The 112,970-nt window shown below is 65.2% G+C and carries 96 protein-coding genes and 1 pseudogene (2 of these 97 running past the window's edge); 39 read left to right on the top strand and 58 right to left on the bottom strand.

Annotated elements, in window-relative coordinates; translation table 11 throughout:
- The 4 genes from lon to KSS95_RS08570 form a co-directional block, all read right to left on the bottom strand.
- On the bottom strand, nucleotides 1-1,880 hold the 5' portion of the coding sequence (gene lon, locus KSS95_RS08555; RefSeq protein ID WP_217853277.1) for an endopeptidase La. Its footprint begins 541 nt before the window's first position; the window shows 1,880 of its 2,421 coding nt (coding positions 1-1,880); it begins with the start codon at nucleotides 1,878-1,880; its stop codon lies off the left edge, out of view.
- Nucleotides 1,881-2,081: 201 nt separating this feature from the next.
- Nucleotides 2,082-4,493, bottom strand: coding sequence for a glucose/quinate/shikimate family membrane-bound PQQ-dependent dehydrogenase (locus KSS95_RS08560; RefSeq protein ID WP_217853278.1), 2,412 nt, complete (start codon nucleotides 4,491-4,493; stop codon nucleotides 2,082-2,084).
- 31 nt (nucleotides 4,494-4,524) lie between these two features.
- Complete coding sequence (locus tag KSS95_RS08565; protein WP_217853279.1) at nucleotides 4,525-5,871, bottom strand: carbohydrate porin; 1,347 nt, start codon at nucleotides 5,869-5,871, stop codon at nucleotides 4,525-4,527.
- 304 nt (nucleotides 5,872-6,175) lie between these two features.
- Entirely contained in the window at nucleotides 6,176-8,227 is a 2,052-nt protein-coding gene (locus KSS95_RS08570; protein WP_217853280.1) for a TonB-dependent receptor, read from the bottom strand.
- 300 nt (nucleotides 8,228-8,527) lie between these two features.
- Between KSS95_RS08570 and KSS95_RS08575 the strand changes: the two genes are divergently transcribed.
- Both KSS95_RS08575 and KSS95_RS08580 read left to right on the top strand, forming a co-directional pair.
- The gene (locus KSS95_RS08575) at nucleotides 8,528-8,749 is read left to right on the top strand and encodes a VF530 family protein (protein ID WP_046856826.1); all 222 of its coding nucleotides are present in this window, start codon (nucleotides 8,528-8,530) and stop codon (nucleotides 8,747-8,749) included.
- Entirely contained in the window at nucleotides 8,749-9,381 is a 633-nt protein-coding gene (locus tag KSS95_RS08580; protein WP_217853281.1) for a Pr6Pr family membrane protein, read from the top strand. The genes KSS95_RS08575 and KSS95_RS08580 overlap by 1 nt, the downstream gene beginning before the upstream one ends.
- Nucleotides 9,382-9,519: 138 nt before the next feature.
- On the opposite strand, the gene KSS95_RS08585 is transcribed toward KSS95_RS08580, so the two are convergent.
- The 3 genes from KSS95_RS08585 to KSS95_RS08595 all read right to left on the bottom strand — a co-directional run bounded on the left by KSS95_RS08585 (nucleotide 9,520) and on the right by KSS95_RS08595 (nucleotide 14,074).
- The gene (locus KSS95_RS08585; RefSeq protein ID WP_217853282.1) at nucleotides 9,520-10,281 is read right to left on the bottom strand and encodes a siderophore-interacting protein; all 762 of its coding nucleotides are present in this window, start codon (nucleotides 10,279-10,281) and stop codon (nucleotides 9,520-9,522) included.
- On the bottom strand, nucleotides 10,278-10,841 hold the full coding sequence (locus KSS95_RS08590) for a PadR family transcriptional regulator (RefSeq protein WP_217853283.1): 564 nt from the start codon (nucleotides 10,839-10,841) through the stop codon (nucleotides 10,278-10,280). The genes KSS95_RS08585 and KSS95_RS08590 overlap by 4 nt, the downstream gene beginning before the upstream one ends.
- Before the next feature lie 113 nt (nucleotides 10,842-10,954).
- On the bottom strand, nucleotides 10,955-14,074 hold the full coding sequence (locus KSS95_RS08595; RefSeq protein WP_217853284.1) for a transglycosylase domain-containing protein: 3,120 nt from the start codon (nucleotides 14,072-14,074) through the stop codon (nucleotides 10,955-10,957).
- Nucleotides 14,075-14,499: 425 nt separating this feature from the next.
- On the opposite strand from KSS95_RS08595, the gene KSS95_RS08600 reads away from it, so the two are divergent.
- A complete protein-coding gene (locus KSS95_RS08600; RefSeq protein ID WP_217853285.1) occupies nucleotides 14,500-15,918 on the top strand; it encodes an amino acid permease in 1,419 nt (472 codons plus the stop codon).
- Nucleotides 15,919-16,064: 146 nt separating this feature from the next.
- Here the strand turns inward: KSS95_RS08600 and KSS95_RS08605 are convergent, their stop codons facing one another.
- The gene (locus tag KSS95_RS08605) at nucleotides 16,065-17,684 is read right to left on the bottom strand and encodes an FMN-binding glutamate synthase family protein (RefSeq protein ID WP_217853286.1); all 1,620 of its coding nucleotides are present in this window, start codon (nucleotides 17,682-17,684) and stop codon (nucleotides 16,065-16,067) included.
- 181 nt (nucleotides 17,685-17,865) lie between these two features.
- On the opposite strand from KSS95_RS08605, the gene KSS95_RS08610 reads away from it, so the two are divergent.
- Nucleotides 17,866-18,123 carry a type B 50S ribosomal protein L31 gene (locus KSS95_RS08610; protein WP_217853287.1) on the top strand — a complete coding sequence of 86 codons (258 nt, stop codon included), beginning with the start codon at nucleotides 17,866-17,868 and terminating at the stop codon, nucleotides 18,121-18,123.
- 136 nt (nucleotides 18,124-18,259) lie between these two features.
- On the opposite strand, the gene KSS95_RS08615 is transcribed toward KSS95_RS08610, so the two are convergent.
- Complete coding sequence (locus KSS95_RS08615) at nucleotides 18,260-22,540, bottom strand: DEAD/DEAH box helicase (RefSeq protein WP_217853288.1); 4,281 nt, start codon at nucleotides 22,538-22,540, stop codon at nucleotides 18,260-18,262.
- Nucleotides 22,541-22,731: 191 nt separating this feature from the next.
- Between KSS95_RS08615 and KSS95_RS08620 the strand changes: the two genes are divergently transcribed.
- The gene (locus KSS95_RS08620) at nucleotides 22,732-23,145 is read left to right on the top strand and encodes an NUDIX hydrolase (RefSeq protein ID WP_217853289.1); all 414 of its coding nucleotides are present in this window, start codon (nucleotides 22,732-22,734) and stop codon (nucleotides 23,143-23,145) included.
- On the opposite strand, the gene metR is transcribed toward KSS95_RS08620, so the two are convergent.
- Nucleotides 23,129-24,046 (bottom strand): transcriptional regulator MetR, encoded by a 918-nt coding sequence (metR, locus tag KSS95_RS08625; RefSeq protein ID WP_134693470.1) that lies wholly within the window; start codon nucleotides 24,044-24,046, stop codon nucleotides 23,129-23,131. The two genes, KSS95_RS08620 and metR, sit on opposite strands and share 17 nt — an antisense overlap.
- Before the next feature lie 197 nt (nucleotides 24,047-24,243).
- Here metR and KSS95_RS08630 point away from each other — a divergent pair, with 197 nt between their 5' ends.
- Nucleotides 24,244-25,239 carry an alpha/beta fold hydrolase gene (locus KSS95_RS08630; RefSeq protein WP_217853290.1) on the top strand — a complete coding sequence of 332 codons (996 nt, stop codon included), beginning with the start codon at nucleotides 24,244-24,246 and terminating at the stop codon, nucleotides 25,237-25,239.
- A gap of 26 nt (nucleotides 25,240-25,265) precedes the next feature.
- Here KSS95_RS08630 and aauR read toward each other — a convergent pair whose 3' ends face one another.
- The 6 genes from aauR to KSS95_RS08660 form a co-directional block, all read right to left on the bottom strand.
- Nucleotides 25,266-26,588 carry a two-component response regulator AauR gene (aauR, locus tag KSS95_RS08635; RefSeq protein ID WP_217853291.1) on the bottom strand — a complete coding sequence of 441 codons (1,323 nt, stop codon included), beginning with the start codon at nucleotides 26,586-26,588 and terminating at the stop codon, nucleotides 25,266-25,268.
- Nucleotides 26,585-28,489: a two-component sensor histidine kinase AauS gene (gene aauS / locus KSS95_RS08640; RefSeq protein WP_217853292.1), complete on the bottom strand. Its 1,905-nt coding sequence runs from the start codon at nucleotides 28,487-28,489 to the stop codon at nucleotides 26,585-26,587. The genes aauR and aauS overlap by 4 nt, the downstream gene beginning before the upstream one ends.
- Before the next feature lie 60 nt (nucleotides 28,490-28,549).
- Nucleotides 28,550-29,284, bottom strand: a complete 735-nt coding sequence (locus KSS95_RS08645; RefSeq protein ID WP_038706667.1) for an amino acid ABC transporter ATP-binding protein — start codon at nucleotides 29,282-29,284, stop codon at nucleotides 28,550-28,552.
- Nucleotides 29,281-29,952, bottom strand: a complete 672-nt coding sequence (locus KSS95_RS08650) for an amino acid ABC transporter permease (protein ID WP_217853293.1) — start codon at nucleotides 29,950-29,952, stop codon at nucleotides 29,281-29,283. Before KSS95_RS08650 ends, KSS95_RS08645 begins: the two co-directional genes overlap by 4 nt.
- On the bottom strand, nucleotides 29,953-30,699 hold the full coding sequence (locus tag KSS95_RS08655) for an amino acid ABC transporter permease (RefSeq protein WP_217853294.1): 747 nt from the start codon (nucleotides 30,697-30,699) through the stop codon (nucleotides 29,953-29,955). It abuts the gene before it with no gap.
- A gap of 143 nt (nucleotides 30,700-30,842) precedes the next feature.
- Nucleotides 30,843-31,760 carry a glutamate/aspartate ABC transporter substrate-binding protein gene (locus KSS95_RS08660; RefSeq protein ID WP_217853295.1) on the bottom strand — a complete coding sequence of 306 codons (918 nt, stop codon included), beginning with the start codon at nucleotides 31,758-31,760 and terminating at the stop codon, nucleotides 30,843-30,845.
- 317 nt (nucleotides 31,761-32,077) lie between these two features.
- Between KSS95_RS08660 and KSS95_RS08665 the strand changes: the two genes are divergently transcribed.
- Nucleotides 32,078-36,253, top strand: coding sequence for an NEL-type E3 ubiquitin ligase domain-containing protein (locus KSS95_RS08665; RefSeq protein WP_217853296.1), 4,176 nt, complete (start codon nucleotides 32,078-32,080; stop codon nucleotides 36,251-36,253).
- A 16-nt stretch (nucleotides 36,254-36,269) separates the two neighbouring features.
- Here KSS95_RS08665 and glpD read toward each other — a convergent pair whose 3' ends face one another.
- From glpD to KSS95_RS08685, 4 genes are all read right to left on the bottom strand, one after another.
- On the bottom strand, nucleotides 36,270-37,808 hold the full coding sequence (glpD, locus tag KSS95_RS08670; RefSeq protein ID WP_217853297.1) for a glycerol-3-phosphate dehydrogenase: 1,539 nt from the start codon (nucleotides 37,806-37,808) through the stop codon (nucleotides 36,270-36,272).
- Nucleotides 37,809-38,057: 249 nt separating this feature from the next.
- Entirely contained in the window at nucleotides 38,058-38,813 is a 756-nt protein-coding gene (gene glpR / locus KSS95_RS08675; protein WP_217853298.1) for a DNA-binding transcriptional repressor GlpR, read from the bottom strand.
- Nucleotides 38,814-38,968: 155 nt separating this feature from the next.
- Nucleotides 38,969-40,468, bottom strand: coding sequence for a glycerol kinase GlpK (glpK, locus tag KSS95_RS08680; protein ID WP_217853299.1), 1,500 nt, complete (start codon nucleotides 40,466-40,468; stop codon nucleotides 38,969-38,971).
- Nucleotides 40,469-40,546: 78 nt separating this feature from the next.
- Nucleotides 40,547-41,398, bottom strand: coding sequence for an MIP/aquaporin family protein (locus KSS95_RS08685; protein WP_217853300.1), 852 nt, complete (start codon nucleotides 41,396-41,398; stop codon nucleotides 40,547-40,549).
- A 304-nt stretch (nucleotides 41,399-41,702) separates the two neighbouring features.
- Here KSS95_RS08685 and ybaK point away from each other — a divergent pair, with 304 nt between their 5' ends.
- Both ybaK and KSS95_RS08695 read left to right on the top strand, forming a co-directional pair.
- Complete coding sequence (gene ybaK, locus KSS95_RS08690) at nucleotides 41,703-42,173, top strand: Cys-tRNA(Pro) deacylase (RefSeq protein WP_217853301.1); 471 nt, start codon at nucleotides 41,703-41,705, stop codon at nucleotides 42,171-42,173.
- Nucleotides 42,174-42,272: 99 nt separating this feature from the next.
- Nucleotides 42,273-43,052 (top strand): PhzF family phenazine biosynthesis protein, encoded by a 780-nt coding sequence (locus tag KSS95_RS08695; RefSeq protein ID WP_217853302.1) that lies wholly within the window; start codon nucleotides 42,273-42,275, stop codon nucleotides 43,050-43,052.
- An 88-nt stretch (nucleotides 43,053-43,140) separates the two neighbouring features.
- Here KSS95_RS08695 and KSS95_RS08700 read toward each other — a convergent pair whose 3' ends face one another.
- On the bottom strand, nucleotides 43,141-44,250 hold the full coding sequence (locus KSS95_RS08700; RefSeq protein ID WP_217853303.1) for an ABC transporter ATP-binding protein: 1,110 nt from the start codon (nucleotides 44,248-44,250) through the stop codon (nucleotides 43,141-43,143).
- A complete protein-coding gene (gene argF / locus KSS95_RS08705) occupies nucleotides 44,247-45,167 on the bottom strand; it encodes an ornithine carbamoyltransferase (protein ID WP_217853304.1) in 921 nt (306 codons plus the stop codon). The genes KSS95_RS08700 and argF overlap by 4 nt, the downstream gene beginning before the upstream one ends.
- A 364-nt stretch (nucleotides 45,168-45,531) precedes the next feature.
- On the opposite strand from argF, the gene KSS95_RS08710 reads away from it, so the two are divergent.
- Nucleotides 45,532-47,640 carry a molybdopterin oxidoreductase family protein gene (locus tag KSS95_RS08710; RefSeq protein ID WP_217853305.1) on the top strand — a complete coding sequence of 703 codons (2,109 nt, stop codon included), beginning with the start codon at nucleotides 45,532-45,534 and terminating at the stop codon, nucleotides 47,638-47,640.
- A gap of 91 nt (nucleotides 47,641-47,731) precedes the next feature.
- Nucleotides 47,732-48,067: a Grx4 family monothiol glutaredoxin gene (grxD, locus tag KSS95_RS08715; protein WP_016713741.1), complete on the top strand. Its 336-nt coding sequence runs from the start codon at nucleotides 47,732-47,734 to the stop codon at nucleotides 48,065-48,067.
- A 272-nt stretch (nucleotides 48,068-48,339) separates the two neighbouring features.
- Here the strand turns inward: grxD and bfr are convergent, their stop codons facing one another.
- The gene (gene bfr, locus KSS95_RS08720) at nucleotides 48,340-48,813 is read right to left on the bottom strand and encodes a bacterioferritin (RefSeq protein WP_217853306.1); all 474 of its coding nucleotides are present in this window, start codon (nucleotides 48,811-48,813) and stop codon (nucleotides 48,340-48,342) included.
- Between the two features lie 202 nt (nucleotides 48,814-49,015).
- Complete coding sequence (locus KSS95_RS08725; protein WP_082420909.1) at nucleotides 49,016-49,237, bottom strand: bacterioferritin-associated ferredoxin; 222 nt, start codon at nucleotides 49,235-49,237, stop codon at nucleotides 49,016-49,018.
- A gap of 215 nt (nucleotides 49,238-49,452) precedes the next feature.
- Here KSS95_RS08725 and KSS95_RS08730 point away from each other — a divergent pair, with 215 nt between their 5' ends.
- Nucleotides 49,453-50,055 (top strand): peroxiredoxin, encoded by a 603-nt coding sequence (locus KSS95_RS08730; RefSeq protein ID WP_009684560.1) that lies wholly within the window; start codon nucleotides 49,453-49,455, stop codon nucleotides 50,053-50,055.
- A gap of 147 nt (nucleotides 50,056-50,202) precedes the next feature.
- Here the strand turns inward: KSS95_RS08730 and rnt are convergent, their stop codons facing one another.
- Nucleotides 50,203-50,877 (bottom strand): ribonuclease T, encoded by a 675-nt coding sequence (gene rnt, locus KSS95_RS08735; protein ID WP_217853307.1) that lies wholly within the window; start codon nucleotides 50,875-50,877, stop codon nucleotides 50,203-50,205.
- Nucleotides 50,874-51,920: a dihydroorotase gene (gene pyrC / locus KSS95_RS08740; RefSeq protein WP_217853308.1), complete on the bottom strand. Its 1,047-nt coding sequence runs from the start codon at nucleotides 51,918-51,920 to the stop codon at nucleotides 50,874-50,876. Before pyrC ends, rnt begins: the two co-directional genes overlap by 4 nt.
- A 130-nt stretch (nucleotides 51,921-52,050) precedes the next feature.
- On the opposite strand from pyrC, the gene KSS95_RS08745 reads away from it, so the two are divergent.
- The gene (locus KSS95_RS08745) at nucleotides 52,051-53,013 is read left to right on the top strand and encodes a flagellar protein MotY (RefSeq protein WP_217853309.1); all 963 of its coding nucleotides are present in this window, start codon (nucleotides 52,051-52,053) and stop codon (nucleotides 53,011-53,013) included.
- A gap of 134 nt (nucleotides 53,014-53,147) precedes the next feature.
- Nucleotides 53,148-54,365: an argininosuccinate synthase gene (locus KSS95_RS08750; RefSeq protein WP_217853310.1), complete on the top strand. Its 1,218-nt coding sequence runs from the start codon at nucleotides 53,148-53,150 to the stop codon at nucleotides 54,363-54,365.
- A 54-nt stretch (nucleotides 54,366-54,419) separates the two neighbouring features.
- On the opposite strand, the gene KSS95_RS08755 is transcribed toward KSS95_RS08750, so the two are convergent.
- The gene (locus KSS95_RS08755) at nucleotides 54,420-54,950 is read right to left on the bottom strand and encodes a hypothetical protein (RefSeq protein WP_217853311.1); all 531 of its coding nucleotides are present in this window, start codon (nucleotides 54,948-54,950) and stop codon (nucleotides 54,420-54,422) included.
- Nucleotides 54,951-55,315: 365 nt separating this feature from the next.
- Here KSS95_RS08755 and KSS95_RS08760 point away from each other — a divergent pair, with 365 nt between their 5' ends.
- Nucleotides 55,316-55,942 carry a response regulator transcription factor gene (locus KSS95_RS08760; protein WP_217853312.1) on the top strand — a complete coding sequence of 209 codons (627 nt, stop codon included), beginning with the start codon at nucleotides 55,316-55,318 and terminating at the stop codon, nucleotides 55,940-55,942.
- A gap of 40 nt (nucleotides 55,943-55,982) precedes the next feature.
- On the opposite strand, the gene KSS95_RS08765 is transcribed toward KSS95_RS08760, so the two are convergent.
- The 8 genes and pseudogenes from KSS95_RS08765 to metG all read right to left on the bottom strand — a co-directional run bounded on the left by KSS95_RS08765 (nucleotide 55,983) and on the right by metG (nucleotide 62,386).
- A complete protein-coding gene (locus KSS95_RS08765) occupies nucleotides 55,983-56,159 on the bottom strand; it encodes a PA3496 family putative envelope integrity protein (protein WP_217853313.1) in 177 nt (58 codons plus the stop codon).
- A gap of 104 nt (nucleotides 56,160-56,263) precedes the next feature.
- The gene (nth, locus tag KSS95_RS08770) at nucleotides 56,264-56,902 is read right to left on the bottom strand and encodes an endonuclease III (protein WP_217853314.1); all 639 of its coding nucleotides are present in this window, start codon (nucleotides 56,900-56,902) and stop codon (nucleotides 56,264-56,266) included.
- A 4-nt stretch (nucleotides 56,903-56,906) separates the two neighbouring features.
- Nucleotides 56,907-57,431 (bottom strand): Rnf-Nqr domain containing protein, encoded by a 525-nt coding sequence (locus tag KSS95_RS08775; RefSeq protein WP_217853315.1) that lies wholly within the window; start codon nucleotides 57,429-57,431, stop codon nucleotides 56,907-56,909.
- Nucleotides 57,428-58,027 (bottom strand): RnfABCDGE type electron transport complex subunit G, encoded by a 600-nt coding sequence (locus KSS95_RS08780; RefSeq protein ID WP_217853316.1) that lies wholly within the window; start codon nucleotides 58,025-58,027, stop codon nucleotides 57,428-57,430. Before KSS95_RS08780 ends, KSS95_RS08775 begins: the two co-directional genes overlap by 4 nt.
- Entirely contained in the window at nucleotides 58,024-58,995 is a 972-nt protein-coding gene (locus KSS95_RS08785) for an RnfABCDGE type electron transport complex subunit D (RefSeq protein ID WP_217853317.1), read from the bottom strand. Before KSS95_RS08785 ends, KSS95_RS08780 begins: the two co-directional genes overlap by 4 nt.
- Nucleotides 58,988-59,734, bottom strand: a pseudogene (locus KSS95_RS08790) (RnfABCDGE type electron transport complex subunit B); the annotation flags it as partial. The gene KSS95_RS08785 and the pseudogene KSS95_RS08790, both read right to left, overlap by 8 nt.
- Nucleotides 59,731-60,258, bottom strand: coding sequence for an Rnf-Nqr domain containing protein (locus KSS95_RS08795; protein WP_217853319.1), 528 nt, complete (start codon nucleotides 60,256-60,258; stop codon nucleotides 59,731-59,733). The pseudogene KSS95_RS08790 and the gene KSS95_RS08795, both read right to left, overlap by 4 nt.
- 85 nt (nucleotides 60,259-60,343) lie before the next feature.
- On the bottom strand, nucleotides 60,344-62,386 hold the full coding sequence (gene metG, locus KSS95_RS08800) for a methionine--tRNA ligase (RefSeq protein ID WP_217853320.1): 2,043 nt from the start codon (nucleotides 62,384-62,386) through the stop codon (nucleotides 60,344-60,346).
- 158 nt (nucleotides 62,387-62,544) lie between these two features.
- Here metG and apbC point away from each other — a divergent pair, with 158 nt between their 5' ends.
- Entirely contained in the window at nucleotides 62,545-63,639 is a 1,095-nt protein-coding gene (gene apbC, locus KSS95_RS08805) for an iron-sulfur cluster carrier protein ApbC (protein WP_217853321.1), read from the top strand.
- A 138-nt stretch (nucleotides 63,640-63,777) separates the two neighbouring features.
- On the opposite strand, the gene KSS95_RS08810 is transcribed toward apbC, so the two are convergent.
- Complete coding sequence (locus tag KSS95_RS08810) at nucleotides 63,778-63,987, bottom strand: cold-shock protein (RefSeq protein ID WP_027594207.1); 210 nt, start codon at nucleotides 63,985-63,987, stop codon at nucleotides 63,778-63,780.
- Between the two features lie 329 nt (nucleotides 63,988-64,316).
- On the opposite strand from KSS95_RS08810, the gene dcd reads away from it, so the two are divergent.
- Both dcd and KSS95_RS08820 read left to right on the top strand, forming a co-directional pair.
- Nucleotides 64,317-64,883 carry a dCTP deaminase gene (gene dcd / locus KSS95_RS08815; RefSeq protein WP_050704036.1) on the top strand — a complete coding sequence of 189 codons (567 nt, stop codon included), beginning with the start codon at nucleotides 64,317-64,319 and terminating at the stop codon, nucleotides 64,881-64,883.
- Nucleotides 64,884-64,981: 98 nt separating this feature from the next.
- Nucleotides 64,982-65,224 (top strand): hypothetical protein, encoded by a 243-nt coding sequence (locus KSS95_RS08820; RefSeq protein WP_217853322.1) that lies wholly within the window; start codon nucleotides 64,982-64,984, stop codon nucleotides 65,222-65,224.
- Between the two features lie 7 nt (nucleotides 65,225-65,231).
- On the opposite strand, the gene KSS95_RS08825 is transcribed toward KSS95_RS08820, so the two are convergent.
- From KSS95_RS08825 to KSS95_RS08850, 6 genes are all read right to left on the bottom strand, one after another.
- Nucleotides 65,232-66,347 carry a succinylglutamate desuccinylase/aspartoacylase family protein gene (locus KSS95_RS08825; protein WP_217853323.1) on the bottom strand — a complete coding sequence of 372 codons (1,116 nt, stop codon included), beginning with the start codon at nucleotides 66,345-66,347 and terminating at the stop codon, nucleotides 65,232-65,234.
- Between the two features lie 185 nt (nucleotides 66,348-66,532).
- Nucleotides 66,533-68,968, bottom strand: a complete 2,436-nt coding sequence (locus KSS95_RS08830; RefSeq protein WP_217853324.1) for a penicillin acylase family protein — start codon at nucleotides 68,966-68,968, stop codon at nucleotides 66,533-66,535.
- Between the two features lie 171 nt (nucleotides 68,969-69,139).
- Nucleotides 69,140-69,343, bottom strand: a complete 204-nt coding sequence (locus tag KSS95_RS08835; protein ID WP_217853325.1) for an SEC-C metal-binding domain-containing protein — start codon at nucleotides 69,341-69,343, stop codon at nucleotides 69,140-69,142.
- Between the two features lie 7 nt (nucleotides 69,344-69,350).
- On the bottom strand, nucleotides 69,351-69,827 hold the full coding sequence (locus KSS95_RS08840; RefSeq protein ID WP_217853326.1) for an LEA/WHy family protein: 477 nt from the start codon (nucleotides 69,825-69,827) through the stop codon (nucleotides 69,351-69,353).
- A gap of 2 nt (nucleotides 69,828-69,829) precedes the next feature.
- The gene (locus tag KSS95_RS08845; protein WP_217853327.1) at nucleotides 69,830-70,306 is read right to left on the bottom strand and encodes a YchJ family protein; all 477 of its coding nucleotides are present in this window, start codon (nucleotides 70,304-70,306) and stop codon (nucleotides 69,830-69,832) included.
- A 4-nt stretch (nucleotides 70,307-70,310) separates the two neighbouring features.
- A complete protein-coding gene (locus KSS95_RS08850) occupies nucleotides 70,311-70,805 on the bottom strand; it encodes a DUF6231 family protein (protein WP_217853328.1) in 495 nt (164 codons plus the stop codon).
- Between the two features lie 160 nt (nucleotides 70,806-70,965).
- Between KSS95_RS08850 and KSS95_RS08855 the strand changes: the two genes are divergently transcribed.
- The 4 genes from KSS95_RS08855 to KSS95_RS08870 all read left to right on the top strand — a co-directional run bounded on the left by KSS95_RS08855 (nucleotide 70,966) and on the right by KSS95_RS08870 (nucleotide 73,593).
- Nucleotides 70,966-71,658 (top strand): PA1041 family peptidoglycan-binding anchor lipoprotein, encoded by a 693-nt coding sequence (locus tag KSS95_RS08855; RefSeq protein ID WP_217853329.1) that lies wholly within the window; start codon nucleotides 70,966-70,968, stop codon nucleotides 71,656-71,658.
- Between the two features lie 89 nt (nucleotides 71,659-71,747).
- Entirely contained in the window at nucleotides 71,748-72,467 is a 720-nt protein-coding gene (locus tag KSS95_RS08860; RefSeq protein WP_217853330.1) for a PA1041 family peptidoglycan-binding anchor lipoprotein, read from the top strand.
- A gap of 99 nt (nucleotides 72,468-72,566) precedes the next feature.
- A complete protein-coding gene (locus KSS95_RS08865; RefSeq protein ID WP_217853331.1) occupies nucleotides 72,567-72,842 on the top strand; it encodes a DUF1145 domain-containing protein in 276 nt (91 codons plus the stop codon).
- Nucleotides 72,835-73,593 (top strand): collagen-like protein, encoded by a 759-nt coding sequence (locus KSS95_RS08870; RefSeq protein WP_217853332.1) that lies wholly within the window; start codon nucleotides 72,835-72,837, stop codon nucleotides 73,591-73,593. Before KSS95_RS08865 ends, KSS95_RS08870 begins: the two co-directional genes overlap by 8 nt.
- 1,014 nt (nucleotides 73,594-74,607) lie before the next feature.
- On the opposite strand, the gene KSS95_RS08875 is transcribed toward KSS95_RS08870, so the two are convergent.
- Nucleotides 74,608-75,072 (bottom strand): CopD family protein, encoded by a 465-nt coding sequence (locus tag KSS95_RS08875; protein ID WP_217853333.1) that lies wholly within the window; start codon nucleotides 75,070-75,072, stop codon nucleotides 74,608-74,610.
- A gap of 98 nt (nucleotides 75,073-75,170) precedes the next feature.
- On the opposite strand from KSS95_RS08875, the gene dinG reads away from it, so the two are divergent.
- The 5 genes from dinG to pdxH all read left to right on the top strand — a co-directional run bounded on the left by dinG (nucleotide 75,171) and on the right by pdxH (nucleotide 82,692).
- Nucleotides 75,171-77,315: an ATP-dependent DNA helicase DinG gene (gene dinG / locus KSS95_RS08880; RefSeq protein ID WP_217853334.1), complete on the top strand. Its 2,145-nt coding sequence runs from the start codon at nucleotides 75,171-75,173 to the stop codon at nucleotides 77,313-77,315.
- Between the two features lie 81 nt (nucleotides 77,316-77,396).
- Nucleotides 77,397-79,613, top strand: coding sequence for a beta-galactosidase (locus KSS95_RS08885; protein WP_217853335.1), 2,217 nt, complete (start codon nucleotides 77,397-77,399; stop codon nucleotides 79,611-79,613).
- Between the two features lie 174 nt (nucleotides 79,614-79,787).
- Nucleotides 79,788-80,933 carry a serine hydrolase domain-containing protein gene (locus KSS95_RS08890; RefSeq protein WP_217853950.1) on the top strand — a complete coding sequence of 382 codons (1,146 nt, stop codon included), beginning with the start codon at nucleotides 79,788-79,790 and terminating at the stop codon, nucleotides 80,931-80,933.
- Between the two features lie 99 nt (nucleotides 80,934-81,032).
- On the top strand, nucleotides 81,033-82,025 hold the full coding sequence (locus KSS95_RS08895; protein ID WP_217853336.1) for an OmpA family protein: 993 nt from the start codon (nucleotides 81,033-81,035) through the stop codon (nucleotides 82,023-82,025).
- 19 nt (nucleotides 82,026-82,044) lie between these two features.
- Nucleotides 82,045-82,692: a pyridoxamine 5'-phosphate oxidase gene (gene pdxH / locus KSS95_RS08900; protein WP_217853337.1), complete on the top strand. Its 648-nt coding sequence runs from the start codon at nucleotides 82,045-82,047 to the stop codon at nucleotides 82,690-82,692.
- 119 nt (nucleotides 82,693-82,811) lie between these two features.
- On the opposite strand, the gene KSS95_RS08905 is transcribed toward pdxH, so the two are convergent.
- Nucleotides 82,812-83,042 carry a hypothetical protein gene (locus KSS95_RS08905; protein WP_217853338.1) on the bottom strand — a complete coding sequence of 77 codons (231 nt, stop codon included), beginning with the start codon at nucleotides 83,040-83,042 and terminating at the stop codon, nucleotides 82,812-82,814.
- A gap of 148 nt (nucleotides 83,043-83,190) precedes the next feature.
- Here KSS95_RS08905 and KSS95_RS08910 point away from each other — a divergent pair, with 148 nt between their 5' ends.
- Complete coding sequence (locus KSS95_RS08910) at nucleotides 83,191-83,655, top strand: outer membrane lipoprotein (protein ID WP_023632818.1); 465 nt, start codon at nucleotides 83,191-83,193, stop codon at nucleotides 83,653-83,655.
- Between the two features lie 75 nt (nucleotides 83,656-83,730).
- On the opposite strand, the gene KSS95_RS08915 is transcribed toward KSS95_RS08910, so the two are convergent.
- The 7 genes from KSS95_RS08915 to KSS95_RS08945 form a co-directional block, all read right to left on the bottom strand.
- On the bottom strand, nucleotides 83,731-85,344 hold the full coding sequence (locus KSS95_RS08915; protein WP_217853339.1) for an NAD(P)/FAD-dependent oxidoreductase: 1,614 nt from the start codon (nucleotides 85,342-85,344) through the stop codon (nucleotides 83,731-83,733).
- Between the two features lie 103 nt (nucleotides 85,345-85,447).
- The gene (locus KSS95_RS08920) at nucleotides 85,448-86,125 is read right to left on the bottom strand and encodes a COG3650 family protein (RefSeq protein ID WP_217853340.1); all 678 of its coding nucleotides are present in this window, start codon (nucleotides 86,123-86,125) and stop codon (nucleotides 85,448-85,450) included.
- A 243-nt stretch (nucleotides 86,126-86,368) separates the two neighbouring features.
- The gene (locus KSS95_RS08925) at nucleotides 86,369-87,070 is read right to left on the bottom strand and encodes an ABC transporter ATP-binding protein (RefSeq protein WP_023631160.1); all 702 of its coding nucleotides are present in this window, start codon (nucleotides 87,068-87,070) and stop codon (nucleotides 86,369-86,371) included.
- Nucleotides 87,071-87,838: a high-affinity branched-chain amino acid ABC transporter ATP-binding protein LivG gene (gene livG, locus KSS95_RS08930; RefSeq protein WP_070094357.1), complete on the bottom strand. Its 768-nt coding sequence runs from the start codon at nucleotides 87,836-87,838 to the stop codon at nucleotides 87,071-87,073.
- The gene (locus tag KSS95_RS08935) at nucleotides 87,835-89,091 is read right to left on the bottom strand and encodes a high-affinity branched-chain amino acid ABC transporter permease LivM (RefSeq protein ID WP_217853341.1); all 1,257 of its coding nucleotides are present in this window, start codon (nucleotides 89,089-89,091) and stop codon (nucleotides 87,835-87,837) included. Before KSS95_RS08935 ends, livG begins: the two co-directional genes overlap by 4 nt.
- Nucleotides 89,088-90,011, bottom strand: a complete 924-nt coding sequence (gene livH / locus KSS95_RS08940) for a high-affinity branched-chain amino acid ABC transporter permease LivH (RefSeq protein ID WP_046854487.1) — start codon at nucleotides 90,009-90,011, stop codon at nucleotides 89,088-89,090. The genes KSS95_RS08935 and livH overlap by 4 nt, the downstream gene beginning before the upstream one ends.
- A gap of 237 nt (nucleotides 90,012-90,248) precedes the next feature.
- Entirely contained in the window at nucleotides 90,249-91,364 is a 1,116-nt protein-coding gene (locus KSS95_RS08945) for a branched-chain amino acid ABC transporter substrate-binding protein (RefSeq protein WP_217853342.1), read from the bottom strand.
- A 358-nt stretch (nucleotides 91,365-91,722) separates the two neighbouring features.
- On the opposite strand from KSS95_RS08945, the gene KSS95_RS08950 reads away from it, so the two are divergent.
- On the top strand, nucleotides 91,723-92,028 hold the full coding sequence (locus KSS95_RS08950; protein ID WP_217853343.1) for a DUF2288 domain-containing protein: 306 nt from the start codon (nucleotides 91,723-91,725) through the stop codon (nucleotides 92,026-92,028).
- A 217-nt stretch (nucleotides 92,029-92,245) separates the two neighbouring features.
- Here KSS95_RS08950 and KSS95_RS08955 read toward each other — a convergent pair whose 3' ends face one another.
- Complete coding sequence (locus KSS95_RS08955) at nucleotides 92,246-94,429, bottom strand: hypothetical protein (protein ID WP_217853344.1); 2,184 nt, start codon at nucleotides 94,427-94,429, stop codon at nucleotides 92,246-92,248.
- A 191-nt stretch (nucleotides 94,430-94,620) separates the two neighbouring features.
- On the opposite strand from KSS95_RS08955, the gene KSS95_RS08960 reads away from it, so the two are divergent.
- Nucleotides 94,621-95,508: an NAD(P)-dependent oxidoreductase gene (locus KSS95_RS08960; protein WP_217853345.1), complete on the top strand. Its 888-nt coding sequence runs from the start codon at nucleotides 94,621-94,623 to the stop codon at nucleotides 95,506-95,508.
- Here KSS95_RS08960 and KSS95_RS08965 read toward each other — a convergent pair.
- Both KSS95_RS08965 and rapA read right to left on the bottom strand, forming a co-directional pair.
- Complete coding sequence (locus KSS95_RS08965) at nucleotides 95,408-97,672, bottom strand: putative bifunctional diguanylate cyclase/phosphodiesterase (protein ID WP_217853346.1); 2,265 nt, start codon at nucleotides 97,670-97,672, stop codon at nucleotides 95,408-95,410. The two genes, KSS95_RS08960 and KSS95_RS08965, sit on opposite strands and share 101 nt — an antisense overlap.
- Nucleotides 97,673-97,985: 313 nt before the next feature.
- Nucleotides 97,986-100,832 (bottom strand): RNA polymerase-associated protein RapA, encoded by a 2,847-nt coding sequence (gene rapA, locus KSS95_RS08970; protein ID WP_217853347.1) that lies wholly within the window; start codon nucleotides 100,830-100,832, stop codon nucleotides 97,986-97,988.
- A 136-nt stretch (nucleotides 100,833-100,968) separates the two neighbouring features.
- Here rapA and KSS95_RS08975 point away from each other — a divergent pair, with 136 nt between their 5' ends.
- The 7 genes from KSS95_RS08975 to KSS95_RS09000 all read left to right on the top strand — a co-directional run bounded on the left by KSS95_RS08975 (nucleotide 100,969) and on the right by KSS95_RS09000 (nucleotide 105,881).
- Nucleotides 100,969-101,661 (top strand): M949_RS01915 family surface polysaccharide biosynthesis protein, encoded by a 693-nt coding sequence (locus KSS95_RS08975; protein ID WP_217853348.1) that lies wholly within the window; start codon nucleotides 100,969-100,971, stop codon nucleotides 101,659-101,661.
- A 102-nt stretch (nucleotides 101,662-101,763) separates the two neighbouring features.
- A complete protein-coding gene (locus tag KSS95_RS08980) occupies nucleotides 101,764-102,090 on the top strand; it encodes an aspartate-semialdehyde dehydrogenase (RefSeq protein ID WP_217853349.1) in 327 nt (108 codons plus the stop codon).
- A 60-nt stretch (nucleotides 102,091-102,150) separates the two neighbouring features.
- Nucleotides 102,151-102,312 carry a hypothetical protein gene (locus KSS95_RS08985; RefSeq protein ID WP_186662249.1) on the top strand — a complete coding sequence of 54 codons (162 nt, stop codon included), beginning with the start codon at nucleotides 102,151-102,153 and terminating at the stop codon, nucleotides 102,310-102,312.
- A 135-nt stretch (nucleotides 102,313-102,447) separates the two neighbouring features.
- Nucleotides 102,448-102,564 (top strand): cytochrome c oxidase subunit CcoM, encoded by a 117-nt coding sequence (gene ccoM, locus KSS95_RS24675; protein WP_023629476.1) that lies wholly within the window; start codon nucleotides 102,448-102,450, stop codon nucleotides 102,562-102,564.
- A 266-nt stretch (nucleotides 102,565-102,830) separates the two neighbouring features.
- Entirely contained in the window at nucleotides 102,831-104,819 is a 1,989-nt protein-coding gene (locus KSS95_RS08990) for an FUSC family protein (RefSeq protein WP_217853350.1), read from the top strand.
- Nucleotides 104,806-105,012 carry a DUF1656 domain-containing protein gene (locus KSS95_RS08995; protein WP_217853351.1) on the top strand — a complete coding sequence of 69 codons (207 nt, stop codon included), beginning with the start codon at nucleotides 104,806-104,808 and terminating at the stop codon, nucleotides 105,010-105,012. The genes KSS95_RS08990 and KSS95_RS08995 overlap by 14 nt, the downstream gene beginning before the upstream one ends.
- A gap of 11 nt (nucleotides 105,013-105,023) precedes the next feature.
- A complete protein-coding gene (locus KSS95_RS09000; protein WP_217853352.1) occupies nucleotides 105,024-105,881 on the top strand; it encodes an efflux RND transporter periplasmic adaptor subunit in 858 nt (285 codons plus the stop codon).
- 47 nt (nucleotides 105,882-105,928) lie between these two features.
- On the opposite strand, the gene KSS95_RS09005 is transcribed toward KSS95_RS09000, so the two are convergent.
- Complete coding sequence (locus KSS95_RS09005) at nucleotides 105,929-106,687, bottom strand: SDR family NAD(P)-dependent oxidoreductase (protein ID WP_217853353.1); 759 nt, start codon at nucleotides 106,685-106,687, stop codon at nucleotides 105,929-105,931.
- Between the two features lie 116 nt (nucleotides 106,688-106,803).
- Between KSS95_RS09005 and KSS95_RS09010 the strand changes: the two genes are divergently transcribed.
- Complete coding sequence (locus KSS95_RS09010) at nucleotides 106,804-107,721, top strand: LysR family transcriptional regulator (protein WP_217853354.1); 918 nt, start codon at nucleotides 106,804-106,806, stop codon at nucleotides 107,719-107,721.
- Here KSS95_RS09010 and KSS95_RS09015 read toward each other — a convergent pair.
- On the bottom strand, nucleotides 107,660-108,874 hold the full coding sequence (locus KSS95_RS09015) for a GAF domain-containing sensor histidine kinase (RefSeq protein WP_217853355.1): 1,215 nt from the start codon (nucleotides 108,872-108,874) through the stop codon (nucleotides 107,660-107,662). The genes KSS95_RS09010 and KSS95_RS09015 overlap by 62 nt on opposite strands.
- A gap of 186 nt (nucleotides 108,875-109,060) precedes the next feature.
- Here KSS95_RS09015 and KSS95_RS09020 point away from each other — a divergent pair, with 186 nt between their 5' ends.
- Nucleotides 109,061-109,393, top strand: a complete 333-nt coding sequence (locus KSS95_RS09020; RefSeq protein WP_217853356.1) for a DUF2025 family protein — start codon at nucleotides 109,061-109,063, stop codon at nucleotides 109,391-109,393.
- Here the strand turns inward: KSS95_RS09020 and KSS95_RS09025 are convergent.
- The gene (locus KSS95_RS09025) at nucleotides 109,378-111,960 is read right to left on the bottom strand and encodes a bifunctional diguanylate cyclase/phosphodiesterase (RefSeq protein WP_217853357.1); all 2,583 of its coding nucleotides are present in this window, start codon (nucleotides 111,958-111,960) and stop codon (nucleotides 109,378-109,380) included. The two genes, KSS95_RS09020 and KSS95_RS09025, sit on opposite strands and share 16 nt — an antisense overlap.
- A 52-nt stretch (nucleotides 111,961-112,012) precedes the next feature.
- On the bottom strand, nucleotides 112,013-112,970 hold the 3' portion of the coding sequence (locus tag KSS95_RS09030) for a diguanylate cyclase (protein ID WP_217853358.1). The gene runs 119 nt beyond the window's last position; the window shows 958 of its 1,077 coding nt (coding positions 120-1,077); its start codon lies off the right edge, out of view; the stop codon is at nucleotides 112,013-112,015.

Here is a 112,970-nt window from a genome sequence, read left to right on the forward strand (position 1 = left end):
GCCAGCACCTGCTCGCTGCGGAACACCGGCATGCCCAGGGCCGGCTCGAGGTCCTTGGCGGCGATCTTGAGCTTGGCGTCGGGATCCTCCAGCAGCTTGACCACCGACTTGCGTACCAGCTTGCCCAGCTGTTTCTCCAGCTGGCGCACCCCGGCTTCGCGGGCGTAACCCTCGATCACCGCGCGCAGGGCGGCGTCGTTGATGCTCAGGCTGGTCTTGGCCACGCCGGCCTTGTCCAGTTGCTTGGGCCACAGGTGGCGCTTGGCGATGGCCAGCTTCTCTTCGGTGATATAGCCGGACAGGCGAATCACTTCCATGCGGTCGAGCAACGGGCCCGGGATCGAGTCGAGGGTGTTGGCGGTACAGACGAACAAGACCTTGGACAGGTCCAGGCGCAGGTCCAGGTAGTGGTCGAGGAAGTCGACGTTCTGCTCGGGGTCGAGGGTTTCCAGCAGTGCCGAGGCCGGGTCGCCCTGGTAGCTCTGGCCCATCTTGTCGATCTCGTCGAGCATGATCACCGGGTTCATCACCTCGACCTCTTTCAGCGCCTGCACCAGCTTGCCCGGCTGGGCGCCGATGTAGGTGCGGCGGTGGCCCTTGATCTCGGCCTCGTCGCGCATGCCGCCGACACTGAAACGGTAGAACGGCCGGCCAAGGGATTCGGCGATGGACTTGCCGATGCTGGTCTTGCCCACCCCAGGCGGGCCCACCAGCAGCACGATGGAACCGCTGATCTCGCCCTTCCAGGCGCCGACGGCGAGGAACTCGAGGATGCGCTCCTTGATGTCGTCGAGCCCGGCGTGGTGGCGGTCGAGCACCTTGCGCGCGTGCTTGAGATCGAGCTTGTCCTTGCCGTACACGCCCCAGGGCAGGGCGGTGGCCCATTCGAGGTAGTTGCGGGTGACGGCGTACTCCGGCGAGCCGGTCTCGAGGATGGCCAGCTTGCCCATTTCTTCGTCGATGCGCTTTTGCGCCTGGTCGGGCAGGGTCTTGCCTTGCAGGCGCTGCTCGAACTGCTCCAGGTCGGCGCTGCGGTCGTCCTTGGTCAGGCCGAGTTCCTGCTGGATGACCTTGAGCTGTTCCTTGAGGAAGAACTCACGCTGATGTTCGCCGATCTGCCGGTTTACCTCCGCGGAAATCTCGTTCTGCAGGCGCGCGACCTCGACCTCCTTGCGCAACATCGGCAGCACCTTCTCCATGCGCTTGAGCATGGGCACGCAGTCGAGCACTTCCTGCAACTGGTTGCCGGTGGCCGAGGTCAGGGCGGCGGCGAAGTCGGTGAGCGGCGATGGGTCGTTGGGGCTGAAGCGGTTGAGGTAGTTCTTCAACTCTTCGCTGTACAGCGGGTTGAGCGGCAGCAGCTCCTTGATCGCGTTGATCAGGGCCATGCCGTAGGCCTTCACCTCGTCGGTGGGGTCGGCGGGCTGGCGCGGGTATTCGACTTCGACCAGGTAGGGCGGGCGGTGGTGCTTGAGCCAGGTGCGGATACGCACCCGGGTCAGGCCCTGGGCGACGAACTGCAGCTTGCCGCCTTCGCGGCTGGCGTGGTGCACCTTCACCAGGGTGCCGTATTCGGGCAGGGCCTGGGTGTCGAAGTGGCGGTGGTCTTCGGCCGGGGTGTCCATGAAGAACAGCGCCAGCGAATGGTGCGGGGTCTTGGCGACCAGGTCGAGGGTTTCGGCCCAGGGTTCTTCGTTGACGATCACCGGCAGTACCTGCGCGGGGAAGAACGGGCGGTTGTGGATCGGGATCACGTAGACCTTGTCCGGCAGTTGCTGGCCGGGCAGGGCGAGGTGGTGGCCGGGTTCGGCCGCGGGATCGAGGTGATCGACTGCGCTGTGTTCGTCGGGGTGTTCCGGGAAATCCTGCTGGTCGCTCATGGGGCACCTGCGTGAATGGCTATGGTGCTTAGATGGGGCGGGGCGGGGCAGGTTTCAATGGTGTGGGAGCGGCCTTGCGTCGCGAAAGGGCTGCAACGCAGCCCCGGAACTCCAGCAACACTGCACAGATCGCCGGGCCGCTTCGCGGCCCTTTCGCGACGCAAGGCCGCTCCCACAGGGCTGTACCTGTGGGGGCAGCGTTTACTCAGCTAATTTGTAAGCGATGATGTAGTCGCCCATCTTGGTGCCGAGCGAGCCATGGCCGCCGGCGGTCACCAGCACGTACTGCTTGCCGTCCTTGCCGCTGTAGCTCATCGGCGTGGCCTGGCCGCCAGCCGGCAGGCGGGCTTTCCACAGCTCCTTGCCGTTGCCGGTGTCATAGGCGCGCAGGTACTGGTCCAGGGTGCCGCTGAGGAAGCCCACGCCACCGGCGGTGACCATCGAGCCGCCCATGCTCGGCACGCCCACCGGCATGCCGATCGGCACCGGGGTGCTGTCGCGGGTGGTGCCGTTCTTGTGCTTCCACACCACCTTGTTGGTGAACAGGTCGATGGCCGCCACATAACCCCAGGCCGGGGCCTGGCAGGGGATGCCCAGCGGCGACATGAACGGGTGCATGGTCACCGCGTACGGCGCGCCGGTGTTCGGCTGCACGCCGCTGGTCTCGCTTTCGCGCTTGCTGCCTTCGGCCACCTGCTCGCGGGGGATCATCTTCGACACGAAGGCCATGTAGTTCGGCGAGGTGAACAGCAGCTGGCGCACCGGGTCGACCGACACGCTGCCCCAGTTGAACACGCCGACGTTGCCCGGGTAGACCAGGCTGCCCTGTTCGGACGGCGGGGTGTACTGGCCTTCGTAGCGCAGGCTGCGGAACTGGATGCGGCAGAGCATCTGGTCGAACGGCGTGGCGCCCCACATGGCCTGTTCGGTCAGTTCGGGGCCGAGCAGGTTGAGGTCGGAACGCGCCTGGGTCGGCGCGGTGTGGTCACCCTTGACGGCGCCCTGCGGCACCGGGATCTCGCGGATCGGCACGATCGGCGTGCCGTCGCGGCGGTCGAGCACGTACAGGCTGCCCTGCTTGGTTGGCACGATGACCGCCGGCTTGACGCCGTCGTCGGTCTTCAGGTGAACCAGGGTTGGCTGGCTGCCGACGTCCATGTCCCACAGGTCGTGGTGGGTGAACTGGTAGTTCCAGCGCGCCTTGCCGCTGGCCAGGTCCAGGGCGACGATGCCGGCGCTGTACTTCTCGGCGCCTGGGGTGCGGTCGGCGCCCCACTGGTCGGGGGTCTGGTTGCCCAGCGGCAGGTAGATCATGCCGAGGTCTTCGTCGACGCTGGCGATCGACCACATGTTGGCCGAGTTGCGGCTGTACTGCTTGCCGTCGGCCAGGGGCTTGGTGTCGTCCGGGTTGTTGCTGTCCCAGTTCCACACCAGGTGGCCGTCGTGCACGTCGTAGGCGCGGATCACCCCCGACGGCTCGTTGGTCGATTCGTTGTCGGTGACGTGGCCGCCGATGATCACCAGGTCACGGGTGATGGCTGCCGGCGAGGTGGAATAGTAGCCACCGGCGGTGAACGGGCCGATGCCGCGGGTCAGGTCGATCACGCCCTGGTTGGCGAAACCTTCGCAGACCTTGCCGGTGTCGGCGTTGATGGCGATCAGGCGGGCGTCGGCGGTGGGCAGGTAGAGCCGGCGCGGGCAGGCCTGGGCCACGGCGAGGCCGGCATCGGTGATCTTCGGCGCGGGGCGGCCGTCGCGGCTGACGTAGTTGTTCTCGTCATAGTACGAGACGCCGCGGCAGGTCATGTGGGCGAAGCCCTTGAAGGTGCCCACCGGGCTCTTGACCTGCGGGTCGAAGCGCCAGATCTCGGCGCCGGTGTCCGGGTCCAGGGCCAGTACCTTGCTGTGGGCGGTGCAGGCGTAGAGCATGCCGTTGACCTTCAGCGGGGTGTTCTGGTTGGTCAGCTCCACCGGGTCGTTTTCGGTCGGCAGGTCACCGGTGCGGATGCGCCAGGCTTCTTCCAGGCGGTAGGCGTTCTGCGGGGTGATCTGGCGCAGCGGCGAGTAGCGGTCGCCATGCTCGGTGCGCCCGTAGGCCTGCCATTCGCCGTCGGGCATCGACGGTGCGGCGCTGGCCATCTCGCTGCTGTCGCGGCCCAGCTCGCCGAACACTTCACCGGGGTGGGTGAACTGGCTGCCCAGGGCGCTGGCGCCAGAGGCGACCACGGCGACGCTGAGCAGCGCGGTGTTGAGCTTCGTGGCCGGGCCTACCAGCGGGCGACGCGCCCACGGCAGCAACAGGACCACGCCGATGGCGAACCAGATGGCCAGGCGTGGCACCAGTTGCCACCAATCCAGGCCGACTTCCAGCAGCGCCCAGACCGTGCTGCCCAGCAGCACCAGGCCGTACAGGCCCAGGGCGATGCGGCGCATGGCCAGCAGCAGGACGCCGGACAGGGCGAAGCCGATACCGGCGATCAGGTAGTAAAGCGAACCACCCAGCTGGCTCAGCTTGATGCCGCCGGCCAGCAGGGCCAGGCCCATCAGCAACAGCAGCACGCCCATCAGGCGCGGTAGCCAGCGGGTTCCATTCTCGGCACCGTCAGTGCTCATCGTCTGTTCTCCGTAGTGTGAAAGGGTCGGGTTAGAAACTGCTCTGGATTTTCAGGCCACCGATCAACGCGTCGTCGACCTGCGACACCCCGCCCGGATGGCGGATGTACTGCAGGTTCGGGCGTACGGTGAGCCAGTCGGCCAGGTGGATGCCGTAGTAGAGTTCGGCGCTGTATTCGGTGTCCTGCACCGGCAGGAAGCCGGGGTTGTCGTAGTCGTCCAGCTGGGCGGCCTGATTGTGCAGGCGGGCGTTCTTGCGGTAGCCGGGGTTGACGTGCACGCGAGCCAGGGCGAAACCGATGTCGTCCTTGGCGCGGGCATCGAAGGGCCCCTTGTAAACCAAACCGGCCTGAACATAGTTGTCGATGGCATTGGTCTTCTTGTCGTGCACCGTGGCATTGGCGAACAGGCTCAGGCCGCGCGACTGGTCGGACGCCTGCGCAGTCACCTGCTGCTGGGCGCCGAGCCACAAACCGTGCTTGCTGGAGCTGCTGCGGTAGGCGGCGCCACTGATGGCGGCCGGCTGGCCGTTGCTGTCCTTGAGAACATCCTGTGCCTTGGCATTACTGTAGTAGTAGCCGGCGCGATATTCCCCTTTCAGGTCGTTGATCCTTGGGCTCCACACCAGTTCCACCGGCATTACCGCGCCCTGGGTGCCGCTGCCGCTGAGCTTGAAACCGTTGCCGCTCTCCAGGTTGGAGGGGTTCTGCTCGAACACGCCGACCTGGGCGTAGAGCTGGTCGCTCAGGTTGTAGCGCACGCGCAGGGCCCACTGGCTGACTGGCCAGTTGTACCAGATGCCGCCGACCCAGTTGCCCACCTGCGAGCCGCAGAACGCCAGGTTCTGGAAGTCGCAGGGGAAGCTGTTGAAGTCCTCGCCCTCGCCGAAGCGGCCGAATTTCACGTCCAGGGCGCCGTCGAAGTACTTCTGCTTGATCCACATCTGGGTGATCCGCCAGGTTTCGCCGCGGCCCCAGACCTCCTGGGCCGAGGTGAAGCCGCCGACCCGTGGGTCGTTGATGCGGTCGTTGCTGATGTTGTCGCCGTGGCGCTCGGTGAGGGTCAGCTGGAACTCGCTGTCATGCCAGCCGAGGAGCTTTTGCAGGTCCATGTTCACGCCGAAGGTGAACTGGTCGCTGTAGCGCGCGGCGCGATCGTGGCTGTAGCCGCCATGCAGGTTGCTGCCCATCTCGCCGGTGTAGCCGAGGGTGAAGTCGTAGCCTTTTTCCAGCAGATCGCTGCGAGTACCCCCCCAGTCACCGAGCATCCACGGTGAGTCCTTGGCGAACATCTGGTGGGCGCTGGTGGTGGGGGACAGGCCGCCGATCAGGGTGGCGAGGGCGAAGCCGGCATAACGGGTAGTGGGCAGTTGCAACATGAGATAGCGCTATCTTTTGATTGTTGAGTAAACGGCAAGCGCAACGAAGCCTGGGTCTTCGAAGGGAAATGGCTGCTTGGGATGGAAAGTGAAGCGATTCAGCTTGCGGCGGGGAGGATATAGCGGAAGTTGTAAGAAAAAAAGACAAAATGTCGCAGCGGATTGTTGCTGGTGGGGTAACAGTGGCGGTTATCGACGGAAGGTTTTTAGGGGGGGGGCGTGATCGAGCGCCGCCCGCGCGGCGCTCGGTCTGATAGGCGCTCCACGACCAACGGCAGGCACCCAACTCCCTACTTTCGGCCAATCAGAAGCTGGTACGCAGCCCCACCTGCACACTGCGCCCTGGCGCCGGCGCGATATCGCGCAGGATCGAGCTGGCATAGCGCACGGTCTGGTCGGTGAGGTTCTCGCCGCGCACGAACGCCAGCCACTCACTGTGGCCGATGTCGAAGCGGTAGCCGACGCTCGCCCCCAGGGTGGTGTAGCCCTCGGTGCTGGTCTCGTTGGCCGGCTTGCGGTGCTGCCCGGCGGCATGCTGCACGTCGACCCGCGCCTGCCAGCGGTCCAGCGTCCACACCAGGCCGCTGTTCAGGCGCAGCGGGGCGATGCGCGGCAGCGGCTCGCCGCTGTCGAGGTTCTTGGCCCGGGTGTAGTCGCCGGACAGCTCCAGGGCAAAGCTGCCATAGCGGTTCTCCAGCAACTGCCAGCGATCCTGCGCCTCGATGCCATAGAAGCGTGCGCGCACGCCCTGGTAGGCGTACTCGGGGATATCGCCGTGGTCGTGATCATGGTCATGGTCGTGATCGTGATCATCGTGGTCGTGATCGTGGCCTTCGCGCAGGTTGCCGGTGCCGATCAGGCCGATGTAGTTGCGAAAGTGGCTGTAGAACACGCCGACACTGCCTTTGTGCGTGCCATTGTCGAAGCGCAGGGCCAGGTCGGTGGAAATGGCTTTTTCCTTGTTCAGTTTCGGGTCGCCGATCTCGTAGGCGCCGGTGGCCACGTGGGCGCCGTTGGCGTACAGCTCGTAGAAGGTCGGGGCGCGCTCGGTGTAGCCGAGGTTGGCGGCCAGCGACCAGACCGGGTCGAGCTGGTACACCGCACCCGATGACAGGCTGAAGGCGTTGAAGCTGCTGGCACTGTCGGCGCCGACGAAGGTGGCGTTGCCCTTGGCGTCGGGGTCGACGCGGGTGTGCTCCAGGCGTGCGCCCAGGCTCAGGTTCAGGCGCTCGGTGGCTTGCCATTGCTCGAGCAGGAACAGCGCCAGGCTGTCGGTGTCGGTGTGCGGGACGAAGGCTTCCTCGCCCAGGGCGGAAAACTCGTTGCGGCTGACCTGGGCGCCGATCACCCCTTCCACTGGCCCCAGCGGCTGGTGGCGGGCCTCGATACGCGCTTCGTAGCCCTTGTTCTTGAAGGTGGTGTGCACCTCGCCGCTTTCGATCTCGCGGTGCTGGTAGTCGGTGTAGCCGGCATCGACCTTGACTGAGCTGAACGGGCCGTCGAGGTCGCGCAGTTCCGAGGCGAAGCCGTAGTGGTCCTGTTGCATGTCCAGGCGCACGCCGGGTTCGGCCACCGAGCCGTAGTTGCTGTCGTAGCGGCTGTAGGACAGCCCGGCATAGCCGTGGTCCCAGTGGTAGGCGCCGCCGATGGCGCCGCCGTCCTGGCGGCCGTCGCTGTTTTCCAGGCGGTGCTTGCGGCCGGGCTCGTCGGCATCGCGCACCTTCGAACTGCGCGCATAGCCGGGGATGCGCAGGTCGTTGAACTGGCGGCTGTTGGCATCCAGGTGCAGGGCGAAGGCGCCATTGCCGGCTTCCAGCTTGCCGGCGCTGCTGCGGGTGGTGTCGGCGCCGCCGTAGCGCAGTTCGCCAGCGCCGTGGATCCCCTCGATGGGCGCGTCGGGGATGCGGTTGTCGAAGGTGTTGACCACACCGCCAATGGCATTGCCGCCATACAGCAGGGCGGCCGGACCCCGCACGATCTCGACCCGCTCGACGGTGACCGGGTCCAGCGGCACGGCGTGGTCATAGGACAGCGACGAGGCGTCCAGGGCGCCGACGCCGTTGCGCAGGATCCGGATGCGGTCGCCGTCCAGGCCACGGATCACCGGGCGGCTGGCGCCAGGGCCGAACCAGGTGGAGGCGACGCCGGGTTGTTTGTTGAGGGTTTCACCCAGGCTGCCCTGCTGTTGCTGCAGCAGGGCGTCGCCCTCGAGCACGGTGCTCGGCGCGGCCAGCTGGGCGTTGCCCAGGGGGTTGGCGGTGATGACCTGGGGTTGCAGTTCGACCGCTTGGCTGGCGGGTGAGGCCAGCCACAGCGCAACGGCGAGGGGCGAGAGGTGAAGCGGCATGTGACGCATGGAAGTGACGGTCCTTGGCAGAAATGTTAATTGTTACTGTATAACATTTCATCACAAGCTGTTTGCCACTGGCCAGTACTTTGTGGCCTGCATAGCTGTCTGTAGGAGCGGCCTTGTGTCGCGAAAGGGCCGCAAAGCGGCCCCAGGCTTTCAGCGTTTACGCATCAATTGCCGGGGCTGCTTTGCAGCCCTTTCGCGACACAAGGCCGCTCCTACAGGGCGCAGTTGTACAGGCCGCAGATGCCACTACCCCACTACACTCGTGTAAGGTGCGCACCTTCCCGAACCTGGAGCACTGGCATGAGCACGGCCAATCACAACGCGCTGCACGGCAAGACCCTCGAGCAGATCCTCACCGAGCTGGTGGCGCACTACCAATGGCAGGGCCTGGCCGAGCGCATCGACATTCGCTGCTTCAAGAGCGACCCGACCATCAAGTCGAGCCTGACCTTCCTGCGCAAGACCCCCTGGGCCCGGGAGAAGGTCGAGCAGCTGTACGTGAAGCTGCAGCGCAAAGGCTGATGCCACGCCGCCCCTGGCTGAGCCTGGCTGCCGTCCTGGGCTGGACGGGGCTGGCGATCCAGCTGTACCTGGTGCTGCTGGCGCGCTGGCAGGAGCAGGCCAGCCTGCTCGGTGGGCTGGTCAACCTGTTCTGCTTCTTCACGGTGCTGACCAATACCCTGGTGGCCACCGTGCTGAGCCAGGCCGCGTTTGGCCGTGAATCGGCGGCGCGGCGCTGGTGGCTGTCCCCGGCGATCAGTGCAGGCGTCACCGCCAGCATCGTCTTGGTCGCCCTGGCCTACAGCCTGCTGCTGCGTCACCTGTGGCAGCCCCAGGGCTGGCAATGGCTGGCGGACGAGCTGCTGCACGACGTGATGCCGGTGCTGTTCGTCGTGTATTGGTGGCGCGTGGTGCCCAAGGGGCAGCTGCGGCTCTGGCACCTGGCGGCCTGGGCGTTGTACCCGGCGTTGTACTTCGCCTTCGTGCTGCTGCGCGGGCATGAGATCGGGGTGTATCCCTACCCGTTCGTGGACGTGGCGCGGTTGGGCTATGGGCAGGTGATGGTGAACGCGCTGGCGGTGTTGGCGGGGTTCTGGGGCATCGCCGCGGTGTTGCTGGGCGTGGACCGCTGGCTGGGACGCCGGCGGGCGTAGGCGCCTTGGCGGGCGAACAGCGGCATGGCCGGTGCCAGGCACCGCGTTGCCGCTGTTCGCCAGCAAGGCTGGCTCCTACGCCGTGTGCGAGCTGTAGGCGCCAGCCTTGCCGGCGCGCGGTGCATGGCCGCAGGGCGATCACTCGTCCTCAGCGGTACCGTCGGCACGCCAGTAGGCGACCGCTTTCAAGGCCTCTTCCTGAACGCCCTTGTCCAGCAGCAGCGCCTTGGCCTGGCGGGTCAGGCCTTTTTCCAGCGCGACCCAGGCATACAGGCGGCCTGGGGGCAGAGCCAGGTGCTTGACCTTGTCCAACACATCTTCCTGGCCCCGGCGTACCCAGATCACCTCGAGCTGCGCCTTGCTCGGCAACGGTTGGCGTTCCTGTTCGTCCTCGATCTGGATCACCGCCAGTACCTGGCGGCCCGCCGGCAGTTCATCGAGGCGCCGGGCGATGGCTGGGATCGCCGTTTCATCGCCGATCAGCAGGTAACTGTCGAAGATGTCCGGCACCACCATCGAGGCCCGCGGGCCGGCGATGTCCAGGGTCTGGCCGGGCGCGGCCTGGGCCGCCCAGGTGGACGCCGGGCCGTCGCCATGCAGCACGAAGTCGATGTCCAGCTCGTTGTTCAGCAGGTCGATGCGCCGTGGCGTGTACTCGCGCATGGTCGGCCGGGCACCGCCGTCGCGGCCCAGGTTGCGGGCGTCGATGGCCTTTTGCTCTGCGGCATTGGCAGCGAACAGCAGCTTGACGTGGTCGTCGCTGCCGACGCTGGTGAAACCGGCCAGTTCCGCGCCACCGAGGGTGATACGGCGCATGCGCGGGGTGAGCTCGGTGACCCGCAGCACGTCGAGGCGGCGCTGGCGGATCTCGTGGTTGACGCGGTGGATGCTGTCGTTCATGGGGTGTCTTCCTTAACAGGTGCGGCCGGCCCGGAGGCGATGGCCTTGGCGGTGTCGTTGAGCAGGGTGCGGACCCGCTCGATTTCGTCGGGCGTCCAGCGCCCGTTGTGCATGTGCAGGGCGTGGCGCAGGTTGCCGACGGCCTCATGGATTTGCGCCGGCCGGTCGTGGCCGCGCAGGGCGCGCTTGCTCACTTCCAGGCGCATGCGCACACCTTCCAGCGCCGTCGCCTGTTCGGTCAGCGCGGCACGGCCGGTGTCGGTGATGGTGTAGAGGCGCTTGCTGCCCTGGGTGGTGCCGGTGATCTGCTCGGCTTCCTCGAGGTAGCTCAGGGTCGGGTAGATAACACCGGGGCTGGGGCTGTAGCTGCCGTCGAAGAGGCTTTCGATCTGGCGGATCAGGTCGTAGCCGTGGCCGGGCTGCTCGGCGAGCATCGCCAGCATCAGCAGTTTCAGGTCGCCTGGGGCGAATACCCGTGGGCCGCGTTCGCCACGGCTGTGCTCGCGCTCGCCACGACCGTGGCGGCGCTCGTGAAAATCATGGGAGGCAGGGTCGCGCATGGTGCAGGGCTCTTGGTGGTGAGATATATCGCAAGATATTACTCAAGATATATCTCAACACAAGCCCTTAAATACGAATTATTACTATCTGATTATTCGATAGGTAGCCGCCGTCATGGCTGCGCGGCCACTTCCGGCGCCTTGCAGGCCGTAGGGTTGCCCGGTTCCAGGTACGGCATGAGGATCGGCGCCATGCCCTTGAGCACCTGTACCGGCAGCGCCGAAGTGAACTTGAAGGCCTCGGCCGAGCGCCCCGGCACGAACGCTGTCAGGGTGCCGAAGTGGTTGTCGCCGAGGAAGAACACGAAGGTGGCGGTGCGGTTCAGCGAGCGCGAACCAATCAGCCGGCCGCCGGCGCCGAAGCTTTCGATGCGGTTGTCGCCGGTGCCGGTCTTGCCGCCCATCACCAGCGGCGTACCGTCGTGCAGCTTGAAGCTGCCGGAGATGCGCCGCGCGGTGCCGGCATCGACCACTTGCGACATGGCGCCCTTGAGCGCCCGCGCCACTTCCACCGGGAGGATTCGCTGGCCGCGGTCGGGGTCGCTGATCAATTGGGTCTCGTAGGGCGTGTTTTGGGCGAAGTGCAGGGTGTCGATGCGCAGGGTCGGCAGGCGCACCCCGTCGTTCTGGATGATCCCCACCAGCTCGGAAAGGGCGGCGGGGCGGTCGCCGGAGCTGCCGATGGCAGTGGCCAGCGATGGCACCAGATGGTCGAACGGGTAGCCGACGCGTTTCCAGCGCTGGTGGATGTCGGTGAAGGCCTCGATCTCGACCATGGTGCGTATGCGGCTGTCGCGGGCGCCCTGGTGGCGGCTCTTGAACAGCCAGCCGTAGACTTCCTGGCGCTCGAAACGGCTGGCGTTGAGGGTGTCCTTGAGCGAGGCGCCGGGGTTCTTCAGCAAGTAGCCGAGCATCCACAGGTCCAGCGGGTGGACCTTGGCGATGTAGCCCTGGTCGGGCAGGTCGTACTTGCCGGGGCCATAGGCATCGTACATCTCCACCAGGCGGCCGTCGGTGAGCTTGGCCGCGGCCAGCTTGTCGCCCTTGCTGTGGGCGCGGACGAAGGCGTTGAAGGTTTCCTGGCTGGCCTCGGGGAACAGGTAGCGGTGCACCGCGGCCAGGCGCTGCGGGGTTACCCGCAGGCTGTCGAGGAAGGTGTCCAGGCGTTGCTGCGAGGTCTTGCGCTGGTATTTCTTCCAGAACCGCATCATGTAGTTGGTGCCTTCGCGGTCGGCGAAGCGCGCCAGGTATTCCTGGCGGCGCGGGTCGGTGTCGTCCTTGAGCAGGGGCTCGCGGTTGAACGGCTGCTGGTAGGTGACATAGCGCACGATGTCGCGCATCAGGCGGATGAACGGCAGGTTGATCGATTCGCGCAGGGCATCCTTGAGGGTTGGGTTGCGGCCGTTGTCTTCCTTGCGGAAGTTGTTGAACACATGCATGCCGCCGCCGGTGAAGAAGGCCTCGCCGGTGTTGGCCGAGTACTTGCGCTCCAGCGCCGCGTCGAGCATGGCATCCAGGCTCTGGTTCTTGCCGTTGAGGCTCAGCCACTCCAGCGACCATTGGCTGATGCGGTCGAGCTCGGCCACCGGCACCTTCTTCAGCTCGGCGGCGGGCTTGCCGGCGTACTTGTCGTGCAGCTCGGCGACGATCTCCAGGTAGGTGGTGAGCACTCGCAGCTTGGCGGTGGAGCCCAGCTCCAGCTTGCTGCCTTCGTTGATGTCGAAGGGCTGGTTGGTGCTGTCGGTCTGCACCCGCACCCGCGAACCGTCGGCGGTGCGTTCGAACAGGGTGAAGCTGTAGCTCACCTGGTCGGTGGTCTTGGCGGTGAGCAGGCGTTCACCGATCAGGCCGATCTGCGCGGCGAACTCGGGGTCGGCGAGGTTCTTCAGGTACTGGCTGACCTGCACCTGCAGGTCGGCCTGCAGGGTGCTGGTGGCCGACAGGTCGAGGCGGTCGAGGTCGTACAGCGGGCGGTTGAGCATGGCCGCCAGGCGGTTGCGGGCCAGGCTGATGCCCTTGTTGGTGATGATCGGCACGATGGTCGGCTGCGCCACCCAGTCGCGGTACACCGCCTTGCTGGCCAGGGCGGCGTCGGCCAGGGGCCGGTCGATGATGGCATTGGCCGCCAGCACGCGAATGTGCGAATCGGTGAGCTCGGCCAGCTCCAGGCGGCCCTTGGACAGGTAATGCGAAGGGCGGCGCTGGGCGATCATCAGCGACAGCACCTGGCGCAGGGCCAGGCCACGCTCGGCCAGGCTCTTGTCATCGGTGGCGCTGCCATTGAGCGCCTGGTTGACCTGGTCGAAGTCGGCGCCGTACCACACCCGCAGCCCCTCGGCCATGCCGTGCACTTCGCCATGGCCGGGCACCGCCGACAGCGGCACGCTGTTGAGGTAGTCGCGCACGATGCGTTCGCGCGCCTCGGTGGTGTCGGGCCCGCCCTGGTAGGCACGCACGCTGGCCGACAGCATCTGGCGGATCTTCTCGGCGCCGGAGACGGTCAGCCCGTCCGGCGAGTGGCGGTACTTCTCCAACTGGGTGGCCAGGGTGCTGCCGCCGGCGGACTGGCCGGGCAGGGCCAGGTACTTGGCCACCTGGCTGTAGGCGGCCTTGGCGAAGCGCGGCCAGTCCACCGCCGGGTTGTTTTGCGGGTCCTTCGGGTCGAGCAGCTCGCGGTTCTCGATGAACAGCAGGCTGTTGACCATCACCGGCGGGATCGCCGCGAAGTTCGGGTACAGGTGTTGCGGGTAGTTGTACTGGTACAGCGTGTCGCCGCGGCAGTCGGTGATCGACAGGCCGGCCTGGATCTTCTCGATGTAGGGCACGAACAGGCCGTGCTCGACATAGTTCATCAGCGCCGGGGAGAAGCGTACCTGCTGGTTGATCAGGTAATCGCGCTTGAGCAGCCGCGGCAGGAACTCGCCCAGGGCGCTGTAGCCCAGGCGCTTGTCGAATGGGCCCTCGCCAGGATAGACGATGGCGTCGCTGGGGCCGGGCTCCAGGGCGTAGGTCAGGGTACTGGCCAGGCGGCTGAATTCGCGGGACTGCACGCGCGAGGTCTGGACTTCGTCATAGACGGCAAAGCCCACGGCGACCATGGCCACCAGCAGGATCAGCAGGATCAGCCGCCACCACAGGCGACGCTGGCGTGGGGTCTTGGGCAAGGGGGCTTCAGCCTGAGGTGCTTTGGGTGCTTCCGTTCTGGTTGGTTCCGATTGCCACAGTGCGCCCATAGTCTTGAGTCCGGCCAGGTATTTTCGCGTTGCTTGTCTGAAGCTTAGACGGTGGCCAGATTTGGTGAAAAATTTGTAGGACGCATCGGATCGCTACGTAAAAAAATGCGCCTTTGGTGCGACTTCCATTCTTCGGCAATGTTGTTAAGGTAGCTGCCCCATTCCTGTGCATGGGCGGAGCGAGGCCGAAATGCCCCTCCGTGCCAGGGCTTTTGGCCGAGAATTCTCGCCAAATTTCCTGCTTTATATAGTGAAAAGCCCTACATGCGCCTTCCTATACTGCTCGACCCCTTCGACCTGCCGGCGCCCCGTGCCCGGTGGATGGGTTGGCCCACAAGGCCGCCTGGCGTGACGACGCCCCGCCTATCGGCCGGGCCGGTGCTGCACGAAGGTCAAATCCAATAACAAAATGAGGTTGTATTGCTATGTCCGTCGGCAACCACCCTGCCCATGGCGAGTCCGCCCAAGGCGGCCCGCTCAAGCGCGAGCTGGGCGAACGGCACATCCGTCTGATGGCCCTTGGCGCTTGTATCGGCGTCGGTCTGTTCCTCGGTTCGGCCAAGGCCATCGAAATGGCCGGCCCCGCCATCATGCTGTCCTACATCATCGGTGGCCTGGCCATCCTGGTGATCATGCGCGCCCTCGGCGAGATGGCCGTGCACAACCCGGTCGCAGGCTCCTTCAGCCGTTACGCGCAAGACTACCTTGGCCCGCTGGCCGGCTTTCTCACCGGCTGGAACTACTGGTTCCTGTGGCTGGTGACCTGCGTTGCCGAGATCACTGCGGTGGCCATCTACATGGGCATCTGGTTCCCCGACGTGCCGCGCTGGATCTGGGCGCTGATGGCCCTGGGCAGCATGGGTGCGATCAACCTGATCGCGGTCAAGGCGTTCGGTGAGTTCGAGTTCTGGTTCGCCCTGATCAAGATCGTCACCATCATCGCCATGGTGCTCGGCGGCATCGGCATCATCGCCTTCGGCTTCGGTAACGACGGCGTGGCCATGGGCATCTCCAACCTGTGGAGCAACGGCGGCTTCATGCCCAACGGCGTGACTGGCGTGCTGATGTCGCTGCAGATGGTGATGTTCGCCTACCTGGGCGTGGAAATGATCGGCCTGACCGCCGGTGAGGCACGCAACCCGCAGAAGACCATCCCGCAGGCCATCGGCTCGGTGTTCTGGCGCATCCTGCTGTTCTACGTGGGCGCGCTGTTCGTGATCCTGTCGATCTACCCGTGGAACGAGATCGGCAGCCAGGGCAGCCCGTTCGTCATGACCTTCGAGCGCCTCGGTATCAAGACCGCCGCCGGCATCATCAACTTCGTGGTGATCACCGCCGCGCTGTCGTCATGCAACGGCGGTATCTTCAGCACCGGGCGCATGCTCTACAGCCTGGCGCAGAACGGCCAGGCCCCGGCCACCTTCGCCCGCACCTCGAAGAGCGGCGTGCCGCGCAATGCGCTGTTGCTGTCGATCGGCGCGCTGCTGCTGGGCGTGCTGGCCAACTACCTGGTGCCGGAGAAGGTGTTCGTCTGGGTGACCTCGATCGCGACCTTCGGCGCGATCTGGACCTGGGTGATGATCCTGCTGGCGCAACTGAAGTTCCGTGCCGGGCTGAGCAGCGCCGAGCGCAATGCGCTGAAGTACCGCATGTGGCTGTGGCCGCTGAGCTCGTACCTGGCGCTGGCGTTCCTGGTGCTGGTGGTGGGGCTGATGGCGTACTTCCCGGATACCCGCGTGGCGCTGTACATCGGCCCGGCGTTCCTGGTGTTGCTGACGGTGCTGTACTACACCTTGCGCCTGGCGCCTAAAGAGGCCCAGGGCGTGGTGAGTACCGCCTCCTGATGAACGAAGCCCCGGCCAGTGCCGGGGCTTTGTTTTTGTGGGTCGGCTTGCACGCTGCAGGAGCCAGCCTTGCTGGCCAATGGCACCGGCTGCGCCGGTGTTCGCCGGCAAGGCCGGCGCCTACAGTGATCTATCGAAAAAAACGATCAGGCCGCCACCTCGCTGTGTGGCTCGAAGCTGTCGGCCCGGGCCAGCTGCCACATCCGCGAATAGAACTGCCCATTGACCTCGCCGGTGAGCAACTCGCCGGGCTTGAGGAACACGTGCATCTGCGAGAACAGCTTGATCTCGGTGGCCGAGATCCGCCGCACCAGGTGCTTGGCCTCCAGTTGCGCCGGGTGCTCCAGCCCCGCCGCGGCAAGCATCTCGGCCAGGGCGCGCAGGGTGTTGTGGTGGAAGTTGAGCACCCGCTGGGCCTTGTCCGGCACCACCAGGGCGCGCTGGCGCAGGGCATCCTGGGTGGCCACGCCGGTCGGGCACTTGTTGGTGTGGCAGCTCTGCGACTGGATGCAGCCGATGGCGAACATGAAGCCGCGCGCCGAGTTGGCCCAGTCGGCGCCGATGGCCAGCACGCTGGCGATGTCGAAGGCGCTGACGATCTTGCCGCTGGCGCCGAGCTTGATCTTGTCGCGCAGGTTCAGGCCCACCAGGGTGTTGTGCACGAACAACAGGCCTTCGCGCAGGGGCACGCCGATATGGTCGGTGAACTCCACCGGTGCCGCGCCGGTGCCGCCTTCCTTGCCATCGACGACGATGAAGTCGGGGAGGATGCCGGTCTCCAGCATGGCCTTGGCGATGCCCATGAATTCCCACGGGTGGCCCAGGCAGAACTTGAAGCCCACCGGCTTGCCGCCAGACAGCTCACGCAGCTGGGCGATGAACTGCATCATTTCGATGGGGGTGGAGAACGCGCTGTGGCGCGAAGGTGAAATGCAGTCCTCGCCCATCATCACGCCGCGGGTCTCGGCGATTTCCTCGGTCACCTTGTGCTTGGGCAGGATGCCGCCATGGCCGGGCTTGGCGCCTTGGCTCATCTTGATCTCGATCATCCGCACTTGCGGGTTCTGCGCCTGGCTGGCGAAGCGCTCGGGGTCGAAGCGCCCGTCCGGGGTACGGCAGCCAAAATAGCCGCTGCCCAGCTCCCAGACCAGGTCGCCGCCGTGTTCGCGGTGATAGGGGCTGATGCTGCCCTCGCCGGTGTCATGGTGGAAGTTGCCCAGCTTGGCGCCCTGGTTGAGGGCGCGGATGGCGTTGGCGCTGAGCGAGCCGAAGCTCATGGCGGAAATGTTGAAGATCGACGCCGAGTACGGCTGGCTGCACTGCGGGCCGCCGACCACCACGCGGAAGCTGGCTGGGTCGGCCAGCGGCGCCGGGCGCATGGAGTGGCCGATGAATTCGAAGCCCGACTCGTAGACATCGATCAGGGTGCCGAAGGGTTTGTCCGAGGCCTCGTTCTTGGCCCGGGCGTAGACCAGCGAGCGCTGGGCGCGGGAGAAGGGCAGCGCATCGCTGTCGGACTCCAGCAGGTACTGGCGGATCTCCGGGCGGATGCCTTCGACCAGGTAGCGGATGTTGCCGAGGATCGGGTAGTTGCGGCGCACCGCGTGGCGTTGTTGCAGCAGGTCGAACAGGCCGACCAGGCTGAGCACCCCAGTGGTCAGGGTGAAGGGCCACAGCCAGTCGTGGGCGAGCAATGGCAGGCTGGCGAGGGTGAACAGCACGCAGGCGGCGAAAAAGGCGTAACGGCTGAGAAGTGACAGGCTCATACGGGGTCCTTGCGAATGGCGCGGTCAGGCTCAGGGGCCTGGGGCAAAGCCCGACCATAGCCCGGTTGGGCGACGCTTTGCCAGCGTGCAGGGGAATGGAAAAATGAAAATTAGGGTATCGAAAATCATTCGCATTATAGTATGTTATAAAGTATCAATTTGATCTTCAGGAGATTGCATCATGAAAGCTGGCATCCATCCCGCGTATCGTCCGGTGCTGTTCCACGACACGGCTGCCGATGTGTACTTCCTGATCGGTTCGACGGTGGACACCGATCGCACCCAGGTGCACAGCGATGGGCAGACCTATCCGTACGTGGCGCTGGATGTGTCCAGTGCCTCGCATCCGGTGTATACCGGGCAGCAGCGCAAGACCACCGTGGAAGGGCGGGTGGCCGGGTTCAACAAGCGCTTCGCCGGGTTCCAGGCCAAGCGCTGAGTGCGGACCGCTTGGCCTTGCTGGGGTCGCTTTGCGACCCTTTCGCGACACAAGGCCGCTCCTGCAGAAAGAAGTCGTTCGGTCCCCTGTAGGAGCGGCCTTGTGTCGCGAAAGGGCTGCAAGGCAGCCCCAGCAATCAATAGCCCATGCGCAACAACTGCTGGCGCCAGTGCGCCTGCTCGCTCGCCGAGGCTTGCCCGGCAAATTGATACCGCCCCGCCACCCGGCTGGCGACCGGCACACCGTCCCGGTACAGCACCCGATTGCCCGCCACCGCCGGCACCTTGGTCCCCGGCAGCAGGCTGCCCACCAGGTTCAGCGGATCGCAGCCGCTGACCACGACCAGTTCCCCGTCCGGCGCGCGTTTGCGTACCTGGCGCAGCAACCCAAGCGCCTCCGGCAAGGCGAATTGCTCGCCTGCCAGCCCGGCAATGAAGCGCCCACCGCGAACCTCGCCACGGGCCTCCAGGCGGTGATAGCAACGCAGCAGCTCGCGCCACGCCGGCAACACGTCGCTCTCGCGCTCGAGCAAGCGCCAGCACATCACCCCGTAGCGGCGCAGCAGGCTGCGGGCCACATGCTCCAGGCGCTGGTCGCTGTCGAGCGTGGCGCCCGCGCGACGCAGCAAGGCCCAGCGCCCGGCATGGACCATGCTGCTCGACAAGGGCGGGTGGCCGCGTCGGCTGTTGCGCGCGGAGCGTTTCGCCGCCGGGGTGATCAGGCTGCGCAGGCCGCTGAAACCATCGGCGCCCACCAGGCCCGAGCCCACCAGCGCTTGCAGCGCCGTTTCCAGCTCGCTGGGCAGCAGGTGCGCTTCATGGCTCAGCTCATCGAAGAACAGCGCGCCCTGTGCCTGCAGTGCCTGCAGCACCCGCTGCGCGCGGGCGCCCAGTCGCTCGAGGTCGGGCGCCGGGGCCAGGCTGCGCCAGAGCCCGAGGTGCTCGCGCGGCAGCAGCACCAGGGGGGTGCTGGTCAGGGTGCTGGTCGATAGCGTCGCCGCCAGCCGGCTCCAGGCCCACTGGCCGCTGTGGCAGGCATCGTCCAGCCAGTGCGGGCTGTAATCCTTGATCCGCGCCGGCAGCAAGTCGCTTTCCCAGGCCCCGGCGGCGGCGGGGAAACCTTGCAACTGGGCGAGCACTTCGCCGACTGCCTGCGGTCCGCGCAGGCGGGTGTCGCCGGCCAGGTGCTGCCAGTCGCACAGAAAGCGCAGGTAGTCCTGCAGGCTGACCGGTTCTATCTCCTGGCGCAGACGCTTGACCGTGTAGCGATGAATGCGCGCCAGCAGGTGCCGTTCGCACCATTGCAGGTGGGCCTGGCCGGGGCTGAAGTGGCCACGCAGCACATAGCCTTCGCCTTCCAGGCGGGCCAGGGCCTGTTGGCAGTCGCTGCTGGCCAAGCCCAGGGGATGGCTGATCTGGTCCAGGGTCAGCGGGCCGAAGCCGCTGAGGCGCGAGCGCAGCAGCTCGGTCAGCGCCGTGTCGTGATCGACCGGCGCGTCGAAGCCCGGCAGTGGCGGCACCTGCGGCTCCAGGCCGGTGTCCGGATACAAGGTGCGCATCGCTTGCAGGCGCTCGCGGGCCAGCCACAGCCCCTGCGCGCCGTTGTCGAGGCGACAGGCGCGGCCCGCCTGGGCCAGTTGTCGAGCCCAGTCGGACCAGCCGTGATTGGTATCGACCTCGGCCTGGGTGATGGCGCCCAGGCTCATCAGCGCCTCATGCATCTGGTCGGCATCGCCCACCTGTGGCCAGGCCTGGGCCTGTACCGCGGCAATGGCATCGGCATCCAGCGCGCCAAGGTCGTCGGCGCTGTGCACCTCGCGCCAACGGCGGTTGAGCACCGCCTGGGTGCGCCGTTCTTCCAGCGGCGCGTCGTCGAGGAAGGTGTAGGGGCGGGCGTTGAGAATCGCCGAGGCCAGTGGCGAGGGCGCCGGCAGGTCGCGGCTGAGCAGGCGTACCTCGCCGCGCTCCATGCGCTGCAGCAGCGCCAGCCAGCCTTGGCTGTCCATGGCTTGGTGCAGGCAGTCATCGAGGGTTTGCTCGACCAGCGGGTGCTCGGGGATCTGCCGTTCGCCGACGATGTTTTCCAGGCAGGCGATCTGGTCGGGGAACACGGCGGCCACCAGGTCCTCGCTTTTCATGCGCTGGATCTGCGGCGCCACCTTGCGTCCGCCCACATAGCGCGGCAGGGCCAGGGCCACTGCCGCGTTCCAGCGCCAGCGCACGCCGAACAGCGGGGCGTCGAGCAGGGCCTGGACCAGGATCGGTTCGGCGCTGCGGCTGTGCAGGTAGCGCCATACCTCGTCCAGTTCGAAGCTGTGGCTGGTGGACAGCGACAGCACGATGGCGTCCTCGCTGGCTGCCGCCTGCAGTTCGAAGTTGAAGGTGCGGCAGAAGCGCTTGCGCAGGGCCAGGCCCCAGGCGCGGTTGATGCGGCTGCCGTAGGGCGAGTGGATGATCAGCTGGGTGCCGCCGGACTCGTCGAAAAACCGCTCCATCACCAGGGTCTGTTGCGAGGGCAGGGCGCCGAGCACCTGCCAGGTGCGGCCCAGGTAATCGAGCAATTGGCTGGCGCAGGCGTCGTCCAGGGCATAGCTGGCCTGCAGCCAGGCCAGCACCTGCTGCCAGTCGCCGGCCTGCAGTTGCTGGTCGAGCCGCTGTTGCAGCCGGGCCACGGCGGCGGACAGCTCGTCGCTGCGCCCCGGCGCCTCGCCGAGCCAGAACGGAATGGTCGGCGGCAAGCCATGGGCGTCCTCGACCCGCACCCGCCCGGGCTCGACGCGCAGGATGCGATACGAGGCGTTGCCCAGCTGGAAGATGTCGCCGGCGATGCTCTCGACCGCGAAGTCCTCGTTGACGCTGCCGACATTCAACGCCTGGGGTTCGAGCAGCACGGCGTAGTCGGCGGTCTCGGGGATGGTGCCGCCACTGGTCAGCGCGGTCAGCTGGGCGCCCCGGCGCCCGCGCAGGCTGGCATTGACCGCGTCGCGGTGCAGGTAGGCGCTGCGCACGCCCTGGCGGCCGTTGTAGCCCTCGGCGAGCATGCGCAGCAGGGCCTGGTAATGGGCCACGTCCAGCCCTGCGTAGGGGCTGGCCTGGCGCAGCAGGTCGAACAGCGCGGCCTCGCTCCAGGGTTGGTTGCTGACTTCGGCGACGATCTGCTGGGCCAGCACATCCAGCGGCGCGCGGGGGATGTGCAGCTCATCCAGCTCGCCTCGGCGCACGCCGTCGAGCAGCGCCACGCATTCGATCAACTCATCCCGCGAGGTGGGGAACAGCCGCCCCTTGGGCACGCCGTCGACCTGGTGGCCGGAGCGGCCGACCCGTTGCAGGAAGGCGGCGATCGACCCAGGCGAGGCGATCTGGCACACCAGCTCGACCTCGCCGATATCGATGCCCAGCTCCAGCGAGGCGGTGGCTACCAGCACCTGCAGCGCGCCAGCCTTGAGCCGTTGCTCGGCGGCCAGCCGGTGTTCCTTGGCCAGGCTGCCGTGGTGCGCGGCCACCGCGTCGTTGCCCAGGCGCTCGCCCAGGTGGCGGGTCAGGCGTTCGGCCAGGCGCCGGGTGTTGACGAACACCAGGGTCGTGCGGTGTTCGCGGGCGAGGGTGGCGAGGCGGTCGTAGACCAGCGCCCAGACATCGCTGGCCATCACCGCGCCCAGCGGCACTGGTGGCACCTCCAGGGCCAGGTCGCGCTGGCGGACATGGCCGATATCGACGATGGCGCAGGGCCGCCCGTGGCCGACCAGGAACTGTGCCACCCGCGCCACCGGGCGCTGGGTGGCGGACAGGCCGATCCGCCGCAACGGCCGCCCGGCCAGGGCCTGCAAGCGTTCCAGGGACAGCGCCAGGTGACAGCCGCGCTTGTTGCCGGCCAGGGCGTGGATCTCGTCGACGATCACCGTGTGCACGCTGGCCAGGCCTGCGCGCCCCGAGGCCGAGCCGAGCAGGACATAGAGCGATTCGGGCGTGGTCACCAGGATGTGCGGCGCCAGCTTGCGCATGGCCGCGCGTTCCTTGTGCGGCGTGTCGCCGCTGCGCACGGCGGTGGTGATGCGCGGGGGCTTCAGGCCAAGCTGTTCGAGCTGCTGGCCGATGCCGGCGAGCGGCGCGTCGAGGTTCAGGCGAATGTCGTTGGACAGCGCCTTGAGCGGCGAGACGTAGACGATCTGGGTCTGTGCCGGCAGTTCGCCGTTGTGCGCCAGGCCCTGGCGGAACAGCTCATCGAGCACGGCGAGGAAGGCGCTGAGGGTCTTGCCCGAGCCAGTCGGCGCGGCCAGCAGTGTCGACTGGCCCGCGTGAATCAGCGGCCAGGCGCGGGCCTGGGCCTCGGTGACCGTGGCGAAGCGCTGGCGAAACCAGGTGGCGACGGCGGGGTGGAAGCAGTCGAGCACCGGGTGGAGCTGGGCGGGGAGGTTCATGGGTCGGTTATGGCCGGTGGCTGGCGGATTGGCAAGGGGCCGTTCGTCCGGTGGCCTGAGGCTGACAGGCGCTGTCGAGGCGCAGGCCTTGCCGGCTACGGCGCTGGGTTCGCCAGCAAGGCTGGCGCCTACGGTGTGTGAAATGCGCCGACGAGGTATCCTGCGTCGCCCCAAGCCATCACGAGCCTGTCATGTCCAAGATCATCCACATCGCCGCCGCCCTGCTCATCGACGCCCAGGGCCGTACCCTGCTGGTACGCAAGCGCGGCACCCAGGCCTTCATGCAACCGGGCGGCAAGATCGACGCGGGTGAGTCGCCGGCCCAGGCGCTGGTGCGCGAGCTGCACGAGGAGTTGGGCCTGCGTGTCGACCCGGCCCAGGCTGTGCACCTGGGCCAGTTCAGCGCCCCGGCCGCCAACGAGCCGGGCTTCGAGGTTAACGCCGAGCTGTTTCGCGTCGACTGCTCCGCTGCCGTGGTCCCGGCCGCGGAAATCGAGGAAGTGACCTGGCTGGCCGCCGACCAGGCCAGCACCCTGAACCTCGCCCCGCTGACCCGCGACCTGATCCTGCCGTTGTGGCGCGAAAGCCTCAGCGCACCGCGCTGACCCCGTCGAGGGTGGCGAACGAGGTGTCCTTGGCGGTCAGCAGGAAGTCGCGCATGTACGGCGCATCGAGCATGTCGGTACGCACTGCCGCATAGAGCGTGGCGAACAGGCCTTTCTCGCCCAGGCGCTTGCCCTTCACGTAGCCCCGCGAGCTGTACTCGTGCAGCGCCCAGTGCGGCATACCGCACACGCCACGGCCGCTGGCCACCAGTTGCATCATCATCACCGTCAGCTCCGAGGTGCGCACCGCCGCCGGCTCGATGTCGGCCGGTTCCAGGAAGCGGGTGAAGATGTCCAGGCGGTCGCGTTCCACCGGGTAGGTGATCAACGTCTGGTCGAGCAGGTCCTGGGGCACGATGTACGGCTTGCTGGCCAGCGCATGCTGGTTGGCCACGGCGAGCATGGCCTCGTAGGTGAACAGCGGCACATAGGTGATGCCGGCCAGGTCCAGCGGATCGGAGGTCACCACCAGGTCGAGGTCGCCGCGGGCCAGGGCTGGCAGCGGGGCGAAGGCGAAGCCCGAGGCCAGGTCCAGTTCCACCTCTGGCCAGGCGTCGCGGAACTGGTCGATGGTCGGCATCAACCACTGGAAGCAACTGTGGCACTCGATGGCCATGTGCAGGCGCCCGGCGGTGCCGCCGGCCAGGCGGGCGATGTCGCGCTCGGCGCCGCGCAGCAGCGGCAGGGTGGCGTCGGCCAGTTGCAGCAGGCGCAGGCCGGCGCTGGTGAAGCGGATCGGCTTGGTCTTGCGCACGAACAGCGGCAGGCCCAGGCGCTCTTCCAGTTCCTTGAACTGGTGCGACAGCGCCGACTGGGTCAGGTGCAGGCGTTCGGCGGCCTCCACGAGGCTGTCGGCCTCGCGCAGGGCATGAAGGGTTTTCAGGTGGCGGATCTCAAGCACGCTGGCTCCGGGAGCAATCTTTGAGGGGAAAGGCTAGGGTGTTGAGTTTCCCTCATGTTGGCCTGCATTGTCGACTGACGCACGCCCACCACCGCCGGGCAAGGTTCACGAAACTGTCACGGTTTTGTGGCAGCGCGCTCGAACGGATTTCATCAGACTCGCGCTCTACTGGGGATCTGCATTCTGGTGTTTCTTTCATGCGGGCGTTTTTACTTTTCTTCCTTCTACTGGTCAGCGTGCCGGCGAGCTTCGCCGAGGGCCGCTGTGACGTTCATGTGCCGATGCAACGGGCCGAACTGGGCGAGCTGAGCCTGGTCTACCAGAGCGTCGGTGCGCCACGCGACCCGGCGCTGCTGCTGGTGATGGGCTTGGGCGGGCAATTGATCCACTGGCCGGACGACGTGGTCGAGGCCCTGTGCCGCCAAGGCTTTCGAGTGATCCGCTACGACAACCGCGATGTCGGCCTGTCGCGCTGGAACCAGCTACCGGCCTCGGCCAACCTGACCGTCGAACTGCTGCGCTACAAGCTGGGGTTGCCGGTGTCGGCGCCTTATACCCTCACCGACATGGCCGATGACGGCGTGCGCCTGATGGATACGCTGCAGATCCGCCAGTTTCATGTGCTGGGGGTCAGCATGGGCGGCATGATCGCCCAGCGCATCGCCGCCATGGCGCCGCAACGGGTGCGCAGCCTGACCCTGGTGATGTCCAGCTCGGGGGCTGCCGGCCTGCCGGCACCGAATCCAGCGCTGGTGCAGTTGCTGGCGCGGCGCAGTGCGCCGAGCCGCGAGGTGGCGATCGAGCAGCAGGCCGACCTGCTGGCGGCGCTGGGCAGCCCACAGGTCAGTGACGATCGCGCCGTGTTGCGCCAGCAGGCGGCGCAGGCTTATGACCGGGCGTTCAACCCTGACGGGGTGAAGCGGCAGATCATGGCGATCCTGGCTGAGCCGAGCCGAGTCGAGTTGCTCAACCAACTGCGGGTGCCGACGCTGGTGGTGCACGGCACGGCCGACCCGTTGCTGCCGGTGATGCATGGCGTGCACCTGGCGGCGCACATCCAGGGTAGCCAGTTGCGACTGATTCCAGGGCTGGCTCACCGCTTCCAGGAGCCGTTCAAGGCGCCGTTGCTGGGGGCGGTACTGCCCTACCTGCAAGCGCACCGGCAGGAGGGCACCCATATCGCCGGGCTTTGAGGCGGCGTGGGATTGATAGTCGAGGGTTAGCCAAGCCCGTACTTCTTCACCTTGTCGAACAGCGTGGTCTTGGCCATGCCCAGTTCCTGGCTGGCCTGGCTGAGGTTGCCACCGGTGCGTTGCAAGGCGTCGCTGAGCAGGTTGCGCTCGAATGCCTCCACCGCTTCGGCAAAACCCAGCCCCTGGCTGGCTCCGCTGCCCTTCTTGAACGCCGGCAGGCCCAGGGCATGGCGTTCGGCAACGTTGCGCAGTTCGCGCACGTTGCCCGGCCAGTCATGGGCCATCAGCTGCGACAGGGTCTGGCTGTCCAGGGTCGGCGCCTCGCGGTCGAAACGCAGCGCCGACTGCTGCAGGAAATGCTCGAACAACTGCAGGATGTCCTCGCGCCGTTCACGCAGCGGCGGTAACTCCAGGGTGACCACGTTGAGGCGGTAGTACAGGTCGCTTCTGAACTGGCCGCTCTGGCCGAGGCTGGCCAGGTCGGCCTTGGTCGCGGCAATCACTCGGCAGTCCACCGCGATGCTCTGGTTCGACCCCAGGCGTTCCAGGGTGCGCTCCTGCAGCACCCGCAGCAGCTTGATCTGCAGGTTGACCGGCATGCTTTCCACCTCGTCGAGGAACAGCGTGCCGCCGTTGGCGTGCTCGATCTTGCCGATGCGCCGCTTGCCGGCCCCGGTGAAGGCGTTGGCCTCGTGGCCGAAGATCTCGCTTTCGAACAGGTTCTCCGGCAGGCCGCCGCAGTTGAGCGCCACGAACGGCTGGCCCTGGCGTCGGCTGAACTCGTGCAGGCAGCGGGCGACCAGCTCCTTGCCGGTGCCGGTCTCGCCTTCGATCAGCACGTTGGCCGAGGTATCGGCGACGTTGGCGATCAGTTCGCGCAACTGCTCCATGGCTGGCGAGCGGCCGATGATGCGGCCTTCCAGGCTGCTTTGCTCGGCCAGTTGGCGGCGCAGGGCGAATACCTCGCGGGACAGCCCGCGTTGTTCCAGGGCACGGCGTACCACGTCGACCAGGCGCTCCGGGGAGAACGGTTTCTCCATGAAGTCGTAGGCGCCATTGCGCATGGCGCCGACTGCCATGTCGATGTCGCCGTGGCCAGTGATCAGCACCACCGGCAGGCTGCGGTCGCGGGCCTTGAGGCGGTTGAGCAGCTCCAGGCCATCGATGCCCGGCAGGCGGATATCGCTGACGACGATGCCGGCGAAGTCGTCGCCGATGCGCTCGAGGGCCTGCTCGGCGCTGCCGACGCCTTCGCAGGCGATGTCTTCCAGGGCCAGCGCCTGCTGGCAGCCGAGCAGCACATGCGGGTCGTCTTCGACGATCAGAACGGTAAGAGGCGCTTGGTTCATAGGGGTTCAGCCAGTTCGCTAGGGGGCGTGACCAGGGGCAGGGCCAGGACGAACGCAGTACCGCCACTGGCGGGGTGTTCGACGCTCAGGGTGCCTTTGGCGGCGGCGGCCAGGCTCGCCGACAGGGTCAGGCCCAGGCCCAGGCCGTGCTCGCCCGGTTTGGTGGTGAAGAAGGGTTCGAACAGGTGCTTGCGCGCCTCGGCGTCGATGCCGTGGCCGTTGTCGCGCACCCGCAGACGGTATTTGTCGCCTTGTGCCTCACCCTCCAGCCACAGTTGTGGCAGGGGCTGGGTGGCCATGGCATCGAGGGCGTTGCCGATCAGGTTGACCAGGATCTGCTCCAGGCGGGTCTGGTCGATGGCCAGTTGCTGGTCGTCGAACTGCGCGTGCAGTTGCAGGTGGCAGGCGCTGATGCGATTGCCCAGTACCTGCAGCGAGGCCTGCACCGCCTTGTCCAGCGAGGCCTGGCCGCTGTCGTCGCCACGCCGGGCAAACGAGCGCAGGCTGGCGGTGATGCGGCCCATGCGGTCGATCAGGTCGTTCATGGTGCGCAGGTTGGCGCTGGCGGTTTCCAGGGCTCCGCGTTCGAGGAAGCGCACGGTGTTGCCGGACAAGGTACGCAGCGCCGCCAGCGGCTGGTTGAGCTCGTGGGCGATGCTGGTGGACATCTGCCCGATGGCTGCCAGCTTGCCGGCCTGGACCAGCTCGTCCTGGGCGTGGCGCAGGGTCTGTTCGGCGTGGCGGCGCTCGCGGATCTGGCCCTTGAGCCGTTCGTTGCTGGCGCGCAAGTCGGCGGTGCGCTCGGTGATCTTGCGTTCCAGCTGGCTGTTGGCTTCTTCCAGTGCCTCGCGGGCCGCCAGGCGGGTGGCGATCACCTTGCGCCGCTCGTTCCAGGCAATGGCCAGGATTGCCAGCAGGGCGAAGGCGACCCCGACCAGGATGCCTTGCACCATCGATTCGCGGCGCAGGTCCTGCAGCGGGGTGAGCAGGGTGAAGTGCCAGGGCGTGTCGGCCAGGCGCCGGGTCTGAGCCAGGTAGGCCACTTCGCGCGGCTTGCCGTGCTCGGTCTCGCTGTTGGCCGGGAAGGTGAGCTTCTCCACGCCGTCGGCCAGGGTTTCCCGGGCCAGTGGTTGCAGTTCGTTGAGTGGCCACCAGTAGTACTGCAGGCTGCGCGCCAGGCGCTCCTTGATCTGCGGGTTGAGCGGGCGCACCGACTTCAGCCGCCGGGTGGGGTCGCTGGAGAGGATGATGATGCCGTTCTCGTCGCTGACGAAGGCTTCCAGGCGCGCGCGCTGCCAGCGCTCCTCGAGGGTGTCCAGGCGTACCTTGATCACCGCCACGCCAATGATCTTGCCGTGCTCCTCCAGCCCGTGGGCGAGGTAGTAGCCGGCCTCGCCGGTGGTGCTGCCGATGCCGTAGAAACGCCCTGGCTCGCCGCGCACGGCAACCTGGAAGTAGGCGCGGAACGCCAGGTCCTCGCCGAGGAACGAGTCGGCATCGCGCCAGTTGCTGGTGGCCTGGACCCGGCCGGAGGTGTCGAGGACGAAGATCGCCCGGCTGCGGCTGCGCCGGTTCAGGCCCTCGAGGTATTCGTTGACCGTCTGGCGGTCACCGGCGTCGGGGTCGGTGAGCAGGCGCGAGACGCTGTCTTCCAGCTCGAGCAGGCTGGGCAGGTAGGTGTACTTGCTGATTTCGCTTTCGACCGTGCGCGCGTGCAGCTCCAGCTGGCGCTCGCCGGTTTCGCTTAGGGTGCGGATGCCGTTGCTCTCGCTGATCAGGAAGCCGGCCAAGCCCAGCCCGACCATCAGCAGGATGACCAGGGGCGGGACGAGCAGTTGGCGGATCAGACGGGATTTCACGGCAGGCTGGGCAGGGCGAAGGAGCGAGGGGTCGCATTTCATCACAGTGGCCTTGTCACCACCAGCATCCGCTGCCCGGCAGGGCCGGGCAGCGTCGCCTGCTTAGTGTTGCAGGATCTTGCTGAGGAAGTGCTGGGTGCGCTCGTGGCGGCCTTCGGGGTTGCCGAAGAAGTCTTCCTTCTGGCAGTCCTCGATGATGTTGCCCTTGTCCATGAAGATCACCCGGTTGGCGACCTTGCGCGCAAAACCCATCTCGTGGGTCACGCACATCATGGTCATGCCTTCGTGGGCCAGCTCGACCATCACGTCCAGTACTTCGTTGACCATTTCCGGGTCCAGCGCCGAGGTCGGTTCGTCGAACAGCATGACGATCGGGTCCATCGACAATGCGCGGGCGATCGCCACGCGCTGCTGCTGGCCGCCCGACAGCTGGCCGGGGTGCTTCTTGGCGTGGGCGCCGAGGCCCACGCGATCGAGCAGGGCCAGGCCCTTCTTGGTGGCTTCCGCCTCGCTGCGGCCGAGCACCTTGCGCTGGGCGATGGTCAGGTTCTCGGTGATGCTCAGGTGCGGGAACAGCTCGAAGTGCTGGAACACCATGCCGACCCGCGAGCGCAGCTTGGGCAGGTTGGTCTTCGGGTCGGCGATGGAGGTGCCATCGACCACGATGTCGCCTTTCTGGAACGGCTCCAGGGCGTTGACGCACTTGATCAGGGTCGACTTGCCCGAGCCGGACGGGCCGCAGACCACCACCACTTCACCCTTCTTGACCTCGGTGCTGCAGTCGGTCAGTACCTGGAAGTCCCCGTACCACTTGTTGACGTTCTTGATGGAAATCATACGGTGATCCTTTTTTGCAGGCGCTTGACCAGCCAGGAAGCGGAGAAGCTGATGATGAAGTAGACGACACCGGCGAAGATCAGGAACTCGTGGGAGCGCCCGATGATGTCGCCGTTGGCGCGAGCCGAGTTGAGGAAGTCGACCAGGCCCACGGTGTAGACCAGCGAGGTGTCCTGGAACAGGATGATGCTCTGTTGCAGCAGCAGCGGGGTCATCTTGCGAAACGCCTGGGGCAGGATGATCAGGCGCATGCACTGGCCGTAGCTCATGCCCAGCGCTTGCGCGGCGCCCATCTGGCCTTTGGAGATCGATTGCACGCCGGCGCGGACGATCTCGCAGAAGTACGCCGCCTCGAACATCATGAACGCCACCACGCAGGAGGTGAACGCACCCACCGGGGTGTCTTCACCGGTGATCCAGCGCAGGACGAAAGGCACCGCCAGGTAGAACCAGGTGATCACCAGCAGCAGTGGGATGGAGCGGAAGTAGTTGACGTAGGCGCCGGCGACGTTGGCCAGCAGCTTGCTCGACGACAGCCGCATCAACGCCAGGATGGTGCCCAGGGCGATACCGCCAACCACGCCCATGACCATCAGTTGCAGGGTCAGCAGCATGCCGTCCCACAGGGCGGGCAGCGCGGGGATGATTTCGCTGAAATCCATTTCCATTTACTTGCCCCCCACGGAAATCAGGCCAGGCACGGCGACTTTCTTCTCGACCATGCGCATCAGCAGCATCAGGCCCATGTTCAGGGTGAAGTAGATCAGCGTGGCCAGGGTGAACGCCTCGAACAGGTTGGCGGAAAACTCGGCGGTCTGCTTGGTCTGCGCCAGCAGCTCCATCAGCCCGATCAGCGAGGCCACCGAGGAGTTCTTGAACACGTTCAAAAATTCCGAGGTGAGTGGCGGGATGATGATCCGGTAGGCCTGGGGCAACAGTACGTTCATGTAGATCTGGGTCAGGCTGAAGCCCATTGCGCGCCCGGCTGACTCCTGGCCGCGGGGCAGCGCCTGGATGCCGGTGCGCACCTGCTCGCAGACACGGGCGGCGGTGAACAGGCCCAGGCAGATGACCACGCTGATCAGCGCCGAGGTGGTCGGGTTGAGGTCCTGCTTGAACCACGCCTGCAAGCCCTCGGGCAGCAGGTCCGGCACCAGGAAGTACCAGATGAACAGCTGCACCAGCAGCGGCACGTTGCGGAACAGTTCCACGTAGGCGGTGGCAATCCCTGACACCAGACGGTTGGGCACGGTACGCATCACGCCGAGCAGCGAGCCCAGCAGCAAGGCGATGATCCAGGCGGAGATGGCAATGGCGATGGTCCAGCCCAGACCGGTGATGTACCAGTCCAGGTAGGTTTCGCTGCCCACGCCGGTGGACTTGAAGAACACGCCCCAGTCCCAGTTGTAATTCATCGGGATTTCCCCTCAGACGATTGTTTCACGGGCACTCTCGAGCATCCGAAGGTGCAGGGCACCCTCGGATGAAAGGTTAGACACTTAATGAGTGGCCTGTCGGATCGATTCGCGCGGATGGGCGCCAGGCCACTATTTGCCGGTCAGGACTTCTTCTCGTCCGCGGCCTTGTCGGTCGGCTCGGCGATCAGCTTCTTCAGCTCGTCGCTCATCGGGAACTGCAGGTTCAGGCCTTTTGGCGGGATCGGCTGCTGGAACCACTTGTCGTAGCTCTTGTTGACCTCACCGGACTTGAAGTAGGCGACGATGGCCTCGTCGACCGCTTTCTTGAACGCCGCGTCTTCCTTGCGCACCATGCAGCCATAGATTTCGTACGACTGCGGGGTGCCGGTGATGACCCAGTCGGACGGCTTGCGGGCCTTGGCCATTTCACCGGCCAGCAGGGCGTCGTCCATCATGAAGGCCACGGCACGGCCGCTTTCGAGCATGTTGAAGGCTTCGCCGTGGTCTTTGGCCGAGATCACGTTCATCTTCATCTGCTTGTCGGCGTTCATCGCCTTGAGGATGCGCTCGGAGGTGGTGCCGGCGGTGGTCACCACGTTCTTGCCGGCCAGGTCGGCGAAGTCCTTATAGGACGGCTGGCCATCCTTGACCTTGGTCAGCAGGCGGGTGCCGACCTCGAAGATGCCCACCGAGAAGCCGACCTGCTGCTGGCGCTCGACGTTGTTGGTGGTGGAGCCGCACTCCAGGTCCACGGTGCCGTTCTGCACCAGCGGGATGCGGGTTTGCGAGGTGACCAGGTTGTACTTGACCTTGATGTCGGTGCCCAGTTGCTTTTTCAGGGCTTCGACGACGGCCAGCTGGATGTCGTGGGAATAGCCTACTGGTTCTGGCTTGCCGGCCAGGTAGGAGAACGGAATGGAGGAGTCGCGGTGGCCCAGGGTGATGGTGCCCGAATCCTTGATCTTCTTCAGAGTACCGGTGAGCTCTTCGGCCATGACCGGCGATGCGATGACAGCGGCCGCGATGGCGGCGCCCAGCAATTGACGAACGATGCGCATCAAATTTTCCTCGACGTGTTTGTTTTTTTTATGGAGCCGTTGGCGGACTCTTTCGTTCAACGAATACAGCATGAAGCGTGGTGCATTCGGCTACCAAGTGTAGAGCATGACTCGTGCCAAGCCCTGATGCCGATCATAACGCCGTGAAATTCAAGGGTCTCATGCTTTTGTGACGATAAGCGAAGGCAATGGTGGGGGCGGATTTCCGAATGAATACTGTTTTAGTGTTCGGAAATCCGAATGAATTGAGGCCTAAGTACCGCAACAGTGCCGACTCGACGTGATGTCCTGTGGTTTTTCACGCAGAAGGTCACGCCATGAATGCCGAGAATGTTTTTGCCCAGGACTCGATCGACCACTTTATTGCCCGGCGCCTTCCCGCTTGGCTGAAGGTAGCCGCCACCGACGAGGCACAGCACAAGCAGAAGCAAGAACAACTGAACGCCTACCATCAGGCGTTGCGTACCCAGCAGGACTGCGCGCAACGCCTGGGCAACCTGTTGGGCGCCATTGCGCCCCTCGATGCTTTCGCGGCGCCGCGCCTGGAAAAGGCGCTGGCCGATGCCGGTCTGCACAACGTGGATGTCCGCACCGCCCAGGTCATCATCCACCAGGAAATCCAATACCCTTCCGCCGCGGAAAAAATCCATGTGCCCAGACGCACGATCACCTCCCGGCAATCCTTGTTGGCGGCCGCGCTGCACAACTACCATGAAGCTGAAACCAAGCGGTCGATTTTTCGTATCGCGCTTCTGCGCGGCCAGCACAAGGCCCCCTTGCCGCTCAGTTTCGAGCGTTTTGCCAGGCTTTGCCGGCAACTCGACCTGGGTGGCGCTTACCAAGCGTTGCTGCACGGCGTGCTTGCGCCCAAGGCCCACCCAGGTCAGGCGCAAGGCGAAGGGCGTCGGCGGGTCGAGCAGCTGTTCCAGGACACCCTGCGGGCAAGCCTGGAGGCCGCGGTGCACGAGGCGCGCATCAAGGGCGAGCTGGAGCAGCCCTGCTACCAGCGCCTGCTGCCACTGTTCACCACCACTACAGGCGCAGCCAAGGTCACCGACGACATCACCCCGCGGCAGTTGCGCCTGTTGGGTAAAGTCATCGTCGGGGTGGTCACCGTGCAGCTCGAGGCCCGGGAGGGCCAGCCGGCGGCCGTCATCGCCTGGATACCGGGCGATCCATTGGGTGCACTGAGCGTGCATGAGTCCTGGGCGAACCTTTACGCAGTGTTGGCCGAGCGTTTGCGAGATCGGGCTTACCAGCAGTTCTTCAGCCGTTTTATCAGGCAGCGGGACCGGGTGGCGTTCGCTGTTGCCCTGGCCAGGGCCGTCATCGATACGGCGGCAGGCCAAACGCCGGAGCTGGATGGGCGTAACCTGCCCATCGATACCGCCTGGGCGTCCCACGTGCGCAGGCTGCAGGTGGAAAAACTCTATGACGACGCGCGTTGCCTGGCGGTCCCCACCGGTGAAGAGGACTTGCAGGATCGCCACGAGCGGCTGGAGGGCATGCTGGCCGCCGGGATGGATCTGCTTGGCCTGGCCGGGCTGTTCATTCCGGTGGTGGGGGAACTGCTGCTGGCCGTCAGTGCCTTGCAGGTCGCCGAGCAGGTGTATGAAGGGTACAAGGACTGGCGGCTGGGCGATCGCCAGGGGGCGCTGGACCATGCCTTTGACGTGGCAGCCAACCTGATTCTTTTCTCGGCGACCGCGCATGTCGTGCCGGCGGTGGCCCGTGTCGCCTCCGTCGATGGGTTATGGCCGGTGGCCTCGGCGTCCGGAGAACTGAAGCTGGCCAAGGCAATGCCGAGTGTGCAGCGCGAACAGAGCCTGTCGGCGTTGATGGACGGTTTGTCCGGGGGGATGAGTGGCGAACTGCTGGAGGAGGAGGCCCGCAGTCTGTCGAGCATCACCGGTATTTCCCATGAACAGGTGCGCCGTCTTGCTGCCGAGCAGGCGCCTGCACCCGCCAGGTTGCTCGATAGCCGTGAGCGCCTTGCGGCCTACCAAGCAGACCGGACGCTCACTCGCGAGGCGCTGGCGGCGCGGCTGGCCAGTGCCGAGGAGGGCGTCTCCCACGAGCAGTCGCTGTTGATGACGGCGTTCTCCGGACTGACCGCCCGCGGCGCGCAGGAGGTCATCGAGCAGGCCTGCTCGGTGCAACTGGACCGGTTGCGAAGCACCGCCCGGGTGCCCTTGGCCATGGCTGAGCGCGCGCGCTGCCAGGTGCGGGACACCCGTGTCGACCTGGCCTGTCTCGGGATTCGCCAGGCGCGGGCGATCAATGCCGATACCGAGCGGCTTGTGCTGGGGCTGATCGAGCGCAAGCAGCCTTGGCCGGCGGACACCCGTATCGAATTGCGCAGCGGCAACAGCCAGGGGTTGCTGCTGAGCCAGAGTCGTGCGGGCGAGGCGGCGCAGGTGAAACAGATAGTCCGTGATGAGGCTGGCTATCGCTTGGCGGATGCAGAACGAGCCCCTGAAGGCACTGAGGGGCACCTGCTCGCGGCAGTGCTGCGGTGCCTGAGTGAAGGGCAGAAAGCCGCCATGGGGCATGCGAACCTGTCGAGCTGGCAATTGCGCGACTGGTTGCTGGCGGCGGCCAGCGCCGACCGCGAACAGGCCGCGCAGATTATCGGCCTGGTTCGCCCGGGGGGGCGGGTCCTGCCGCCGCGCAGGTTTGGCGACGGACGCCTGGGGTATGCCTTGAGCACCGGTGGCGAAAGCAGCCAGCAGGCGATCAGACGAGGTATCCACCGCATTTTCCCGACGCTCAGCGAGGTGCAGCTGGAGTCCTATCTCGCTGCCGTGCGCAGAAGGGGCGAGAACCCATGGGACCATTACCAGCGGTTGCAGCAGCAACTCGATCAGTTGCGTGAGTCGCTGCGCCAATGGCAGGCCGACTGGCAGACCCCCATGGATGCCATACGCCGCCGTCGCGTCGCCGACACGTTCAGGCGCAGCTGGCGGCGTAAACTGGTGGATGGCAACGATCAATACGAGTTGAGCATCGATGGCGAGCATGTCGGGCAGTTGCCGCCATTGCCTGAGGGCATTGAGTATGCCCATGTGCGCCGTCTGGCGCTGCGCGACATGCAGTTGCAGGTTATCGAGCCGGGTTTTCTAGGCCGCTTTCCCAACCTGGTCGACCTTGACCTGAGCCACAACCGGCTAACCCGTGTCCCGGAGGGGATTGAGCAACTGACCCAACTGCGCAGGGTCAATCTGGGTGACAACCGCATCGCCCTGGGCGACGCATCACCCAACCGGCTCGCCCAACTGGTGCGGCTGGACACCCTGATTCTCAGCTACAACCCGCTAAATGGGCTACCTGACCTGTCCGCCCTGCCGCATGTGCGCGATGTACGCCTGCGGGCCACCGGCCAGGTGGACATGAACGAAGTGCATGAGCACCTGACGCTGCGGGCGCATATCGACCTGCGCGACAACCGGATTCGCGAGCTGCAGCGAGAGGTGCGTGGAATGCGCCAGCGCCTTCAGGGCGTAAGCCTGCATGAGAACCCATTGACGGAGCAGAGCGCTGCGTTTCTTGACGAGGTGCGCGGTATTGCCAGCCCGGGGGCCAGAGGCAGTGCCTCCTATGTGCATGAAGCGCCCGATGCCGATACCCGTGCCAGTTGGGTCGCGACCAGCAGCGACACTTTGCGTTTGCAGCGCGAGGCGACCTGGAACCGGCTGTTGGAGGAGCACAACTCGAGCGGATTGTTCCAGTTTCTCGCCGACTTCGCTGAAAGCGAGGAATTCAACGACAACCCCCGTGGTTATCGACGACGCGTCTGGAACATCCTTGAGGCCTGCGAGCACAACGAGGGGCTGCGCGAGCACGTGTTCAGCGAGGCCCAGGCGCCGAGAAGCTGCGAGGATCGCCTGGTCTATCTGCTCAACCAGCTGGAGACGGGTGTCCTGGCGTACGAGGGCATGGAGGGGGTTCCTGCTGCACTCAAGGAGCGGCGCTACCTGCGCCTGGGCAGGCAGTTGCATCGACTTGACCTGCTCGATGACATAGCCGCTCGTCATGCACGACAGATGCGCGCACAAGGGGTACGTAATGTCGATGAAATAGAAGTGCAGCTGTATTACCGCTCGAGGTTGGCGCGATCGCTCGATTTACCAGTTGCCCCGGACGAGATGCACTACCCGGCTTTCGCCAATGTCGCGGTCGTGAGTCTCAGGCGAGCGGAGCTCGACGTGCTGGGCGCCAACACCGATGCCGCCATTCGGGACGCCCTGGTCGAGCGTCCCTATTGGCAGCAGTACCTGCGTGAAACCTATGCCGATCGCTTCAAGGTGCAGACCGAGTCATTCCACACCCGCCTGGAAGCGCTCGAGGCACAAGCCAGGGCGGGGCAGGAAGCCGGTTATGAAGCGAGTGCCGAAGCCTTGATGAAAGAACATCTCGCGCTGGAGAAAGAGCTGATACGCGCCCTGACCGAGGAGGCCTGGGCGCGTCATCATCCCGATACTGACGGCGTCTGAGGGCTGCAAAGACGGTTCACGCTGCAGCGGTGCTGGTCAGGGCCTGGAGGCGCTGTTGCAGATAGTCTTTCAGGGCCTGCTGCTCGGCGGCGCTGGTGAACAGGCCCAACTTGGTGCGGCGCCAGAGGATGTCCTCGGCGTCGCACGCCCATTCCACGCGGCACAGGTAGTCCACTTCGTGGGAGAACAAGCCGCCGCCAATGGCCTGGCCGAGGCCGTCGGGTCCATGGACGCCGTCGAGCAACTGCCAGACGCGGCTGCCGTAGGTCAGCACCCAACGGCGGGCGATATCGACCGGCAGCCAGCCGTGCTGGGCCAGTACGGCGTCGACCAGGGCCTGCACCGACGTCATCTGCTCACCGCCAGGCAGCGCCGCGCCTGCGGTCCAGCTGCCGCGCATCTGGGTGAAATAAGGTTTGAGCTCGGCCATGGCCGACTCGGCCAGCTTGCGGTAGGTGGTCAGCTTGCCGCCGAATACCGACAGCAATGGAGCCTGGCCCTCGCTGGCGGACAGTGCCAGCGTGTAGTCGCGGGTGACCGCCGAGGGGTTGTCCGACTCGTCGTTGCACAGTGGGCGCACGCCTGAGTAGGTATGCACAATGTCGCTGCGGTCGAGTTGGTGATTGAAGTGTTCGTTGACCACGGTCAGCAGGTAGTCGGTTTCCTGCTCGGTGATCGCCACCTTGGCCGGGTCGCCGCTGTATTCGCGGTCGGTGGTGCCAATCAAGGTGAAACGCTCCAGGTACGGGATGCAGAAGACGATGCGCTGGTCTTCGTTTTGCAGGATGTAGGCGTGTTCGCCCTCGTACAGGCGCGGCACGATCAGGTGGCTGCCCTGGATCAGGCGGATACCGTACGGCGCGTCGAGCTTGAGGTCGTCCTTGATGAAGCTGGCCACCCACGGGCCGGCCGCGTTGACCAGGGCGCGGGCGCGAATGGTCTGCAGGCTGCCGTCGGCGTGCTGCAGATCCACCTGCCACAGACCGTCGATGCGCTCGGCACGCAGGCAACGGGTGCGGGTGCGGATGTCGGCGCCTTTTTCCCGGGCGGCCATGGCATTGAGCACGACCAGACGGGCATCGTCGACGGCACAGTCGGCATATTCGAAGCCGCGGGTGATTGCCGGCTTGAGCGGGTAGCCCGGGCCGAAGCGCAGGCTGCGCGAGGCGCCCAGGCGCTTGCGCTTGCCCAGGTGATCGTAGAGGAACAGGCCGGCGCGGATCATCCAGGCCGGGCGCAGGTGCGGACGGTGCGGCAGCACGAAACGCATCGGCTTGACGATGTGCGGCGCCTTGGCCAGCAGCACTTCGCGCTCGGCCAGGGCTTCGCGCACCAGGCGGAACTCGTAGTGCTCCAGGTAGCGCAAGCCACCGTGGATCAGCTTGCTGCTGGCCGAGGAGGTGTGCTGGGCCAGATCGTCCTTTTCGCAAAGGAACACGTTGAGGCCACGCCCGGCGGCGTCGGCAGCGATGCCCACGCCATTGATGCCACCGCCGATCACGGCGAGGTCGTAGCAGTCGTGCAGGGGTGGCTGGGACGAAACGGGCTGGGACACGGGCAAGGCCTCCTGGGGCGTTCGCATCGAATGCGAACATTGATGTTCGTTTTCGAAAATACTAGCGCAATGAACAGGCGGCTGCCAGTCAGTCTTTATAGAAAAAACTGATCGGATGACAGGGAAATGAACATTTGTGAAAAGCAGGGGTGAACGGTTGCAGATTTTCAAGGGGGTCGAGATCGCGCCGCGCGGGCGGCGCGCGATCTCATAGGCGACCAATGGCTCATGCCATGCGCTCAGTGGCCCTCACACCACCTCAAGCCGGATCTTGTACTGGTTGAGTAACTGGCTGAGGGCGGCCGAAGGGGCCTGGTCGGTCACCAGGCAGTCGACCAGGTTGATCGAGCCCAGGCGTACCATGGCATTGCGGCCGAACTTGCTGGAGTCCGCGGCGAGGATGACCTGGCGGGCATTGGCGATGATCGCCTGGGACACGCGCACTTCCTGGTAGTCGAAGTCCAGCAGGCTGCCGTCTTCATCGATGCCGCTGATGCCCACCACGGCGAAGTCGACCTTGAACTGGTTGATGAAGTCGACGCTGGCCTGGCCGACCACGCCGCCATCGCGGCGCACCGTGCCGCCCGCCACCAGCACCTCGAAGTCGTCCTTGGCGGCGAGGATCGCGGCCACATGCAGGTTGTTGGTGATGACCTTCAGGTGGCTGTGGTTGAGCAGGGCGCGGGCGATGGATTCGGTGGTGGTGCCGATATTGATGAACAGCGAGGCGTGATCGGGGATCTGCTGGGCCACGGCTTCGGCGATACGCTGCTTTTCGTCGCGCATCTGGTCGGCGCGCATGGCGTAGGCGGTGTTCTCGATGCTCGAGTCGTAGGCCGCGCCACCGTGGTAGCGGCGCAGCAGGTTGACCTCGGCGAGCTGGTTGATATCGCGGCGGATGGTCTGCGGGGTGACGACGAACAGCTGCGCCATCTCCTCGATGCTGACATAGCCGCGTTCACGGACCAGCTCGAGGATTTGTTGTTGGCGAGGAGGCAGATTCATGGGCGGTCCTTTGGGGCAGCCGGACAAATTCTGCAATGATGCCGTAGCTCGGGGTGTAGGACCAGCCTGGTAATTGCCTAAAGGGCCGTCGCCGGGCAAGCCCGCTACCACCACCGATCAGGCAGCAGCGGGCTTGCCCCGGTATACCTCAAGCCTCAGGCGTCGTGGTCTTCCCAGTCGCGGGTGCGGTCCACGGCCTTGCGCCAGCCTTTGTACAGCTTCTCCTTGGCGGCTTCATCCAGCTGCGGGCTGAATTCGCGCTCGATGATCGCCTTGTCGCGCAGCTCGTCCAGGCCGCTCCAGAAACCACAGGCCAGGCCGGCCAGGTAGGCGGCGCCAAGGGCAGTGGTTTCGCGCATTTTCGGGCGCTCGACGCAGGTGCCGAGGATGTCGGCCTGGAACTGCATGAGGAAGTTGTTGGCCACTGCGCCACCGTCCACGCGCAGTTCCGACAGGCGCTGGCCGCAATCCTGCTGCATGGCGTCGAGCACGTCACGGGTCTGGTAGGCAATCGACTCCAGGGCTGCGCGAATGATGTGATCGACCTTGACGCCACGGGTCAGGCCGAACAGCGCGCCACGGGCATAGGGGTCCCAGTAAGGTGCACCGAGGCCGGTGAAGGCTGGCACCAGGTACACGCCGTTGCTGTCCTTGACCTTGCTGGCGAAGTACTCGGTGTCGTAGGCGTCGTTGACGATCTTCAGTTCGTCGCGCAGCCACTGCACGGTGGAGCCGCCGTTGAATACCGCGCCTTCCAGGGCATAGGCCACTTCGCCACGCGGGCCGCAGGCGATGGTGGTAAGCAGGCCGTGAGACGACTTGACTGCCTTGTCGCCGGTGTTCATCAACAGGAAACAACCGGTGCCGTAGGTGTTCTTGGCCTGGCCTGGCTCGACGCACATCTGGCCGAACAGCGCCGATTGCTGGTCGCCGGCGATACCGGCGATGTCGATGCCGCTCTTGGTCTTGCCATAGACTTCGGACGACGGACGAACCTCAGGCAGCATCTGGCGTGGAATACCGAGGATATCCAGCAGCTTCTCGTCCCACTGCAGGGTATGGATGTTGAACATCAGCGTGCGCGAGGCGTTGGTGTAGTCGGTGACATGCACCTTGCCGCCGGAGAACTTCCAGATCAGCCAGGTATCGATGGTGCCGAACAGCAGCTCGCCACGTTCGGCACGTTCGCGGGCGCCTTCGACGTTGTCGAGGATCCACTTGAGCTTGGTGCCGGAGAAGTACGGGTCGGTGACCAGGCCAGTGGCTTCGCGAATGTACTGCTCGTGGCCGTCGCGCTTGAGCTGGGCGCAAATCTCGGTGCTGCGCCGGCACTGCCAGACGATGGCGTTGTACACCGGGCGCCCGGTTTCCTTGTCCCATACCACCGTGGTTTCACGCTGGTTGGTGATGCCGATGGCGGCGACCTGGGCGTGGCTGATGCCGGCCTGCGCCAGGGCCTCGACCATGGTGGCGCTCTGGGTGGCGAAGATTTCCATCGGGTCGTGCTCGACCCAGCCGGCCTGCGGGTAGTGCTGGGCGAACTCGCGCTGGGAGGTGCCGACCACGTTGGCGTCACGGTCGAAGATGATCGCCCGCGAACTGGTGGTGCCTTGGTCCAGGGCAATGATGTAGTTCTTGTCCAGGGTGTCTGTCATGTCGATGGCCTTGCAAGAAATTGGAGTAGGTCAGGGCGTGGCGGCGCGGGCTGATCGGCCTCGGGCACGGCGCGGGCATCAGGAAACCTGGGTGTCACCCTGGGGATTATCGTTGGTCTGGGCTGTTTCGGCGTGCGCGCTCGGCAGGTTGCGGGCAATCAGGCCGCGGTACAAGGCCGCACCCAGGCTGGCGCCGAGAATCGGTGCGAAGATCGGCACCAGGAAGTACGGAATATCGCGGCCGCCGGTGAAGGCCACTTCACCCCAGCCGGCAAGGAATGTCATCAGTTTTGGGCCGAAGTCACGTGCCGGGTTCATCGCGAAGCCGGTCAGCGGGCCCATGGCGCTGCCGATCACGGCGATCAGCAGGCCAATCAGCAAGGGCGCGGTGGCACCCCGTGGCAGACCGTTGTTGTCGTCGGTCAGGGCCATGATCACGGCCATCAGAATGGCGGTGATGATCACCTCGACCAAGAAGGCCTGGCCGGTGGACAGCGCCGGGTGCGGGTAGGTGGAGAAGGTCGAGGCCAGCTCGAGGCTGGCCTGGCTGCCACGGACCATGGCGTGGCTCTGTTCGAAATCGAAGAACAGGTTGCTGTACAGGAAGTACACCAGCGCGGCGCCGCAGAACGCGCCACAGACCTGGGCCAGCATGTAGAACGGCAGCTTGCGCTTGTCGAAGCCGGCGAACAGCGCCAGGGCGATGCTCACTGCCGGGTTCAGGTGCGCGCCGGAAACGCCGGCGGTGAGGTAGATCGCCATGCTCACCCCGACCCCCCAGATGATGCTGATCTCCCACAGGCCGAAGCTGGCGCCGGCGACCTTGAGCGCGGCGACACAGCCGGTGCCGAAGAAGATGAGCAGGGCGGTGCCGAGGAACTCGGCCAGGCATTGGGCGGATAATGTCGGTTGTCGCAGTGCAGTCGTCATGTATGACCTCGGTTCTTGTTGTTGTGAGGCGCTGGGCGCTCGACAGCAAAATGCCCGGCATCAATCCCCATTGACGACGGGCGGGTACAGGAAGTGCACCTTATAAGTGCACCATTTATTCATAAACGAAAAAATATAGACAAGAAACGCTGATGTCAAAGGTCGAAAATGAACGTCTGGCCACAATCTGACTGCCAGGCCTGGGCATGAATCCATGGCCGCTGCTCTAACCTGGGGCTTGCGCTGGCTGGTGTGACGGATTTGCCCTAAAGTAGCCGCCGACCTGTGAGCCACTGGAGCCGCCATGACCCCCGCCCTGGACCTGTTGAAGAAAGCCCGTGCCGAGCATCGCGTGCACAGCTACGAACACGATCCGAAGAGCGCTTCCTATGGCCTGGAGGCCGCGGAAAAGCTCGGTCTTGACCCACAACAGGTGTTCAAGACCTTGCTCGCCAGCAGCGAAAAAGGCGAGTTGCTGGTGGCGGTGGTGCCCGTGGTCGGCAGCCTCGATTTGAAAGCCCTGGCCCATGCGGCGGGGGTGAAGAAATGCGAGATGGCCGACCCCCAGGCTGCCCAGCGCGCCACCGGCTACCTGGTGGGTGGGATCAGTCCGCTGGGCCAGAAGAAGCGCCTGCGCACCTTCATCGATCAATCGGCGCAACAATATGAAACCATTCATGTCAGCGCTGGGCGCCGTGGCCTGGAGGTGGAACTGGCGGCAGCGGTACTGGCGACCCACACCCAGGGGCAATTTGCCGAAATTGGCCGCGGCTGATCATCTGTACTGATTCAAATTCCACGACTCTGTCACTGTTCGGTCCTGGGGCATTACTCCATGCTCTGGGCCTTTCTCGCCGAACACAGGAGTCGTGGCATGCAGCTGCATTTTCATCAGGTCGACGCATTCAGTGACCGCCCCTTCGCCGGCAATCCGGCCATGGTCTACCACCTGGAACAGTGGCTCGACGACGGGTTGATGCAGCAGATCGCCGCCGAGCACAACCTGGCCGAAACCGCATTCGTGGTGGCCGAAGCGCAGGGCTACCGGATTCGCTGGTTCACCCCGAGCACCGAGGTGCCGCTGTGCGGCCATGCCACGCTGGCCACCGCCCACGTGTTGTTCGAGGTGTATGGCGAAACGGCCTCGCGCCTGGACCTGCAGAGCCGTTCCGGTCAGTTGAGCGTCAGCCGCGAAGGCGAGCACCTGTGGCTGGACTTTCCGCGGATCGATCCGCAACCGCTGGCAGAACCGCTGGCGGTGGCCGAGGCCTTGGGTTGCGAGGTGCAGGAGGTGTACCAGACCAAGGAGCTGATGGTCGTGCTGGCCTCGGAGCAGGCCGTGCGTGACTGTGCGCCGAACATGGCGGCGCTGGCAGATTTGCCGGGGCTAGGGGTGATCATCACCGCCCCGGGCGAGCAGCATGATTTCGTGTCGCGTTATTTCGCACCCGGTATTGGCATCCCGGAGGATCCGGTTACCGGATCGACCCACTGTTCGTTGATCCCGTACTGGGCGGCGCGTCTGGGCAAGTCCGAGTTGCGTGCCTTCCAGCGCTCGGCCAGGGGCGGGGAGCTGTTTTGCCGCCTGGAAGGGGCGCGGGTGAAGATCGGTGGTATGGCCCGGCGGGTGGCCAGTGGCACGCTGATGCTGTGATCTATCCAGGGCATGGCGTCGGGCGCTTCGCCAGCAAGGCTGGCGCCTACCTGTCTGGTAGGGCCAGCCTTGCTGGCAATGACACGGGTCAGCGCGCCGAGCTGACCCGGCGTACCCCGTTTTCATGGCGTGCCAACTGCGCGGCAACGCTGCCGGGCACCGGGAACAGCACCAGGTGATCGGCCGCCACGGCAATGCCGACCTCCTGGCCGACCGGGTGGTCGTTATGGCTGGGGAAGATCGCTTCGAGCTGGCTGCCGGTGGGCAACTGCAGGCGATACAGGGTCGAGGCACCGAGAAAACTCTTGCCGATGACCTGCGCGCGCAAGGTGCTGTCGGGCGCGTGGATGATGTCGTCGGGACGCAGCAGCACGTCCACCGAGCTGCCGGGGGCCATGGTATAGGCGCGGTTGCCACGCAGCTCACCGAGCTCGGTGGTTACCGCCTCGTGGCTGCTCATCTGGCCACGGATGAAGTAGCCCTGGCCGATGAAGCTGGCGACGAACGGCGTCTGCGGCTCGTGATAGAGGTTGTAGGGCGTGTCCCATTGCTCCAGGCGGCCCTCCTTGAACACCCCGACATGGTCGCTGACGGCGAAGGCTTCTTCCTGGTCGTGGGTAACCAGGATGGCGCTGGTGCCGCGGCTCTTGAGAATGTCGCGCACCTCGTGGCTCAGGCGTCGGCGCAGCTCCACGTCGAGGTTGGAGAAGGGCTCGTCGAGCAGCAGCAATTGCGGCTCCGGTGCCAGTGCCCGGGCCAGGGCGACGCGCTGTTGCTGGCCGCCGGACAGCTCGTGCGGGTAACGCCCGCCGAGGCCGCCGAGCTTGACCAGGGCGAGCATTTCCTCGACCACTTCGGCCTGCTTGGGGTGCTTGCCGATGCCGAAGGCGATGTTCTGCGCCACGGTGAGGTGGGGGAACAGCGCGTAGTCCTGGAACACCATGCCGATCCGGCGCTTCTCCGGGGCCAAGGTGAAGCCGGCGCGGGAGATGACCTCGCCGGCCAGTTGGATCTCGCCCTCGTGTACCGGCTCGAAACCGGCGATGGCGCGCAGGGTGGTGGTCTTGCCGCAACCCGAAGAGCCCAGCAGGCAACCGATGTCGCCTGCGTTCAGGTGCAGGTTGAGGTTCTGGACGATACGCTGGTCGCCATAGCCACAGGCGAGGTCGCGCAGGTTGAGCAGCAGGGATTGACTCATGCGTGGTGGTAAGCCGGTTCTACAAGGAATTCCAGAAGGGCCTTCTGTGCATGCAGGCGGTTTTCAGCCTCGTCCCAGGCGACCGAACGGGGGTCGTCGAGCAGGTCCTGGCTGATTTCCTCGCCACGGTGGGCGGGCAGGCAATGCATGAACAGGGCGTCGGGTGCCGCCAGGTCGAGCAGTTCGCGGGTGACCTGGTAAGGCGCGAAATGCGCCAGGCGCCGTGCAGTTTCCTCTTCCTGGCCCATGGAAGTCCAGACATCCGTGGTCACCAGGTGGGCGCCACGCACCGCTTCCTTGGGGTCACGGACGATCTGCACGCGCTCGCCGCCCAGTTGCAGGAAGCGTGGGTCGGGGTCGTAGCCTTCTGGGCAGGCGATGCGCAGTTGGAAGTCGAACTGCAGGGCAGCCTCGATATACGAGTTGCACATGTTGAAGCCATCGCCGACCCACGCCACGGTCTTGCCCTGGATCGCGCCGCGATGCTCGACGAAGGTCTGCATGTCGGCCAGCAATTGGCATGGGTGCGATTCATCGGACAGGCCGTTGATCACCGGTACCTTGGAATGGGCGGCGAACTCGGTCAGGGTGCTGTGGGCGTGGGTGCGGATCATCACCGCGTCGACCATGCTCGACAGCACGATGGCGCTGTCGGCGATCGGCTCGCCACGGCCCAGCTGGGTGTCGCGCGGCGACAGGAAGATGGCTTGGCCACCGAGCTGGATCATGCCGGCCTCGAACGACACCCGGGTGCGGGTCGAGGATTTCTCGAAGATCATCCCCAGCACGCGGTTCTTCAGCGGCTCGAACAGCACGCCACGCTTGCGCAGGTCCTTAAGCTCGATGCCTCGGCGGATCACACCGAGCAATTCGTCGGTGGTGAAATCCAGCAGGGAGAGAAAGTGCCTAGCGCTCATGATTGACTACCTTATCTGCAACGTTCTGCAGGTCGACCGTATGGTTTTTGTTGACAACGAAGGTGACCTGCGGCGTAAGCCGCACGGGGCGGACGGAATAGGGAAAGGCGCAATACTATAATTAAATGTCGCCTGAAACCAAGAGGGGAAACGCCGCCACTGTGTCAAAGGGTGTCGTAACCCTTTGGCAGGCAGCCGTTTTTTATTTGCTACAGAGGTTGTACACGGCTCGGCGCGCCTTTGGCAAACCCGCTGTCGTGAATCGCCGGCCTGATGTCGCCCGATTCACGCGGCGAAGCGCGCTGGCACGCCGCAATGGCACAGCGCATAGTCGAGCGCCCAGAACAACAAGGCAGAGGCGGCCATGACCAAGACCCTGCATCACCGAGCCTGTCACCTGTGCGAGGCCATCTGCGGCCTGAACATCGAAGTCAGCCATGAGGCCGATGGCCGGGCGCGCATCAGTTCGATCAAGGGAGACCCGCAGGACCCGTTCAGCCGTGGCCATATCTGCCCCAAGGCGGTGGCCCTGCAGGACATCCAGGAAGACCCGGACCGCTTGCGCCAGCCGCATCGGCGAGTGGGCGACAGCTGGCACCCGATCAGTTGGGAGCAGGCATTCGAGTTGGCCGCCGAACGGTTGTGGGCGCTGCAGCAGGCGCACGGGCGCAATAGCGTGGCGGTGTACCAGGGCAACCCCAGCGTGCACAACTATGGCCTGATGACCCACAGCAACTACTTCCTTGGCCTGCTCAAGACGCGCAACCGCTTTTCCGCGACCTCGGTCGACCAGCTACCGCAGCATCTGACCAGCCACCTGATGTATGGCCACGGCCTGCTGCTGCCGATCCCGGACATCGACCATACCGAGTTCATGCTGATCCTTGGCGGCAATCCATTAGCCTCCAACGGCAGCATCATGACGGTCCCTGATGTGGAAAAACGGCTCAAGGCGCTGAAGGCCAGGGGTGGGCGGCTGGTGGTGGTGGACCCGCGCCGTAGCGAGACGGCGGCGATGGCCGACCAACACCTGTTCATCCGCCCCGGTGGCGATGCGGCGCTGCTGGCGGGGCTGCTGCATACCTTGTTCGCCGAGGACCTGGCCCGTGGATCGCATTTGCCGGTCAACGGCCTGGGGCAGCTGCGCGCAGCCCTGGCGCCGTTCGCTGCCGATGCCATGAGTGCATGCTGTGGCATCCCGGCCGAGGCTATCCGCCAGTTGGCCCGGGATTTCGCCGCCGCCGACAAGGCGGTGTGCTATGGCCGCATGGGGGTGTCGACCCAGGCCTTCGGCACACTGTGTCACTGGCTGGTGCAACTGATCAACCTGGTGACCGGCAACCTCGACCGCGTGGGCGGCGCGCTGTGTACCGAGCCTGCGGTGGACCTGGTGGCCAGTACCGCGGGCGGGCACTTCGACCAGTGGCGCAGCCGCGTCTCGGGCTTGCCCGAGTATGGCGGCGAACTGCCGGTGTCGGCCTTGGCTGAAGAAATTCTCGAACCGGGCGAGGGGCAAGTGCGGGCTTTGGTCACGGTCGCCGGCAACCCGGTGTTGTCCACGCCCAATGGCCGGCAATTGGATCAAGCCCTGGCAGGCCTGGACTTCATGCTCAGCATCGATTTGTACATCAACGAGACCACGCGCCATGCCGACCTGATCCTGCCGTCGACCTCGGCCCTGGAGAACGACCACTACGACTCGACCTTCAACCTGTTGGCGGTGCGCAACGTCACCCGTTTCAACCGGGCGATCCTGGCCAGACCCGAGGGGGCGCTGCACGACTGGGAGATCTTCGTGGGGCTGGCCAAGGCGTTTGCCGCGCGCGCGCAGCTCGAGCTTAAGGCGACCTTGCCGCCAGCGCAGATGATCGATCAGGCGCTGCGCAGGGGGCGTCATGGCGACGGTTCGGCCTGGCAGCTCTCGCTACAGACACTCGAACAGCATCCCCATGGCCTGGACCTGGGGCCGTTGCAGCCGAACCTTGCTGGCCGCCTGCGCACTGCCAGCCAGGCGGTCGAGGCCGTACCGCAGGTGTTGCTCGACGACCTGCAGCGCCTGGCTCGACAGCGGCCGCCGGAGGTTGGCCAGCTGTTGTTGATCGGCCGTCGCCATGTGCGCAGCAACAACTCCTGGATGCACAACTTCCAGCGCCTGGTCAAAGGCAAGCCGCGCCACCAGTTGCTGATGCACCCGGACGACCTGCGCCAGCGACACCTGCACGATGGCCAGACCGTGCGGGTTCGGTCGCGCACCGGGGTGCTGGAGGTGCAGGTGCAGGCCAGCGAGGACATGATGCCGGGGGTGGTCAGCCTGCCCCATGGTTTTGGCCATGCCCGCCAAGGGGCGCGTCTGCAGGTGGCGGCCGTGTTGCCTGGGGTCAGTGCCAACGACCTGACCGACGAGCGCCTGCGTGACGGCGTGTCCGGCAATGCCGCGCTCAATGGCGTACCGGTGCAGGTGGAGGCCGCCTGATGTACGGCAAGGCCGAGCACGCTGCTCGGCTTTCCGTTACAATGCGCCACCGTGCCGACGACCCAGTCGGAAAGTTCAGCCGAGGTGCTTCATGGATATCATCGATACAATCAAAGAGCAGATTGCCAACAACACCATTCTGCTTTACATGAAAGGTTCGCCGAATGCCCCGCAGTGCGGCTTCTCTGCCAAGGCTTCGCAAGCTGTGATGGGATGTGGCGAGAAATTCGCTTATGTCGACATCCTGCAGAACCCGGAAATCCGCGCCAACCTGCCCAAGTACGCCAACTGGCCGACCTTCCCGCAACTGTGGGTGGCCGGTGAGCTGGTCGGTGGCAGCGACATCATGCTGGAGATGTTCGAAAAGGGTGAGCTGCAGACCCTGATCAAGGAAGCGGCCGCCAAGGCCAAGGCTTCCGAAGCCTGATACGGCCGCTGGCCCAGGTACGCAAAAGCCCCGCATGAGCGGGGCTTTTTGTTGGCCAAACATGGTCAGTAATTGCTAGGCCACAATTCGCCGGCTGCATGCGGCTTGTGTAGGAGTGGCCTTGTGTCGCGAAAGGGCTGCGAAGCAGCCCCGGCGATTTTGCATGGTACCGAGATCCTGGGGCCGCTACGCGGCCCTTTCGCGACACAAGGCCGCTCCTACAGGGTTACGCGATCACCTGCTGGCGATGCTTTGTCTGACCGATGTGAAACTTATTCTTCGCCCATCTGCGATTGCAGGTAGTTCTCGAGGGTGATCTTGTCGATCAGGCCCAGCTGGGTTTCCAGCCAGTCGATGTGCTCTTCCTCGGACTCGAGGATATCTTCGAGCAGGTCACGGGAACCGAAGTCGCCAGCGGTTTCGCAATGGGCGATGGCGGCTTTCAGGTCGGCGTGGGCCTTCTTCTCAAGCTTCAGGTCGCACTCGAGCATCTCCTTGGTGTGCTCGCCGATCATCAGCTTGCCCAGGTCCTGGACGTTGGGGATGCCTTCGAGGAAGAGAATACGCTTGATCAGTTTGTCAGCGTCCTTCATCGCGGTGATGGACTCTTTGTACTCGAGCTTGCCCAGCTTGTTCAGGCCCCAATCTTCATACATGCGTGCGTGCAGGAAGTACTGGTTGATCGCGACCAGCTCGTTTCCGAGGATCTTGTTGAGATGCTGGATGACGCTTACGTCGCCTTTCATGATGGGGTCCTGCCCTGTGGAAGTTGAGCCAATGAAATCAAGTTTGAGCCCGACCTCTATCTATGTCAAACCTAAGTTATTGAATAATAAGTGAAAATTAATAGGAATAAGAATGTTTGTGAACCGCGTTCGAGCGCTAAGTTATTGAATTGAAGGCATAAAAAAACCGGACACGAGGTCCGGTTCTTTGAATTCTGCCAGGTCAGGCGGCGTTGAATTCCACAGGGTAGGGCAGCACGGCCTGTTGGCTCAGTTGCAGGTCAGTGAGCGTTTCACGCACCACCTGCTTGGCCAGGCAAGCACATTTGCCACACTGGCTGGCGACGTTGGTCGCGGCTCGAACTTCCTTGTAGCTGCAGCATCCTTCGTAGATCGCATCGCGGATCTGTCCGTCGGTGACACCGACACAAAGACACACATACATAAAGGCTGACCATCGCGGGGTTGAGTCGATGGGTTGGAGAGTAATGGTAATGAGAATGCTTGTCAAAGCCCTTTCTGAAAGGGCCGTGCTTGAGCGACCGGTGGTACAGATTCGGCCTGTCACGCAAAGCTGTGTATGATGGTCAACCTTTGCTGGATCCGGGGGAATGCGTTCTGCCCGGGCAAGCTTCTTCACCCCTCATCAGGAGAAATCGAATGAGCGTACTCGTTGGCAAGAAAGCCCCTGACTTCACCGTACCGGCTGTGCTGGGCAACGGCGAAATCGTCGACAGCTTCAACCTGGCCTCGGCCATCAAAGGCAAGTACGGCCTGGTGTTCTTCTACCCGCTGGACTTCACCTTCGTCTGCCCGTCCGAGCTGATCGCCCTGGATCACCGCATCCCGGACTTCCAGGCCCGCAACGTGGAAGTGATCGGCGTGTCGATCGACTCGCACTTCACCCACAACGCCTGGCGTAACACCCCGGTCAACAACGGCGGCATCGGTCAGGTCAAGTACACCCTGGCGGCCGACATGACCCACGAAATCTGCAAGGCCTACGACGTCGAGTCCGAAGGCGGCGTGGCGTTCCGTGGCGCCTTCCTGATCGACACCAATGGTGTCGTTCGTTCGCAGATCGTCAACGACCTGCCGCTGGGCCGTAACATGGACGAGCTGCTGCGCCTGGTCGACGCCCTGCAATTCCACGAAGAGCACGGCGAAGTCTGCCCGGCCAACTGGAAGAAAGGCGACAAGGGCATGAACGCTTCGCCGGAAGGTGTTGCCGCCTACCTGAGCGAGAACGCTGGCAAGCTGTAATTGCCTCGCGCATAAAAAAACCGGCCCATGTGGCCGGTTTTTTTATTCCAACGGTCAAGCTTAACCCTGTAGGAGCCGGCCAGCGCAGTGGATGGCACCGGCGCTGCCGGTGTTCGCCGGCAAGGCCGGCTCCTACAGAGGGCGAGTTCAATCGTTGAAATCGCGCCAGCCGCCCATCTCTTTCCAGCGGTTGACGATGCCGCAGAACAACTCGGCGGTCTTCTCGGTGTCGTAGCGCGCCGAATGCGCCTCACGGCCGTCGAAGTCGATGTCGGCGCTTTGGCAGGCCCGCGCCAGCACGGTCTGGCCATAGGCGAGGCCGGCCAGGGTGGCGGTGTCGAAGCTGGAGAACGGGTGAAACGGGTTGCGCTTGATGTCGTTGCGCGCCACTGCCGCATTGAGGAAGCCCAGGTCGAAGCTGCTGTTGTGGCCGACCAGGATCGCCCGCTTGCAGCCGTTGGCCTTCAATGCCTTGCGCACACCGCGGAAGATATCGGTGAGCGCGCTTTCCTCGGCCACGGCCATGCGCAACGGGTGGTCAAGCTTGATCCCGGTGAACTCCAGCGCGGCGGCCTCGATGTTGGCCCCCTCGAACGGCTCGACCCGGTAGAAGTAGGTGTGCTCGGGGAACAGGAAGCCTTTCTCGTCCATGCCGATAGTGACCGCGGCAATTTCCAGCAGGGCGTCGGTGGCGCTGTTGAAGCCGCCAGTCTCGACATCCACCACCACCGGCAGGTAGCCGCGGAAACGCTCGGCCATCGGGTGGCGCGAGCCGCTGCTGACCGGGCTGTCCTGTTCGTCGTCGTAGAGGTCTTCGCTCACGCGTTGTCCTCCAGCAGGCGCCAGCGCAGTTGTTCACCGGCGCGCAGGGGAACCACGGTGGTGTCGCCCAATGGCAGGCTGTCGGGCGCCGTCCACGTTTCGCGAACCAGGGTAATGGTGTCGGTGTTTCGTGGCAGGCCGTAGAAATCCGGGCCGTGCTTGCTGGCGAAACCTTCCAGCTTGTCCAGCGCGTTGCGCTGCTCGAACGCCTCGGCGTACAGCTCGATCGCGGCATAGGCGGTGTAGCAGCCGGCGCAGCCGCAGGCGGCTTCTTTCGCGTGTTTGGCGTGGGGGGCCGAATCGGTGCCGAGGAAGAACTTCGGGTTGCCGCTGGTGGCGGCGTCCAGCAGCGCCACCTGGTGGGTGTTGCGCTTGAGGATCGGCAGGCAATAGAAGTGCGGGCGAATGCCGCCGACCAGCATGTGGTTGCGGTTGTACAGCAGGTGCTGGGCGGTGATGGTCGCGCCGACGTTGGCCGGGGCCTCGCTGACGAACTGTGCGGCATCGCCGGTGGTGATGTGCTCGAACACCACCTTGAGGGTCGGGAAGCGCTCGACCAGACGACGCATGTGCTCGTCGATGAAGCGCTTCTCGCGGTCGAACACGTCGACCTCGCTGCGGGTCACTTCACCGTGCACCAGCAATGGCATGCCGACTTGCGCCAGTGCCTCGATGGCCGGGAAGATGTTGTCGATGCTGGTCACGCCCGAGTCGGAGTTGGTGGTGGCGCCGGCCGGGTACAGCTTGGCGGCGTACACGAAGCCGCTGGCCTTGGCCGCGCGGACATCCTCGGGGCTGGTGCGGTCGGTGAGGTACAGCACCATCAGCGGCTCGAAGCGGCTGCCGGCCGGGCGGGCGGCAAGGATGCGCTCGCGGTAGGCGCCAGCCTCGACGGCGTTGCGCACCGGCGGCACGAGGTTGGGCATGATGATGGCACGGGCAAAGGTGCGCGCCACGTCACCGACGGTATGTGGCAGGACGGCACCATCGCGCAGATGGATGTGCCAGTCGTCGGGGCGCAGGAGGGTCAGGCGATCGGACATTGGGAATTCCAGGCGGGTCGAACTCAGACCTCAATGCTACCGGAAAACCCCTTGTCGAGCACGGCTATCAAGTTTTCCCACGGGCGTCCGATAGCCTTGAGGTAAGCCGTCAGAATCTGTGGAGCCGCCCGTGCGCCAGCGTTACCTAGCCCTGTTCACCCTTGTCGCCAGCCTGCCGGCTGGGGCATTGACCTTCCAGACCCGCGTGGAGAACGTCGCCTGGAAAGTCGAGGGGGACCAGTTCGAATGCCGCCTGATCCAGCCGATCGACGGCTTCGGCAGCGGTGAGTTCGTGCGCCGCGCCGGTGAGCAGCCGACTTTCCAGCTGCGCTCTGACAGCAATGTGCTCGGGGCCGGCTCGGCCACCCTGCTGGCCGCGGCGGCGCCCTGGCAGCCTGGGCGCGGCGATATCAACCTGGGTGCGGTGCGCATGGCCCGCAGCGGTGTGCTGTTCACCTCCAGCCAAGGGCAGGCCAGCCGCCTGATCAACGGCCTGCTCGATGGGCGCAGCAGCGTGGTGCGCAACTACGCCGGTGAAGGCGGGCGGGCCATGGAAGTGCATGTGATGCCGGTGAGTTTTGCCAAGGCCTACAGCGACTACCAGCTCTGCGCGGCCAAACTGCTGCCGATGAACTACGACCAGATCCGCCAGACCCAGGTCGGCTTTCCCGGTGGCGGCATCGAACTGGACAGCTCGGCGCGCGCGCGCCTGGACGTGATCCTCGATTACTTGAAGGCCGATCCGTCGGTCAATCACATCGAGCTCAATGGCCACTCCGACAACAGCGGCAATCGCCTGACCAATCGCGACACCTCGCGGCGGCGGGCCTTGGCGGTGGCCGAATACTTCAAGGCCCATGGCGTGCCGGACGAGCAGATCACCGTGCGCTTCCATGGCGAACGCTACCCGCTGGCCAAGAACAACACCCCTGCCAACCGTGCGCGCAACCGCCGAGTCAACATCCAGCTTGACCGGGTGGTACCGGTGCACAAGCCCGTCGAGCCGCCGCCGGTGCAGGCCCCGCCAGCCGCAGCCCCGGCTGCTGCGCCTACGGCCCCGGTAGGGGCCGCGCAGCCCGCGCCGGGGAAATAATCCAGGGTGCGACCGTGGGTCGCGCTCTCGACAATTCCTGTCGCTTTGTCGTCACAAGCTGTCGCCCCATTGTAAATTTTTCGGCAAGGCCGGTAGAATCATCGGCTTTCCGTACAACCCCGTGGAGTGATGGCATGGCGGACGTAAAAAAGGTCGTATTGGCGTATTCCGGCGGCCTTGATACTTCGGTGATTCTCAAGTGGCTGCAGGACACCTACAACTGTGAAGTGGTGACCTTCACCGCCGACCTCGGTCAGGGCGAGGAGGTCGAGCCGGCCCGCGCCAAGGCCCAGGCAATGGGCGTGAAAGAAATCTACATCGACGACCTGCGCGAAGAATTCGTGCGTGATTTCGTGTTCCCGATGTTCCGCGCCAACACCGTCTACGAAGGCGAGTACCTGCTGGGTACCTCCATCGCCCGCCCGCTGATCGCCAAGCGCCTGATCGAGATCGCCAACGAAACCGGCGCCGATGCCATTTCCCACGGCGCAACCGGCAAGGGCAACGACCAGGTGCGCTTCGAGCTGGGTGCCTATGCGCTCAAGCCCGGCGTCAAGGTCATCGCCCCATGGCGCGAGTGGGACCTGCTGTCCCGCGAGAAGCTGATGGACTACGCCGAGAAGCACGGTATCCCGATCGAGCGCCACGGCAAGAAGAAGTCGCCGTACTCGATGGACGCCAACCTGCTGCACATCTCCTACGAAGGCGGTGTCCTGGAAGATACCTGGACCGAGCACGAGGAAGACATGTGGAAATGGAGCGTCTCGCCGGAGAACGCACCGGACCAGGCCACCTACATCGAGCTGACCTACCGCAACGGTGACATCGTCGCCATCGACGGCGTCGAGAAGACCCCGGCCACGGTCCTGGCCGACCTCAACCGCATCGGCGGCGCCAACGGCATTGGCCGCCTCGACATCGTCGAGAACCGCTATGTCGGCATGAAGTCGCGTGGCTGCTACGAGACCCCGGGCGGCACCATCATGCTCAAGGCCCACCGTGCCATCGAGTCGATCACCCTGGACCGCGAAGTCGCTCACCTGAAGGATGAGCTGATGCCGAAGTACGCCAGCCTGATCTACACCGGCTACTGGTGGAGCCCGGAGCGTCTGATGCTGCAGCAGATGATCGACGCCTCCCAGGTCAACGTGAACGGTGTCGTGCGCCTGAAACTGTACAAGGGCAATGTCACCGTCGTCGGCCGCAAGTCGGACGACTCGCTGTTCGACGCCAACATCGCGACCTTCGAGGAAGACGGCGGCGCCTACAACCAGGCTGATGCCGCAGGCTTCATCAAGCTCAATGCCCTGCGCATGCGGATTGCCGCCAACAAGGGGCGTGCGCTGCTCTAAGCAGGCGGTTGCAGAAAAACCCGGCCAGTGGCCGGGTTTTTTTGTGCCTGGGCCTCATGCTTGATGTTCCCCGTCGAGCGCCGTTGCAGCGTTGTCGAGCATAGGCTCCACCGACAGGTGAATGCATACCCGTGCATCCAGGTTGTACAGGACCCAGCGCCGCGTCGAGGACGGTGGGCGCTCGATCATGCGCAGTACATGGTTTTCGATCATCTTGCGGCTTTCCGAGCCGGAGATGGCGATGATCATTGCGCCTTGATCGTGGCTGGAGGGCCTGATGGCTTCGGCGGGCATCGTGGGGCTGTGAGTTGCCGTTGTCTGTTCGGCGCTTGGGCCGGAGGCAGAAGAGGGCGGCTGACAACTTGAACCGGGCTCGTGTTTGTCGGGGGCGAACAATGAGCCGGTGTTGAAGTTGAGGGTGAGGAAGAACAACACCGTCAGGAAAAACGGAAACCCCACCAGAAACCAGGTGTAGATACTCTGGCTCTCTTCACTGAGAAAGGGAAGGGAGGCCAGTGCCGAGGCTTCGATGACGCCGGCAAACACGGCGATAAGGGTCAGGGGACTAAGGGATTCTTGGTTCATGATGAGTATCCGGTCGAGCGTCGCTCATCTGTACGTTGTTTCTTTTCCTGGCAGCAGTGTGAGGCGCTTCCATTATTGGAAATGAATCTCCTTCAACCTTTATCCTGTACCTATAAGTGAAATTTCCTGCGAGCTATGTAATGGGTCGGTACTTGGATCCCATTGGCGGGGCTGTTAATTTTTGTGACGGTTAATTCAGGCATGAATCTATTACATTTTGTGAAATAGGCGCGTGTAGGATTAATCCTCAATAGTTGTAGTCCTCTTCTTTTGATGTATCTGTCAGGGGAACTTCATAACTAATCGGCGGCAAGGTCGGTTAAGGTGGCCTGGCGAATTGAAAATAACGAATCAATGGATATCGCATGAATAAAGTGCTGATCGTGGATGATCACCCGGTCATTCGCCTGGCCGTACGCATGCTGATGGAACGGCATGGTTACGAGGTGGTGGCGGAGAGCGACAATGGTGTGGATGCCCTGCAACTTTCGCGGGAGTATCTACCGGACATCGTCGTGTTGGATATCGGGATCCCCAAGCTGGATGGGCTTGAGGTAATAGCTCGGCTGGCCCTGCTGAGTCCGGCGAGCAAGGTGTTGGTACTGACATCGCAGACCCCGGGGCATTTCTCGATGCGCTGCATGCAGGCGGGGGCGGCGGGTTACGTATGCAAGCAGCAGGAATTGACCGAGTTGCTCAGCGCAATCAAGGCGGTGCTGTCTGGCTACAGCTATTTCCCCAACCAGGCGCTGCACAAGGGGCGCTCCGGTGTCGGCGGCGCGACGGAAAGCGAGATGGTCGAGCGTCTGTCTGGGCGAGAGATGATGGTGCTGCAGCAACTGGCGCGGGGCAAAAGCAACAAGGAAATCGCTGACAGCATGTTCCTCAGCAACAAGACCGTCAGTACCTACAAGACCCGACTGTTGCTCAAGCTCAATGCCCGTTCCCTGGTCGACCTCATCGAGTTGGCCCAGCGCCATGGGCTGGCCTGAGCATGATTGAAAAAGCCCCCATGGCGGAGGCTTTTCAGGGTTACAGGTCGTAGTCGAAATCGGCCAGTTGCCTCTGCAGTCGCCGCTCCTCGAGCATGTTGTCGATGGTGCGGCGTTTGCTGAGGTTGGTCTTGGCCGGTTCGGCCTGAGGCTCTTCGTCTTCGTCCACGCTCTGGAATTCTTCGTCGATAGCCAGGTCTTCTTTATCGGTGCTCATGCGTCACTCCAAGCCAAAGGGCCATTGGCCGTCCTTATAACGGGATTCACCGAGCGGGTAAAAAAGATTTTTTCAATCGTCGAGGGGCGTATTTCACTATCGCCTCAATCGTCCGAGGTCTTGTGCTTGTACTCGCACAGATCTTCGATCCGGCAACTCCCGCAACGTGGCTTGCGCGCCTGGCATACATAGCGGCCGTGCAGGATCAGCCAATGGTGGGCATCGAGCAGGTAATCGCGGGGGACGAACTTCAGCAGTTTCTTTTCCACCTCGAGCACGGTCTTGCCCGGGGCAATGCCGGTGCGGTTGCTCACGCGGAAAATGTGCGTATCGACGGCCATGGCCAGCTGGCGGAAAGCCGTGTTCAGGACCACGTTCGCGGTCTTGCGCCCAACGCCTGGCAGCGCCTCGAGCGCTTCGCGGGTTTGCGGAACCTCGCCGCCATGTTGCTCGACCAGCAGGCGGCAGGTCTCGATGACGTTCTTGGCCTTGCTGTTGTACAGGCCGATGGTCTTGATGTATTCGCTCAGGCCTTCCACGCCCAGGGCATGGATCGCCTGTGGTGTATTGGCCACCGGGTACAGCCGGGCGGTGGCCTTGTTGACCCCGACATCGGTAGCCTGGGCCGAAAGAATCACGGCGATCAGCAGTTCGAATGGAGTGGTGTAGGCCAGTTCGGTCTTTGGATCGGGGTTGTCTTCATGCAGCCTGCGAAAGATCTCCAGGCGTTTGGCGGCATTCATGGGGTCAACGGGTTCCTTGACGGCGTGAGGGGTGGATCCGTGGGCGCAGGTGATTGTACAAGCCCAGCAGCAGACCGAGGAGTATCAAGGCGCCTGGCGCCAGTTCGGCAACATGCAGGCCAAGCGATTGGGCCAGCAGTTGCCGGCAGGCGCCCAAGGCGATGCAGGCTGCCAGCAGGCCGCCAAGGCCGATGCACAGTGCCCGCCAGCGCTTGCGTTGTGGCAGCAGCGGCTCGATGGCCAGGCAGCTCAGGGCCAGCAGGGCGGGATAGTGGCCCAGTTGCACGGCCAGGGGCAGGGCCCAGGCGCGCAGGCCCAGCAGCAGGCAGGTGGTCAGGGTGCTCACCAGCACGATGTTGGCCCAGGGCAGGGTGGCGCTGTCGAGGTGGCGGCGCAGGGGGGCCATCAGCACCTGATGCAGGCCTGCGAGCACGAGCGCGCACAGGCCGATGGCGGCACCCTGGGCCGCGCTGGCGGTGGCGCCTAGTAGCGGTGCAAGGCCGGCCAGCAAAAACCACGGTGAGTTCATGGCGTCGCCTCGCCAAGCAGTGTCGGGCGCTGCGCGTCGAAATAGCGCAAGGCATCTTGCAGCGCATCGATCACCGCGCGCGAGGTCACCGTGGCGCCCGCCATCTGGTCGAAGGCGCCATGGTCGCGCTTGATCGCCCAGGCTTGGTCGTGGGTCTTGCCGGTGAACTGGTCCAGCCAATGCAGGGTTGGGTCAACCAGTTGGTCGCCCAACCCCGGGCTTTCCTGCTGCTTGAGCACATGCACGCCGACCAGGCGGCCTTGGCTGTCGATGGCGATCGCCAGCTCGACTGGGCCGGCATAGCCCTGGAAGCTGCTGTGCAGCAGGATGGCCACCGGCATGCCGGCCAGGCTGGCACGGTAGGCGGCGAGCAGCCGGCTGTGCGCCAGTGTCGGTTGCGCCAGGGGCAAGGGGTTGGCCAGTGGACGGTTGTCGTAGCTGCCTGCGGGAAGCACTGCCAGCCATTGCCGTTCCTTCCACTGCTGCGTGGCTTCGGCGATCGGGCTGGCGGTCCAGTGTCGCCAGGTGAGCGTGGCAGCCAAGGCCAGTGCGGTTATCAGCACCAGCAGCAGCTGGCTGCGCCAGCGGGCACTCATGCGCGCACCCGCTCGCGGGCTTGTGCCAAGCGGTCCAGGGCAGGCGCGGCCAGGTTCATCAGCAAGATGGCGAACGCCGTGCCGTCGGCAAAGCTGCCCCAGGTGCGAATCAGGTAGATCAGCAGGCCGGCGCCGCAGCCGAACAGCAAGCGGCCAAGCGGGCGCTTGCAACCGGAGACCGGTTCGGTGGCAATGAAGAACGCCGCCAGCATGGTCGAGCCGGAAAACAGGTGTAGCAGGGGGGAACCGTTGGAATCGGACCCGGCGCCGTTCCAGGCCAGCAGGCTGAACAGCAGCAGCCCACCGAGCAGGCCGACCGGCGCGTGCCAGCTGAACACCTTGCGCTGCAGTAGCAACAGGCCGCCGAGCAGGAAGGCGAGGTTGACCCATTCGCCGCCTCTGCCACCCACGTGCCCGAAAGCGGTATGAGAGCTGAACAGTTCGTCGACGGTCAGGCTGCGGTTGTGGCGCAGCACGTCCAGGACCGTCGGGCTGGCCCAGGCGTCGATCTGTTCGCTGGCGGCAAAGCTCAGGTGCAGGCTGTCCAGCAGGCCCGGGGTGTGGCCAGGCCAGTGGTGCATCTGCAGCGGGAAACTGAGCAGAACGAAGGCGTAGCCGACCATCGCCGGGTTGAACGAATTGCGCCCGACACCGCCGTAGGCTTGCTTGCCCAGGCCGATGGCGACGCTCGCGGCAACCACTGGCAACCACCAGGGTGCCTGGGCGGGCAGGGCCGCGGTCAACAGCACGGCGCTGACCCACGCACTGCCATCGCCGAGCGCCACGGCTACCGGCAGCCTGCGCCAGCGCAGCAACAGGGCTTCGGTCGCCAACGCGGCGGCGCCGCACAGCAGCAGGTTGACCAATACCCCCCAGCCATGCAGCCAGAACAGCACCAGCAAGCCCGGTACGCAGGCCAGCAGCACCAGGTTCATGGCGCTGCGCAGGCGCGGGTCAGGTACTGGCATGGGCTTGCAGCGCTTCAAGGTGTTGGCGCGCCTGCTCGGCGGCGGCCTCAAGGGCCTGGAGTTGCGCAAGCTGTTGCGCCTCGGGGGTGGCGCCCAAGGCGCTGCGGGCCTTGCTCAGTTGTGCGCGACTCATGGCCGCGGCAATCTTCGCCTGCTTGAGGGCGGCATCGTTGTCGACAGGCTGTTGCCGCGCCTGGCGTTGCGCCTGGCGCAGGGCTTCCTCCCGGCGCTGGCGCGCCTGGCGTTGTTCGTGGCGCTGGCGCGCGCGGTCACGTCGCTGGTTGCGCGCCAGGCGTTGCTCGGCGCCGTGGGCCAGGTCGCCGACGATGGGAACAGCACTGGCCGGCAGCGGTAACAGGTCGATGCAGTCGACGGGGCAGGGCGACAGGCACAGGTCGCAACCGGTGCACTCGCTGGCGATCACGGTATGCATCAGCTTGGCTGCGCCGACGATGGCGTCCACCGGGCAGGCCTGGATGCACTTGGTGCAGCCAATGCATTCGGCTTCGCGAATGAATGCCACCTGCGAGGGGCCCGGTGGGCGTTGTGGGTCGAGCGCGATTACCGGCACCTGCAGCAGTGTGGCCAGGGCAGCGATGGTCTCGCGGCCGCCGGGCGGGCATTTGTTGATCGCTTCGCCCGCGGCCAGGCCTTCGGCATAGGGCCGGCAGCCGCCGTGGCCACATTTGCCGCATTGGGTTTGCGGCAGCAGGGCATCGATGCGTTGAATCAGACTCATTGTGTGAATAATCCGTTGAACCCGGAAAATGCCATGACCATGACCCCGGCACCGATCAGTTCGATCGGCAGCCCGCGCAGCGCCAGTGGCAGGTCAGGGTGGCGACTGCGTACGCGCAGGTCGGCGAACAGCACCAGGGCCAGCCAGAAGCCCAGTGCCGCGCCAACGCTGTAGCTCAGCGCCTGGCCGATGCTGCTGGCATCACTGGCAAGCTGCAACAGCAAGCCTAGCACCACGGCATTGCCCATCAGCAACGGCCGCAGGCCGTCCACGGGCCAATCGGGCCGCCAGCGGCCGAGCAAAGTAGGCAGTACCCAGGCCAAGGCGCCCAGCAAGGGTAGGAGCAAGAGCAATTGCAGGTCGCGCCATGCCGCCGGCAGCAGCAGCCCGATGGGCAGCGCCAGCAGCATCAGCCCGGCGCATAGCCCCAGCAGGTGCACGCGGGCACGTCCGACGGGTTCGCCCAGCAGGGCCAGGTGATTGACCAGCGCGGCGCTGACCAGTACCAGAACGTAGTCGCTCATGGAAATGCCGAAATCTGCGGGAAAACCTGATTATCCGGCAGCGCGCGGCCGATGCAAATGCCCCGGCCAGTGGCCGGGGCAAAGCTTACTTGATGCGTTGGCCTGGCTTGGCGCCGCTGTCGGGGCTGAGCAGGTAGATCTCCTCCCCGCCAGGGCCGGCGGCCATGACCATGCCCTCGGAGATACCGAAGCGCATCTTGCGGGGCTTGAGGTTGGCCACCATCATGGTCAGCCGGCCTTCCAGCAGGGACGGATCCGGGTAGGCCGACTTGATGCCCGAGAACACATTGCGGCGCTCGTCGCCGATGTCCAGGGTCAGTTGCAGCAGCTTGTCGGCACCGGGTACGGCCTCGGCCTTGACGATCAGGGCCACGCGCAGGTCTACCGCAGCGAAGGTGTCGAATTCGATCTCGGCCGACAGCGGATCCTTGGCCAGCTCGCCGTTACCTGCCGGGGCGGCCTTGGCGTCGGCGGCCAGCAGGTCTTCCTTGCTGGCGGCGACCATGGCTTCGACCTTGGCCGGCTCGATGCGGCTCATCAGCGCCTTGAACGGGTTGAGCTTGTGGTTTTCCAGGCGCGACTGCAGGTCGTTCCAGGTCAGCGGCGCGACATTGAGGAAGGCCTCGGCGTCGGCGGCCAGCAGCGGCAGCACCGGTTTGAGGAAGATCACCAGCTGGCGGAACAGGTTGACGCCCTGGGCGCAGATGGCCTGAACTTCGTCCTGTTTGCCTTCCTGCTTGGCCAGCGACCACGGCGCCTTGTCGGCGATCCAGGCGTTGGCGCGGTCGGCCAGGGCCATGATTTCGCGCATGGCGCGGCCGAAATCGCGGCCTTCGTAGGCCTCGGCAATCGACGGCGCGGCGGCGAGGAAGGCTTCGCTCAGCTCTGGCGCGGCATCGCCCGCAACCATCAGGCCGTCATTGCCCTTGTGGATGAAGCCGGCGCAGCGGCTGGCGATGTTGACCACCTTGCCGACCAGGTCGGAGTTGACCTTCTGCACGAAGTCCTCGAGGTTCAGATCGAGGTCGTCGACGCCGCGGCCGAGCTTGGCGGCATAGTAGTAGCGCAGGTATTCCGGTTGCAGGTGGTCGAGGTAGGTGCGCGCCTTGATGAAGGTACCGCGCGACTTGGACATCTTCGCGCCGTTGACGGTCAGGTAGCCGTGCACGTTGACCGCGGTCGGCTTGCGCAAACCCGCGCCTTCGAGCATGGCAGGCCAGAACAGGGCGTGGAAGTTGACGATGTCCTTGCCGATGAAATGGTACAGCTCGGCCTGCGAGCCTTCGTTCCAGAATGCGTCGAAGTCCAGCTCCGGGCGGCGTGCGCAGAGGTTCTTGAAGCTGGCCATGTAGCCGATTGGCGCGTCCAGCCACACATAGAAGTACTTGCCCGGCTCGCCGGGGATCTCGAAGCCGAAGTACGGCGCGTCACGGGAGATGTCCCATTCCTGAAGGCCGGCGTCCAGCCACTCGGCAAGCTTGTTGGCCACGGCGTCCTGCAGGGTGCCGCTGCGGGTCCACTGCTGCAACATGGCCTGGAAGTCCGGCAGCTTGAAGAAGAAGTGCTGCGAGTCGCGCAGCACCGGGGTGGCACCGGAGATCGCCGACTTGGGGTTCTTCAGCTCGGTCGGGGCGTAGGTGGCCCCGCATTTTTCGCAGTTGTCGCCATACTGGTCCTCGGCCGCGCACTTGGGGCAGGTGCCCTTGATGAAGCGGTCGGCGAGGAACATGCCCTTTTCAGGGTCGAAGTATTGGGTGACGGAGCGGGTGGCGATGTGGCCGGCATCACGCAGGCGGCCGTAGATCATGCTCGACAGTTCGCGGTTTTCCTCGCTGTGCGTGGAATGGAAGTTGTCGAAGTCGACCAGGAAGTCGGCGAAGTCGCCGGCATGCTCGGCCTGGACGTTGGCGATCAGTTGCTCGGGGGTGATGCCTTCCTTCTCGGCGCGCAGCATGATGGCCGAGCCGTGGGCGTCGTCGGCGCACACGTAGATGCACTGGTTGCCGCGCAGTTTCTGGAAGCGCACCCACATGTCCGTCTGGATGTACTCGAGCATATGGCCAAGGTGGATGGATCCATTGGCATAGGGCAGGGCGCTGGTGACGAGAATCTGACGTGGCTCGGACATGGTGGCTCGGCTACTTATCTGGCGACGGGGTAAAAATAAGGATGATCGGCCACTATAAAGGGCTGGCGAATTTATTTCACCCCGCGTGCGCATCTGCTGACGATTGACGGGTTAGCATAGGCGCCTGTTTCGTATTCCGTTTGCCAATGGGAGCCTCCATGAGTGCCGTCACCCGTGCCGCCGTCGAAGGCGTGCTTCGCCAGTACACCGACCCCTACCTGAACCAGGACCCGGTCAGCGCCGGGTGCGTGCGCGCCATCGAAATCCACGGCGGGCAGGTCAAGGTGCAGTTGCAACTGGGTTATGCCGCCGGCCTGTTCAAGGGCGGCTGGGCCCAGGTGCTGCAGACCGCCATCGAGAACCTGGAGGGGGTCGCCTCGGCCCAGGTGAGCATCGACTGCGTGGTCGCTACCCACAAAGCCCAGGCCCAGGTGCCGGCCATGGCCAACGTGAAGAACGTCATCGCCGTGGCGTCGGGCAAGGGCGGGGTGGGCAAGTCGACCACCGCGGCCAACCTGGCCCTGGCCCTGGCCCGTGAGGGTGCCCGGGTCGGTATTCTCGACGCCGACATCTATGGCCCGAGCCAGGGCGTGATGTTCGGTATCGCCGAAGGCACCCGCCCGCAGATCCGCGAGCAGAAGTGGTTCGTACCGATCAAGGCCCACGGCGTCGAGGTGATGTCCATGGCCTTCCTCACCGACGACAACACGCCGATGGTCTGGCGCGGCCCGATGGTGTCCGGCGCCTTGTTGCAACTGGTGACCCAGACCGCCTGGGACGACCTCGACTACCTGGTGATCGACATGCCGCCAGGCACTGGCGACATCCAGCTGACCCTGGCGCAAAAAGTGCCGGTGGCAGGTTCGGTGATCGTGACCACGCCTCAGGACCTGGCGCTGCTGGATGCGAAAAAAGGCGTGGAAATGTTCCGCAAGGTCAATATCCCGGTGCTGGGCGTGGTGGAGAACATGGCCGTGCACATCTGCTCGAACTGCGGTCATGCCGAGCACCTGTTCGGCGCCGGCGGCGGCGAGAAGCTGGCGGCGCAGTACGGCGTCGAGCTGCTGGCTTCGCTGCCGCTGTCGATGCTGATCCGCGAGCAGGCCGACAGCGGCAAGCCGACGGCGATTGCAGAGCCTGAGAGCCAGATTGCCATGGTCTACCAGGAGTTGGCCCGTCAGGTGGGTGCACGGATTGTGCTGCAGGAAGCGGCTGCACCGGCGATGCCTAGCATCACCATCAGCGAAGACTGATCCCTGTGGGAGCGGCCTTGTGACGCGACCCTTTCGCGACACAAGGCCGCTCCCACAGGACCGCGCATGTGTTTCGGTCAGGCATAAAAAAACCCGCCAGAAGGCGGGTTTTTTTGAAAGCTAAAAAGCGAGATCGACTTAGGCGATCTGAACTTCTTCAGCCTGCATGCCTTTCTGGCCGCGGGTAGCGACGAAAGTAACAGCCTGGCCTTCTTTCAGGGTTTTGAAGCCGTCAGCTTGGATGGCTTTGAAGTGCACGAACAGGTCGTCGCCCGACTGAGGGGTGATGAAGCCATAGCCCTTCTCATCGTTGAACCACTTAACAACACCGTTTTGACGGTTGGACATTTTTCTGTCTCCTTGGACAAAGTTGATAACGGTCAGGAAACACCCTGACCGGGACTGAGCGCAAAGAGAGCAGAAAATTCAGCGATGGGCCGATCAGGATCGTGCATCAAACTAGAGATTCTCGGTGTCACGTGCAGCACAGTGGCGCCACCTTAACCCACTTTCCACAACCTGCCAATGGCCAAGAAGCGCTTTGATGAAATTCGGATCGGCGGCCTGTGCAGCCCCCGTCCGGCGCGGGATCGGGCAAGGAAACTTTAACCTGGGCGTCGGGACCGGTAAGATGCGCATCTGTTTTTTTACCCCGCACTCTTTCAGGACACCCCGCCATGAGCATCAAATCGGACAAGTGGATTCGCCGCATGGCGCAGGAACACGGCATGATCGAACCCTTCGTCGAGCGCCAGGTGCGTGGCGAGCAGGACAGCCGAGTCATTTCCTTCGGCGTCTCCAGCTATGGCTACGACGTGCGCTGCGCCGATGAATTCAAGGTGTTCACCAACATCAATTCGGCCACCGTCGATCCGAAGAACTTCGACGCTGGCAGCTTCGTCGACATCAAGAGCGACGTCTGCATCATCCCGCCGAACTCCTTCGCCCTGGCCCGCACCGTCGAGTACTTCCGCATCCCGCGTGACGTGCTGACCATCTGCCTGGGCAAGAGCACCTATGCCCGTTGCGGCATCATCGTCAACGTCACCCCGCTGGAGCCCGAGTGGGAAGGCCACGTGACCCTGGAGTTCTCCAACACCACCACGCTGCCGGCGAAGATCTATGCCAACGAAGGCGTGGCGCAGATGCTGTTCCTGCAGTCCGACGAAGCATGCGAAGTTTCGTACAAGGACCGTGGCGGCAAGTACCAGGGCCAGCGCGGCGTTACCCTGCCGCGCACCTGAGCCGACCAAACGCGGGGAATTGTTTCCCCGCCCGGTACTCCAACGAGTGAACAGCCCCGCCGCGCACGACGCGCGCCGGGCCTCGTCAGGAGACGCCGATGAAACTCGACCCCGCAATCAGCGCCAAATTGGCCGTCCTGCAGCCGAACCAGATCGGCTTGCTGGCTTGGTCGCTGTTGGCGCACCCCGCTGTGCATGCGTCGATCCCGTTGCACGCTGGCGGCGTGCCACACCAGCCCGATCCCGACACGCCGCAGCCGCCGGAACCCGGCGAGCACCCGCCCATGGAGCCTGGCGAGCCGACCCTGCCCGACGAACCGCCACCGGCCCCAGTGGCCTGAGCGCGTATCAATTGCCCAGCAGGTAGCCGCTGCGGCAGACCTGTTCGCCCGCCACGTGGGCGACGACCATGCCCGCGGTGGCCATGCGTCGCACGCTGCGCGCATACATTAGCCCCGCCTGGGTGTTGCGCAGTGGCGTGACCCGGTCGCTGAGCGGGTCGATGACTTCGGCGATCAGCTGGCCTGCCTCCAGGTACTGCCCTGGCTTGGCGTGAAATACCAGCAGGCCGCCCAATGGTGCGGTTACCGGTTCTACCGCCGCCAGGGGCGTGGCCGGTTGGCGCAGGGCCGGCAGTGCGGCGGACTGGCCCGCGATGACGCCGCTGTGGGTGAGGAAGTCGAGGATCGCCTGGCAGTCCTGGGTCGCCAAGGCATGGCTGACATCCGCCTGGCCACGCAGCTCGATGGTCACCGAGAAGCTGCCCTGGGGAATCGGGAAGCGTTTGCCGAAGCGTTGCTGCAGTTGCCACCAGACCAGGCTGAAACATTCGTCGAACGACTGTCCGCCGGAGTCGGTGGCCAGCAGGCTGGCCTGGACGCCCAGGTAGCGGGCCAGCGGCTCGACCTGCGGCCAGGCTTCGGGCGTGGTGTAGAGGTGCTCGACCGCTTCGAAGTCGCAGTGCAGGTCGAGCACCATGTCGGCATCGCAGGCCAGGCGTTGCAAGGTCAGGCGCAGTGACTGCAAGGGCGTGCGCGGCGGGTGGGCATCCAGGCCGCGGCGCAGGTACTCGCGAATCAGCGCCAGGTTGTGCGCCGGGTCCTGGCTCAGATGGGCCTCGACCTGGTCGCCGATGCTGTCCGACAGGTCGACGAAATGGCGGTTGAAGTTCTCGCCGCTCTGCAGCTCGAAGCGGCCCAGCGGCGCATCCAGCAGCACCTGCTCCAGGCCCACGGGGTTGGCCACCGGCACCAGGATGACCTCGCGCTGCAGGCGCCCTTGCTGCTCAAGTTCGCCCAGGCGCTGCTTGAGGTGCCAGGCCACCAGCATGCCCGGCAGCTCGTCGGCGTGCAGCGAAGCCTGGATGTACACCTTGGCGCCGCCGCGCGGGCCGAAGTGGAAACTGTGCAACTGGCGGGCGATGCCCGGGACGGGGGACAGCAGGTCATGGGTCGAATGGTGCATGGTGGTCCTGGTCGGAGCGTCTGCGGTAAGGGCTGGGATCAAGGATAGAAGCACAAGTTGCGCCGGGGCGCATCCTTTGCGCGGCACTCGGTCGCAGCGAGCCGGCAGTGTTGGCAGTAGGCGCCGGCTGCAGCGAGCGACATGAAAAAGCCGCCCATCGAGGCGGCTTTTTCGTGTCCATTGGCTTAGCGGCCCGGCGTCAGCGTCAAGCGCTGGTTGCCATAGGCCCTGGCGAAGTTCTGCGGCTGCAGCGGCAGGCTCATGAAGCGCCCCTTGAACCAGGCATCCAGCCCATCGCTGTAGTGACGGCTGGCGGGGTTGCCGGATTGGCCGCTGCTGGTCAGCACTTGCAGCGGCTCGGCCTGGCCGAAGTCGACGATCATGCGCGCCGAGGCTGGCAGTTGCGTGTCGAAGTGGCTGCCCCAGGCGTAGGGGGTCAGGGCCAGGGTGCTGAAGTCGCCACCGGCGGCCAGCGGCGCGCGGTTCAGGTTGTCGCCCAGGCCCTGGTAGTTTGGTGCCGGCCAACGGTACTGGTGCAGCTTGCCCCATTGCCAGGCGCGGCGGTCGGCGCCCAGTTGCGCGGTGCCGGTGTCGATCGCGGCGGCCAGGCTGCGGGCCAGGATGGCTGGTTTGTCTTCCTTTTGCGCGGTGCCACGGTCATCCCAGAACGGGCTGTCCTCGCGCCCCAGCAAGTGGTCGGCCTGGGCCGAGTAGGACAGCTGCGCGTTGCCGACGAACGCTTGCCAGGCCGGACTGGACTCCGGGCCCAGTTCGTCGAGGAAGGTCTGCCGGGTCACCTCGTTGAGGAACAATTCATACAGCGCGGCATCGGCCGACACCGGGCTCAACCGGCCATCGAAGGCCTTGAGCCGGGCGAGGGCGTCGCGGGCCTTGTCGCGCTGGGCGGCGGGCAGGGCATCGATGGCCTGCTTGAGCGGCTGGGCCATGCCGGGGGCGTCGAACATCTGCTTGAGCTTGGCGGCCAGCGGCGTTACCTGGTCGTTCTGCAGCGCCATCAGGCTGCGGCTGTCGTGGCGGCCGTTACCGGCCAGCTGGGCCAGGCGTTCGGCGCGCTCGGGGTAGTACCAGCTGCTCGACAACTGCATGCCATAGCCCTTGGGCAGGCTGCGCTGGTTGGCGTGGCCGATGAAGCCGGCCGGTGGGTCCTGGTCGTAGGGGTGGAGCATGGCGTCGGCGAAACCGTCCCAGTCGTAACGCCCGTCCCAGCCCGGCGAGGGCAGCAGGCCCTGGCCTTCGCGGCGGTTGGGGTAGCGGCCGCTGACCTGCCAGCCGATATGCCCCGGCTCGGCGAAGACGAAGTTGAGCGCCGCGGCGCCGACCTCGCGGGTGCTGTCGAAGGCTTTCTCGAGGTTGCTGGCGCGGGTCAGGTCGAACAGCGCATCGAGGCTGCGGTCGTCCTTGAGCTGCGGCAGGTGCAGCGCCAGTGCCAGGCTGCCATGGCCCGGCAGCAGGGTGCCGTGGCGGGTGTCGTAGAGCACCTCGCGCTGCGGGCGCTGGCCGCGGACGAAGAAGGTTTCGTTGCGCGCGCGGGCCGGCTGCCACTTGCCGTCGACCAGGTAGCTGAGCTGGTTGCCCTGGCGGCGCACTTGCTCGAGGAACAGGTCCTGGTTGTCGGCCATTACCGCGCTGGCGCTCCAGGCCAGCTTGCCGTTGTAGCCGGCCAGCACGATCGGCAAGCCGGGCAGCGACAGGCCGGCGACCTGGTACTTGCCAGTGTGGATCTGCACCGGGCTCAGGGCCCAGGTGGCGCGGCTGTCGCTGGCCAGCAGGCTCTTGCCGCTGCGGCTGCGCTGGGGGGCCAGGGCCAGGTTGGACGAGCCCGGGGCACCGAGCAGGCCGAGGTCGGCCAGACGCTGGCCGCTGGCCGCCAGGGCAGCAAGGCCCGGTAGCTGGCTGGCCAGGTTCAGGCCCTTGAGTTTGTCCACCTCGGCCTCGGCCAGGGGTTCGTCGGGGGCGCCGGGCAGCAGCCAGGCCAGCTTGTCGGCGCCGACCTTCTGCGCCAGGGTCAGGGCCGCCAGCTCTTCTTGCAGGTTCACCGATTGGCTGAAGGCATACAGGCTGAAGATCAACGCCGAATCCTCGGGCTTCCAGTATTCCGGGCGGTAGCCGCTGCGGGCCAGCTCCGCCGGCAGCTTGTCGCGGTAGCGGAACAGGTAGGCGTTGACCCCGCGGGCATACACCTCGAAGAAGCGCTTGAGCCGCGGCGAGGCGTCGGCATAGAGCTGCCCGGCGTTCTGCTTGAGGTTGGCCGCGCGCATCAGGCGGTCGATCTCCAGCGCCTCGCTGCCGGCCAGTTCTGCCAGGCGGCCCTGGGCCAGCAGGCGCATGGCGACCATCTGCCCGATGCGGTCGCCGGCATGCACGTAGCCCAGGCTGAACAGTGCGTCATGGAAGTTGCTGCTTTCGATCAGCGCCGCGCCCATGGCGTTGCGCCGCACCGAGACGTTCTGTGCCAGGCCCTTGAGCGGCTGCACGCCGGTGCTCGGTGGCACGCTGTCCTGCTGCCCGCCCAGTTGGCAGCCGGCGAGCGCGAGCATGCCGAGCAACACGGCGGTGTTGCCGAAGTGGGGGCGCGAAGGTGGAAGGACGGGGGCGGCCATGACTAGGCTCCTGCAGGGCGTGGCGGGGTTGTGAAAGGCGCTAAGGTAGTGAGCGCGCAGTCGCCGTGCAAGGTACCGGGGAGCTTTATTTACCAGCGGTCGTGGCGGGGCGGGTCGAGCGTGGGGCAGGCCCGCTCCCGCGGCGTTTGCCGGGGAGCGGTGGTGCGTCGGTCAGGCGCCGTGGCACTTCTTGAATTTCTTCTGGCTGCCGCATGGGCAAGGGTCGTTGCGGCCGACGTCCTTCAGGGCGTTGCGCACCGGCTCCTGGTGGCCGTGGTTGCAGTGCGGGCCGTGCACATGGCCGTGATCATGAGCATGCTGGTGGTCGTGATCGTGGTTGCAGTCGGGGCCATGGACATGGGGTTGCTGGGTCATTGCGCTGTTACTCCGGTTGAAGATCGCCGGGGATTATCTCACCCCTTTGCGTCATGTGCAGGTCCCGATGCACGATCAGCCCGGTGGCCAGCTCGCCGCGCAGTTGGTACTGCACCGGTTGCCCGCCCTTGAGCAGCTTGGCCAGCGGCTTGAGGTGCTGCCAGAGGTTGGTGTACGCAGTGATCTTGAAGGTGCGCCTTGCATGGCCGCCGACACTGCGCCAGAGGCTGGCCTGGTCCTCGGCCAGTAACAGGTCGCCGAGCTTGACCGAATAGGCCAGGTTGCGGATGAACAGGCGGCCGTCATTGGGATTGTCGACCTGCAAGTGCAGGACGAAGGCTTGCTGGTGCAGGCGCAGCTTGACCGGCTCGACCTGCAACAGGTGCACCTGCGGCTCGCGCCAGGCAGCGCCGCCCCAGCTGGCGCAGCCCGCCAGCCAGGCCAGGAGCAGGCCGAGGGTGAGCAGGCGGGCCAGGGCGCGCATGGTCAGCTACCGAGGTAACTGGCGCAGCATTTCTTGAACTTCTGCCCGCTGGCGCAGGGGCAGGGGTCGTTGCGCCCGGCCTTCAAGGGCACTGTCGGGTCGATGAAGTACCAGCGCCCGGCATGCTGGACGAAGGCCGAACGCTCGCGGTGCTGGTGATCGCCCTGCTGGTCGTGCCAGCGCGCGGTGAAGGTGACGAAGGCATGTTCGGGCTGGCCGCCGAGCACCTCGGCGCTTTCCACCTCCAGCCCCAGCCAGGTGCTCTGGGCGCTCCAGACGGCAATGCCGGCGCGGTCCAGGTCGGCCTGCTGGGCCGGCAGGGTGGTGGCCACCAGGTAGTCCACCAACCCCAGCACGTAGGCGCTGTAGCGCGAGCGCATCAGGGCCTGGGCGTCCGGCGCCGGGGTGCCACCGTGATAATGCCCGCAGCAGGCGTCGAGCAAGTTGCCACTGCCGCAAGGGCAGACCGAGACACTCATTGAATCACCACCAGTACTTGCCAAAATTTTCCGGGTTGGCCCAGAACCTGGCGTTGAGCCAGTCCGGGACCTGTTTGTAGTCATGCAGATCATAGGTGAACAAGCTCAACACCTGCTCGTCGCGCTGGAATTTTTCGTTGGCCGAGAGGGCCAGGGCAAAGAAGTCCGTGGCCTGCCAGCCGCAGGCGGCGAGGTCGGCGAGCACCGCGACCCGGCTGGCATTGAGGTTGCGGATGCCGCCCAGCAGCTCCAGGCCGGTGCGCTTGGGCAGATGCTCCAGGCAGTCGACCAGCAGCGCCAGGTCGAAACGCTGGCCGGCCAGCGCCGCAGGCAAGGGCCCGGGCGCGGCCAGTTCGATGTGGCTGTGTGGATGGGCCGCGGCGAAGGCGTCGAGCGCCGGGAAGCGCGTACCCACCAGCAGCAGGCGGCGCGGCGCGAAGCGCTCGAGCAGGGCGGCCAGGGCCTGCTGGGGTGTGCGTTGGGCGAAAGCGTCGGTCATTGCCAATCCTCGTTCAGGTCGCTCAAGACTAACGGTCCTCGCCGTGTGGGCAAAGAGGCGGCATGCCGCGTCGTGGCTTATTGCTGGCAGAGCGGGAATTGGCGGTCTTTACTCCCAGAGCATCGGTTTTGCACCGATTCCCCCTAGGAGAAGCAACAAGATGAGCATAGTACGCACAGCGGTACCCCTGGTTCTGCTCACCAGTGTGTTGACTGGTTGTGCAGGTTTGCAGAAAACCGACTGGCCGAAGTGTGCTGCCGTCGGGGGTGTGGGCGGCGCGGCCCTGGGCGCGATCGAGAGTTCCAGCTGGGCCGGCTGGGGCGCCCTGCTCGGTGGCGGCCTGGCGGCTGGCTACTGCTGGGCCCATGGCGATGGCGACGAAGACGGCGATGGCGTGCCGGACAGCCGCGACAAGTGCCCGGGCACGCCGCGCGGGGTGCAGGTCGACGCCAACGGTTGCCCGCCTGCGCCTGCGCCGGTGGTCGAGGAAGTCGTGGTGCAGAAGGAAGAAGTCATCGTCATTCGCGATGTGCGCTTCGAGTTCGACTCGGCGCGCCTGACCGCCACCGACAAGGAGCGCCTCAACACCGTCGCCACGCGCCTCAAGCAGGAAGCCCCCGGCGCCCGCCTGAGCGTCAGTGGCCATACCGACAGCGTCGGCTCCGATAGCTACAACCAGAAGCTCTCCGAGCGTCGCGCCCAGTCGGTGACCAGCTACCTGGTGGAAAGCGGTGTGCCGCGTGCCAGCTTCGTTTCGGTGGTGGGTGCCGGCGAGACCCAGCCGGTGGCCGACAACGCCACGGCCGATGGCCGCGCGATGAACCGCCGCACCGAGATCAAGATCCAGCGTTGATGGCGTAGCGCCTGTACCTTGAGAAGTGGCGCGGGCGCGTCTTTACTCCTGTGTGACCGGTAGCGGCCGGTGACACAGGAGCATTCACCATGCGTGTTTTGTCGAAGGCGGCACTGCCGCTGGTAGTGGCCACCAGCCTGCTGGCAGGTTGCGCCACCCACAGCGACGGCAGTGCGCCCCTCAATCAAAGGACCTGGCCCATCTGCAGCCTGCTGGGCGGGCTGGTCGGTGGTGGCCTGGGCGCCATCGAGAGTTCCAGTTGGGCGGCCGGCGCCGGTGTTGCCGGGGCCATTGCCGGTGGTTTGATCTGTTATGCCCAGGACGGCGACGAGGATGGTGATGGGGTCTTCGACCGCCGCGACCGCTGCCCGGACACACCGGCGGGGACGCAGGTCGATCACATGGGCTGCCCGTTGCCGCAGTACCCTGCATCGGCGCCGGCCCCGACGCCTGTGGCGACACCTGAAGTGATCACCCTGGACGATCAGGGCCAGGTGCTGTTCGCCTTCGATTCCGCCGAGCTCACCGGTGGCGCCCAGCAGCGGCTGCACAGCCTGTTGCCCAAGCTCAACGATCCCAGCGTGACCCGTGTCAAGGTGGTCGGGCACACCGACAGCGTAGGCTCGGACAGCTACAACCAGAAACTGTCCGAGCGGCGTGCCAGCAGTGTGGCCGAATACCTGATCAGCCAGGGCCTGGCGCCGACCAAGGTGACCAGCCAGGGACGTGGCGAGGCGGAGCCGGTGGCCGACAACGACACCGACGAAGGCCGCGGGCACAACCGACGGGTGGAATTGCACCTGAACTGACCCCTCTGGCGCGCGCCCCAGCTGTAGGGTTACTGTTGTCGGCACGGCCCGCTCGAACGGGCCGCGCCGACATAACAACAATTCTTTGGGGGCGGGGCTATGAAGTTCATCCTGGGCCTGGGCAAGGCCCTGACGGTGGTGTTCTGGTGGGTGGTGCTGGTCAATCTGTTCATGCCGCAGCCCTTGCCGTTCAACCTGCTGATCAACGCCGCGGGCGTTTTCCTGCTCGGCTTGCATGCGCTCGAGGTGCTGTTTTTCAATGGCAGCCTGCGTGGGCGCAGCCATCGCTGGTTCGATCGGTTGCAGATCTTGCTGACCGGCATTTTCCACGTCATGTCCATCCCACGGCCGCAGGAGGCGCCGAGCCATGCGTAAATTGATGTTGTTGGCCGCATTGGCCACCCCGCTGGCCCAGGCCGAGAGCCTTGAAGTTGCCGCCCATTCGATGCTGCGCCTGCCCAACAAGTCGGCCAGCGTGCACCTGGAGCAGTTGCGGGTGGCCGATTCGGCGACCTTGCTGTTGCCGGCCAGCCTGACTGAATTGAAGATCGACCGGCTCGAACTGGGGCGTGATGCGCGCATTGCCATTGCCCCGGCCGAGCATGAGCTGAATATCGTGGCGGCGCATGCGGCGTTGGCCGAGGGCAGCGAGTTCAGCGCGCCGGGAGCGCCGGGCAGCTACGAGCGCGCGGCGCGGCCGGGGCGCAATCTGGATCTGCGCCTGGAGGCGCTGGAGGCTGAGCGGGTGGCCATCGATGCCCGGGGCGGGGCGGGAGCGCCTGGGTATTTCGGGCTCGATGGCGCCAATGGCACGCCGGGTGGTTGTACCTGGGGTCAGGCTAGCCGGGGGGCCAATGGTGATGATGGGGGCAATGGCCATGATGGCGCTGCGGGTGGGCGGATTCGCTTGAGCGTGCCTGAGGGGTTCGCCCGGGAGCGGATCGTGGTACGGCTTGATGGCGGTGCGCCGGGTAAGCCGGGGGCTGCGGGCAAGGCGGGGCGGGGTGGGGCCAGCAAGGGGTGTCTGGTCTATAGCACCGATGCGGGGGCCAATGGGCGGCCTGGGCAGGCCGGGCAGCCTGGGTTGGCTGGGGCTTCCGGGGAGTTGATTCTGCAGCGGCTTTGAGTGGGTTTGAATAGGGTTGTTTGGTTGTTTGGTTGTTTGGTTGTTTGGTTGTTTGGTTGTTTGGTTGTTGGTTGTTGGTTGTTGGTTGGTTTTGGTAGTTGTATACGCATTCATTTGTGATGGCGACGCATAGTCACCTTTCCGCCCTTACGGCGGGTAACTTTTTGAAGGATCAAAAAGTCACCAAAAAATCCTCGCTCCATTCATCCGGCCCCTCCGCTCCGCTCCGGGGTTCCCTCACTCCGGCCTTGCTCCCGGGAGGACCGCGCTGTAGGGCCCATCCTGGGCCCCAGCGCTTGACGGGCATCCATGCCCGTCACCTCCCTACGCAAGGCCTGCGTTCGGCCTCCTGAAGTCGCGAAGTTACGGGCGGCGCCTGCACTGACGCAGCTAATCGCTAGTTGAATTAGTGGGAACTCTGGATCGCATCGCGGGGCAAGCCCGCTTCCACACCAATTCGATAAAGTGACCTAGCGAGGAAGTGGGCCTGCACCACGAAAAAACAACACATGTCCAACTAACAAACCAATATCTCTGCTCTTGATCTGCTCTTGATCTGCTCTTGATCTGCTCTTGATCTGCTCTTGATCTGCTCTTGATCTGCTCTTGATCTGCTCTTGATTTTGCTTCTAAGCGCGCAATGGTCCAGGCGCCGCCAATTGCGACTTCAGGAGGCCGAGTGGAGTTCTTGCGTAGTGGGGCGACGGCCATGGATGGCCGTCGAGCGCTGCGCCCCAGGATGGGGCGTACAGCGCGGTCCCCACGGGAGCAAGAACGGAGCGAGGGAACCCCGGAGCGTAGCGTAGGGGCCGGATGAATGGAGCGAGCGGTTTTTGCCTACTTTTGCCCGCGTGCAAAAGTAGGTCGCCGTAAGGGCGAAAAGGTGACTAAATGTCGACATCATCTATGAATGAGCATACAAAAATCAAAACCATCGCTGCCGAACCCGAACCCGAACCCGAACCCGAACCCGAACCCGAACCCGAACCCGAACCCGAACCCGAACCCGCCCTCTCAAACCCAAACCCGAGAACTGGCCACCCCCACCACCAACACCCCAATCAACAAATTAACCCCCACCAACCGCCGAATCCGCCCCAGCACCCCAGCGCCGGCAGCCCAATCCTCGGCCTGCACCGCCGCCCGCAGCTCGGGCAACAACAACCCCTGAACCCGCATGAACAACGCAAACATGACGATCCCCCCGCCAATCATCACCTGCACGTAGCGAGGCGCGGTCTCGAACCCGGCAAAGCGCAGGTGGATCATGCCGACCCCACTGACAGCCAGCACCGCCACCGCCAGCCAGACCCATCTGAAGAACCGCTGGAAAACCTCCACCCACAAGCGCAGTCGCGCCGGCCCTTCGAGGGCGGCAACCGTGGCCGGGCGCAGCACCAGCCAGGCGAAGAACATCCCACCGACCCACACCAGGGCGGCCAGGACATGCAAGGTGTAGGGCAGGGCAAAGGCAAGCATCCGGATCTCCATGGGGCACAAAGGGCAATAGCGGGGTATGATAGCCGGCCCATGCGAAACACTGAAAATATATCCAGCCCTCCGGGCGCCCGCAGACCATGATCAGCAACGAACTCAAAGCCACCATCCAGGGCGCCTATTCGCGTTTCCTCGAAGCCAAAAGCCTCAAGCCACGCTATGGCCAGCGCCTGATGATCGCCGAAGTGGCCAAGGTGCTCGGCGACATCGCCTGCGACGACGAAGGCCGCCGTGCGGGCGAGCCCGCCGTGGTGGCGGTCGAGGCCGGCACCGGTACCGGCAAGACCGTCGCCTACAGCCTCGCCGCGATCCCCGCCGCCAAGGCCGCCGGCAAGCGCCTGGTGATCGCCACCGCCACCGTCGCGCTGCAGGAGCAGATCGTCTTCAAGGACCTGCCCGACCTGATGCGCAACAGCGGGCTGAACTTCAGCTTCGCCCTGGCCAAGGGGCGTGGCCGCTACCTGTGCCTTTCCAAGCTCGACATCCTGCTGCAGGAAGGCCACGCCCAGTCGGCCACCGCGCAGCTGTTCGAGGAAGAAGGCTTCCATATCGAAGTCGACGAGCGCAGCCAGAAGCTGTTCAACAGCATGATCGAGAAGCTCGCCGGCAACCGCTGGGACGGCGACCGCGACAGCTGGTCGGAGGCCATCGAGGACCAGGACTGGGCGCGCCTGACCACCGACCACAGCCAGTGCACCGGCCGTCATTGCCCGAACTTCCAGCAGTGCGTGTTCTACAAGGCCCGTGAAGGCATGGGCAAGGTCGACGTGATCGTCACCAACCACGACATGGTCCTGGCCGACCTGGCGCTGGGCGGCGGCGCGGTGCTGCCCGACCCGCGCGAAACCATGTACGTGTTCGACGAAGGCCACCACCTGCCGGACAAAGCCATTGGCCACTTCGCCCATTACTCGCGCCTGCGCTCCACCGCCGACTGGCTGGAGCAGACCGCCAAGAACCTGACCAAGCTGCTGGCCCAGCACCCGCTGCCGGGCGACCTGGGCAAGTACATCGAGCAGGTGCCGGAGCTGGCCCGCGAGGTGCGTACCCAGCAGCAGTTCATGTTCACCCTGTGCGAGCAGGTCGCCGACTTCCGCGTCGGCGAGGACATGGAAGGCCGCGACCGCCCGCGCTACCGTTTCGAAGGCGGCGTGGTGCCCGAGCAGATCCGCGAAGTCGGCATCGAACTCAAGAAGGGCTTCGCCCGCCTCAACGACCTGTTTACCCGCCTGGCCGACCTGCTCAAGGAAGGCATGGACGGCGAGAACAACATCGGTATCGCCAGCCACCAGGCCGAGGAGTGGTACCCGCTGTTCGGCAGCCTGGTGACCCGTGCCCAGGGCAACTGGGAGCTGTGGACCGCCTTCACCGCCGAAGACCCCGAGGACAACCCGCCCATGGCGCGCTGGCTGACCCTGGCCGAGAGCGGCGCGCTGTTCGACATCGAGGTCAACGCCAGCCCCATCCTGGCCGCCGAGATGCTGCGCAAGAGCCTGTGGAACGTCGCCCATGGTGCCTTGGTGACCTCGGCGACCTTGACCGCGCTGGGCAAGTTCGACCGCTTCCGCATGCGCTCGGGGCTGCCCCGCGATGCCGTGCAGTGCGTGGTCCCCAGCCCGTTCGTGCACGGCGACGCCGGCCTGCTGCGGGTGCCCGACCTGGGCGCCGACCCGCGTGATGCCGCCGCCCACACCGCGGCGATCATCCGCGCGCTGCCAGCCATCGTCGAGGACGCCCGTGGCGCATTGGTGCTGTTCTCTTCGCGCAAGCAGATGCAAGACGTATTCGACGGCCTGGACCGCGACTGGCGCAAGCTGGTGCTGATCCAGGGCAACCTGTCCAAGCAGGAGACCCTCAACAAGCACAAGGCGCGGGTCGATGATGGCCAGCACAGCGTGCTGTTCGGCCTGGCCAGCTTCGCCGAAGGCGTCGACTTGCCGGGCGCCTACTGCGAGCACGTGGTGATCGCCAAGATCCCCTTCGCCGTGCCGGACGACCCGGTCGAGGCGGCCCTGGCCGAGTGGATCGAGGCCCGCGGCGGCAATCCGTTCATGGAAATCGCCGTGCCCGACGCCTCGCTGCGCCTGATCCAGGCCTGCGGTCGGCTGTTGCGTACCGAACAGGACCGCGGGGTGATCACCTTGCTCGACCGCCGCCTGGTCACCCAACGCTACGGCAAGGCTATCCTCAATGCACTGCCGCCCTTCCGACGGGAAATCGGCTGACCGCCAGAGCAAGACGCGCCATCCGTTGTCCATTACTCGATCTGGAGCCCGTGACGGGCTCTGAAGGAGAGCCACCGCCCTATGATCCGCCGTACCCTGCCTGTGATGTTCTCCCTGTTGTTCAGCGCGCCCTTGCTCGCCGGGCAACAGACGCTGTTCAGTTTCGTGCGCCCGGCCTCGGTGGTGAACGTGCTCACCCAGGACGCCACGCTGCCGCAGTACAACGCGGAACAGACAGCCGAAGGCGAGGTATTGCGACGGGTGGTGTTCAACCCGGTGGCGCAGCCGACCTTGCGCCTGGCCCCGCAGAGCGGAGCCTGGGACTGGTCGGCCGGGCAGGCCCTGACCCTGCGCCTGCAAAGCGGCATGGATTGGGCCCTGACCGTCAACGTGACGATACAGAGCAGTGACGGGCGTACCCTCACCAGCCGGATCGACCTGCCGGCCGGCCCGGCGCAGACGGTGATGATCCCGCTCAAGGCCCGCTCGCCGCTGAGCCAGGGCATGCGTGCCGGGCCGCCGATGCCCTGGGTTTTCGAAGGCCAACGCCTGCTGTTGGCCAGCAGTGAAGGGGCGGCGGACCTGGCGCAGGTCACGTCGCTCAGCCTGAGCATCCCGGGGCCGAAGGTGGCACAGAGCCTGCTGATCGAGAAAGTCGGCGTGCAGGATGACGACCTGGCCTTCAAGGCCGCCTATGCCGAGCTGATCGATGGCTACGGCCAGTCAACCCGTGGCCGCTGGCCGGAAAAGATCGTCAACGACGAGCAGCTCAAGGCTGCCGACACCCGCGAGCAGGCACAGCTCAAGGCCTGGCTGGCCGAGCGCGACACGCTCAAGCTGGATGCCTACGGCGGCGTGCTGGCCGGCCCGGTGTTCGAGGCCAAGGGCTTCTTCCGCAGCGAGAAGCACGAGGGCCGCTGGTACCTGGTGACCCCGGACGGGCACCCGTTCTATTCGCTGGGCGTCAACGCCGTGGCCGCCGACGGCGGGCGCACCTATGTCGCCGGGCGCGAGGGCATGTTCAAGGCCCTGCCGGGTGAAGGCGACGCGCTGGCGGCGTTTTATGGCCAGGGCAACAATGACGATGGCAATGCTTCGTCCCAGGGCCGTGGTTTCAAGCAGGGGCGCTGGTTCGACTTCTATGCCGGCAATCTCCAGCGCACCTACGGCAAACCCTGTGCGCAAGGTGACCAGGCCGCGGTGTGCCCACCCTTGGTGGTGGATGCGTCCCGCTGGCAGGCCCATACCCTCGATCGCCTGCAAGCCTGGGGCTTCAATACCCTGGGCAACTGGAGCGACCCGGCGCTGGGCCAGGCCAAGCGCATGCCCTACACCTTGGCGCTGTCGATCGTCGGCGATTACGCCAGCATCAGCACCGGCATGGATTGGTGGGGCCGCATGCCCGACCCGTTCGACCCGCGTTTCGCCATGGCCACCGAGCGCGCCGTGGCCATCGCCGCCCGCGATCACCGCGACGACCCCTGGCTGATGGGCTACTTTGCCGACAACGAACTGGCCTGGGCCGCGCCGGGCGACGACCCCAAGGCCCGCTATGGCCTGGCCTACGGCACCTTGCGCCTGACCACCGATGTGCCGGCCAAGCGCGCCTTCCTCAAGCAGTTGCGTGACAAGTATCGCAACCAGGCCGGCTTGTCCAAGGCCTGGGGAATCGAATTGACCGCCTGGGAACTGATGGAAGACCCAGGTTTCGAGGCGCCCCTGCCCAACCCCGAGCACCCGGAAATCGAGCGTGACTACCAGTATTTCCAGCAGGTGTTCGCCGAAACCTACTTCAAGACCATTTCCGATGCGCTGAAGTGGCATGCGCCCAATCACTTGTTGCTGGGTGGCCGTTACGCGGTGAGCACGCCCGAGGCGGTCAAGGCCTGCGCCGAGTTCTGCGACGTGCTGAGTTTCAACTTCTATACCCTCAAGCCCGAGGACGGCTACGATTTCGCCCGCCTGGCCGAGCTGGACAAGCCGGTGCTGGTGTCCGAGTTCCAGTTCGGCTCCCGCGACCGTGGCCCGTTCTGGCCTGGCCCGTTGGAAGTGGCCCGCGAGGAAGACCGCGGCCCGGCGTATGGCAATTTCCTCAAGGCCGCAGTGGCCCAGCCGATGATCGTCGGCGCGCACTGGTTCCAGTACCTGGATCAACCCGCCAGCGGGCGCCTGCTCGATGGCGAGAATGGGCACCTGGGGCTGGTGGCGATCACCGATGTGCCCTATGCGGGCTTCATCGAAGCGGTGCGTCGCAGCAACCGACAAGCGCTCGCTGCGTTCAGCAGGCCCGCACCCTAGCGGCGCTTGGGCCCATTCGCCAGCAAGGCTGGCTCCTACAACAGCGAGATCCGCACGAAACCTGTAGGCGCCAGCCCAGCCTCGCAACCACCCAGCCATCTCCAGTAGGCAAATCGGCCAACTACTGAAACAATGCACGCTTTTGCAAGCCAGGCCGTGCAGAGAGGTAGTCGGGTGCAGATCCAGGGTCACTATGAGCTGAAGTTCGAGGCGGTGCGCGAGGCCTTCGCCGCGTTGTTCGAGGATCCCCAGGAGCGTGGTGCCGCGCTGTGCATCCAGGTCGGCGGGCAAACCGTGGTCGACCTCTGGGCCGGCAGTGCCGACAAGGATGGCCGCGAGGCCTGGCACAGCGACACTATCGCCAACCTGTTCTCCTGCACCAAGACCTTCACCGCCGTCACCGCCCTGCAACTGGTGGGCGAGGGCAAGCTGGCCCTCGACGCGCCCGTGGCGCGCTACTGGCCCGAGTTCGCCCAGGCCGGCAAGGAGCAGGTGACCTTGCGCCAGCTGCTCAGCCACCGCGCAGGCCTACCAGCCATTCGCGAGCTGCTGCCGGCCGAGGCCCTGTACGACTGGCAGGCGATGGTCGACGCCCTGGCCGCCGAAGCCCCCTGGTGGCACCCCGGTAGCGAGCATGGCTACGCCGCCATTACCTATGGCTGGCTGATTGGCGAGCTGATTCGCCGCGCCGATGGCCGTGGCCCGGGCGACTCCATCGTCGCTCGTACTGCCAAGCCGCTGGGCCTGGACTTCCATGTCGGCCTGGCGGATGAAGAATTCCACCGCGTGGCGCATATCGCCCGCGGCAAGGGCAACCCTGGCGATGCCGCGGCCCAGCGCCTGCTGCAGGTCACGATGCGCGAACCCGAGGCGCTGTCGACCCGGGCCTTCACCAACCCACCGGCCATCCTCACCAGCACCAACAAACCTGAGTGGCGGCGCATGCAGCAGCCGGCGGCCAATGGCCACGGCAACGCCCGCAGCCTGGCGGGCTTCTACGCCGGCCTGCTCGACGGCAGCCTGCTCGAATCCGAACTGCTTGACGAGTTGACCCGCGAGCACAGCCTCGGCCAGGACCGTACCCTGCTGACCCAGACCCGCTTCGGCCTGGGCTGCATGCTCGACCAGCCGGATGTGGCCAATGCCACCTTCGGGCTGGGCGCCCGTGCCTTCGGCCACCCAGGCGCGGGTGGCTCGGTCGGTTTCGCCGACCCCGAACACGACGTGGCCTTCGGCTTCGTCACCAATACCCTGGGCCCCTACGTGCTGATGGATCCGCGCGCACAGCGACTGGTGCGCACCCTTGGCACTTGCCTTTGATCGGGTAACGCGGGTATTGCCCGAACCCTTTGACTATCCTCAATGCCAACGCCTGACGCGTATGGGCAAAATTTCTTTCTATTTCATGGTGTATCGCTGATGTCTTCACATAAAACCTTAGCACTCGCCCTGTGCCTGGCCATGACCGGCTGCGCCAGCCATTCGCAGGATTCGTCCAAGGACAGCGCGCTCAACTGGTGGCCGTTTGGTTCGGACCAGGTCGCCGACCAGGAAGTGAAAGAGGCCGTGGTCGAGAAGGTCGCCAAGGCCGATGCCAAGTCCGAGAGCAGCAGCCGCTGGTGGTGGCCGTTTGGTGGCGACGCCAAGCCGGGCAAGGTCGCGGCTGTGCCGAAGATCGACCAGAAAGCCACCCAGGCCTGGCTTGACCAGTACGAACCCAAGGTCCGCGAGGCCATCAAGGGCAGCAAGTTCGAACTGGAGCGCCGCGAGGACGTGCTGGTCGTGACCATCCCGGTGGACAGCTCGTACAACCCGGACCGTCCGAACATGCTGCTGCCGGTCACCCTCGGCCCGATCACCCAGGTGGCCAAGGTCGTCGAGACCGACAGCAAGACCGCCGTGCTGGTGCTCGGCCACGCCGACAGCAGCGGTGCCACCGCCGCCAACCAGAAGCTCAGCCTCGAGCGCGCCGCCTCGGTGTCGGCGATTTTCCGCCTCAGCGGCCTGCAGCGTGACCGCCTGATGCTCAAGGGCATGGGCTCGGTGATGCCGCGCGCTGCCAACGACAGCGCCGAGGGCCGTGCCCTGAACCGTCGCGTCGAACTGCTGCTGACCCCGCAGAACACCATGGTCGCGCTGCTGGCCAAGTACCAGCAGGCCGCACCCGCGCCGACGCCGGCTGCCATGGTCGCGGTGCAAGACGCCAAGGCCCCTGCAGCCAAGGCCGCGACCGCCAAGCCCGCCGCCAAGGCCGCCGCCAAGCCTGCGGCGAAGAAACCGGCCGCCAAAGCCAAGGCCCCGGCCAAGGCCAGCACCACCGCGAAGAAGAAGGCCACTGCGGCCAAGCCCGCCGCGAAGAAGGCCGCCACCGACAAGAAAGTCGCCGCCAACAGCCCTGCGAAGACCAACTGATCGTCAAGGAAACGCAGTCATGACCCAATCCCTGGCCGATATGCGCCGCGACTACACCCGTGATGGCCTGGCCGAAGCCCAGGCCCCGGGGGAGCCGTTTGCGCTGTTTCACCACTGGTTCGCCGATGCGCTGAAGACCGAGCAGCTACCGGTGGAAGCCAATGCCATGACCCTGGCGACCGTCGATGCCGATGGCCGCCCGCATTGCCGGGTGCTGTTGCTCAAGGCCCTGGATACGCGCGGGTTCACCTTTTTCACCAACTACCAAAGCGCCAAGGGCCAGCACCTTGCGGCCAATCCCTTTGCCGCGATGACCTTCTTCTGGCCGGCGCTGGAGCGTCAGGTGCGCATCGAAGGGCGGGTGGAGAAGGTCACGGCCAAGGAGTCGGACGACTACTATCAGGTGCGCCCGCTGGGCAGCCGGCTGGGGGCCTGGGCGTCGCCGCAAAGCCGGGTGATTGCCGATCGCGCCGAACTCGAGGGGCTGGTCAAGGCCACCGAAGCACGCTTCAGCGATACCCAGCCTGATTGCCCGGAACATTGGGGGGGCTATCGCCTGTTGCCGGAGCGCGTGGAGTTCTGGCAGGGGCGAGCGAGCCGCTTGCATGACCGGCTCAATTACCGGCTGGTGGATGGGCAGTGGTTGCGTGAGCGCCTGGCGCCGTGATTTGCCGGTGCGGCGCAGTGGAATAATCGTGGGAGCGGGGCAAGCCCGCTGCCACGCCGCTGTCTAGGCGCTGTAGTTCAACGCAGCATGGACGAGTATCAAGGCTTTTCGTACAGAGCCTAAGGCGTTTTCGCCGCCTCCCGCTGCAACCATTCCCCCAGCGCCTTGCGCTTGACCTTCTCCTTGCGTGCCCGCTCGAGCAACGCCAGCATGCATGCCCGCCGGTGCGGGTCATCCCCCGCCAGCGACAACGCCAGGTCGCGGTCCATCCAGCGGCGCATGCGCACATACAGCCAGCCGTGAAAATACAGGCCGGCGATGGTCACGATGACGACGATGAAGTAATCCATGGCTATCCTTGGTCTCACCTGTAGGCCCGTAGCACAGCCAACGGTGGCTGTACCTGAGCTGAATGAAAACAATTTTATAACCTTTGCGCCGTGACACCCGTCAAGGCGAAGAGTCTAATGCTTACCTGACTTACTGGAGATGCTCCTCATGCGTAAATCCGCTTTGCTGCTGGCCAGCTTCACCACCGTGTCGCTGCTGCTGGGCGGCTGCCAATCGTCGCTGACCGGCGACAGCTACTCCCGTGATGAGGCCCGCCGCGTGCAGACCGTGCGCATGGGCACCATCGAATCCTTGCGGCCGGTGAAGATCGAAGGCACCAAGACCCCGATCGGCGGTGGCGCCGGTGCCATCGTCGGTGGCGTCGCCGGCAGCGCCGTGGGCGGTGGCCGTGGCAGCATCGTTGCCGCGGTCATCGGTGCCGTGGCCGGCGGCCTGGCCGGCTCGGCCGCCGAAGAAGGCCTGACCCGCACCCAGGGCGTGGAAATCACCGTACGCGAAGACGACGGCAGCATGCGTGCCTATGTGCAGCAGGTGCAGCAGAACGAGATCTTCCGCGTCGGCGAGCGCGTGCGCATCATGACGGTCGATGGCACCAGCCGCGTCACTCACTGATCTTGCGCGCAAAAACAAACCCCGACCGGCCTAGCCGTGTCGGGGTTTCTTTTTGTCCCCAGGTGGGCCGCCGAGTCAGTCGTTCAGCCCGAGCATGTCCCGCGCCACGGCTTCGGCGATGCGAATGCCGTCGACGCCTGCCGACAGGATGCCGCCGGCATAGCCTGCGCCTTCACCGGCGGGGAACAGGCCCTTGAGGTTCAGGCTCTGGTAGTCGGCGCCACGGGTGATGCGCAGTGGCGAGGAGGTGCGCGTCTCGATGCCGGTCAACACCGCGTCATGCAGGTTGTAGCCCTTGATCTGGCGATCGAACGCCGGCAGCGCTTCGCGGATCGCCTCGATGGCGAAGTCCGGCAGGCTCGGCGCCAGGTCGCCCAGGGTGACCCCTGGTTTGTACGAAGGCTCGACACTGCCCAGCGCGGTGGACGCACGCCCGGCGACAAAGTCGCCGACCAGCTGCGCGGGGGCCTGGTAGTTGCTGCCGCCCATCACGTAGGCGTGCGCCTCCAGGCGCTCCTGCAACTCGATACCGGCCAATGGGCCGCCCGGGTAGTCGCGCTCGGGGTCGATGCCGACGACGATGCCGGAGTTGGCATTGCGTTCGTTACGCGAGTACTGGCTCATGCCGTTGGTGACTACCCGGCCCGGTTCGCTGGTGGCGGCGACCACGGTGCCGCCCGGGCACATGCAGAAGCTGTACACCGAACGACCGTTCTTGGCGTGGTGCACCAGCTTGTAGTCGGCGGCGCCGAGTTTCGGGTGGCCGGCATACTTGCCCAGGCGCGCCTTGTCGATCAGCGACTGCGGGTGTTCGATACGGAACCCCACCGAGAACGGCTTGGCCTCCATGAACACGCCCTTGGCGTGCAGCATGCGGAAGGTATCGCGGGCGCTGTGGCCCAGGGCCAGCACTACGTGCCGGGATTGCAGCTGTTCGCCGCTTTCCAGGACTACGCCGGTGAGCTGCTCGCCGTCCACCAGCAGGTCGGTGAGTTTCTGCTCGAAGCGTACCTCGCCGCCCAGGTTGATGATTTCCTCGCGCATCTTCTCGACCATGCTGGTCAGGCGGAAGGTGCCGATGTGCGGCTTGTTGATGTAGAGGATTTCGTCCGGCGCGCCAGCCTTGACGAACTCTTCCAGAACCTTGCGGCCATGGTGCTGCGGATCCTTGATCTGGCTGTACAGCTTGCCGTCGGAGAAGGTCCCGGCGCCGCCTTCGCCAAACTGCACGTTGGACTCGGGGTTGAGCACGCTCTTGCGCCACAGGCCCCAGGTGTCCTTGGTGCGCTGGCGCACTTCCTTGCCGCGCTCGAGTACGATCGGCTTGAAGCCCATCTGAGCCAGCAGCAGGCCGGCGAAGATGCCACAAGGGCCGAAGCCGACCACGATCGGGCGTTCCTGCAGCGTGGCGGGGGCCTGGCCGACGAACTTGTAGCTGACGTCCGGGGCGACGCCGACCTTGCTGTCATCTGCGAAACGGCGCAGCAGTTCGGCTTCGTTGCTGGTCTGCAGGTCGATGGTGTAGATGAACAGCAATTCGCTGTTCTTCTTGCGGGCGTCGTAGCTGCGCTTGAACAGGGTGAAACCGAGCAGTTGCGCGTCGTCGATGCCCAGGCGCTGGACGATGGCCGCGCGCAGCTCGTCGTCGGAGTGGTCCAGGGGCAGCTTCAGTTCGGTGATTCGTAGCATGGCAGGGTCCAGTATCCCGGCCATGGGCGGCCGGCGGCTTTACACAAACCGCCAAGTATAAGCTGTTCGCCACCCAGACTGGCAGGATAAAAGCACCCAGCGGTCAGAGATCGCGGGCACCGCCGTAGTAGGCGCAGCCTTGCAGGGTCTTGCCGTCCATGCGCAGTTCGGCCTTGAGGTGGCGGATGGCACCCGTGGCGCCGTCGACGCAGCGCTGCGGCGCGACCCACAACTCGACGCGCTGGCCGTTGGCTTCGCTGGACAGGCTCAGGCCGCCACCGGGCAGTGCTTCTTCCAGGTAGGGCAGTGGCAGCGGCGGCTCGCCGACACGGTTGAGGACCATGCCCTTGCCGCTGGCCTTGATGTCCCAGTCCGGCTCGTTGCCACCGGCGCGCAGGGTCAGCTGCTTGAAGTTGGGGTCTTCGCAGCCGCTGTATTCGGAGGTTTCCAGGCGGTACAGGCGAGTCACCTCGAGTTGGCCATCGCTGCCGGCTTGCTGGCTGCCGGTCATGCGCCCTCGAACATCGGCGAACAGTTTGTCACCGGCGTCATCGGCCAGGTTGGCGGCTTCCTGGAGAATGCCGGTGCCGGCGGCGTCCTTGACGATGAAGCGGCGGCTTTCACGGCATGGCTTGAACAGCAGGTGGCCGCCGGCTGCGCTCAGTTCGCCCTGCAGGCGGGTGCTGCCGAGGTTTGGGTCGACGGGTTTTTCGGCCAGCACCTGGCAGCCGGCGAACAGCGGCAGCAGGGCGGTGAGCAGCAGGGAAGGGGTGAGGCGCATGGGGCGGGCTCCGGTGTTCGGGCAAAAAGTGCCGGCCACGTTACCGAGCCTGTGGGGTGTCTACAAGGGGGACAAGAGCACTGTACGAGTCATGGCGTAGGAGCCAGCCTTGCTGGCGAATCAGGCGCCTCGGTGGATGACCCCGGCTACGCCGGTGTTCGCCGGCAAAGCCGGCTCCTACACGGGCCATGCCAACAGCAAATTCAACAGGCAGAAAAAAGGGCCCGAAGGCCCTTTGATCGATCAACCCCCCAGGTAGGCGTCGCGCACCTTCGGGTCGGTCAACAGCGCTTCACCGGTGCCCTGCATCACCACCTTGCCGTTTTCCAGCACGTAGGCGCGGTCGGCGATCTTCAGCGCCTGGTTGGCGTTCTGCTCCACCAGGAACACGGTCACGCCATCGCGGCGCAGCTGTTCGATGATGTCGAAGATCTGCTGGATGATGATCGGCGCCAGGCCCAGCGACGGTTCGTCGAGCAGCAGCAACTTGGGCTTGCTCATCAGCGCCCGGCCGATGGCGAGCATCTGCTGCTCGCCGCCGGACATGGTGCCGCCACGCTGGATGTAGCGCTCCTTCAGGCGCGGGAACAGCTGCAGGACCTTGTCCAGCTGCTCCTGGTAGTCGCCCTTGTTGGTGAAGAAACCGCCCATGGCCAGGTTTTCCTCGACGGTCAGGCGGGCGAACACGCGGCGGCCTTCCGGCACCACCGCGATGCTCTTGCGCATGATGTGCGAGGACGGCTGGCCGACCAGCTCCTCTCCCAGGTACTTGATGCTGCCGCTGCTGGCCTGGGGCGAACCGCACAGGGTCATCAGCAAGGTCGACTTGCCGGCGCCGTTGGCGCCGATCAGGGTGACGATCTCGCCCTGGTTGATCTCGACGTTGACGCTGTGCAGCGCCTGGATCTTGCCGTAGAAGGTGGAAACGTTCTCGAACTTCAGCATTTACGCCTCCCCCAGGTAGGCCTTGATCACATCCGGGTTGCCGCGAATCTCTTCCGGCGTGCCGTCGGCCAGGGGCGTGCCCTGGTTGATCACCACGATGTGGTCGGAAATGCTCATCACCAGTTTCATGTCGTGCTCGATCAGCAGCACGGTCACGTTGTGCGATTCGCGCAGGTAGCCAATGAGGGCCTTGAGGTCCTCGGTCTCCTTGGGGTTCAGGCCGGCGGCCGGTTCGTCGAGCATGATGATCCGCGGTTGGGTCATCATGCAGCGGGCGATTTCCAGGCGCCGTTGCTGGCCATAGGCGAGGGTGCCGGCGGTACGGTTGGCGAACTCGGTCAGGTTGACCTTCTCCAGCCAGTACTGGGCGCGCTCCATGGCCTCTTTTTCGCTGCGGCGGAAGCTTGGGGTCTTGAACAGCCCGGCGAAGAAGTTGGTATTGAGGTGGCGGTGCTGGGCGATCAGCAGGTTCTCCAGCGCGGTCATCTCCTTGAACAGGCGCACGTTCTGGAAGGTCCGCACCACGCCCTTGCGGGCGATCTGATGGCCGGCCAGGCCCTGGATCGGCTGGCCGTCGAGCAGGATGGTTCCGCCGCTGGGCTTGTAGAAGCCGGTCAGGCAGTTGAACACCGTGGTCTTGCCGGCGCCGTTGGGGCCGATCAAGGCCACCACCTGTTTTTCCTTGACGGTCAGGCCCACGCCGTTGACCGCCAACAAGCCGCCGAAGCGCATGCTCAGGCCGCTGACTTGCAGAATTTCGCGGCTCATCGACGCAGCTCCATGTGTGGACGTTGCATGGGCAGCAGGCCCTGCGGACGCCAGATCATCATCAACACCATCAGCGCACCGAACATCAGCATCCGGTACTCGCTGAACTCACGCATCATCTCCGGCAGCAGGATCATCACGATGGCCGCGAGAATCACGCCCAATTGCGAGCCCATGCCGCCCAGCACGACGATGGCGAGGATGATCGCCGATTCGATGAAGGTGAACGACTCCGGTGTCACCAGGCCCTGGCGGGCGGCAAAGAAGCTGCCGGCGAAACCGGCGAAGCAGGCACCCAGGGTGAAGGCCGAGAGCTTGATCACGGTAGGGTTCAGGCCCAGCGCGCGGCAGGCGATCTCGTCTTCGCGCAGCGCTTCCCAGGCGCGGCCGATCGGCATGCGCAGCAGGCGGTTGATCACGAACAGCGCCAGCAAGGCCAGCAGCAGGGCCACCAGGTAGAGGAAGATGACCTTGTTGATCGAGTTGTATTGCAGCCCGAAGAACTCGTGGAAGGTCTGCATCCCCTCGGCGGCCTTGCGTTCGAAGGTCAGGCCGAAGAACTCAGGCTTGGGGATGTTGCTGATGCCGTTGGGGCCACCGGTCCAGTCGGTGAGGTTACGCAGGAACAGGCGGATGATTTCGCCAAAGCCCAGGGTCACGATCGCCAGGTAGTCGCCGCGCAGGCGCAGCACCGGGAAACCGAGCAGGAAGCCAAAGGTGGCGGCCATCAGGCCGGCGATCGGCAGGCACACCCAGAAACTCCAGCCCAGGTAATGCGAGAGCATCGCATAGCTGTAGGCGCCGACGGCATAGAAGCCGACATAACCCAGGTCGAGCAACCCGGCCAGGCCGACCACGATGTTCAGGCCCAGGCCCAGCAGCACGTAGATCAGGATCAGCGTGGCGATGTCGACCGCGCCGCGCGAGCCGAAGAACGGCCAGATCAGCGCCGCCACGATCAGCCCCATGATCACCCAGCGCTGGGTTTTCGGCAGGGTCAGGAAGTTGCTCACCGAAGGCGGTACCAGCTTGCGCTCCGAGCGGCGGCCCATCACCGCGCTCCACTGCTTGTCGAACAGCACGCGCAGGAACATCAGCACCGAGCACGCGGCGATGATGCTGATGGTGAACGAGCCCTGGCTGTGCACGATCAGGCTGATGCCGTCGATGCTGAGTTTCAGGCCCAGCACCGGGAAGGCCACGGCCCAGACCAGCAAGGCGCTGAAGAACGCCTGTTTGAGATTTCTGTTCATACTTTTTCAACCTCCGGGCGGCCCAGGATGCCGGTCGGCCGGAACAGCAGGACAAGAACCAAAAGACCGAATGCCACCACGTCCTTGTACTGGTCGCCGAAGATATCGGCGCCGAACGCTTCGGCCACGCCCAGCACCAGCCCGCCGAGCATGGCGCCCGGAATGCTGCCGATGCCGCCCAGCACCGCCGCGGTGAAGGCCTTCAGGCCTACCAGGAAACCGGCGTTGGGGTTGATCACCCCGTACTGCATGCTCAGCAGCACGGCCGCCACCGCCGCCAGGGCGGCACCGATGACGAAGGTCAGGGCGATGATGTTGTTGGTGTTGATGCCCAGCAGGTTGGCCATCTTGATGTCCTCGGCGCAGGCACGGCAGGCGCGGCCCAGGCGGGAACGGGAGATGAACAGGGTCAGGCAGGTCATGGCGACCAGGGTCACCACGAACACCAGGATCTGCATGTACGAGACCAGCACTTCCTCCGCACCGCCCGGGCCGAACGAGAAGCTGCCGGGGATCAGGTTGGGGATGGACTTGTCTTTCGAGTCCTGCGACAACAGGACGGTGTTCTGCAGGAAGATCGACATGCCGATGGCGGAGATCAGCGGGATCAGCCGGTTGCTGTTGCGCAGCGGCCGGTAGGCGACCCGTTCGATGCTGTAGCCATAGGCACTGGTGACGCAGATGGTGGCGACGAAGGCCACGGTCATCAGGATCGGCAACGAGTGGATGCCCATCATGGCCAGCCCGGCCAGGGCGATGAAGGCCACATAGCTACCGATCATGTACACCTCGCCGTGGGCGAAGTTGATCATGCCGATGATGCCGTACACCATCGTGTAACCGATGGCGATCAGCGCGTAGGTACTGCCGATGGTCAATCCGTTAACCAGTTGTTGTAGGAAATGGTAGATCTCAGGCATTACAGCGCTCCTAAAAACCTGATTTGCATTTCGCTGGCGGGGGTGACCCGGGCCCTTGTTCTCGCGGTCTTCGCCACGTGATCGTTGTGCGGGCACAGCCAGGAAACCGCGGGTGACGGTTTTAAGATTTTCAGGTGAGCCGGCCCCCGGATCACGGGGATCGGGCCCATAGAACCTCGTAAAACAAAGCCCACTGCTCGCACAGTGGGCTTCTCGGTCAGCTATTTAGTCACGCAGTTACTGAGGGGAAACTTCGGTCTTCGGCTTGCCGAAGTGCCATTCGTAGACAACGAACTTGAAGTTCTTCAGGTCGCCCTTGTCGTCGTACGACAGCTCGCCGGTCGGGGTCTTGAAGGTGCCGGCGTGGATGGCGGCTGCCACCTTGTCGGTGTCTTCGGACTTGGCCGCCTTGATGCCACCGGCGATCAGCTCCACGGCGGAGTAGGCCGGGAACACGAACGGACCGCTCGGGTCCTTGCCGTCGGCCTTGATGGCATCGACGATGGCCTTGTTCTCTGGGTCGGCGTCGAAGGACTTGGGCAGGGTCACCAGCAGGCCTTCGGAAGCGCCTTGGGCGATCTGCGAGATGGAGTCGTTACCCACGCCTTCCGGGCCCATGAACTTGGCTTTCAGGCCCTTCTCCTGGGCCTGGCGCAGGATCAGGCCCAGCTCCGGGTGGTAGCCGCCGTAGTAGACGAAGTCGACGTTGTTCTGCTTGAGTTTCTGGATGATCGAGGAGAAGTCCTTGTCACCGGCGTTCAGGCCCTCGAACACGGCAACCTTGACGCCTTTGCCTTCCAGGGTGGTCTTCACCGCGGTGGCGATGCCTTCGCCGTATTGCTGCTTGTCGTGCAGCACGGCGACCACTTTCGGCTTGACGTGGTCGGCGATGTAGTTGCCGGCGGCCGGGCCCTGGGCGCTGTCCAGGCCGATGGTGCGGAAGATCAGCTTGTAGCCACGGCTGGTGATTTCCGGGGAGGTGGCGGCGGGGGTGATCATGATCACGCCTTCGTCTTCGTAGATGTCGGACGCCGGCTGGGTGGAGCTGGAGCACAGGTGGCCGATGACGAACTTGACGCCGTCGTTGACCACTTTGTTGGCGACGGCCACGGCCTGTTTAGGGTCGCACGCGTCGTCGTATTCCTTGGCTTCGAGCATCTTGCCATCGACGCCGCCCTTGGCGTTGATGTCCTTGATGGCCTGTTTGGCGCCGGTGAACTGCATGTCGCCGTATTGCGTGACCGGGCCGGTCTTGGGACCTGCGATACCGATCTTGATGGTATCGGCGGCAAACGAATGGCTGGCAACCCCGGCCAGAACCATTGCGGCGAACAGCTTGGAAATCTTGATCATAGTGCTCCACTCATTCTGTTGTAATTCTTATAGACCTGAGGTCAGGGCTACAGACCGGGCGGGACTGTGCACTGGCTACGCCAATGCGTGAACCCCACCTTCCCCCGGAACATGTCCCGGAACTGTACCGGTACAGTGTAGAGCGCTGTCCGAGCGCTTGAAAAGCGGGCGAAAAGCGTCTGTTTCCGGGGGTGTCGCCTGGTCGACATAAAGATACAGAAAAGCGCCATCACTTTGCCTGTATCCGCGTCCCGCCCCCACGAGTTCGGGCCTGATCGACCAAATTACGTATTTGAAACCGGGTTTTTCTGCAAAAATGCCGGCCTTTTTTGTTGGACGATCTTTGCGCAGGTAACCCATGACTGATCAAGTAAGCACCCTCTATGCCAAATTGCTCGGCGAGACCGCCGTCATCGAGTGGAAAGCCCTGGAGCGTTTCTGGGCCAAGGGTGACCTGATTTGGGTCGACCCCTCCCTCGACCTGATCACCGTTGCCGAGGCGATGGCCGAGAATCGCCGCGAGATCTTCGCCAAGTGGCGCAATGATGGCAGTGTCGGGCCGGTCTCTGCCGAGCAGGCGCTCGAGCTGCAAACCCGCGATCCAGAGATCTGGGCGGTGGTGGTTTCGCCGTTCATCGTGATCCAGGCGAAGAAAGCGGAATAAGCACGCGCTTTTTTAGTGCGTGATAACGCGCAGATGCATCGTGCTGGTGCGCATTGACTCTCACGTAAGGTGGAAACAAGTAACACGGCGGGGGTGGTTCGGCGGGGCGGTAACAGTTTACGGCATGCGTAATGGGTGATCGCGTAGGAGCCGGCTTGCCGGCGAACACCGGCGCTTGGTTCGCCAGCAAGGCTGGCTCCTACAGGCGTGTGGTGACTCAGTAATCCACGCGTCCGGTATGGCTGTTCAGCGAGATCACCCGGGTCTTGCCGATGCGGTGCCTGAAGATCTCGCGCAGGTACTTGACCGCCTTCTTCACGCACTCGCGCGACAGGCGGATGTCGTTGATCGAGACGAAACGGCTCTTGTCGTTGATCAGCTCGCGGTACTTCTTCTCGTACATCGGCTTGATCGCGTACCAGTTGGTGTCGAGGATCTTCGCCGGGTTCTCGAATTCGTTGAGCAGGTCGTCGATGCGGTCTTCGTCGAAATGCTCGCTGGTGATGAACTCGAGGATGGCGTTGTCCATGGTGTCGTCGAAACGGTACGGATTACGCGCAAAGCAACGCTTGATGAAGGCCACGATCAGGGTCAGGAAGTCGTCCGACAGGCACGGGCTCTTGGCGATCAGGGTGGTCAGCGACAGGTTGGCCGAGGCGCCGATCACCAGCGCGTAGCGCTTGAGCGTGGTGTTGGGGAACAGGCTGTTGAGGTGGGTCTTGAGCCGGTTCAGGTCCATGTACGACAGCTTGTAGTCCTTGGGCAGGGAGACGATCGACACCACCGACGAGCAGTTCTTGAAGAAGTGCAGGTCGTGCAAGGCCGCGGCGTCGTAGCCCGAGGCCTGGTACTGCTCCAGCGCGGCGCGGTAGCGGCGCGACTCGATCGGCAGCAGGCTGATGCCTTCGATGGCCTGGGTCTGCTTGTTGAAGTGCGGCAGGTCGATGGAGCGGAAGAACAGGTCGTCGATGTCCAGGCGCGGCTGCTCGCGCTCGAACACCTTGAACTTGTCCGAGCCCGCCGGTGGGATCTCCGGCACCACGGATTCGGCGTAGGCGATGGCCACCGGGCCGGCCAGGCTCATGAACAGGTCGTTGGCGTCCAGGCGGATGGTCTCGCCGATGTCGATGCCGGCGCGGCGGAAATAGTTCTGGTCGTAGTCGGTGGTCACCGCCTGGGCGGTGAGGATGTTGAAGATCTGCTGGGAGATGTACTGGTTGGCGTGCTTCTCCATGGCGTTGACGTCGATGTTCTGGATCGTGCCGTCGTCGCTCTCCTCGGCGTAGCGCATGATGTCGTTGGAGATCAGCATCATCGCGTTCCACGGGCGGATGCGGCCCATGACGCTGGCCTCGCTGCTGTCCTCATTGTCGAAGTTGTACGAGAAGTCCCATTCCTCCGACAAGTACTTGCACAGCAGGCGCCCGGCGTTGATGTGCAGCGCCTCGGACATTTCGCTGCGGTGGTCGGAGGCGTTGGGCAGCACGCAGATGCCGCTGGTGAAGATCGGCTCGAAGACGAACGAATGCCCGCTCTTGCCGTCGTTCTCGTCGGCCGGCTTGGTGTCGAAGGTCTTGTTCATGTACGAGTACTGCTGGGCCAGGCCGAACTCCGAGGCCATGCCCGAGCCGGTACCGCCGCCGGCGCTGAAGATGTAGAAATACAGGCGCGACTGGTTGGCCTTGATGCCGCAGGAGTCGATCAGGTACGAGTGGATCAGCTTCCAATCGGCGCTGGAGAAGCGCTGGGTGTCCTTGTTGAGGATGATCTTGGCCAGGTACTGGCCGAGGATCGGCGCGTTGCCGGCGCCACCGGCATGCACCTCGGACAGGTCCATGATCTTCATCTTGCTGTAGTCGCGCAGGAAGCCACCGCGCTCGCCCTTGCGCGAGAAGCGGATGCGTCCGGCGATGTCCTTGTCGAGGTCGCCAAGCATCACCAGCGGTTCGACCAGGAACACTGGCTTGGCCGCCTTGTTCTGCACCAGGCGCAGGTTCTGGCGGATCCAGCGCGCCGGGCTGTAGCCCGCCTCGCCCTTGAACCGGTCTTCGTTGTTGAACTCGTTGAGGAAGAAGGTGCGGGCGTTGTACACCAACTCCGCCACGTCCAGGGCGATGTTCGAGCCACAGCGGCCCAGGCCGATCAGGCACACCGACGGGAACTGCTGCTCCAGGCGCAGCTGCTCCTCGTCCTCGACGTGCAGGTTCTGCGGGAACACCAGCTCGCGCAGGCCATCGAGGTTGTCGAGGATGCGCTGGATGTCCTGTTCGGTGAAGTACAGGTACTGCTGCGCGGGCAGGCTGCGGGCGGCGGGAAGTTCCCGGGGGCTGCCGGCGGTCAGCGAAGTGGGGCTGAGCGACGACTCGGGGACCGCATTGGCAGAAGTGTTCGTAGAGGTCATAGTGCGCCATTTGCCTGAAGTGATTGGCTTCCCGGTGATGTATGTCATCTGGCCATCACGGGAAATTTCGCGACTTTATCAGTGCGTCTTTTTCTCATGCGATAGGGGTTTTCCTTAGCGCGACTAAGGTTTTTGCCTCGCACCCGCATTGCATCGTCCGTTTGTCACGCTTCTTTAATCTGGAGTTGCTCATGAGTACTGCCTTGCCTTCGTTGGGGTTCGCCGGGATCGGCTTGATGGGGCTGCCGATGTGCCGCCGCTTGCTGGCGGCCGGCTACCCGCTGACCGTGTGGAACCGCAGCGCCGACAAGTGCGCCGAGCTGGTCGCTGCCGGCGCGCGCCTGGCCAGCAGCCCCGCCGAGCTGTGCGCGGCGGTGGACATGGTGCTGCTGTGCCTGGCCGACACGGCGGTGGTGCGCGAGGTGGTCTTCGGTGAACAGGGCATTGCCCAGGGCGGGCGCAGCGGTCAGCTGCTGGTGGACTTGTCCAGCCTCGAGCCGACCGCCACCCGGGAGATGGCCGCGGCACTGGCGGCGCTGTGTGGCATGGCCTGGCTCGATGCGCCGGTGTCGGGCGGCACCCCAGGCGCCGAGGCCGGCAGCCTGGCGATCATGGTCGGCGGCGAGGCGCATGACCTGGCGCGGGCGCGCCCGGTCCTGCTGACCCTGGGCCAGCGGGTCACGCACATGGGGGCGGTGGGCGCCGGGCAGGTGACCAAGGCCTGCAACCAGATGATCGTCGCCTGCAACGCCCTGGTGATTGCCGAGGTGGTGGCTTTGGCCGAGCAGTCAGGGGTCGATGCACGCTTGCTTGCCGAGGCCCTGGCCGGTGGCTTCGCCGACTCCAAGCCATTGCAGATCCTCGCCCCGCAGATGGCCGAGGGCCGCTTCGAGCCGGTCAAGTGGCATGTGCGTACCCTGCTCAAGGACCTCGACGGCGCGGTGAAGCTCTCCCGCGAGCAGGGCTCGGCGACCCCGCTCAGTGCCCTCGCCGCGCAATTGATGCGCCTGCACGGTAGCCAGGGGTATCTGGAAAAAGATCCGGCGACCCTGGTAGCGCTGTATCGCAACAAGGATTGAACGCGCAGGCCTGGCGGTCGAGCCGCTCGAGCACTGGCCGCAATTCGGCCAGCGGCACCGGGCGGCTGAGCAGGTAGCCTTGCAGGTAGTCGCAGCCGTGGCTGGCGAGGAACTCATGTTGCTCGACGGTCTCGACGCCTTCGGTGACCACCTTCAGGTGCAGGGTATGGGCCATGACGATGATCGCCTGGACGATCTCGCGGTCCTTCTGGCTGCCCGGCACGTCGTGGATGAACGAGCGGTCGATCTTCAGCACGTCCAGCGGCAGGCGCTTGAGGTAGGCCAGCGAGGAGTAGCCTGTGCCGAAGTCGTCGATCGACAGCGCCACGCCCATGGCGCGGATGCGCTTGAGCAGGCTGACGGTGTGCTGGATATCGCCCATCAGCGCGTTCTCGGTGACTTCCAGCTCCAGCTGGCGCGCGGTGAGCCCGGCCTGGAACAGCGCCATTTCCACTTCCGTGGCCAGCTCCTCGCGGCCCAGGGTCAGTGCCGAGCAGTTCACCGTGACCTTGAGCTCGCCATAGCCATGCCGGTTGAGCTGGGCCAGGTCCTCGCAGGCGCGGCGTAGCACCCACAGGTCGAGGTCGGCGATCAGGCCGTTGGCCTCGGCGATGCAGATGAAACGTTCCGGGCTGAGCAGGCCATGCTGTGGATGCTGCCAGCGTACCAGCGCCTCGAGCTTAGCCACCTGGCCACTGCGCAGGTCGAAGATCGGCTGGTAGTGCACGCACAGGCCGCGTTCCTCGAACAGTGCCACGCGCAGTTCCTCCTCCAGTTGCAGTTCGAGGGTGGCGCGGGTCTTCAGGCCGGCGTTGAAGAAGTTCAGGTTGTTGCGCCCGCAGCCCTTGGACTGGTACAGCGCCAGGTCGGCGTTCTTCAGCAGCTCTTCGGTGCTCAGGCCGTCGTCGGGGAAGATACTGATGCCGATGCTGGTGGTCATCACCATGCGCCGGCCGGCCAGGTCGATGGGCTCCTTCATCCGCTGCATGATGCGTTGGGCCAGGTGGCGGGCTTCGTCGCGGCTGTTGAGGTTGGTGACGATGCAGAACTCGTCGCCGCCAAAGCGGGCTACCAGGTCCTGGCTGCGGGTGGCGGCCTTGATATGCCCGGCGATCACCTTGAGCAGTTCGTCGCCCGCGGCATGGCCGAGGCTGTCGTTGATGCGCTTGAAGTGGTCGATGTCGAGGAACATCACCGCCAGCATGCCCTCGTGGGCCGCCTGTTCGGCCAGGCGCTCGGCGAACACCTGGTTGAAGCCGCGGCGGTTGACCAGGTTGGTCAGGGCGTCGTAATGGGCCGCTTGCTGCAACGACACCCGTGCCTGGTCGAGCTGGCTGAGCAGCACGTTGACCCGGCGCAGGTCGTGCTCCTTGCTTTGCAGCTTCTTGTCGGCCAGGGCGGCGCTGATGCTGCTGCCGCTGATCAGCAAGGTAATGAAGGCGATGGTCAGCGCCAATTGCAGGCTGTTGTCCACCGTGGGCAGGCGCAGCGCGGCCTCGCTGGGGATCACCAGGGTCATTGCGGTCATGCCGGTGAAGTGGGTGAGCACGATGCCGCCGGCCATCAACAGGCTGGCGCCGTACTTGAGCAGCAGGTGCAGGGTGCCGCTGCCTTGGTGAAAATAGCGGGCCATCAGCAGCGCCACCAGGCTGGTGGCGATGGCGATGGCGATGGACGCCAGCAGCAGGCCGGTCTGGTAGTACTGCTGGGCGCTGGTCTGCAGCGCGGCCATGCCGATGTAGTGCATGGCGCTGATGCCCAGGCCGATGAACAGCGCGGTTTGCAGGTAGTGGCGCAGGTGCATGTGGCTGCGATCGAGGCTGCTCATCGCCAGCCAGGCGGCGCACAGGGCGATCAGCAGCGACAGGCCGGTGAGCGGGGCGTCATAGTGGATTTCCAGCGGGGCCTGGAAGGCCAGCATGCTGATGAAGTGCATGGCCCAGATGCCGCCGGCCAGGCAGCAGGCGCCCAGCACCCGCCATTGTCGGCGGGCCATGCGGTCTTCGCAGTGGCTCTGGCGTTCGGCCATGTCCAGGGTGGCGAAACAGGCGGCGCACGCCACGGCATAGGCGAGCAGCACCAGGAAGGGGTTGTGTCGGCAGTCGAGGATGATCTGTCCGGTCGCCGGCAGCTCGGCGAACAATTGCAGTCCCAGCCACTCCATTGCAGGCCTCTTTGTCGAGTTTTCACTCGTCCCCACAAAGCGCGGATGGAGACTGTTCCTGCTGGAGTATAGGAACGCAGGCTTAAGCCTTCCTGATTAATGGCACTTTGGTTTCTACCATTTGGATATGAAGGTAATAGCTGGAAGGTCTAAATGGGTGTTCGGCTTCGCGCGATCCCTGTAGGAGCGGCCTTGTGTCGCGAAGGGCTGCGAAGCAGCCCCGACAATCTTGCGACACAGCCAAGACCCTGGGGCCGCTGCGCGACCCTTTCGCGACACAAGGCCGCTCCTACAGGGGATACGCGAATTCCGATCAGCCAGCGACCAGCACCCGGATCGCCTCCAGGCGCAGGGCGGCTTTCTCCAGCGCCGTCAGGCTGTCTTCACGCTGCTTGCGCAGGGCGTCGATCTCGCTGTCACGCACACTCGGGTTGACCGCCTTGAGCGCGGTCAGGCGCGCCAGCTCCTCGTCGGCTTCGGCGCTCAGGCGCTGCTTGGCCTGGGCCACACGTTCCTCGTGGGTCGGCATGACCTTGGCCTCGCCGTCGGCGATGCGCTTGGCCAGCACGTCGCGCTGGGCCTGGACGAACTTGTTGGCACTGGCCTTGGGCACGCTTTCGAGCTGGTCGTTGAGGGTCTCGAAGGCCACCCGCGGGCCCAGGTCGTTGCCATTGGCGTCGAGCAGGCAGCGCAGCGCCGCCGGTGGCAGGTAGCGGCCCAGTTGCAGGCTGCGCGGGGCTACCACTTCGCTGACGTAGAGCAGCTCGAGCAGCACGGTGCCGGGCTTGAGGGCTTTGTTCTTGATCAGCGCCACGGCGGTGTTGCCCATCGAGCCGGACAGCACCAGGTCCATGCCGCCCTGGACCATCGGGTGTTCCCAGGTAAGGAACTGCATGTCCTCGCGCGACAGCGCCTGGCCGCGGTCGTAGGTGATGGTCACGCCTTCGTCGTCGCCCAGCGGGAAGCTGGCGTCGAGCATCTTCTCGCTCGGCTTGAGCACCAAGGCGTTTTCCGAGTGGTCCTCGCTGTCGATGCCGAAGGCGTCGAACAGGGTTTCCATGTAGATGGGCAGGGCGAACTGGTCGTCCTGTTCGAGAATGTCCTCGACCAACGCCTGGCCTTCGCCGGCGCCACCGGAGTTGAGTTCCAGCAGGCGGTCACGGCCGGTGTGCAGCTCGGCTTCCAGGCGCTCGCGCTCGGCGCGGGCCTCGGCCACCAGCTTGTCCCAACCCTTGGCGTCGCCGCCAGGCAGTTGCGCCAGCAGGCGCGGGCCGAACTGGTGCTGCAGGGCGTTGCCAGTCGGGCAGGTATTGAGGAAGGCGTTGAGGCCCTCGTGGTACCACTGGAACAGGCGCTGTTGCGGGCTGTCCTGCAAGTAGGGGATGTGCAGCTCGATGGTGTGCTTCTGGCCGATCCGGTCGAGGCGGCCGATGCGCTGCTCGAGCAGGTCTGGGTGGGCCGGCAGGTCGAACATCACCAGGTGATGGGCGAACTGGAAGTTGCGGCCTTCGCTGCCGATCTCGGAGCAGATCAGCACCTGGGCGCCAAATTCCTCGTCGGCGAAATAGGCCGCGGCGCGGTCGCGCTCGAGGATGCTCATGCCCTCGTGGAACACCGTGGCTGGAATGCCGGAGCGCACGCGCAGGGCGTCTTCCAGGTCCATGGCGGTTTCGGCGTGGGCGCAGATCACCAGCACCTTGGTGCGCTTGAGCATTTTCAGGGTGTCGATCAGCCAGTCGACCCGTGGGTCGAAGCGCCACCAGCGCTCGTCGTCGGCGGCTTCGCCCTGGGCCTGGAAGGCCACTTCCGGGTACAGCTCGGCGCGCTCGCCGGACGGCAGCTCGGCGTACTGCTCGGGGTTGGCCAGCGGGTAGGGGTGCAACTGGCGCTCGGGGAAGCCCTGGATCGCCGCGCGGGTGTTACGGAACAGCACGCGGCCAGTGCCGTGGCGGTCGAGCAGCTCGCGGATCAGGCGGGCGCTGGCCTGGCTGTCGCCATCGCTGACGGCGCCCAGCAGCGCCTCGCCTTCGGCGCCGAGGAAACCCTGGATGGTGGCGTGGGCCTTGGGCGACAGGCGGCCCTCGTCGAGCAGTTCCTGCACCGCCTCGGCCACCGGGCGATAGTGTTCGCTCTCGGCGCGGAACGCGGCCAGGTCATGGAAACGGTTGGGGTCGAGCAGGCGCAGGCGGGCGAAGTGGCTGTCCTGGCCGAGCTGCTCGGGGGTGGCGGTGAGCAGCAGCACGCCGGGGATCACCTGGGCCAGTTGCTCGACCAGGGCGTACTCGGGGCTGGCCTGTTCCTCGTGCCACACCAGGTGGTGGGCTTCGTCGACCACCATCAGGTCCCAGCCGGCGGCGAACAGCGCATCCTGGGCCTTCTCGTCGTCCACCAGCCACTCCAGGGCGACCAGCGCCAGCTGGGCATCCTCGAACGGGTTGCTGGCGTCGCTCTCGATGAAACGCTCGGCGTCGAACAGCGCGACCTGCAGGTTGAAGCGCCGGCGCATTTCCACCAGCCATTGGTGCTGCAGGTTCTCCGGCACCAAAATCAGCACGCGGCTGGCGCGGCCGGACAGCAGCTGGCGGTGGATCACCAGGCCGGCCTCGATGGTCTTGCCCAGGCCTACTTCGTCGGCCAGCAACACGCGCGGGGCGATGCGGTCGGCGACTTCGCGGGCGATGTGCAACTGGTGGGCGATTGGCTGCGCGCGTACGCCGCCCAGGCCCCACAGGGTCGAGAGCATCTGCTTGCTGGTGTGTTGCAGGGTGTTGTAGCGCAGCGAGAACCACGACAGCGGGTCGATCTGCCCGGCGAACAGACGGTCGCTGGCCAGGCGGAACTGGATGAAGTTCGACAGTTGCGTCTCGGGCAGCGTGCACGCCTGGTTCTGCCCGTCGATGCCGTGGTAGACCAGCAGGCCGTCGACGTCCTCGACTTCGCGCACGGTCAGCTTCCAGCCCTCGAAATGGGTGATCTGGTCGCCCGGCGAGAAGCGCACGCGGGTCAGCGGCGCATTGCGTAGCGAGTACTGGCGGGTGTCGCCCGTGGCCGGGTAGAGCACGGTCAACAGGCGGCCATCCTGCGCCAGGATGGTCCCAAGACCGAGCTCGGCTTCGCTGTCGCTGATCCAGCGTTGCCCCGGTTGATACTGCTGCGCCATACTGCCAAAACTCCCGCGATGAAAAAGCCGGTCATGTTACCGGATCGGCTGCGCCAGACCAAAGATTACTCGAACGAGTAGAGAGTCTAGCGTGTTCGTCGAGGCACACCGTCCCGTCACGAGGGCCACGCGCCACATGTTTGCCAAGCACCGTTGGTTGAACCTCTCCTTGGGCCTGGGCAGCCTGGCGCTGCTGGCCGCTTGCGAACAGAAAAGCTTCGAGATCCTGCCACCCATTCCAGTGGAGCAACTGGAGGTGCTCGGCGTGCAGACGCCGATCAAGAGCGTGCACTTTCATGACCGCGAGGGCGAGGGTTTGCTGGTATTGAGCCGGGTCGATGGCCAGGCCACCGACCCGGATACCGAGGAAGAAGTCGACAAGGTGCTGCTCAAGGCCACTTTGTATGGCCGCGCCGCCGGTGGCGATGCCTTCAAGGCACGCTGGCAGATCGAGCAGGAGACCACCTGTGCCGGCCTCGACCTGGATGTCGACTTCTATCCCGACGTCAGCGATGTCAGCGACCTGAACAAGGACGGCGTGGCCGAAGTGACCGTGGCCAGCCATGCGTTCTGCGGCGGCGGGATCGACCCGCACGACATCGCCATCGAGATGCGCGAAGGGCAGGCCAGCTACACCATCACCGGCCAGTCGCTGATCGCCCCGCCCGGCGAGGATCCGTTCGGCGGCGAGCGCGAGGACAGCGCCTCGCTCAAGGGCGCGCCACAGGTGCTGCGCGAGCATATGGACGCGGTGTGGCTGCAGGTCTACAAGCGGCCGTGGAACGATTCGGTCAACGCGCCGGACGACGGCCCCGACGATGCCGAATAACCGCGGTCTATACTGGCGGCTGTGACGCACCGCACACCGTTGCCCGGCGCTATTCAAGGCGGCGTGTCGGCGGCCGACACAGTGGCTACAGGAGACCATGCCATGCTGCCGCCGATCATCCCGCTCAGTGCCGCCCCCGTGACCTCGCAACAGGATCCGGTCAAGCCGCCGCCGACCATCCCTCCGGTGGTACCGGCGCAGCCGGCCTCCAGCGACGCCAGCGTCGACCTCAAGCGCCATCGCGACCCCGAGGAGCAAGTGCTGTTGCTGCGCGACGAACAGCGCCGCCAGCAACAGCGGCGCGAGCAGGCCGAAGCTGAGCGCCATGGGGCCATGCCGGGCGATGAACTCAATGCCGACAACACCGTACCGGTAGCGCCGTTGGGCGAGCGCACGCGCCAGGGCTTGCTGGTGGATATCGAAGTCTGACTAGTCAGCACCCACGCTTGCCTTCATCATGAAGGCCTCTGCTGTCCGTCGAGCCCGCCCATGAGCCAAGACAACCTGATCGACTTCGGTGCCGAGCGCGCCAAACGTATCCACGACCTCAACGACAAGCGCCTGAACGACATGCGTCAGGCCTTCGAGCAAGCCATGCCGCTGGGCCAGGCCAAGAAGAAAAAGCCCAAGGGCAAGCCGAAGAAGCGTTAAAAACTGATTCAGGTCAACCCCGCACCCGCCTTGCGTGCCCGGCCCCGGGCACCTTTGACTCCGGTCAATTTTCCCCCTCCCGGCATTGGTTACCTTGCACCCATCGGATGACGGCACACCAAGGGAGGGGCCGACATGTTCTTCGACAACGTGGTTATCGCAGGTGTGGTAACGGTCGGATTGATGTTGGCGTTCTTCGCCGGTCTGGGCATTTTCATCTGGAAGGATTCGAAAAAGCGCAATCAGCGCTGAATCGTTCCGGGTTCAGGAGCACGCAAGGCATTTAGGGCGACTTCGGTCGCCCATTTTTTTTGCCTGGGGGAAATGCCCGTGAGGCCCGGGCATTGTTGCGCTGCCGTTGCCTGCGCGGGTCGGGGCGGCTCGTGACGCGAGGGCATGCCCAGGCTATCGGCGCTGGTTTATTTGATGCTTAGCTAGCTAATTAATCGATTGCGCCTTATCCTGCCTCCCGTTGTCTATCGTTCTTCCTACTACCCCTGCGCCCCAAGGTCCGATTCGTGCCTATTACCTTCCAGGCCCTGTTCGCCCCCGGCAGCCTTGCCCTGAAGTTCGCCATCAAGACCTTGCTCGGTGGCGGCCTGGCACTGTGGCTGGCGATGCGCTGGGGCCTGGAGCAGCCGTCCTGGGCGCTGATGACCGCATTCATCGTTGCCCAGCCGCTGTCAGGCATGGTGGTGCAGAAGGGCCTGGCGCGGCTGGCCGGCACCTTGGTCGGCACTTGCATGTCGGTGGTGTTCATCGCCCTGTTCGCCCAGACCCCCTGGCTGTTCCTGCTGACCCTGGCCCTGTGGCTGGCGCTGTGTACCGCTGCCTCGACGCAACTGCGCAGCGCCTGGGCCTACGCTTACGTGCTGGCCGGCTATACCGTGGCGATCATCGCCCTGCCGGCGATCGACCACCCCTTGCAGGTGTTCGACCAGGCCGTGGCCCGCTGCACCGAGATCTGCCTGGGCATTTGCTGCGCCACGGCCAGCAGCGCGCTGATCTGGCCGATGCGGGTCGAGCAGCAGCTCACCGGGCAGGCGCGCCAGGCCTGGCACAACGGCCTGCAAGCTGCCAGCGCCATGCTCGGTGGCGAGGACCAGGCACGCCAAGGCCTGCTCGACAGCCTTGGGCGTATCGTCGCCATCGATGCCCAGCGCGAGCACGCCTGGTTCGAGGGCAGCAGCGGCCGCCAGCGTGCCCGGGCGATCCGGGGCCTGAGCCAGCAGTTGATGGTGCTGCTGCGCCTCTCGCGCTCAGTGCGCCGGCAGTGGCGCCAGCTCGACCAGGGCGAGGTCGCGCGCCTGGCACCTTGGCTGGATGAAGTCCGGGCCCTGCTGGGCAACCCCGACCAGCCCAGCCTGCTGTTGTTGCGCCAACGGGTCTGGGATGCGGCCCACGATGAGCGCATCAGTGCCGCCGAACACTACGGCCTGGCACGCCTGACCCTGCTGCTGGACTACGCCATGGCCGCGACCCAGGCGCTCGACGACGTGGAGCAGGGCAGGGCGCCCAAAGCGCTGTCTCAGGGCCTGGCCGCCCACCGCGACCTGTCCCTGGCGCTGTTGTTCGGCGCGCGCAGCGCCCTGGCGTTCCTGGCCATGAGCAGCTTCTGGCTGGCCACCGCCTGGCCTTCGGCACCCGGCGGGCTGGTGCTGACCTGCGTGGTCTGCAGCTTGTTCGCCAGCCGCGAGAACGGTGCGCAGATTGGTTTGAGCTTTTTGCGCGGGATCCTCCTGGCGATCCCGCTGGCGTTCCTGGTCGGGCAGATCCTGCTGCCGCAATGGAGCAGCTTCGCCATGCTCTGCCTGGGCATGGGCGTGCCCCTGCTGTTCGGTGCCCTGGGCATGGCCCACCCGCGTACCGGAGCCACGGCCACCTCTTATTGCCTGCATTTCATCGTCCTGGTCGCGCCGCTCAACGCCATGCATTTCGACGTGGCGAGCATGCTCAACAGTGCCCAGGCGATGCTCCTGGGCGTCGGCGCGGCGGTGCTGGCGTTTCGCCTGCTGGTGCTGCGCCACCCCGCCTGGCTCGGCCGGCGCCTGCGCGCCGCCACGCAAAGCGACCTGGTGCGCCTGACCCGCCGCGATCTGCGCGGCGCCGACAGCTGGTTCGGCGGGCGCATGGCCGACCGCCTGATGCAGCTGGCGCGGCATGCCAGCGAGTTGCCCCAGGCCGAGCGCAAGCGCTGGGACGACGGCCTGCATGGCCTGGATATTGGCGACGAGCTGGTGCATCTGCGCCTGTGCCTGGCCATGGCCCAGGCGCCGCTGGGCAATGCCGAGCGCGAGTATTTGCGGCAACTCGAGGCGGTGCTGGCCAGTGGTCCGGGGCCGGGGCGTGGCCAGCGCCTGGATGCCGCCAGCGATCGGTTCATCGAGGCCCTGCGCCGCCAGCCGCCCAGCGACCCGCTGCGCCTGGCGATCGGCGCGGTGCTGCAATTGCGCAAAAGCTGGGGCAAGTGGTGCCGCTGGCAGGAGGACGTGCATGGGCTTGCGTGAATGGGCGCTGGGCGGGGTCCTGCTCAGCCCGTTCCTGATCTATGTGTTGATGGCCCTGGTGCTGACCGGGCTGCTGCGTTTGGTGGTCCAGGCCACGCCGCTGGGGCGCTGGATCTGGCATGAAGCGCTGTTCGACACAGCGTTGTTCGTGTGTGTGCTGTACCTGGTGGTGCGCCTGTTTGGCCCTTTGTGAGGAGTAATTCGATGCCCATGGCTGTACGTACCCTGGTCACCCTGTGCGTGGTGATCGTCGCCGTGTTCGCCGGCTATCAGCTCTGGCAGTACTACATGCTCACGCCCTGGACCCGGGATGCCCGGGTGCGCGCCGACGTGGTGGTGATCGCCCCGGACGTGTCGGGCTGGGTCAGCGCGCTCAAGGTGCATGACAACCAGCAGGTCAAGGCTGGCGAGTTGCTGATGAGCATCGACCGCGAGCGCTTCCAGGCCGCCTTCGACCAGGCCAGTGCGGTGGTCGAGACGCGCACCCAGCAATTGCGCCTGCGCGAGCGCGAGGCGGCCCGTCGCACCGCGCTGGGGCCCGAGGCGATCAGCGCCGAGCTACGCGAGAACGCCCAGATCAACGCCGCCGTCGCTCGCGGCGAGTTGCACGAGGCCGAGGCCCAGTTGCAGGTGGCGAAGATCAACCTGGCCCGCAGCGAAGTGCGCGCACCACGTGGCGGGCATATCACCAACCTGCGCCTGGCCGAGGGCAACTTCGTCAACACTGGGCAGTCGGTGATGGCCCTGGTGGATGATGCCACCTTCTATGTCCAGGCCTATTTCGAAGAAACCAAGCTGCCACGGATTCGCGTCGGCGACCCGGTCAAGGTCTGGCTGATGGGCGCGGGCGAGGCGATGCAGGGGCATGTGCAAAGCATCAGCCGCGGCATCACCGACCGCAACTCGACCCCGGACGGGCAGCTGCTGCCCGAGGTGGAGCCGACGTTCAACTGGGTGCGCCTGGCGCAGCGCATCCCGGTGCGCATCCGTCTGGATCAGGTTCCCGAAGGGGTGACCCTGAGCGCGGGGATGACCGCCAGCGTGCAGGTGCATGAAAACTGACCCTGCTATCCCGTGCTGGCGATACGAGCGCGCGCCGGCGCCTGCTGTCAGAGGAACATCCCGCCGGAGACCTCCAGGCGCTGCCCGGTGAGCCAGCCGTTGCCGTCCTCCAGCAACAGTGCGATGGCCGCGCCGATGTCGTCCGGCAGGCCGACCCGCCCCAGTGCGGTATTGCCGGCGATGAAGTCGTTGACCTGCGCATTGTCGCGTACCACGCCGCCGCCGAAGTCGGTCTCGATGGCGCCCGGGGCGAGGATGTTCACGCGAATGCCGCGCGCACCCAGTTCCTTGGCCTGGTAGCGGGTCAGCACCTCCATCGCGCCTTTCATGGCCGCATAGGCGCCATAACCGGGCAGGGCGAAGCGGGTCAGGCCGGTGGAAATATTGACGATGCGCCCGCCATCGGCAAGCAGCGGCAGTAGGCGTTGAGTGAGGAAGAACGGGCCCTTGAGCTGGATGTTGAGCAGCTGGTCGAACTGTGCCTCGCTGGTTTCGCTGAACGGCACGTTCAGGCCGATGCCGGCGTTGTTCAGCAAAAAGTCCAGCTGGCGCCGGCCGAACTGCTGCTCGAGGGTGTCGCCCAGGCGCTCGGCGAAGGCGGCGAAGCTGGCGCTGTCGCCGACGTCCAGCTGCAGCATGGCGGCGCGCACCCCGGCCTGCGTCAGCGAGGCGGCCACGGCGCGGGCTTCATCGGCCTTGCTGTGGTAGGTGCCGATGATGTCGATACCACGGGCGGCCAGGTGTTCGGCGGCGTTCTTGCCCAGGCCGCGGCTGGCGCCGGTGATCAGTGCGATCTTGCGAGTCATGTCGATTACCTCGGGGTGGGTGGCAGTTGTCGACAAGGTTATTGGTCGGAAGGTGGCTGTTAAATCCGGCAAATCTGGAAATACTGTTCGGTAATTTCAGACAATCGGAGCCATCGATGAACAAGTTCGAGCTATTGCGCACCTTTGTCCGGGTCAGCGAGCTGAGCAGCTTCACCCTGGCCGGCGAAAGCCTGGGGCTGCCGCGCTCGACCGTGTCCGAGCAGGTGCGGGCGTTGGAGCGCCTGCTCGGCACCCGCTTGCTCAACCGCACCACGCGGCGGGTACAGGCGACCCAGGACGGCGCCTTGCTGTACGAGCGCAGCAAGGACCTGCTGTCGGGCATGGACGAGATCGAGAGCCTGTTCCGCGCCGACGATGCCGAACTGGCCGGGCGCCTGCGCATCGACTTGCCGACCATGATGGCGCGACGGCTGATCGTGCCGGCGCTGCCGCAGTTTCTGCAGCGCTTCCCGCGCCTTGAGGTGCAGATCAGTTGCACCGATCGCCAGGTCGACCTGCTGCGCGAAGGCTTCGATTGTGTGATGCGCATCGGTGCGCTGGGCGATCTGGACGTGGTGGCGCGGCCGGTGGGGCAGTTGAGCATGCGCAACTGTGCCAGTCCCGCGTACCTCGAGCGCCATGGTGTGCCGCGCACCCTGGAGGACCTGGCCAGCCACCGCCTGGTTCACTACGTGCGCAACCTCGGCGCACGCAGCCAGGGGTTCGAGTATGAGCAGGGCGGCGAACTGCGTTTCCAGGCCATGGACGGCGTGGTCACGGTAAACAACGCCGAGGCTTATTCCGCCGCGTGCCTGGCTGGCCTGGGGTTGATCCAGGTACCGGCGGTGGGCGTCGATGAACACTTGCGCCGGGGCGAGCTGGTGTCGTTGCTCGAACCGTGGCAAGCGCGGGCCATGCCGGTGTCGTTGCTGTATGCCCGGCAGCGCCATGTGCCGCGCCGGGTCCAGGCGTTCATGAACTGGCTGACGGTGTTGTTGCAGTCGCAGGTCGAGCCAGTGGCAGGTGCAAGCTGAACAGCGTGCCGCCCGATGCGCTGGAGGTCACTTGCATATGGCCGCCATGGGCCAGGGCAATCTGGTTGGCGATGTACAGGCCCAGCCCCAGGCCTTGTCGAGGCGCGCCGGACAGTGGCCGGCTGAATGGCTGGAACAATAGCGGCACCAGCTGCGGGGCAATGGGTGGTCCCTGGTTGTGCACGCTGAGAATGAAACTACCATCGGCCAGGGCGGCGCGAACCTTCACCTCGCCTTGCGGGTCGCCGTGGTCCAGGGCATTGGCGATCAGGTTGGAAAGCAGCTGGGTGATCCGTTCGCGGTCGCACAGCACGCCACCGACCGGGCCGATCTCCAGGGCAATGCGCCGCTGCGCATAGACCCGCTGCAACTCCGAGGCCACATGCCTGAGCGCGTCGCACAGGTCGTCGCAGGGTTGCAGGTTCAGCGGGATGCCAGCACCCAGGCGGCCACGGGCGAAGTCCAGCATGTCGCGCACCAGCTGGGTGGCGCGTTGGCCGCACGTGAGGATGTGGCGGGCGATGGCCCGCTGTTTTTCGTCCTGCGCACGCTGGGCGAGCAGTTCGGCACCGGCGGTGATGGCGAACAGCGGGTTGCGCAGGTCGTGGCCGAGTACGGCGATGAACTGCTCGCGCACCTCGGCAGAGGCGCGTTCCTGTTCCAGGGCGCGTTCGGTGCGCTGGGCGCTTTCCTCGCTCTCGATCTGGATCGCCAGCAGGCGGGCGAAGGATTCCATCATGGGCTCGATGGCGGTGCCCTTGAGCACTGTCGGCTTGGAATCCAGGGCGCAGATGGTGCCGAAGAAGCTGCCGTCGGTGCGCAGCACCGGTACCGAGATGTAGCTTTCGAAGCGGTACAGCCTTGGGGTGTGATGAGCGCAGTACTGTTGGTCTTCACTGGCCTTGTCGATCACGATGCTCTGCCGGGTGCTGCGGATTTCGTGGCACAGGGTGGTGGCGACATCGAGCTCGTCGCCGACGCCCAGGCCGAAGCCGAGGGTGTCGAGCACGGCGCAGGCGGCCCAGCGGCTGTCGGTGACCCGCGCCACGGCGGCGAAGCGCAGGCCGGTGGTCTCGCAGATCACCTGGAGAATGGCCGGTACGGCGTTGATGCGGCCAATGATGGCGATGTCGGCGCTGACTGCCTGGGTCATGAAAAGTCCGGATCCGCTGGGCACTGAAAAGGGTTGGAAAAAACAGTCTAGCGGGCCTGGCGGCTGCGCTTGAAAAACCTTGGCGAACGGTCTGGCACATGGGGTAGTCTGGCACCTGCGCGTTGCCCGCCAGAGGCGACCGCTTGCCCGGCGTGCGTCACTTCCGAATTTTTGCGAGGTTACGTCATGGCCATCACGTCCCAGGACATCTGCAACGCCGCCGACCAGCTCAAGGGCTTCGTCGGCTTCCACGGCAAGCGCGGTACCCATATCGTGCGCTTTTCCGAAGACTCGTTCGGCATGGATGTGGCCGACGACAGCATCACTCCCTGCTGCGAATTCGTCTGGCGGCTCGAGGCCGATAGCCGCATGGCGCTGTGCCGGGCACGCCTGGCACTGCTGCTGGAGCAGCATGTGGATGACCGCTTGAACATTGGCGAGCCGCTGCGGCTGTACCTGCGGCGCACCGACCTGCCGGAGATCGTCGCCGAACGCAACCGGCGTCAGCTCGCGTCCTGACGCGTCTTGCGCCCTGCCAGCAGTGCCTCGAACCCTGCGCGATCCACCGGTTTGCTCAGGTAGTACCCTTGCACCTCGTGGCACTGCTCCTTGCCCAGCGCCTGCAATTGCTGCTCGGTCTCCACCCCCTCGGCCGTCACCGTCAGGCCCATGGCCTTGCCCAGGTTGATGATGGCCTGCACCACCGCCCGGTCGTTGCCGCTCTGGTTGCTCAGCCCGGCGATGAAGCGCTTGTCGATCTTGATGCTGTCGAACGGGTAGGTACGCAGGTAGCCCAATGACGAGTAGCCGGTGCCGAAGTCGTCCATGTTCAGGCGCACGCCTAGCTCCTTGAGGGCCAGCATGGTGCCCAGGGCGCCTTCGATATCGTTGAGCATCACGTTTTCGGTGATTTCCAGCTCCAGGCGCTGGGCCGGGAAGCCGGTTTCCTGCAGGATCTGGCGTACATCGGCGACCACATCGCTGCGCGAGAACTGCGCCGGCGACAGGTTGACCGACACCAGCAGCGCTTCGGGCCAGTCGCGGGCGGTGCGGCACGCCTCGGCCAGCACCCAGCGGCCAAGGGGCACGATCAGGTCGCTCTGCTCGGCCAGGGGAATGAAGGTGTCCGGCCCGAGCAGGCCTTCTTGCGGATGCTGCCAGCGTAGCAGCGCCTCCACCGAGACGATGTGCAGGTCCTCCAGGCGGTAGCGCGGCTGGTAGTGCAGGACGAACTCGTGCTGCTTGATTGCCCGGCGCAGGTCGTTCTCCAATTGTCGGCGGTACTGGATCTGCTGGTTCATCTCGGGCGAGAAGTAGCGCCAGGTGTGCTTGCCGTCTGCCTTGGCCTGGTACAGGGCGATATCGGCGCAGCGGATCAGTTCGCCGGCGTCGAAACCCTGGGCGCGGGCCTGGGCGATGCCGATGCTGGCACCGATGTGCAACTGGTGTTCCTCGAAGGTGATGGGCTGTTGCAGCAGGTCGATCAGGCGCGCGCAGAAACGGTCGATCTCGCTGCGGTTGTCCAGCCCATGCAGCACCAGGACGAACTCGTCGCCGCCCAGGCGTGCCACCAGGTCGCCGTCGCGGGTGGTGTCGCGCAGGCGGGTGGCCACTTCCTGCAGCACAGCGTCGCCAGCCGGGTGGCCGAGGGAGTCGTTGATCGGCTTGAAGCTGTCCAGGTCCAATAGCAGCAGGGCCAGGGGCGGCGACTCGTTGCCGCGCAACAGCGCTTGTTCCAGGTGCCGCGAGAGCTTGTTGCGGTTGGCCAGGCCCGTCAGCGCATCGTGCATCGACAGGTGCTGGATGCGGGCATGGGCGGCGACCTCGTCGGTGATGTCGCTGGCGGTGCCGCGAAAACCGGCGAGTTTGCCGTCAAACACGATCGAGCGCGCGGAGATCCGACAATAGCGGGTCTGCCCCGAAGGGTCGCGGTAATTGCAGCGCAGGTTGGCCAGTTGCTGCGGATCGCTGTCGGCCTGGCTGTCGAGCCATGGCAGCAGGGGCGTGGTGTCGCAGGACAGCAGTTGGTTGAGCGGCTGGCCGAGCCATTGCTCGACGTGGTAACCGGTGACGCTGACGAAACGCTGCGACAGGTAGGTCAGGCGGTGATGCTGGTCGGTTTCCCAGATCCAGTCGGAGGCGGCCTCGGCCACTGCGCGAAAGCGTTGCTCGCTGGCCTCCAGGGCGCTGTTGCTCTGTTGCAGGCGCAGCAGGCTCTGGTCGATGGCCTGGGAGCTGCGCAGCGCGTGGCGGAACAGGTAGAGCAGCACCAGGCCCAGCACCAGCAGCACGCCCAGCAGCGGCGGCAGCACTGCCCAGAGCAACTGGCGGCCCGGCTGCGGGCTGTCCCAGGCCAGGTGATAGCCGGTGTCGCCCAGGGCGATATGCGGTTGCTGCTGGCTTGCCGGGTTGTTCTTTTCCAGGCGCATACGAGTGAGCCCGGCGCCTTCGCCCAAGCGTTGCAGCTTGGCCTCGGTCAGTTGGTCGACAAAGATCATCACCGGCGCCTGGCTGACTTCGTCCTCGACCACCTCCTTGTCCGGGCGAATGGCCGCGGCGCTGAGCACTGCCGGCCAGCCGTTGAAACGCACGAAGTGGGTCACCTGCTCGCGGGCAGGCGCTGCCTTGCGGGCTTCGCCGATAACCGCCGCCAGGGGGCTGTCGATGTAGGCGCTGGCCGCCGCGTCGGTGGGCTTGCCCTTGAACAGCGCGTAACGGGTGCGCGTATCCTCGACCACGAACACGCCTTCGTAGCCGCTGGCGCTGAACAGCGATTCCCCCACGTTCTTTTCTTCGTAGGCCCACTGCCAGTCGACCTGGTCGACCAGGTGCTCCTGGGCGGCGTCCCAGACCGCGTAGCTCGAGAGGAACTGGCGCGAGGCGAGCAGCCGCTGCTGCAGCGCCTGGGTGGCGTGGAAGGTGCTCTGTTGCTGGGCCTGGTGGTCCAGGGTGGCGGCGATGTTGAACAGCGCCCCCAGGGCGACCAGGCAGCCAAGGCCGAACAGCGCGCAGAACCCTCCGACCAGGCGACGCACCTGCAGGCGCGAGGTGGGGCTTAGGGGCGAAAGGTCGGCGTTCCTATCCATGTACGGGCGACTCCTTCAACAGCAGTCTTGCGCCCGGGGCCTGGGCGAAGCTTCACTCAGGATAGGCCAGCTTCAGGGGAGCGACCTCGCCGCGGGCAAAATTGACCTGGTCGCGGCCCAGGTGTTTGGCGGCATACAAGGCTTTGTCGGCCTCCTCGAGCCAGTGTTCGGGTGAGCTCAGGTGCGCATGCAGCCCCGCCAGGCCGATGCTCAGGCTGATGCGCAGCGCCGGCAGTTGCGGGTTGCGGTAGGCGCCCACGCGCTCGCGCAGGCGTTCCATCGCCTGGCAGGCCTGGGCTGGGTGGGCACCCGGCAGGATCACGCAGAACTCGTCGCCGCCATAGCGTCCGGCCAGGTCGTCCTCGCGCAGGTTACGCCGCAGCTCCTGGCTGAGCTGGCGCAGCACGCAGTCGCCGACCACATGGCCGTAGGTGTCGTTGATGGCCTTGAAATGGTCGATGTCGATCAGCGCGACCACCGCCGGCAATTGCTGTTGTCGGCAGATCTGGAACTTGAGCAGCAGGGTGTCTTTCCATGAGCCATGATTGAGCAGGCCGGTCAGGCTGTCGGTGCGGCTCAGGGCGCTGAGGCGGCGCTTGTGCTCGGCCAGCTTGATCGCCAGCTGGTAGCACACCCAGCCCAGGGCCAGCGGATAGAGCGTGAGCATCGGCAGGCAGGCGAGCATCTGCAGCGAGGTGGTGTGCAGTTGCAACCCCGTGCCGAACAGCGCGCTGGCCAGCAGCATGCCGCACAGCTGGGCCAGCAGGCCACGCAGCAACACGCGCAGGCCGCCGGCGGCGACGTTGTTCATGGTCATCATCGACAGGATGGTCACGCTGGGCAGCGGGTTGAACTGCATGGCCGCGGTCCAGAAGCCGCCCATCAGCGAGTCGAGCAGGATATTGCGTTGCTCGGCCTGGTACGGCGTGGCCGAGCGCAGGGCCCACTGGTAGGCCACATGGGGCCACAGCAGGCCATTGAACAGCAGCAGCGCCCAGGTCCAGTCGGGC

Source organism: Pseudomonas muyukensis (assembly GCF_019139535.1).
In the GTDB taxonomy this organism is placed as follows: domain Bacteria; phylum Pseudomonadota; class Gammaproteobacteria; order Pseudomonadales; family Pseudomonadaceae; genus Aquipseudomonas; species Aquipseudomonas muyukensis.

Coding starts and splice junctions, on each gene's coding strand:
- KSS95_RS08560 (WP_217853278.1), bottom strand. CDS start 4,493: ATGAGCACTGACGGTGCCGAGAATGGAACCCGCTGGCTACCGCGCCTG.
- KSS95_RS08565 (WP_217853279.1), bottom strand. CDS start 5,871: ATGTTGCAACTGCCCACTACCCGTTATGCCGGCTTCGCCCTCGCCACC.
- KSS95_RS08570 (WP_217853280.1), bottom strand. CDS start 8,227: ATGCGTCACATGCCGCTTCACCTCTCGCCCCTCGCCGTTGCGCTGTGG.
- KSS95_RS08575 (WP_046856826.1), top strand. CDS start 8,528: ATGAGCACGGCCAATCACAACGCGCTGCACGGCAAGACCCTCGAGCAG.
- KSS95_RS08580 (WP_217853281.1), top strand. CDS start 8,749: ATGCCACGCCGCCCCTGGCTGAGCCTGGCTGCCGTCCTGGGCTGGACG.
- KSS95_RS08585 (WP_217853282.1), bottom strand. CDS start 10,281: ATGAACGACAGCATCCACCGCGTCAACCACGAGATCCGCCAGCGCCGC.
- KSS95_RS08590 (WP_217853283.1), bottom strand. CDS start 10,841: ATGCGCGACCCTGCCTCCCATGATTTTCACGAGCGCCGCCACGGTCGT.
- KSS95_RS08595 (WP_217853284.1), bottom strand. CDS start 14,074: ATGGGCGCACTGTGGCAATCGGAACCAACCAGAACGGAAGCACCCAAA.
- KSS95_RS08600 (WP_217853285.1), top strand. CDS start 14,500: ATGTCCGTCGGCAACCACCCTGCCCATGGCGAGTCCGCCCAAGGCGGC.
- KSS95_RS08605 (WP_217853286.1), bottom strand. CDS start 17,684: ATGAGCCTGTCACTTCTCAGCCGTTACGCCTTTTTCGCCGCCTGCGTG.
- KSS95_RS08610 (WP_217853287.1), top strand. CDS start 17,866: ATGAAAGCTGGCATCCATCCCGCGTATCGTCCGGTGCTGTTCCACGAC.
- KSS95_RS08615 (WP_217853288.1), bottom strand. CDS start 22,540: ATGAACCTCCCCGCCCAGCTCCACCCGGTGCTCGACTGCTTCCACCCC.
- KSS95_RS08620 (WP_217853289.1), top strand. CDS start 22,732: ATGTCCAAGATCATCCACATCGCCGCCGCCCTGCTCATCGACGCCCAG.
- KSS95_RS08630 (WP_217853290.1), top strand. CDS start 24,244: ATGCGGGCGTTTTTACTTTTCTTCCTTCTACTGGTCAGCGTGCCGGCG.
- aauR (WP_217853291.1), bottom strand. CDS start 26,588: ATGAACCAAGCGCCTCTTACCGTTCTGATCGTCGAAGACGACCCGCAT.
- aauS (WP_217853292.1), bottom strand. CDS start 28,489: ATGAAATGCGACCCCTCGCTCCTTCGCCCTGCCCAGCCTGCCGTGAAA.
- KSS95_RS08645 (WP_038706667.1), bottom strand. CDS start 29,284: ATGATTTCCATCAAGAACGTCAACAAGTGGTACGGGGACTTCCAGGTA.
- KSS95_RS08650 (WP_217853293.1), bottom strand. CDS start 29,952: ATGGAAATGGATTTCAGCGAAATCATCCCCGCGCTGCCCGCCCTGTGG.
- KSS95_RS08655 (WP_217853294.1), bottom strand. CDS start 30,699: ATGAATTACAACTGGGACTGGGGCGTGTTCTTCAAGTCCACCGGCGTG.
- KSS95_RS08660 (WP_217853295.1), bottom strand. CDS start 31,760: ATGCGCATCGTTCGTCAATTGCTGGGCGCCGCCATCGCGGCCGCTGTC.
- KSS95_RS08665 (WP_217853296.1), top strand. CDS start 32,078: ATGAATGCCGAGAATGTTTTTGCCCAGGACTCGATCGACCACTTTATT.
- glpR (WP_217853298.1), bottom strand. CDS start 38,813: ATGAATCTGCCTCCTCGCCAACAACAAATCCTCGAGCTGGTCCGTGAA.
- glpK (WP_217853299.1), bottom strand. CDS start 40,468: ATGACAGACACCCTGGACAAGAACTACATCATTGCCCTGGACCAAGGC.
- KSS95_RS08685 (WP_217853300.1), bottom strand. CDS start 41,398: ATGACGACTGCACTGCGACAACCGACATTATCCGCCCAATGCCTGGCC.
- ybaK (WP_217853301.1), top strand. CDS start 41,703: ATGACCCCCGCCCTGGACCTGTTGAAGAAAGCCCGTGCCGAGCATCGC.
- KSS95_RS08695 (WP_217853302.1), top strand. CDS start 42,273: ATGCAGCTGCATTTTCATCAGGTCGACGCATTCAGTGACCGCCCCTTC.
- KSS95_RS08700 (WP_217853303.1), bottom strand. CDS start 44,250: ATGAGTCAATCCCTGCTGCTCAACCTGCGCGACCTCGCCTGTGGCTAT.
- argF (WP_217853304.1), bottom strand. CDS start 45,167: ATGAGCGCTAGGCACTTTCTCTCCCTGCTGGATTTCACCACCGACGAA.
- KSS95_RS08710 (WP_217853305.1), top strand. CDS start 45,532: ATGACCAAGACCCTGCATCACCGAGCCTGTCACCTGTGCGAGGCCATC.
- grxD (WP_016713741.1), top strand. CDS start 47,732: ATGGATATCATCGATACAATCAAAGAGCAGATTGCCAACAACACCATT.
- bfr (WP_217853306.1), bottom strand. CDS start 48,813: ATGAAAGGCGACGTAAGCGTCATCCAGCATCTCAACAAGATCCTCGGA.
- KSS95_RS08725 (WP_082420909.1), bottom strand. CDS start 49,237: ATGTATGTGTGTCTTTGTGTCGGTGTCACCGACGGACAGATCCGCGAT.
- KSS95_RS08730 (WP_009684560.1), top strand. CDS start 49,453: ATGAGCGTACTCGTTGGCAAGAAAGCCCCTGACTTCACCGTACCGGCT.
- pyrC (WP_217853308.1), bottom strand. CDS start 51,920: ATGTCCGATCGCCTGACCCTCCTGCGCCCCGACGACTGGCACATCCAT.
- KSS95_RS08750 (WP_217853310.1), top strand. CDS start 53,148: ATGGCGGACGTAAAAAAGGTCGTATTGGCGTATTCCGGCGGCCTTGAT.
- KSS95_RS08755 (WP_217853311.1), bottom strand. CDS start 54,950: ATGAACCAAGAATCCCTTAGTCCCCTGACCCTTATCGCCGTGTTTGCC.
- KSS95_RS08760 (WP_217853312.1), top strand. CDS start 55,316: ATGAATAAAGTGCTGATCGTGGATGATCACCCGGTCATTCGCCTGGCC.
- KSS95_RS08765 (WP_217853313.1), bottom strand. CDS start 56,159: ATGAGCACCGATAAAGAAGACCTGGCTATCGACGAAGAATTCCAGAGC.
- nth (WP_217853314.1), bottom strand. CDS start 56,902: ATGAATGCCGCCAAACGCCTGGAGATCTTTCGCAGGCTGCATGAAGAC.
- KSS95_RS08775 (WP_217853315.1), bottom strand. CDS start 57,431: ATGAACTCACCGTGGTTTTTGCTGGCCGGCCTTGCACCGCTACTAGGC.
- KSS95_RS08780 (WP_217853316.1), bottom strand. CDS start 58,027: ATGAGTGCCCGCTGGCGCAGCCAGCTGCTGCTGGTGCTGATAACCGCA.
- KSS95_RS08785 (WP_217853317.1), bottom strand. CDS start 58,995: ATGCCAGTACCTGACCCGCGCCTGCGCAGCGCCATGAACCTGGTGCTG.
- KSS95_RS08795 (WP_217853319.1), bottom strand. CDS start 60,258: ATGAGCGACTACGTTCTGGTACTGGTCAGCGCCGCGCTGGTCAATCAC.
- metG (WP_217853320.1), bottom strand. CDS start 62,386: ATGTCCGAGCCACGTCAGATTCTCGTCACCAGCGCCCTGCCCTATGCC.
- apbC (WP_217853321.1), top strand. CDS start 62,545: ATGAGTGCCGTCACCCGTGCCGCCGTCGAAGGCGTGCTTCGCCAGTAC.
- KSS95_RS08810 (WP_027594207.1), bottom strand. CDS start 63,987: ATGTCCAACCGTCAAAACGGTGTTGTTAAGTGGTTCAACGATGAGAAG.
- dcd (WP_050704036.1), top strand. CDS start 64,317: ATGAGCATCAAATCGGACAAGTGGATTCGCCGCATGGCGCAGGAACAC.
- KSS95_RS08820 (WP_217853322.1), top strand. CDS start 64,982: ATGAAACTCGACCCCGCAATCAGCGCCAAATTGGCCGTCCTGCAGCCG.
- KSS95_RS08825 (WP_217853323.1), bottom strand. CDS start 66,347: ATGCACCATTCGACCCATGACCTGCTGTCCCCCGTCCCGGGCATCGCC.
- KSS95_RS08830 (WP_217853324.1), bottom strand. CDS start 68,968: ATGGCCGCCCCCGTCCTTCCACCTTCGCGCCCCCACTTCGGCAACACC.
- KSS95_RS08835 (WP_217853325.1), bottom strand. CDS start 69,343: ATGACCCAGCAACCCCATGTCCATGGCCCCGACTGCAACCACGATCAC.
- KSS95_RS08840 (WP_217853326.1), bottom strand. CDS start 69,827: ATGCGCGCCCTGGCCCGCCTGCTCACCCTCGGCCTGCTCCTGGCCTGG.
- KSS95_RS08845 (WP_217853327.1), bottom strand. CDS start 70,306: ATGAGTGTCTCGGTCTGCCCTTGCGGCAGTGGCAACTTGCTCGACGCC.
- KSS95_RS08850 (WP_217853328.1), bottom strand. CDS start 70,805: ATGACCGACGCTTTCGCCCAACGCACACCCCAGCAGGCCCTGGCCGCC.
- KSS95_RS08855 (WP_217853329.1), top strand. CDS start 70,966: ATGAGCATAGTACGCACAGCGGTACCCCTGGTTCTGCTCACCAGTGTG.
- KSS95_RS08860 (WP_217853330.1), top strand. CDS start 71,748: ATGCGTGTTTTGTCGAAGGCGGCACTGCCGCTGGTAGTGGCCACCAGC.
- KSS95_RS08865 (WP_217853331.1), top strand. CDS start 72,567: ATGAAGTTCATCCTGGGCCTGGGCAAGGCCCTGACGGTGGTGTTCTGG.
- KSS95_RS08870 (WP_217853332.1), top strand. CDS start 72,835: ATGCGTAAATTGATGTTGTTGGCCGCATTGGCCACCCCGCTGGCCCAG.
- KSS95_RS08875 (WP_217853333.1), bottom strand. CDS start 75,072: ATGCTTGCCTTTGCCCTGCCCTACACCTTGCATGTCCTGGCCGCCCTG.
- dinG (WP_217853334.1), top strand. CDS start 75,171: ATGATCAGCAACGAACTCAAAGCCACCATCCAGGGCGCCTATTCGCGT.
- KSS95_RS08885 (WP_217853335.1), top strand. CDS start 77,397: ATGATCCGCCGTACCCTGCCTGTGATGTTCTCCCTGTTGTTCAGCGCG.
- KSS95_RS08895 (WP_217853336.1), top strand. CDS start 81,033: ATGTCTTCACATAAAACCTTAGCACTCGCCCTGTGCCTGGCCATGACC.
- pdxH (WP_217853337.1), top strand. CDS start 82,045: ATGACCCAATCCCTGGCCGATATGCGCCGCGACTACACCCGTGATGGC.
- KSS95_RS08905 (WP_217853338.1), bottom strand. CDS start 83,042: ATGGATTACTTCATCGTCGTCATCGTGACCATCGCCGGCCTGTATTTT.
- KSS95_RS08910 (WP_023632818.1), top strand. CDS start 83,191: ATGCGTAAATCCGCTTTGCTGCTGGCCAGCTTCACCACCGTGTCGCTG.
- KSS95_RS08915 (WP_217853339.1), bottom strand. CDS start 85,344: ATGCTACGAATCACCGAACTGAAGCTGCCCCTGGACCACTCCGACGAC.
- KSS95_RS08920 (WP_217853340.1), bottom strand. CDS start 86,125: ATGCGCCTCACCCCTTCCCTGCTGCTCACCGCCCTGCTGCCGCTGTTC.
- KSS95_RS08925 (WP_023631160.1), bottom strand. CDS start 87,070: ATGCTGAAGTTCGAGAACGTTTCCACCTTCTACGGCAAGATCCAGGCG.
- livG (WP_070094357.1), bottom strand. CDS start 87,838: ATGAGCCGCGAAATTCTGCAAGTCAGCGGCCTGAGCATGCGCTTCGGC.
- KSS95_RS08935 (WP_217853341.1), bottom strand. CDS start 89,091: ATGAACAGAAATCTCAAACAGGCGTTCTTCAGCGCCTTGCTGGTCTGG.
- livH (WP_046854487.1), bottom strand. CDS start 90,011: ATGCCTGAGATCTACCATTTCCTACAACAACTGGTTAACGGATTGACC.
- KSS95_RS08945 (WP_217853342.1), bottom strand. CDS start 91,364: ATGATCAAGATTTCCAAGCTGTTCGCCGCAATGGTTCTGGCCGGGGTT.
- KSS95_RS08950 (WP_217853343.1), top strand. CDS start 91,723: ATGACTGATCAAGTAAGCACCCTCTATGCCAAATTGCTCGGCGAGACC.
- KSS95_RS08955 (WP_217853344.1), bottom strand. CDS start 94,429: ATGACCTCTACGAACACTTCTGCCAATGCGGTCCCCGAGTCGTCGCTC.
- KSS95_RS08960 (WP_217853345.1), top strand. CDS start 94,621: ATGAGTACTGCCTTGCCTTCGTTGGGGTTCGCCGGGATCGGCTTGATG.
- KSS95_RS08965 (WP_217853346.1), bottom strand. CDS start 97,672: ATGGAGTGGCTGGGACTGCAATTGTTCGCCGAGCTGCCGGCGACCGGA.
- rapA (WP_217853347.1), bottom strand. CDS start 100,832: ATGGCGCAGCAGTATCAACCGGGGCAACGCTGGATCAGCGACAGCGAA.
- KSS95_RS08975 (WP_217853348.1), top strand. CDS start 100,969: ATGTTTGCCAAGCACCGTTGGTTGAACCTCTCCTTGGGCCTGGGCAGC.
- KSS95_RS08980 (WP_217853349.1), top strand. CDS start 101,764: ATGCTGCCGCCGATCATCCCGCTCAGTGCCGCCCCCGTGACCTCGCAA.
- KSS95_RS08985 (WP_186662249.1), top strand. CDS start 102,151: ATGAGCCAAGACAACCTGATCGACTTCGGTGCCGAGCGCGCCAAACGT.
- ccoM (WP_023629476.1), top strand. CDS start 102,448: ATGTTCTTCGACAACGTGGTTATCGCAGGTGTGGTAACGGTCGGATTG.
- KSS95_RS08995 (WP_217853351.1), top strand. CDS start 104,806: ATGGGCTTGCGTGAATGGGCGCTGGGCGGGGTCCTGCTCAGCCCGTTC.
- KSS95_RS09000 (WP_217853352.1), top strand. CDS start 105,024: ATGCCCATGGCTGTACGTACCCTGGTCACCCTGTGCGTGGTGATCGTC.
- KSS95_RS09005 (WP_217853353.1), bottom strand. CDS start 106,687: ATGACTCGCAAGATCGCACTGATCACCGGCGCCAGCCGCGGCCTGGGC.
- KSS95_RS09010 (WP_217853354.1), top strand. CDS start 106,804: ATGAACAAGTTCGAGCTATTGCGCACCTTTGTCCGGGTCAGCGAGCTG.
- KSS95_RS09015 (WP_217853355.1), bottom strand. CDS start 108,874: ATGACCCAGGCAGTCAGCGCCGACATCGCCATCATTGGCCGCATCAAC.
- KSS95_RS09020 (WP_217853356.1), top strand. CDS start 109,061: ATGGCCATCACGTCCCAGGACATCTGCAACGCCGCCGACCAGCTCAAG.
- KSS95_RS09025 (WP_217853357.1), bottom strand. CDS start 111,960: ATGGATAGGAACGCCGACCTTTCGCCCCTAAGCCCCACCTCGCGCCTG.